The sequence below is a fragment of the Rhodovulum adriaticum genome (assembly GCF_004345735.1).
GTDB classification, from domain to species: domain Bacteria; phylum Pseudomonadota; class Alphaproteobacteria; order Rhodobacterales; family Rhodobacteraceae; genus Rhodovulum; species Rhodovulum adriaticum.
Genome location: NZ_SLXL01000009.1, coordinates 1 through 112,725, shown reverse-complemented (window position 1 = coordinate 112,725; position 112,725 = coordinate 1). Strand labels below are relative to the sequence as shown.

Here is a 112,725-nt window from a genome sequence, read left to right as displayed (position 1 = left end):
TATACCCGCAGCGGCGACCAGGGCGAAACCGCGTTGGGCGATGGCAGCCGCGTGCGCAAGGACAACCCGCGCATCCGCGCCTATGGCGCCGTGGACGAGGTGAACGCCGCCGTCGGCATGGCCCGTCTGCACGCGAGCGGTGAAATGGCCGAACGGCTGGCCACCATCCAGAACGACCTGATCGGCCTGGGCGCCGACCTGCACAAGCATATCGGCGACGACGACACCCCCCTGCGGATCGGCACGGATATGGTCACGCATCTGGAAACCGAAATCGACACGATGAACGCGGGGCTGCCGCCGCTGACCAGCTTTGTCCTGCCCGGGGGCACGGCGCTGGCCGCGCATCTGCATGTCTGCCGGACCCTGGTGCGCCGGGCCGAACGGCTGACCGCCAAGCTGGCCGCAGAGGAATCCGTGAACCCCGCCGTGCAGGCGTATCTGAACCGGCTGTCCGACTGGTTCTTTGTCGCGGCGCGCGTGGCAAACGACAACGGACAGGCCGACAGGCTGTGGCAGGCGGGGGCCTGAACCGCCCGCAACAATCGAAAAGCGCCGAAACGCGGCGTCGAAATATCCTGTCGCGTCGATTTTGGTCTGTTGTCCCGTTTCGAGAGTCGCTAACACGTCTCAAACGACTGACCTGCCCCGGCCCCGCCGGGGCGCGCTAGCCTGAGGAGACACGCCGATGAAGGTTCTTGTACCTGTGAAGCGCGTGATCGACTACAACGTGAAAGTCCGCGTCAAGGCGGACGGCACGGGCGTCGATCTCGCCAACGTCAAGATGTCGATGAACCCCTTCGACGAAATCGCGGTGGAAGAAGCGATCCGCCTGAAAGAGGCCGGAAAGGCCGATGAAATCGTCGCCGTGTCGATCGGCGTGAAACAGGCGCAGGAAACCCTGCGCACGGCGCTGGCCATGGGCGCGGACCGCGCGATCCTGGTCGTCGCCGCAGAGGATATCCACGACGATATCGAGCCGCTGGCCGTCGCCAAAATCCTCAAGGCCGTGATCGATGCCGAACAGCCCGGTCTGGTTCTGGCCGGCAAGCAGGCGATCGACAACGACATGAACGCCACCGGCCAGATGCTGGCAGCCCTGCTGGGCTGGTCGCAGGGTACATTTGCCTCCAAGCTGGATATCGACGGCGACAGCGCCGTGGTCACCCGCGAGGTGGACGGCGGCCTGCAGACGATCAAGGTCAAGATGCCCGCCATCGTCACCGTGGACCTGCGCCTGAACGAACCGCGCTATGCCTCGCTGCCCAACATCATGAAGGCCAAGAAAAAGCCGCTGGAGGAAAAGACCGCCGCCGATTTCGGCGTGGACACCGCCCCGCGGCTGACCGTGCTGAAGACCGCCGAACCGCGCGAGCGTCAGGCGGGCGTCAAGGTGGGCTCGGTCGACGAGCTGATCGCGAAACTCAAGGACGAAGCGGGGGTGCTGTAAGATGGCTGTTCTGCTGCTTGCCGAAGTCACCAATGGTGAACTGCAACTCGACGCCACCGCCAAGGCCGTGACGGCCGTCAAGGGTCTGGGCGATGTCACCGCGCTGTGCGTTGGCAGTTCGGCCAAGGCCGCGGGCGACGCCGCCGCCAAGATCGACGGCGTGACCAAGGTGCTGGTCGCCGAGGATGCGATTTATGGCCATCGCCTGGCCGAACCGACCGCGGACCTGATCGTGTCGCTGGCCGGCGATTACGACCACATCGCCGCCCCCGCCACCACGGACGCCAAGAACATCATGCCGCGCGTCGCCGCGCTGCTGGATGTCATGGTGATTTCCGATCTGGTGGGCGTGGTCGATGCCGACACGTTCGACCGCCCGATCTACGCGGGCAACGCGATCCAGACGGTCAAATCCTCTGACGCGAAGAAGGTGATGACCATCCGCACCTCGACCTTCGACGCCGCTGGCCAAGGCGATACCGCCCCGGTCGAGGACGTGGCCGCCGCCGGCAACCCCGCCCTGTCCGAATGGGTCGAGGACACCGCCGCCGAAAGCGACCGCCCCGAGCTGACCTCGGCCGAGGTGATCGTGTCCGGCGGACGCGGCGTAGGCTCCGAAGAAGACTTCGCCATGATCGAGAAACTGGCCGACAAGCTGGGCGCCGCGGTCGGCGCCTCGCGCGCGGCGGTCGATTCGGGCTTTGCCCCGAACGACTGGCAGGTGGGCCAGACCGGCAAGGTCGTCGCGCCCGAGCTGTATATCGCCGTGGGCATCTCCGGCGCGATCCAGCACCTGGCGGGCATGAAGGACAGCAAGGTCATCGTCGCCATCAACAAGGACGAAGAGGCCCCGATCTTTCAGGTGGCCGATTACGGGCTGGTCGCCGACCTCTTCGACGCGGTGCCGGAACTGACCGACAAGCTCTGACCGCACCGGTCATCGACGGTATCAGAGGGGCCCGCCAACCGGCGGGCCCTTTTGCGTTAACCGACATTCCCGGCCAGGTCCACCACCACCGGGGCCAGGGCGGCGGCGATCTCTTCGTGCACGGCCGGCCCCGGCATGGCCGCCGCGGCCGGCCCCTCCAGCTCGGAAAAAACCATGCCCTGCGTCCCGCGCGCCCCTGGGGGAACCCGCACCCGAACAACCCGGTCAAAGGCCGGGGCCACCGCCGCCTCCATCGCGTCGGTGACGAACACCGGCGCCGATCCCAGCACATTGTCCTGGTCCACCGCGCCGCGCACGACCAGCAACACCTTGGGGCCGTCCAACCGTTCCGCCAGCGTGCGCATCCGCGCCTGCCAGGCCATTTGCAACTCGGTCACGACGACGGGGAACAGATCGGGCGCGCTTCGGCGCAGCAGGTCCAGCATGTGCCCGGTAAACGCGAATGCGGTAAAATCCACCCCCGGATACAACGCCTTCAGCATCCCCGAGGCCCGCAGAAACCTGTCGTTGCGGCGCGGATGCACGACATAGAAGCGGTTGGACATGTTCTGCGCCCCCATGGCCTGCACCACACGCACCCGGGCGCGGGCGACCAGCTCCAGCGCGGCCGGATCCCCCAGGAACGCATCCACCCCGGCATTCAGGCAGCCCAGGTTCAACGTCATCATCCCGGTGCGTGCCTCCAGCAGGTCCGGAAACGGCGTTTCCACGAATTTTCCATAGGTTTCGCTGCCCCCGATCACCGCACAAAAGGGCGGCTCGGGGGTCCGTTTCGGCCCGCGAAAGACCAGCCGTGACCGCCCATAGCGGCACGGGTAATAGTTCAGGGCGCCATCGCCCGCCTTGGCAAAGGTCATCATCCCACTCGCAATTTCGACTCACCCGTCCCCGAGGGTGGGACGCAGGGGTTTCCAACCTGCTAAGACGCGCATTTTAGCAATCCCTTGCCCCTTGCGCCGGGCGGCTGCCGGGCCGTAAGGTCGCGCCAACAGCGCGGGGGAATCTGCATGGAAATCCGGACTGTCGGGGTGATCGGCGCAGGCCAGATGGGCAATGGCATCGCCCATGTCTTTGCATTGGCCGGGTATCAGGTCCTCCTTAACGACATCTCGCCCGATGCCCTGTCCAAGGCAATCGCGGTGATCGAGCGTAATCTGGACCGCCAGGTGACGCGCGAGAAGATTTCCCAAGAGGACAAGACCGCCGCCATGGGGCGGATCGACACCACGACGACCCTGACCGACCTGGGTCCGCTGGACCTGATCATCGAGGCCGCGACGGAACGCGAAACCGTCAAGACCGCGATCTTCGAAGACCTTCAGCCCCATCTGCGCCCGGAAACGATCCTGACCTCGAACACCTCGTCGATCTCGATCACCCGGCTGGCCAGCCGCACCGACCGCCCGGAAAAATTCATGGGCCTGCACTTCATGAACCCGGTGCCGGTGATGCAGCTTGTGGAACTGATCCGCGGCATCGCCACGGACGAGGCCACCTACAAGACCATGCTGGGCGTGGTCGAATCCCTGGGCAAGACCGCCGCCTCGGCCGAGGATTTCCCCGCCTTCATCGTGAACCGCATCCTGATGCCGATGATCAACGAGGCGGTCTATACCCTGTACGAGGGCGTGGGAAACGTCCGCTCCATCGACGAATCGATGAAACTGGGCGCCAACCACCCGATGGGGCCGCTGGAACTGGCCGATTTCATCGGGCTGGACACCTGCCTTGCGATCATGAACGTGCTGCATGACGGGCTGGCCGACACAAAATACCGCCCCTGCCCACTCTTGACGAAATATGTCGAGGCTGGATGGCTGGGACGCAAGACCAGCCGCGGGTTCTACGACTACCGCGGCGATACGCCGGTCCCCACGCGCTGACCCCAGGGCGTCAGCGCCCCCCCTCGCCTGACGACAAGAGGCCGGAACCGCTTCCGCTTCTTCTTGGCAGAAATACCCAAATCCGCCCGAAGGGCGCAAAAGGCATGCGCCGCCAGGCGCGCAATTGGAATGCCGTCTAACGCAGCGCCAACGTCAGATCCCGCAGCCAACCGACGAAGCCGCGCGGGTTGCTGGACCAGCTTTCGATCACATAGCGGGGGATACGCTCGCCCACGATGGGGGCCTGGGGCCGGTTCAGCGCGTGGCGCACCTCATACAGCAGCAGCCCCTGGCGCAGGGTCGGCGACAGCCGGTTGGCCACCTGGTACCAGCGCGAATTGGCACCGGGAAAGCGGATCGGCACCACTTCGGCGCCGGACCGCTGGATCAGCTTCGCCGTGAAGGGGTTCCAGTCGCGTTCGCGCACCGGGCCGAACATCGTGTCCGACGCCGCCACCACGCCCGAGGGGAACAGCGCGATCACGCCCCCATCGGCCAAGTGGGCCATCGCCTGGCGACGCATGTCCAGGTTACGTTCCAGCGCATCCGCGTCATGGGGAAACGGCACGGGGATCATGAAATCCTCGATCTCGCCCACGCCGGTCAGCAGCGAGCGGGTCAGGATCTTGTAATCCGTGCGCACCCGGCCGATCAGCTCGGCCAGGACCATGCCATCGATCAGGCCATGGGGGTGGTTCGCCACGATCACCAGCGGCCCGGTTCGGGGGATGCGGGCGATCTGTTCGGCCGGGGTCTGCAGGTCGATCCCCATGACCCCCAGGGCCTGGCTCCAGAATCCCTGCCCGTCGGGCACGCCCATTGCCTCGAACCGGCGGATCAGGCGCAGCAGGTGCAGCTTGCCGGTCAGCCATTCCATCGTCTGGATGGTGCGCACCTGCACCGGGTTCGAAAAGGTGTGCGCATAGGACAGGCGCCGCTGATCGTACCCGGTTTCCGAGATGCGCGAGCCGTCGCCCTGCCCCACAAGGCCGGGCGCGCGTTGCATCAGCGCGGGTTGAATTTCGCTACTGTCGACCAAGATTGCCGTCTCCCCGGGACGGACCCGTTACATCTTTTCGCCGAAGCGGTTGGCGACCAGGTGTTCCAACGCATCCGCCAGTTTCGCCGCCTCTGGGCCCGATGTCTCGACCTCGATGGTGGTGCCCTTCGAAGCGGCCAGCATCAACAGCCCCATGATCGAGTCGCCCGGCGCATGCTCGCCGTCGCGGCGCACCTCGGCGCGCGCGTCATGGGCCTCGACGCATTCGACGAACTTGGCCGAGGCGCGCGCATGAAGCCCTTTTTCGTTCACGATTTCCAAATGACGGATCTGTGTATCACTCATGACCCGGTCCTATAGCGCCCCGGCATCGTAGCTGTCGATATATTTCCGCCCCGCGGCCAGGGCGTTGGCCGTTGCCTCGGCCAGGCTCTGGCGGCGGGATTTGGCCAGCTTGATCAGCATCGGCAGGTTGGCACCGTAAAGGATCCGCCGGTCAGAGGGCACACAGGCCCGGATCGACAGGTTGGAGGGCGAGCCGCCGAACATGTCGGTGACCACGACCACACCGCCGCCCTGGTCCACGGCGTCGGCGGCCTCGCAGATTTCGCTTTGCTTGGCGGCGCGGTCGTCATCGGGACCGATCGAGATTGCACGGATGCCGGGCTGGTGGCCGACCACATGTTCGACCGCCGCCAGGTATTCGCGGGCCAAGCCCCCATGTGCGACGATCACGATACCGATCACGCCCCCGTCCCCGATGCCAGCGCGGGCGCGCCTTGCGTCCGCCGTTCCAGTTCACGGTGCCTTATAGACACCTGCCAACCGGCCTCTGCAAGGGTCTTGGCCATGGCTTCGGCCACGGCGACGGAACGGTGTTGCCCCCCGGTGCAGCCGAACCCGATCGAGATATGGCTGCGCCCCTCGTCACGATGCGCGGGCAGGGCAAAGTTGACCAGCGCGCCCAGCCGCTCCACGAAACCTGTAAAACGCGGATCTTCGGCGATATGGGCGACCACCGGCCCGTCGCGCCCGTCCAGCGCGCGCAAATCCTCTTGCCAGTAGGGATTGCGCAGGAACCGGCAGTCGAACGCCATGTCCAGCCCCAGCGGCATCCCCCGCTTGTAGGAGAAAGAGTTGAGCGACACCGCCAGCGGCGCCGTGCCGCCAGGGGCAAAGCGGGTTGTCATCTTGGCGCGGAACTGGTGGATCGTCAGGTCAGAGGTGTCGACCAGGATCGTGGCCAGCGCACGGATCGGGCCCAGGATGTCCAGTTCGCGCGCAATGCCGGTTTCCGGGCTTTCGGCCGGGGCCATCGGATGGCGGCGCCGCGTTTCGGAAAAGCGCCGCAACAGGACATCGGGCCGGCAATCCAGGTAGACGATATCCGCCTCGGTTTCCGGGTCGGCCGATATGCGCCGGATCAGTTCGGCCAGCGCATGGGCGGAAAAGTCGCGGGTACGGGCATCCACCCCCAGGGCCAGGGGCGGCGCAGGCGACGGCCCGTCCAGCAGGCGCGGAACAAGGGAAAGCGGCAGGTTGTCGATCGCCTCGAACCCCAGATCCTCCAGCACGTTAAGCGCGGTCGAGCGGCCGGCACCGGACGCCCCGGTTACCAGGATGACCCGGTTGACGGGGGCAGCAGGCGCAGTCTGGGCAGCAGAGGGCATCAGTCGCTTCGGCCAAAGATCAGGTGGTGCAGCAGTGCTGCGGGGAAATATGGCTGATCGACCCTGTGAAGCAAGGGCACGGAACAATCAAGAAAACTTGCCTCTCGACGTGGCGGCAGGCGCTGATCCTCGGCCCGGTCCATGTCCACGGCCAGCACCACGCGGGCACGGGGCACGCGCGGGGCGCGCAGAATACCAACGAAACGCGCCTCGATCCGCCCGGCCAGGGGGGCGGGCGCGCTGGCGATCAGCCCGTCGGCCTCTGCCGCCAGCACGGTGCGGTCATCGGCGACCAGGCTTGCCCCCAGGGCCATCAACTGCAGGGCAAGCCCGGACTTGCCGCTGCCAGAGGCGCCCAGGATCAGGATGCCGCGGCCCTTTACGGCGACGCAACTGGCATGGATCGTTTGTGGGTCCATCCAGCCTGCTCCTCCGTTCCTGCGAACCTAAAGCGGCAGACCCACGACGAAGCGGGCGCCCAGCGGTTCAGATGTGATATCGGCCTCGGTCGGGCGGATGTTCTCGGCCCAGATGACGCCGCCATGGGCCTCTACGATCTGCTTGGAAATCGCCAGCCCCAGGCCCGAGTGATTGCCGAACTGCCCCGGCGGGCGTTCGGAATAGAAACGCTTGAAGATCTTGGTCAGGGCCTGTTCCGGAATGCCGGGGCCGGTATCCTCGACCACGACCAGCACGCGGTTGTCACGGGTCCGCGCCCAGACGCGCACGGCGTCGCCCTCGGCACAAAAGGAAATCGCATTGGTGATGAGGTTGACGAAGACCTGCGCCAGCCGGGCCTCCAGCCCGTGGATCACGATGGGCATCGGGGGCAGGTCCGAGATGAAATCGACCCCGCTTTCGCGCGCCTCGTTGCCCAGGTGATCCGTCAGGTTGCCCAGCAGGTGCACCAGATCAAAGACCTCTTCCTCTTCCTTGACCAGTTCGCTGTCCAGCCGCGAGGCGTTCGAGATGTCGCTGACCAGCCGGTCCAGGCGGCGGACGTCATGCTCGATCACGTCCAGCAGCTTGGCCCGCTGGTCGTCACGCCGGGTCATGCGCAGGGTGCCGGTCGCGGATCGCAGGCTGGCCAGCGGGTTCTTGATTTCATGGGCCACATCCGCAGCGAATTGTTCGTTCGCGTCGATCCGGTCGTACAGCGCCGCGACCATGCCGCGCAGCGCGCCGGACAAGCGGCCGATTTCGTCCGGGCGGGCGGTCAGGTCGGGGATGCGCACGCGCGCGGGACTCATCTTGCGGGCGTTGCGGTCGCGCCCGATCTCGGCGGCGGCGGCCAGATCCGACAGCGGGTTGGCGATGGTCGAGGCCAGCACAAGGCTGAGACCGACCGACACTAGGATCGCGATGACGAAAATCTGCAAGACCTGTTCACGCTCGATCCGCACCAGGCGGTCGATTTCGCCACTGGCCGTGGCCAGCGCCACCACACCGACGACACGCTGCCCCTGCAGGATCGGCGTGGTCACGGTAAAGGCGGTGTTGCCCTCGGGGCCGATCCCGGTGCGCACGGTCGGCCCGCCCGCCAGCGTCGCAGCGGCCTGTGCGCGCAGGCGATCATCGATAGATCCGGAAACGGCCGGATCGGCAACGCCACCGGCCAGGCGCGCCAGGCTGCCCCAGACCGCGTTCAGGAAATCGGTGATCGGCGTTGCCCGCTGCCCGATCTCGGCCGCACGGCCGACCAGCAACGCGCGCGGCGCCCCCTGGGCACGGGCGACAACCTGCCCCGCCGGGTCGAACACCACCAGATCCACCCCCGGCCCCAGGTCCAGGGTGGCCGCGATCGCATCGGCCTGCAGCCCGTCCCCGGCGGCCAGCGCAACCGGCAGCCCATCGGGCAGCTGCGCCTCAAAGACATCGGCGACAAGCTCGGCCTCGGAAACCAGCCCGTTGGCCCGCTGGCTGAGCAAGCTATCACGCGCCGGGTTCAGATACAGCACCCCCGAGATCAGCACGATCTGCGCGATCAGGTTGAAAATGATGATCTTGCGCGCCAGGGGCGAGCGATTCAGCGTGAAAAGGCCACGCTTTTCCCGGCGCACGCGGATTTCGGCATCCAGCCCTTCGCCGGTGCCGACCCAATCCTCGCCGAGGACGATATCGCCTCTGTCACTTCGCCGCGTGTCGCGCACCGCGCGCCCTCCCATGCGGGCGCTACTCTTCGTTGTAGCGGTACCCGATTCCGTAAAGCGTTTCGATGGCCGAGAATTCGGGGTCCGCCTGGCGCATCTTCTTGCGCAGGCGCTTGATGTGGCTGTCGATGGTCCGGTCGTCGACATAGACCTGATCGTCATAAGCCACGTCCATCAGCTGATCGCGGCTTTTCACGAAACCGGGCCGTTGGGCCAGCGCCTGCAGCAGCAGGAACTCTGTCACGGTCAGCGAGACATCCTTGCCCCGCCAGACAACGGCGTGGCGCAGCGGGTCCATCGTCAGGCTGCCGCGCTCGATGATCTTGCTTTCCTCGGGGGCCGGTCCGTCATCCGAGGCGATGGCCTCTTGCCGGCGCAGCAGGGCGCGGATGCGTTCCACAAGCAGACGCTGCGAAAAGGGTTTCTTGACGTAATCGTCGGCGCCCATCCGCAGGCCCAGAACCTCGTCGATCTCATCGTCCTTGGAAGTCAGGAAGATGACCGGCATGTTGGTTTTCTGCCGCACGCGCTGCAACAGGTCCATGCCATCCATCCGAGGCATCTTGATGTCCAGCACGGCCATATCCGGCAGGCGCCGGTTGAACGCTTCCAGCGCCGACTGGCCGTCATTGTAGGTTTCCACCTCGAATCCTTCCGCCTCCAGCGTCATGGAAACAGAGGTCAGAATATTCCTGTCGTCATCGACAAGCGCGATCCTTGACATGGGGAGATCCTTGTCCTGCTCAATGGCCTTATTTTTTGCACCATTCTTCCTTTTTTGACGGCGCGAATCAACGTCAAACTGCGAATCGACGCGGTGACGCGGTCCAGTCCATAGGGAAATTCCTGAGACATTGCTAATTTACATCACATCCCCGCGCGCAGATCGTCGCGCAGGATGATTGCGCTAACGTTAGCGAAAACGTTACGATGATTGCGCTAACGACCGGGATCGCCGGTTGTGTCATCAAGTTGTCATGCTATAGCGCAGGGCATCTGTTCAGCGGCAGCAAGGAGCGCGCGACCATGGAAACCGGACGGGTGAACCCCAACCAGCGACTTGAGGATCAGGGCATCACGGGCCTGGACAAGGTCCATTACAACCTGATCGAACCGGCCCTGATCGAAGCGGCGATCACCCGGGGCGAGGGGCATCTGGGCCAGGGCGGCACCTTCCTGGTGACCACGGGCGAACACACCGGCCGGTCCCCCAAGGACAAGCACGTCGTGCGCACCCCCGATGTCGAAGATACGATCTGGTGGGAAAACAACCGCCCGATGACGCCCGAGGCGTTCGACCAGCTGCACGCCGACATGATGGAACACCTCAAGGGCGGCGAAGTCTTCGTCGAGGATCTGTATGTCGGTGCCGACCCGGCCAACCGCCTGGACGTGCGCGTCATCACCGAAATGGCCTGGCACGGCCTGTTCTCGCGCCACCTGCTGCGCCGCCCCGACCCGGCGGAACTGGACAGCTATGTTCCCGGCTTCACCGTCATCAACTGCCCCTCGTTCAAGGCCGCCCCCGAACGCCATGGCTGCCGCACCAAGACCGTGGTCGCGATGAACTTCGACAAGAAGCTGATCCTGATCGGCGACACAGAATACGCGGGTGAGATCAAGAAATCGGTCTTTACCCTGATGAACTACATCCTGCCGGCAAAGGGCATCATGCCGATGCACTGTTCGGCCAACCACGCGCCGGGCAACCCGGTGGACACGGCGGTCTTCTTCGGCCTGTCGGGCACCGGCAAGACGACGCTGTCGGCCGATCCCGCCCGCACGCTGATCGGCGACGACGAACACGGCTGGTCGGATACCGGCACCTTCAACTTCGAGGGTGGCTGCTACGCCAAGACGATCAACCTGTCCGCCGAGGCCGAACCCGAAATCTATGCCACAACGGGCAAGTTCGGCACCGTGGTCGAAAACATGGTCTACGACGAACAGACCTACGACCTGGATTTCGAGAATGACTCGCTGACGGCGAACATGCGCTGCGCCTACCCGCTGCACTACATCTCCAACGCCTCGGACACGGCGATGGGCGGGCACCCCAAGAACATCATCATGCTGACCTGCGACGCCTTTGGCGTGCTGCCCCCCATCGCACGGCTGACGCCCGCGCAGGCGATGTATCACTTCCTGTCGGGCTTCACCGCCAAGGTGGCCGGGACCGAAAAGGGCGTGACCGAACCGCAGCCGACCTTCTCCACCTGCTTCGGCGCGCCGTTCATGCCGCGCCGCCCCGAGGTCTACGGCAACCTGCTGCGCGAAAAGATCGCCAAGCACGGCGCGACCTGCTGGCTGGTCAACACCGGCTGGACCGGCGGCGCCTTCGGCACCGGCTCTCGCATGCCGATCAAGGCCACCCGCACCCTGCTGACCGCGGCGCTGGATGGCTCGCTGAACGATGCCGAATTCCGCAAGGATCCCAATTTCGGCTTCGAGGTGCCGCTGGCCGTCGAGGGCGTGCCCGAGGTTCTGCTGGACCCGCGCCGCACCTGGGCCGACGCCGAGGCCTATGACGCGCAGGCCACCAAGCTGGTCGGCATGTTCGCCGAGAATTTTGCCCAGTACCTGCCCTTCATCGACGACGACGTGAAGGAAGCGGCGATCGGCTGAGGCCGGACTGCAAGAGCGTCACGAACACCGAACGCGCCGCTGAAAAGCGGCGCGTTTTTTTTGGGGGGGGTGGGGGGCGCGGCGGTGTCGTAGGGTGGGTGCCAACCCACCCATGTGGGTGGATGTCGGGGGCCGGTGGGTTGACACCCACCCTACAGGCCGCAAGCCAGCAAGCCGCGCCAGATGGCCAGGCCCTGCGCAACGCCCCTCACACCGGCAACGCCGTCGTTTCCTTGATCTCTTCCATCGACAACAGCGCGGTCACGTCGAAAATGCGCACATCCTTGATCAGCGCCTGGTAGAACGCGTCATACCCTTTCGCATCCGGCACGCGGACCTTCAGGATATAGTCGATCTCGCCGGCCAGGCGGTGGGCCTCCAGCACTTCGGGCCGGTCGCGCAAGGCGGCCAGGAAGCGTTGCTGCCACTCGGCCTCATGCTCGGACGTGCGCACCAGCACGAAGAAGCATGTTCCCAGCCCCAGCGCGTCAGGGTCCAGGATCACGGTCTGGCGCCGGATCACGCCAGCCTCGCGCAGTTTGCGGATGCGGTTCCATACCGGCGTCTTGGAGGAATTCACCTGCCGCGCGATTTCGTCCAGCGACTGGCTGGAGTCCTCTTGCAGCGCGGCCAGGATACGCCGATCCAGCGCATCCAACGTGACAGGGCGGGACTTGTCGATCATGGGTCACCCTCCTTGGCGACACGCCAAGGATGGAACTTTTTCCCGGGATGGCAAGCGCAAAGGCGGCGCTGCGGAAAACCGTTCCGCGCCGTTAGGCGGCCAACCCCTTGGCGCCCATCTCCAGAAACTTGGTGCGGCGGTCGGCGATCAGCGCGGCACGGTCCATCCCGCGCATCTCGCGCAGCATTACGGTCAGGTTGCGGCCGACCGCATGGATCGTGTCCTCGCGCCCGCGCTGCGCCCCGCCCAGCGGTTCGGGAATGATGCGGTCGATCACGCCCAGCTTGAACAAGTCCTGCGCGGTCAGGCGCAGCGCCTCGGCGGCCTCGCGCATCTTCTCGGCGTCCTTCCACAGGATCGAGGCGCAGCCCTCGGGCGAGATCACCGAATAGACGGAATGTTCCAGCATCGCCAAACGGTTGGCCGTGGCAAAGGCCACCGCGCCGCCCGATCCGCCCTCGCCGATGATGACGCTGACCAGCGGCACGCCGATCTGCAGGCATTTCTCGGTGGAACGCGCGATCGCCTCGGACTGGCCGCGTTCCTCGGCCCCCTTGCCGGGATAGGCGCCGGGGGTGTCGACCAGGCTGATGACCGGCAGGTTGAAACGGTCTGCCATGTCCATCAGGCGCACCGCCTTGCGATAGCCTTCGGGGCGGGCCATGCCGAAATTGCGTTCCAGCCGGGTTTTGGTATCAAACCCCTTTTCGTGGCCGATCACCACAACCGGCTGATCCTCGAACCGGGCCAGGCCGCCCATCACGGCGTTATCCTCGGCAAAGTTCCGATCACCGGCCAGGGGCGTGTAATCGGTGAACAACGCCTCGATATAATCCTTGCAGTGGGGCCGGTCGGGGTGGCGGGCCACCTGGCATTTCCGCCAGGGCGTCAGCCCCTTGTACAGTTCCGACAGCATGTCGGCCGCCTTGCGGTCCAGCGCCGCGGCCTCTTGCTCGACATCCATTTCCTCGTTGGCGCGTGCCAGTGCGCGCAGCTCCTCGGCCTTGCCTTCGATCTCGGCCAGCGGCTTTTCGAATTCGAGGTAGTTCATGCCCAGGCTCCCGCTTTCATCGGCGCGTATATGACGGCGCCAGACGGCATTTGCAACAGGACGGCCACGGGACGCAAGGCCGCGCGATGGCGCGGCCCTGCGGTTTCACGACCGCTCAGCTGACACGGAACCCAGGGGTAGAGGCGGAAATCGCGCGCTCTTCGTCGTCCATCTCCTCGGTCACGCCATCGAACAGGGGCGTGGACAGGTAGCGTTCGCCGGTGTCGGGCAACATGGCCAGGATCACCGATCCCGGTGCGGCGCGTTCGGCCACCTGCACGGCCACGGCAAAGCTGGCCCCGCCCGAGATGCCAGTCAGGATGCCCTCTTTCGCGGCCAGATCGCGCGCCCATTTCACCCCATCCGCGCCAGAGACCGGCAGCAATTCGTCATAGAACCCCTGGTCGATGGTTTCCTGCAGCACCAGCGGGATGAAATCGGGGGTCCACCCCTGGATCGGATGCGGGGCAAAGGCCGGGTGGCTTTCATCCGCCTCGCCGTCTGCATTGCGTTGCTGATCCCGCCCGCTGGCAATCAGTTGGGCGTCGGCAGGTTCGCTGAGCACGATCCGCGTGTCCGGGCGCGCGGCGCGCAGCACGCGGGCCACGCCCGTTACCGTGCCCCCGGTCCCATAGCCCGACACGAAATAGTCCAGCCGCTGCCCGTCGAAATCGGCCAGAATCTCGCGCGCTGTAGTGGCGGCGTGAATATCTGCGTTGTCCGCAGTTTCGAACTGATGGGCCAGGAACCAGCCGTTCGCCTGCGCCAGTTCCTGCGCCTTGCGGTACATGCCCATCGCCTTGTCGGCCTTGGGCGTCAGCACCACCTTGGCGCCCAGCATGCGCATCAGCTTGCGCCGCTCAACCGAGAAGGCCTCGGACATGGTGATGACCAGCGGATAGCCCTTTTGCGCGCAGACCATGGCCAGGCCGATGCCTGTATTGCCGGATGTGGCCTCAACCACCGTTTGCCCGGGTTTCAGCCGACCGTCGCGTTCCGCGGCCTCGATGATGTTGATCGCCAGCCGGTCCTTGACCGAGGCGCCGGGATTGAACGCCTCGGCCTTGACGTACATCGTGACGTGATCGGGGCCGATATTGTTGACCCGGATCGCGGGCGTATCCCCGATCGTGTCCAGAACGCTGTCGAACAGGCGCCCGCGGCCCTGGGTGTTTCTGATGCTGCCGGTGTCGCTCATGTCATGCCCTTTCTTGTCGCGTGTTGCGCGCATTCTTGTCGCGTGTTGCGCGCAAGAATAGCGATGCGCAGTCCGGCGCATAGGGGGACACGCGTGAAAGGAACGGGATTGCACGCGCCCAGTCGGGTCACGAAAAACGGCCCGGAATTCGCCCCGGAAACGGAAAACGGGGCCACGCGGGCCCCGTTTCGAAACACCGGCGTTTCGGCGCATCAGATCTTGGCGATCATCTCGGCCTGTTTCACGATCACCTCGGCCTGCTTGATCGAGGCGATATCGACCAAGCGCCCCTTGTAGACGGTCGCGCCCGCGCCCTCGGCCTTGGCCTTTTCCATCGCGGCCAGGATCTCCTTGGCCTCGGCCACGGCCTCGTCCGAGGGGGTAAAGACCTCGTTGGCCAGCGCAACTTGTTTCGGGTGGATGGCCCATTTGCCGACCATGCCCAGCGTGGCCGACCGGCGGGCCTGCGCGCGGAAGCCCTCATCGTCCGAGAAATCGCCGAACGGCCCGTCCACGGGCAGCACGCCATGGGTGCGGCAGGCGGCGACGATGGCGGCCTGCGCCCAGTGCCACGGGTCGGACCAGTATTTTTCGCCCTCGCGGTGCATGTAATAGTTTTCCTGCGTCCCGCCGATGCCGGTGGTCGCCATCCCCATGGAGGCCGCGAAATCCGCGGCGCCCAGGCTCATCGCCTGCATCCGGGGGCTGGCGGCGGCGATCTCCTCGACATGGGCGATACCGGCGGCCGATTCGATGATGACCTCGAACCCGATCTGCTTGGTCCGGCCCTTGGCACGCTCAACCGCCGTCACCAGCGCATCGACCGCGTAGATGTCAGCGGCGCAACCGGCCTTGGGGATCATGATCTGGTCCAGACGCTCGGACGCGTTTTCCAGCAGCTCGACCACGTCCTGATACCAATAGGGCGTGTCCAGCCCGTTGATCCGCACGCTGAGATGCTTGTTGCCCCAATCGATATCGCCGATCGCCTGGATCACGTTCTTGCGCGCCTCGGCCTTGTCGTCGGGGGCGACCGAATCCTCCAGGTCCAGGTTGATGACATCCGCCGCGCTGGTGGCCATCTTTTCAAAGATCGCAGGGCGCGAACCGGGGCCGAACAGCTGGCAACGGTTGGGGCGGGCGACGGGCGTGGGCTGGATGCGGAAGCTCATGTCAGGCCTCTTGGTAAGGATGTGTCGTTTGCGTCGCTGTGTTTGGTAGGATGTTGCGCGCCCACACGCAAGCCATTTCGCCGCAGCGCAGCGCGCGCGGATATCGCCGGAAACACCCCGCAAGATGCATAAATTGTGTGCGTGCATAAAATTTCGAATATTCATGCGTCATAATCTAAGATTATCAGAATATCCTCCTGTCATTTCAGGGTTTCGCAGGCGTAATCGGCATGACATCCCCTGATCCGATGCTACGTTCTGGCCCGACTGCCGAAACGGAGCGCCGCGATGATCGAAACACCTTATCTGCTGTTCCTGGGCGATGCGCCCGACCAACTGGCCGCCAAGGTCGCCCAAGGCATCCGCGACTGGCGGCCCGACAATGCCGTGGGCCAATTCCGCATGGACGGGTGCAAGGCCGACCTTGGCCTGCCCGACATGGACCTGGCTGCGGCCAAGGCAGCAGGGGCAAAGACCCTGGTGATCGGCGTGGCCAACCGCGGCGGCGTCATTTCCCAGGCGTGGAAAAAGGTGCTGGTGACCGCGCTGGAGGAAGGGTTCGACCTGGCCTCTGGCCTGCACAACCTGCTGCGCGACGAACCCGACCTTGTAGCGGTAGCCGAGGCGACCGGCCGCGCCCTGCATGATGTGCGCGTGCCCGAGGTGGACTATCCCATCGCCAACGGGGTGAGGCGCACGGGCAAGCGTTGTCTGGCGGTGGGCACCGATTGTTCGGTGGGCAAGATGTATACCGCCCTCGCGATGGACCGCGAGATGCAGGCGCGGGGGATGAAGGCGACGTTCCGCGCCACGGGCCAGACCGGCATCCTGATTACTGGCGACGGCGTGCCGCTGGACGCGGTGGTCGCCGATTTCATGGCCGGTGCGGTGGAATGGCTGACCCCGGACAACGACCCCGACCACTGGGACCTGATCGAGGGGCAAGGCAGCCTGTTCCACGTGTCCTATTCGGGGGTGACGATGGCGCTGATCCATGGCGGCCAGCCTGACGCGCTGATCCTCAGCCACGAACCGACCCGTCCGCATATGCGCGGCCTGCCTGACTATCAGTTGCCCAGCCTAGAGGCGCTGCGCGACCTGTCGCTGACGCTGGCGCGCGTGGCCAACCCCGACGTGCAGGTCGTCGGCATCTCGGTCAACACCGCCGCGCTGAGCGAGGATGAGGCGATGGCCTGCCTGGCCGAGATCGAGAACCGCATGGGCCTGCCCGCGGTGGACCCGTTCCGGCAGGGCGCCGGGCGTCTGGTGGATGCGCTGGCCGCATTGTAGGGTGCGCCCATGGATATGACCGTGATCCCCGAAAGCTTTCGTCTGGCGCAGGCTTTCACCATCTCGCGCGGCGCACGCACCGCCGCCGAGGTGCTGACCGCGCACATCAAGGCCAACGGCGCCATCGCGCGGGGCGAATGCGTGCCCTATGCCCGCTACGGCGAATCGCTGGACAGCGTGACCGCCCAGATCGAGGGATTGCCCGACCGCTTTGACCGGGCCGCGTTGCAGGATCTTCTGCCGCCGGGCGCGGCGCGCAACGCCGTGGATTGCGCACTGTGGGACCTGGCCGCCAAACGCGCGGACAAGCGGGTGTGGCAACTGCTGGGCCTGCCCACGCCGAAACCGCAGGTCACCGCCTATACCCTGTCGCTGGACACCCCCGACGCGATGCGCGAGGCGGCCGCGAAAAACGCTCACCGCCCGCTGCTGAAGATCAAGCTGGGCACGCCCGAGGACATGCCCCGGCTGGAGGCCGTGCGCCAGGGCGCCCCCGATGCCCGCCTGATCGTGGACGCGAACGAGGGCTGGACCGCCGAGGTTTACGCCGACCTGGCCCCGCACCTGGTGCGGCTGGGGGTAGAAATGGTCGAACAGCCCCTGCCCGCAGGTGCCGACGACATGCTGGCCGAGATCGAGCGCCCCCTGCCCGTCTGCGCCGATGAATCCTGCCATGACCGCGCCTCGCTGCCCGCGCTGAAGGGCAAATACGACATGGTCAACATCAAGCTGGACAAGACCGGCGGCCTGACCGAGGCACTGGCCCTGAAGAAACAGGCCAAGGCCGAAGGCTACGGTATCATGGTGGGCTGCATGATCGGGTCCAGCCTGGCGATGGCGCCTGCCGTGGTCGTGGCGCAGGGGGCGGCGGTGACGGACCTTGACGCGCCGCTTCTGTTGGCCGAAGACCGGCCCCACCCGCTGCGCTACAACGCCAAGGGCGTGCACCCGCCCGAGGCGTTCCTGTGGGGCTGAACGCCGCAACGAAAGGAAAGCCGATGAGCCGGACAGTCTATGTGAACGGGACCTACCTGCCCGAGGAAGAGGCGAAGGTCTCGGTCTTCGACCGTGGCTTTCTGTTCGCCGATGGCGTCTACGAGGTGACCAGCGTGCTGGACGGCAAGCTGATCGATTTCCACGGCCACGCGCAGCGCCTGCAACGCTCGCTGGGCGAGCTGGGCATGACCAGCCCCGTCACCATGGACGAATTGCTGGACATCCACCGCGAACTGGTGACCCGCAACGATCTGTCCGAAGGGATGATCTACCTGCAGATCACCCGCGGGGCCCCCGCCGACCGCGATTTCGTCTTTCCCGGCCCCGACACGCCGCCCACGCTGGTCCTGTTCACCCAGGCCAAGGGGCTGATCGACAGCCCCGCCGCCGAAAAGGGGATCAGCGTGATTTCCATCGACGATATCCGTTGGGGTCGGCGCGACATCAAGACGGTGCAACTGCTCTACCCCTCGATGGGCAAGATGATGGCGAAAGAGGCCGGCGCCGATGACGCCTGGATGGTCGCCGAGGGTTTTGTCACCGAGGGCACCAGCAACAACGCCTATATCGTCAAGGACGGCAAGATCGTCACCCGCCACCTGGGCAACGAGATTCTGCACGGCATCACCCGCGCTGCGGTCCTGAAATTCGCCAGCGAGGCCCAGATGGAGGTGGAGGAACGCCCCTTCACCATCGAAGAGGCCAAGCAGGCGGACGAGGCCTTTGTCACCTCGGCCTCGACCTTTGTCACGGCGGTTGTCGCCATCGACGGCGTTTCCCTGGGCGATGGCACCCCGGGCCCGGTCGCACGGCGCCTGCGCGACATCTATATCGAGGCCAGCCGCAAGGCGGCGATCTAGGCGGGCGCGGGCCCCACCCCGGCAGGCGAAGCCCTCAGCCACCTGCGCGACCCATGGGCGCAGGGCTTCGCAATCCCGCCGGAAAGGCCCATATCCGCGCTGCACAGGTGGGCCATCCGGCCCCGCCGCCACCCGGGGGACCAATGGCGCACCGCCAGGACGACAACAGCAAACGCCGGCCGTCGCTGTCGATGCCGATCCTGCGCCAGTCCCGCGCGCATGACGCGGCGGGGACACTGACGCTGGGAAATCTGGTCGAGGGGCTGGGCGACCGTTCCTTCGGCTGGGCAATCGTCGTGTTTTCACTGGTCACGCTCCTGCCCTTGCCGCCCGGCTCGTCCCTGATCACCGCATTACCAGTTCTTTTGACGACCTCTCAGATGGTGCTGGGCCTGCCCCATGTGCGCCTGCCCAATCGGCTGTCACGCACCACGATCAACCATGACAAGCTACGGCGCACGGTGCTGCGCCTGCGCCCGGTCACACGGCGGCTGGAACGGCACCTGACCCCCCGGTTCGAGGGGCTGTTCGCACCACGGCACGAACGCCTGCTGGGACTGGCGCTGTTCGTGATCGCCTTTACGCTGTTTCTGCCGATCCCGTTTAGCGGCTGGTTTCCGGCGGTGTCGCTGTTCATCTTTGGTGTCGGACTGATTGAAAGGGACGGCATCATCGCCAGCCTGGGCCTGCTTTCCGGCGCGACATCCGTATTGCTGACGATCTTCATCGCCACGTCGCTGGCGGCGGGGATCGACTAGCCCCCGCGCCGCGCCGCCGCCATGTCCGGGGCGCGCACGACGCCCTCGGGCAGGCCCGCGGCGCGCAACATGTCCATGTGCTGATCCCGCGCGGCGGCCAGTGTCACAGACATGCCGTTGTCCCGCGCCTTGCGGATGAACCCGGTCAGGCTGTGCGCGCCGGTCATGTCCAGCAGCGGCACATCGGCCAGGTCCAGGATCAGGCGGCGCGGGCGGGCGGCGATGCGGTCCAGCACGTTTTCGATCACCGGGGCCGAGCCAAAGAAATAGGCCCCCGTCAGCCGCAGCACGATGGTTTCGCGCCCCTCGGACCGGTCCTGCGGGCGGGATTCGGTATCGGCCTCGTCCAGCATGGCATCCACCCCGCTGATCTGTGCCATCCGGTTCATGAAAACCAGCGCGCCCAGGGCCAGCCCCACCACGATCGCCTCGGTCAGATCGCGCAGCACGGTCAGGGTCAGGGTTGCCAGCAACACCGCCAGTTCCGCCCGCGCGGTGCGCGCCAGCGTGCGGATCGCGCGGATGTCGATCATGTGCAGGGCAACCGAGACCAGCACACCGGCCAGCGCAGCCAGCGGAATGGCGCTGGCCAGCGGCGCCAGCAACAACACGATGACCAGCAGCGTCAGCGCGTGGATCATCCCCGCCACCGGCCCGTGCGCCCCGGCGCGCACATTGGTCGCCGTGCGCGCGATGGTGCCGGTCACGCAGAAACCGCCGAAACAGGCCGACGCCATGTTGGCGACCCCCTGCCCCACCAGTTCAGCATTCGACCGGTGCCGCCGCCCGGTCATGGAATCGGCCACCACCGCCGACAGCAGCGACTCGATCGCGCCCAGCAGGGTAAAGGCCAGCGCGTCGGGCAGCACCGCCTGCACCTTGGCCAGCGTGAAATCGGGCAGGTGCGGCGCGGGCAGGCCAGCGGCGATACCGCCATAGGCGCTGCCGATGGTGGGCACGGGCAGGTCCAGCAGCCACACGGTCAGCCCCGCCAGAACGATGGCCAGCAGCATCCCCGGCACCCTTGGCGCCACCCGGCGCTGCACCAGGATCAACCCGAACGCCCCCAACCCCAGCACCAGGTTCAGCGGGTCAAGCGTTGGCATGGCGGCCCACAGCGCGGGCAGCTTTTCCAGGAACGGCCCCGGTTCCGGCCCCGCCAGCGTCAGGCCCAGCAGCGGGCGCATCTGGCTGGCCAGGATGATGACCCCGATCCCGGCGGTAAAGCCGACCGTGACCGGGTAGGGAATGAACTTGACGAAGCCGCCCAGCCGCAGGGCACCGGCCAGCGACAGGAACAGACCCGACAGGAAGGTCGCCAGCATCAGCCCGTCCAGCCCGTGACGCTGCACCGTGGCCATGACCAGCACGATAAAGGCCCCCGCCGGCCCGCCGATCTGAAACCGACTGCCCCCCAGCAGCGAGACAAGGAAACCGCCCACGATGGCGGTAATCAGCCCCCGGTCCGGCGGCACGCCCGAGGCAATGGCAATCGCCAGCGACAGCGGCAGCGCGACAACGGCCACGGTCAGCCCGGCGACCAGGTCGGCGCGCAGATGGCGCAGGCCATAGCCCTCGGCCAGGACGGCGGCTATTTTCGGGATGAATTGCTGGATCGGCGGGGCGGGTTTGTGCATGCGGCCTCTCGGCGGTTGGCGCGCCCTCCCCTGCGCGGCATGGGTCGGCTAGCACAAAGCGCGCCAAATGTCCCTGCCGCATCCTGTCGCGATGGGGCTACAAAGGCTCAACGTGCCTGCGCGTGATCCGGCAGGGCAGATAGGTAGGGTGGGTGACAACCCACCGATGCGAGTGTTTGGCCAAGTGGTGGGTTTCACCCACCCTACGCTTGCTTTCGATGGCTTGTTTCTAATGGCAGGCTTGGCTGTTTCTCTTCTTTCCAACGGTTCGCCAACCATTCAAACTCAGCATATATCTTGGACGTCCCGGCTTTCTTCCTTACTTCAGAAATGTAGCTTTCTACCATATCAAAATCGCGGAGAAACGACGTCTTAAACCACCTACGGTAAAGTTCCTCGTCTAATATGCCCTCGCGTATACCTATCGCGGTCAGCTCGTAATCGTTGAGTATGTTCCTGATGTTGTTCGCTTGCGGGCTGGTCGCGTGCTCAGGGCTAGCCCATAAATTTAGACTGGTTTTACTGGTCTTGAGCTTATTGAATTCCGCTTTGGCCTTAAGATAATCTCTGTCCCACTCTCTATTTGCAAGCATGTCGAGTGTTGCACGCTTACGTGCTATCTTTCGTTGCTCGTTTATGGAATATAAAGCGACCAGACCACCGATAAACGCAGACAAAATTATGGCCCCGACCGAAGGCCAAGGGCCATATGAGCTTCCAGAGCGAATCATTATTTCTGGAAGATTTATTTCGATCAAAGGGTTATCCACCCCATCCTTCATTGAGAGTCATGATCAAGCCTCCTTACTCACAAGCAATATGTGGTCACTATGTGGGCACGTCAACAAAATTTCCGTGAACAGGCCACCCCGCCTCACCGGCTCAACCCACCATGCAGCGTCGGCATGTCCAGCGCGCTGAACCCGTAATGGCGCAGCCAGCGCAAATCGCTGTCAAAGAACGCCCGCAGGTCGGGGATGCCGTATTTCAGCATCGCCAGCCGGTCGATCCCCATGCCAAAGGCAAAGCCCTGCCACTGATCCGGGTCGATGCCGCCGGCCCGCAGCACCTTGGGGTGCACCATGCCAGAGCCCAGGATTTCCATCCAGTCGTCGCCCTCGCCGATCTTCAGCGTGCCGCCCGCCCAGGAACAGCGGATATCGACCTCGGCCGACGGCTCGGTGAACGGGAAATGCGAGGCGCGGAAGCGCAGTTCGACCCCGTCGACCTCAAAGAACGCGCGGCAGAACTCCTCCAGCACCCATTTCAGATTGGCCATGGAGATGTCGCGGTCGATCGCCAGCCCCTCCACCTGGTGGAACATCGGCGTGTGGGTCTGGTCGTAGTCGCAGCGATAGACGCGGCCCGGCGCGATCACCCGGATCGGGGCGCCCTGGGCCTGCATCGCGCGGATCTGCACCGGGCTGGTATGGGTGCGCAGCACATGCGGCGGGCGGTTGTCACCGTCCGCGCGCGACATGAAGAAGGTATCATGTTCCTGCCGGGCGGGGTGTTCGGGCGGGATGTTCAGCGCGTCGAAGTTGAACCAGTCGCTTTCGATCTGCGGCCCCTCGGCCACGGCAAAGCCCATATCGGCAAAGATCGCGGTGATTTCCTCGGTCACCTGGGACACGGGGTGCACGCTGCCCTGGGGGCGCGGGCGGCCGGGCAGGGTCACATCCAGCCATTCGGCGGCCAGGCGTTCATTCAGCGCGGCGTCGGCCAGCGCGGCCTTTTTCGCGGCCAGGGCGGAATTGATCTCGTCCTTCAGGGCGTTCAGCTTGGGGCCCATGATCTGGCGTTCCTCGGGCGTCATCTTGCCCAACTCGCGCATCTTCAGGCTGACCTCGCCCTTCTTGCCGACGGCCTGCACGCGCAATTCCTCCAGCGCGGTCTCGTCGCCCGCGGCTGCAATCGCGTTCAGGTATTTCTGCCTCAGCTCATCCATGGATCGCCCTCCGGTCACGTGCCCGCGCGGTCGATAGCACAGGGGCGGGGGAATGCAAATGCGCCAGCGCGGGCCGGACCGTGGGTGCCGCCTGGGGCGGCAAGGGGCCGGGGGGCTGCCTGAATTCCGGGCGCTGCGGGGTAAGGCCAGGATGCGCCCCGGCCCCGGGATTGACGCCACGCGCCCCCACCCCAACGCTGGGCGCAACCGCAGGAGAGATCGTGAACGCGCAGGATGCATATGACTTGCTGATGGCCGCCGCCGTGAACCGGGACTGTTTCGACAGCCACGCGGCGGCCTCGGTGCTTGCCCTGGGGATGTCCGAGGGCGACAATCTGTGCGCACGGACAGGCCTGGACGGCGCGGCGCTGGACGGGCTGGCGGCGCGGCTGTTCCCCACGCGGCGCGCGGCGCTGGCCGACATGGCAGGCCCCCTGCCCGAGGCAGAGGTCGAACAGGACTCGGTCCGCGCGTTGCTGATGCAGCACGCAGGCCACGATGCCCCCCTGACCCGCTGGTTCGCCATGATGATCGCCCGGCGCGCGATGGAACCCGACCACCTGTGGCAGGATCTGGGCCTGCGCGACCGGGGCGAGTTGAACACCCTGCTGACCCGCCATTTCGGCCCGCTGGCCGCGAAAAACACGAACAACATGAAGTGGAAGCGGTTTTTCTACCGCCAACTGTGCGAGGCCGAGGGGTTCGTTTTGTGCACCACGCCGGTCTGCACCGATTGCGCCGATTTCGACATGTGCTTCGGCGAGGAAACCGGAGAGGCCCGTTTGGCCCGCGCCCGGCTGACGGAACCGACCTGACCCCCGCGCAATGAAAAACCCCCGCCCGGGATCGGCCCGGACGGGGGTTCGCAGTCGTCAGTCGGTCAGGCTCAGGCCAGGGCGGCCTTGGCCTTTTCGACGATCGTGCCGAAGGCTTCGGGCTCGTTCACGGCCAGATCGGCCAGAACCTTGCGGTCCACCTCGATGCCAGCGTTGTTCAGGCCGTTGATGAAACGCGAATAGGTCAGATCTTCGTCATGGGCGCGAACGGCCGCGTTGATCCGCTGGATCCACAGCGCGCGGAAATTACGCTTGCGCTGCTTGCGGTCGCGGGTCGCGTACTGGTTGGCCTTGTCGACGGCCTGGGTCGCGGTCTTGAAGGCGTTCTTGCGGCGGCCATAATAGCCTTTCGCTGCCTTGATGACCTTCTTGTGACGGGCGTGCGTGGTGGTGCCACCTTTTACTCGGGACATGGATCAGGCCTCCTTAGCGCGAATAGGGCATGTAGCTCTTGGCGAGCTTTTCGTCCGGCGCCGAGAGAACCTCGGTCCCGCGGGCGTTGCGGATGAACTTGTTCGTCCGCTTGATCATGCCGTGCCGCTTGCCGGCCTGGCCGCATTTCACACGGCCCTTCGCCGTCACCTTGAAGCGCTTCTTGGCGCTCGACTTGGTCTTCATCTTGGGCATTTCCGTCTCCTCTTGCGGGCGGTGGGGGCGCGACTCGGCATGCCACATGGGCCGGCCGCGCGTGAGGCGCCCGTATACGCAGGGCGTGCGCCCCATGCAAGGCCCAATCCGGGCGCGTCGCTCAGTTCAGGAACCGACCGATCACCCGGACAAAGACCTCGGGCACATCCTCGATCTGGTAGCCGACCGGATTGCTGATCACCGCATAGGCGATCGCGGCACCGGCAATCAGGGCCATAACCCCAGCGGCAACCGGGGACCGACCGTCGGTATAGGCCGACAGAAAGGCCGGCACGGCCAGCACCCCCGCGATCACCCCGGCAACAAGGAAAAGATCGCTTTCCACTCCGTTCTCCCGGACATGGCGGATCTTGCCATTATTCCGGTTCCACGTTGAAAATCAATCTTTCCTCGCAAGGCGCCACGCGCAGGATGTTGGTAGAGCCGGGAATGTTGAACGGCAGGCCGGCGACCACGATGATCTGATCCTCGCCCTTGCCATAGCCGCCCTCGCGGGCGGCGCGGGCGGCGCTGACCACGGCCATCTTGAAGCGTTCGACCTTGTCGTTGAAAAAGCAGTTGATCCCCCAGGACAGACACAGCCGCCGCCCCGTCGCGGTCGAGGGCGTCAGCGCAAGGATCGGCACGCGCGGCCGCTCGCGCGAGGTTTTCAGCGCCGTCGTGCCGGACTCGGTAAAGCAGCAGATCGCCTTAATATCAGCGGTTTCAGCGATCTCGCGCGCGGCGGCGACGATCCCGTCTGCCACGGTCGAGCGGTTGGCCTGGCGGCTGGCCTCGATGATGTCGCGATAGGTGGGGTCGCTTTCGACCTCGATGGCGACGTTGTTCATCGTCGTCACGGCCTCGATCGGGTACTGGCCGGCGGCGGATTCGGCCGACAGCATAACCGCATCCGCCCCCTCGTAGATGGCGGTGGCCACGTCCGACACCTCGGCGCGGGTGGGCATCGGGCTTTCGATCATGCTTTCCAGCATCTGCGTGGCCACGATCACCGGCTTGGCCGCTGCGCGGCACTGGCGTACCAGGCGTTTCTGGATCGGCGGTACGTTCTGCACGGGGATTTCCACGCCCAGATCGCCCCGGGCAACCATGATCCCGTCCGACACACTCAGAATGCCGTCGAACTCGGCCACGGCCGAGGGTTTCTCGATCTTGGACAGGATCGCCGCCCGGTCACCGACGATGGCGCGGGCCTCGGTCACGTCCTCGGGGCGCTGCACGAAGGACAGCGCGATCCAGTCCACGCCCAGGTCCAGCACGAAATCCAGATCGCGGCGATCCTTGTCCGACAGCGCCGCCACCGGCAGCACCACGTCGGGCACGTTCACGCCCTTGCGGTTGGAAATCGTGCCCCCCACCACGACCTCGCAATCGGCATGATCGGGACCGCAGGATTTCACCGTCAGCCGCAGCTTGCCGTCATTGACCAGCAGCGTCGCGCCGGGTTTCAGCGCGGCAAAGATTTCCCGGTGCGGCAGCTGCACGCGGGTCGCATCGCCCGGGGCCTCGTCCAGATCAAAGCGGAAAGCCTGCCCCTCCTCGATTTCCTCGGCGCCGTTGGCAAAGGTGCCGCAGCGCAGTTTCGGCCCCTGCAGGTCGGCCAGGATCGCAATGGGGCGGCGCATGTCGGCCTCAATCTGGCGGATGATCCCGTGGCGCCGGGCGATTTCGTCGTGCGTGCCGTGGCTCATATTCAGGCGGAACACGTCTGCCCCCGCCTCGACAAGGGCGCGGATCATGTCGTAATCGTCGGAAGACGGCCCCAGCGTGGCCACCACTTTCAAGTTGCGTAGACGTCTCATCCTGCCCCATCTCTTGTTCGGATCGCAGCGCGGTATGCGCCGGTATGCATCTCTCTAGGCCGAAATTGCCCCCCGAGACAACTGGCGCTTGCGTCGCGCCTGCCGTAAGGGGATGTGACTGGCAAAGATGACATGGGCATGACTTACCACCCTTTCGAAATATGCGATCCGGGGGCCGCGTCGCGCTGGCTGGTGACCTGCGACCACGCGGCCAACACCGTGCCACCCTCCGTGAATGGGGGCGATCTTGGGCTTTCGCCGCAGGATATGGAACGGCATATCGCCTATGACCCCGGCGCGGCGGGCGTGGCCCGGCGGCTGGCCGAACGGCTGGGCGCGCCGCTGGTAATGTCCAACTTCTCGCGCCTGGTGATCGACCCCAACCGGGGCGAGGACGACCCGACCCTGCTGATGCGGCTGTATGACGGAACGGTGATTCCCGCGAATCGCGACGTGGACGACACCGAACTGGAACGCCGGCTGGACGCCTTCTGGCGCCCCTATCACCGCGCGATCGAACAGATGGCCGCGCGCCGGGCCGATACCGTCTATGTTGCGATCCACAGCTTTGCCCCCCGCCTGCGCGGGCGGGGCGAACGGCCCTGGCAGATCGGCGTGCTGCACGCCGCCGACGACCGACTGGCCCGCCCGCTGATCGACCGGCTGCGGCAGGAACCCGACCTGTGCGTGGGCGAGAATGAACCCTATGGCGGCCACCTGCCCGGCGACGCGGTGGACCGGCACGCCATCGACCACGGGCGGTTGAACGTGCTGATAGAGTTGCGCAACGATGTTATCGCGACGCCGCAGGCCCAGATCGCCTGGGCCGACCGGCTGGCCCCGATGCTGGAGGAGGCATTGGCCGCCACCGGGCTGTAGGCGCAACACCGAGGGAGGACAGAATGGACGACGCAACCCGCACCCGGATCGAGGCCGCCGCCTTTCGTCGGCTGCAACAACACCTGATGCAGGACCGCCCCGATGTGCAGAACATCGATCTGATGAACATGGCCGGGTTCTGCCGCAACTGCCTGTCCCGCTGGATGCAGGAGGCCGCCGCCGAAGAGGGCATCGAGATGTCCAAGGAAGAGGCGCGCGCGGCGTTCTACGGCATGCCCTATGACGATTGGAAGGCGCTGCACCAGACCGAGGCCGGGCCGGAAAAACAGGCCGCCTTCGAAAAGGCCTTTGCCGCGAATGTGGATCCCGACAAGGGCTAGCCCACCGATTGCGCCGCATCCCCGGACGAGAGACCGCGATGAAGACGCCCCTGTTCCAGCACCGCAACCGCGAGCGCAACGCAGACACCCGCCGCGTCTACGCGCTGTATGAAATCGCCCATACGGCGGTCGATTTCGCCGCCGCCCTGTGTTTCCTTGTCGGCTCGGTCCTGTTCTTCTGGAACTCGCTGGAAACGCCGGCGATCTGGCTGTTCGTCATCGGCTCTGCCTTTTTCTTTCTCAAACCGGCGATCCGGCTGGCCCGTGAAATCCAGCTGTGGCGCATGGGCAGGCTGGACCGCCTGGCCGAGCGGCTGAAGGACGAGTAGGCCCCCTTTCCCCCCGCCCCCCTTTGGGCTAGACACGCGCGCAACCCGTTACCCCACCAACAGGCGTCCGTTCCGATGAAATTCACCCTTTCCTGGCTGAAGGACCACCTCGACACCGAGGCGAGCCTTGACGAGATCCTCGACGCGCTGACCGATCTGGGCCTTGAGGTCGAAGGCGTGGAAAACCCCGCCGACAAGCTGGGCACCTTTACCATCGCCAAGGTGAAAAGCGCGCAACAGCACCCCGATGCCGACCGGCTGCGCGTCTGCATGGTGGACACGGACGAGGGCGAAAAACAGATCGTCTGCGGCGCGCCCAACGCGCGCGAGGGGATCACCGTGGTCCTGGCGAAACCCGGCGATTACGTGCCCGGCATCGACGTGACCCTGTCGGTGGGCAAGATCCGCGGCGTGGAAAGCCATGGCATGATGGCCTCGGAACGCGAGCTGGAACTGTCCGACGAACATGACGGTATCATCGAACTGCCCTCGGGCGAGGTCGGGCAGAAATTCATCGACTGGCTGGCGGAAAACGACCCGTCCAAGGTGGACCCGGTGATCGAGATCGCGATTACCCCCAACCGCCCCGACGCCCTGGGCGTGCACGGCATCGCCCGCGACCTGGCCGCGCGCGGCTTGGGCACGCTGAAGCCGGTAGAGGTGACGCCAGTGCAGGGGAAATTCCCCTGCCCGATCCCGGTCACCATCGACCCCGAGACCCACGAACGCGCCTGCCCGGTCTTTTACGGCCGGGTGATCCGGGGGGTGAAGAACGGCCCCTCGCCCCAATGGTTGCAGGACCGCCTGCGCGCCATCGGGCTGCGCCCGATCTCGGCGCTGGTCGATATCACCAACTTCTTTACCTTCGACATGAACCGCCCGCTGCACGTCTTTGACGCCGACAAGGTGACGGGCGGGCTGCGGGTGCATGCCGCCCAAGGGGGCGAGAAATTCCTGGCGCTGGACGAAAAGGAATACGTCCTGCAACCCGGCATGACCGCGATTTCCGTGGGCGACACGGTCGAAAGCCTGGCCGGCGTGATGGGCGGCGAGGCCTCGGGCTGCACCGAGGACACGGTCAACGTCTTCCTTGAGGCCGCCTATTTCGACCCGATCCGCACGGCGATGACCGGCCGCGCGCTGAAGATCAATTCCGATGCGCGCTATCGGTTTGAACGGGGGATCGACCCCGACTGGACCGCCGACGGGATCGAGGCCGCCACGCAGATGATCCTGGACCTGTGCGGCGGTGAACCGTCCGAGGTCGTCGTCGCGGGTGCCATCCCCGACACCGCGCGCGCCTACAAGCTGGACACCGCGCGGGTCGAAAGCCTGGTGGGCATGTCCATCCCGGCGGACGAACAGCGCGCCACGCTAACCGCGCTCGGCTTCCGGCTGGAGGGTGACATGGCCCATGTGCCGTCCTGGCGCCCCGACGTGCTGGGCGAGGCCGACCTCGTCGAAGAGGTCGCGCGCGTGGCCTCGCTGACCAAATTGCAGGGCAAGCGCCTGCCGCGCGCCCATGTGGGCGTGCCCACCGGCATCCTGACGCCCCTGCAAAAGCGCGAGGCGATGGCCCGGCGCACCTGCGCGGCGCTCGGCTACAACGAATGCGTGACCTATTCCTTCATCGACGCGGACAGCGCCGCGCTGTTCGGCGGTGGCGCGGATGCGATGGCGCTGGAAAACCCGATTTCCAGCGAGATGAGCCATATGCGCCCCGACCTGCTGCCCGGCCTGTTGCAGGCCGCGGCCCGCAATCAGGCGCGCGGTTTCATGGACCTGTCGCTGTTCGAGGTCGGCCCCGCCTTTCACGGCGCCGAACCCGCGGATCAGCATATCCAGGTTGCGGGCCTGCTGGTGGGCCATGCGGCCCCGCGCGATCCCTATGGCTCGCGCCGCGCTGTGGATGTCTATGACGCCAAGGCCGACGCAGAGGCCGTGCTGGCCGCCATCGGCGCCCCGGCCAAGGCCCAGATCCTGCGCGAGGCGCCGGAATGGTGGCATCCGGGGCGGTCCGGCCGTGTCTGCCTGGGCCCGAAAAAGGTGCTGGCCGTCTTTGGCGAACTGCACCCCAAGGTGCTGAAGGCGATGGATGTAAAGGGCCCCGCTATGGCCTTTACCGTCTATCTTGAGGAACCGCCGATGCCGCGCAAGAAGGGCGCGACGCGGCCCGCGCTGGCAGCGTCCGACCTGCAGGCGGTGGAACGCGATTTCGCCTTCGTGCTGGATGCCGATGTCGAGGCGGCGGGCGTGGTCAACGCGGCCGCCGGCGCCGACAAGACCCTGATCGAAGAGGTCCGCGTCTTTGACGAGTTCATCGGCGGCAGCCTGGGCGAGGGCAAGAAATCCCTGGCCATCACCGTGCGCATGCAGCCCGTGGACAAGACCCTGACCGAGGACGAGATTGAGGCCGTCGCCAAGAAGATCGTCGAAAAGGTCGAAAAGGCCACCGGCGGCAGCCTGCGCGGCTGATCGCCGGGGCTTGGCCCCGTCTGCGCGCGGCGGCATACTCGCCCCGCGACAGGGTCAAGGAGATGCGCGATGTTCAAGAACCGCGAAGAGGCGGGGCAACTGCTGGCCGAAAAGGTCGCGGCGTTCGAGCCGGAAAACCCGTTGGTTCTGGCGTTGCCGCGCGGGGGCGTGCCGGTTGCCCTGCCCATCGCGCGGGCACTGGATGCCCCGCTGGACCTGGCGCTGGTGCGCAAGATCGGCATGCCCGGCAATCCCGAACTGGCTGCGGGCGCGGTCGTGGATGGCGGCGCGCGCGAGGTCGTCTTTAATGACGAACTGCTGGATCATGCCGGGCTGACACAGGCCGATTTCACCGATGCGGTCACCGGCAAGCTGGCCGAGATCGAAACCCGCCGCGACCTGTATTTGGGCGATCGCAAACCGCAGCGCATCGCCGGGCGCACGGTGATCGTGGTCGATGACGGGCTGGCCACGGGCGCCACGGCCCGCGCCGTGCTGCAAGCCCTGCGCAAGCGCGGCCCGATCGAGGTCTGGCTGGCGGTGCCCGTAGGCCCGCAGGATCTGATCTGGCAATTCCGGGGCATGACGGACCGGCTGGTCTTTCTCCAGGCGCCAAGGGATTTTCGCGCGGTAGGGCAGCACTACCAAGACTTCGGGCAGGTCAGCGACGACACGGTCGCAAAGTTGCTGCAAGACGCATGGAACAAGGAGGACAGCGCATGACGCTGAAGGTTTACCTGTCGGGCGAGATTCACACCGACTGGCGCGAGCAGATCGTCGAGGGGGCGGCGGGGCTGGACGTGACCTTTGACAGCCCGGTCACCGATCACGCCGCCAGCGACGATTGCGGCGTGGCGATCCTGGGCGCCGAGGACAACAAGTACTGGCACGACCACAAGGGCGCGATGGTCAACGCGATCCGCACCCGCAAGGGGATCGCCGACGCCGATATCGTGGTCGTTCGCTTCGGCGAGAAATACAAGCAGTGGAACGCGGCCTTTGACGCGGGGTATGCGGCGGCCCTGGGCAAGTCACTGATCGTGCTGCACGGCCCCGACCACGCCCACGCGCTGAAAGAGGTGGACGCCGCCGCCCTGGCCGTGGCGCAGGAACCGGCACAGGTGGTGCAGATTTTACGTTACGTCCTGACCGGCGCCCTGCCGGGCTGAGGCGATTTGGACGCTGGCCCGGCCCGCGCACGCACCGCTAGGCTGCGGCCCATGGTCTACGATTACGTCATCGTCGGCGGCGGCTCTGCCGGCTGCGTCCTGGCCGCGCGGCTGAGTGAGGATCCGTCCGTCACCGTCTGCCTGATCGAGGCCGGCGGCGGCGGCAACGACATCTTCATCCGCGCGCCCGCGCTGATCCCGGCGATGATCTCGGGGCGGCCCCGGATCAACAACTATGCCTACCACACCGTGCCCCAGCCGGGGCTGAACGGGCGGCGCGGGTTCCAGCCGCGCGGGCGGGGCCTGGGTGGGTCCAGCGCGATCAACGCGATGCTTTATGTCCGCGGGCATCCGCGGGATTACGACGAATGGGCGGAATTGGGCGCCGAGGGCTGGGCCTGGGACGATGTGCGCCCCTGGTTCCTGCGGGTAGAGGGCAACGCGCGCGGCGGCGATGCCTGGCATGGCGGCGACGGCCCCCTGCAAGTCAGCGAACAAAGCGCGCCGCGCCGCATTTCCCGCGCCTTCGTGGATGCCTGCGCCGAGGTGCAGATCCCCCGCAACGACGATTTCAACGGCCCCGAACAGGCGGGCGCGGGGCTATACCAGGTCAAGCAGTTCCGCGACGGCCCGCAAAAGGGCGAGCGTTGTTCGGCCGCTGCCGCCTATCTGTTCCCGGCGCTGGCACGGCCCAACCTGACGGTGCTGACCCGCACGCGGGCGGAAAGGCTGCTGGTCGAGGGAAACCGCGCGGTGGGGGTGCAGGTGCGCCGCCGGGGGCGGCGGCGTCGGATCGACGCGCGGAGCGAGGTGATCCTGTCCGGGGGGGCCTTCAACTCGCCGCACCTGCTGCTGCTGTCCGGCATCGGGCCAGAGGACGAGCTGGCCGCCCATGGCATCGCGCCGGTGCATGTGCTGCCCGGCGTGGGGCAAAACCTGCAGGACCACCTGAATTACACCATCATCCACCGATCCCTGCGGCGCGACGTGGTGGGGCTGAACCCGCGCGGACTGGCCCGGCTGGGCCGCGCGGCGGGCACGTGGCGCAAGACCGGCGAGGGGCTGTTTGCCACCCCCTATGCCGAGGCCGGGGCCTTCGTGCCGTCCGCCCCCGGTCTGGACCGGCCCGACCTGCAACTGCATTTCGTCATCGGGATCGAGGACGACCACATGCGCCGCCTGCACCTGGCCGATGGCTACAGCTGCCATGTCTGCGGGTTGCGCCCGAAAAGCCGGGGCAGCGTCGGGCTGACCAGCCGCAACCCCGCCGATCCGCCCCGGATCGACCCCGCATTCCTGAACCACCCGGACGATCTGGACACGCTGATGCGCGGCGCCCGGATCGTGGAACGCGTCCTGGGGGCACAGGCGCTGGCGCCCTGGCGGGGCGCGCGGCTCTATCCCCATGACGGCAGCGATGCGGCACTGCAGGCCGATATCCGCGCACATGCGGATTCGATCTATCACCCGGTCGGCACCTGCCGGATGGGCACGGACGACATGGCGGTGGTGGACCCGCAATTGCGCGTGCGGGGGATGGCGGGGCTGCGGGTCGTGGATGCATCCGTCATGCCGCGGGTGATCGGCGGCAATACCGGCGCGCCCGCGATGATGATCGGCGAACGCGCCGCGGCGATGATCGCGCAGGCGCGCAAGGGCTGATCCGGGCGGGGGCGTAGGGTGGGTGAAACCCACCACTGGTTTTCCTCATTCGATACAGGCGGTGGGTTGGCACCCACCCTACGCCGAACCTGTGCGGGCGCTCAGTCCCGGGGCGGCTGGGCCAGCCCGCGCTGCACCGCGTCGCGCGCCAGAAAGCGGTCCAGATAGGCGGGCAGGTTGCGCCAGTCGTCCCAGCCCACAATCTCGCGCGCCTGATAGCCGACCAGCAGCGCGCGCAGCCACGGCGCTGTGGCGATGTCGGCGATGGAATAGTCGCCGCAGATCCAATCGCGCCCCTCCAGCCGCTTGTCCAGCACGCCCAACAGGCGCTTGGCCTCGCCCACATAGCGGTCGCGCGGGATCGGGTCGGCCACGTCCTTGCCGCCGAATTTCACAAAGAACCCCATCTGCCCGAACATCGGCCCGACGCCCCCCATCTGGAACATCAGCCATTGCAGCACCTCGGCCCGTGCGCGGGGATCGGTGGGCAGCAACTGCCCGGTCTTTTCCGCCAGGTAGATCAGGATCGCGCCGCTTTCGAACAGGCCGATGGGCTGGCCGTCCGGCCCTTCGGGATCGATGATCGCTGGGATCTTGTTGTTTGGGTTGAGCGAGACGAAGGCCTCGGAAAACTGGTCGTCTGTGTTGATGTCCACCTTGTGCGCCTCATAGGGCAGGCCGGTTTCCTCCAGCATGATGGACACTTTCACGCCGTTGGGTGTGGGAAAGGAATACAGCTGGATCGCGGACGGGTCTTGCGGCGCCCAGCGGGCGGTGATCGGAAAATCGGTCAGGTCGGTCATCGGGGCCTCCTTTGTTCGGCCCCGTGATAGCGGTTTGAGGTTCGGATGAAAGGGGCCGCGCGGCGAAAGGCGGCCCGCTCCGCCGGATGTGATGACCGCCCTCGCCTATTCCTTCAGCGCCAGATGCGGCGATAGCACGTCGATGCCCTGCGCCCGGCCCACGGCATAGTAGGTCAGGTGCCCGGCATGGGTGTTCAGCCCGGCCAGCAGGTTCGGATCGTCCTCGCAGGCTTGCCGCCAGCCCTTGTCGGCCAGGGCCAGCACATGCGGCAGTGTCGCGTTGCCCAGGGCGATGGTCGCGGTGCGGGCGACCGCGCCGGGCATGTTGGCCACGCAGTAATGCACGATGCCGTCCACCGTATAGATCGGATCGTCATGGGTCGTCGGGCGCGAGGTTTCGAAACACCCGCCCTGGTCGATGGCCACGTCTACCAGCACGGCGCCCGGCTTCATCGTTGCCAGGTCGGCCCGGCGCACCAGCTTGGGGGCCTCTGCCCCGGGGATCAGCACGGCACCGACCACCAGGTCGGCGGTTTCCAGCAGTTCGGCCACCGCCCCGCCCGAGGAATAGCGCGTCTTGAACCGCCCGCCGAACACATCGTCCAGATAGCGCAGACGCGGCAGCGCGCGGTCCAGCACCGTCACATCCGCCCCCATCCCGGCGGCAACCCGCGCCGCATGGGTGCCGACCACGCCGCCGCCGATCACCACCACCTCGGCCGGGCCGACGCCGGGCACGCCACCCATCAGCGTGCCGCGCCCGCCATTGGCCTTTTGCAGCGCCCAGGCGCCCATCTGCGGGGCCAGCCGACCGGCGACCTCGGACATGGGCGCCAGCAGCGGCAGGCCGCCCTGCCCGTCGGTCACGGTTTCATAGGCGATGGCGGTCACACCGCTGTCCAGCAGATCGCGGGTCTGGTCCGGGTCGGGCGCCAGGTGCAGGTAGGTGAACAGAACCTGCCCAGCGCGCAGCTGCGCGCGTTCCACCGCCTGGGGTTCCTTGACCTTCACGACCATCTCGGAGCGGGCGAAAATCTCTTCGGCGCTGTCCACCATTTCGGCCCCGGCGGCCGTGTAATCGGCATCGGTGAAGCCAGAGCCCAACCCCGCCCCCGCCTGCACCATCACCTGATGGCCGTGGGTCACGGCCTCGCGTACAGCGTTGGGGGTAAGCCCCACCCGGTATTCATGCGACTTGATTTCCGTCGGGCATCCGATCCGCATTCCATCCTCCTGATCCTGTGTTGACAGAATGCCGCAGGCGCCCGGCAAATGCGTTGATTTCCATCCCTTGCCCCGGCAGTTTGGAAATGAAATCGTGCACAGCATCGGCGCATCATTCGAAGGATCGTGCACGGCAATGCAGCTTGACGATATCGACCGCCGCCTTTTGGCGGTCCTGCAAAAACAGGGGCGCATCTCGAACGCCGACCTCAGCGAGCGGGTGAACCTCTCGCCCTCGGCCTGCCATCGCCGCGTGCAACGGCTGGAGGCGGCAGGGATCATCCGCGATTACGTCGCCCTGCTGGATCCGCGCAAGCTGGGCCGGCAAACAACCGTGTTCGTCGAAATCACCCTGTCGGGCCAAAGCGACGACATCCTGGACGCCTTTGAAAAGGCGGTGGCGCGCGTGCCGGACGTGCTGGAATGCCACCTGATGGCGGGCAGCGCCGATTACCTGCTGAAGGTGGTGGCCGCCGACAGCGAGGATTTCGCCCGCATCCACCGCCAGTACCTGACCCGCCTGCCGGGTGTGACACGGATGCAGTCCTCTTTCGCGCTGCGCACGGTGTTCAAGACCACCGCCTTGCCGCTATAGCGGGGCGAACCGCAACGGAGGGTGCCATGGACGATCTGCAAACCCGCAAGGCCATCATCGCGGCCTGCCTGAAGATGAACACCGTGGGGCTGAACCAGGGCACATCGGGCAATATCAGCGTGCGGGTGGGCGATTACATCCTGATTACCCCCACCTCTATCCCGTATGAGGATCTGCTGCCCGAGGATATCGTGCGGCTGGATATGGACGGCACGCCGCACGGCCTGCGCAAACCCTCCAGCGAGTGGCGCTTTCACCTGGACATCCTGCGGGCCCGCCCCGACCTGAACGCGGTGGTGCATGCCCATGCGCCCTATTGCACAACCCTGGCGATCATGCACATGGACATCCCGGCGGTGCATTACATGGTCGCCGCCGCGGGGGGCGAGGATATCCGCTGCGCCCCCTATGCCACCTTCGGCACGCAAGAGCTGTCCGATCGCGTGATCGAGGCGCTGGAGGGGCGCAAGGCCTGCCTGATGGCCCATCACGGCATGCTGGCCGCAGAAGCCAGCCTGGACAAGGCGATGTGGCTGGCCGTCGAGGTCGAGGCCCTGGCCAGACAGTACCACGGCGCGTTGCTGCTGGGCGATCCGCCGGTCCTGAACGACGACCAACTGGCCGAGGCAATCGCCCAGTTCACCCGCGGCTACGGGCAAGCAACCACAGATTGAACCGCCAAACCGGCCAAAACGTTGCATCCGCGCAACGGAATCTTGACCTTTATCCACAAGGCTCTGGATTCAGTGGGGACAACCGGGCGTAATCCGGTGTTCGGTAGACGCGGAGAAAAACTATGTCAGTCGTGTTTCACAGCCGTGACGGTCGATCCTGCCTGGGCATGCGCGAGTGCTTTGGCCGCCGTCAGATCGTCTGCGACACCGAGGGGCGCCGCGTCCTGTTCGAGATCGAGGATCCCAACCCGCCCCTGGGCCTGGTCGCAGAGGCATTGCGCGCCGCGGTCGACAGCCGCAACCCGGCCAGCCGCGTCCTGGGCGAATTGCTGGCCCGGCGGATTTCCACCCGTCCACGCGCCGAACGCTGAGTCCCCCTTCTGGAATCACCTGCCCCGCGTTAGGACTCGGTCACACGAGCAAGGATAACGTCCGCCTGGAATGCGGGCGCTTGGCACGAACGGCAACGCAACCGGGCGGCGATATCATGATGCAGGCGATCATTCACAGTGTCGCGGTTGTCGGGCTGACCGACGATCCCGACCGTTTGGGGCTGGGTCCGGGCGACCCGCTGGCCCTTTCCCCCGAAACGGAGGGCGGCATCGCCGTGATGGCCCATGCGCGCCCCGCCGGACCACTGGGCCGCCTGCGGCGCGCGCGCTGGATCACGCTGGGCCATCTGGGCCCCACGGCCCGCGGGCTGGTCGCGCCGATCCTGACGCGGGGCGGACATTTGCGGGTGCGCGTCGTCAACGCCACCTCGGCGCGGCTGGGCGGCCCGGAAATCCGCCTGTCGGTCTGGGCCGACGCAGACGAGGGGCGGGCCGCGCAGGCCGCCCACCGCACCGGCACGGCAGGCTGATCCCCGGACGCCGTGCCGCGCCCCGTCGGGGGTGTGCGCCGCCCGCCCGCGCGCTAGATAGGCGCCCCATGGAACAGGGGCGGGCAATGCTGCTTAAGGTCGAGCAAGTCGAGAAATCCTATCAAAGCGGCGCCGCCCGCGTGGCCGTGCTGCGCGGCATCGACCTGGCGCTGGCGGCGGGCGAAACCGTGGCGCTGACCGGCGAATCGGGATCGGGCAAAAGCACCTGCCTGCACCTGTGCGCGGGGCTGGACCGCGCCGATGCGGGGCGTATCGCGGTTGCGGGGCAGGATCTGTCCGGCGCCAGCGACGCCACCCTGGCCCGCCTGCGCCGCGACACGGTCGGGCTGGTGTTTCAGCAGTTCAACCTGATCCCCTCGCTGACGGTCGCGGCGAACCTGGCCTTTCAGGCGCGCCTGTCCGGGCGGCACGACGCCGATTGGGCGGCGCGGCTGGCCGACCGTCTGGGCCTGTCGGCACTGTTGGACCGCTACCCCGAACAGCTGTCCGGCGGGCAACAGCAGCGCGTCGCCATCGGCCGCACCCTGGCCGCTCGGCCCGCACTGATCCTGGCGGACGAACCCACCGGCAATCTGGACGAGGCGACAGGCGATAGCGTTCTGGACCTGATGCTGGAACTGGTGGCCGAGACCGGCGCAGGTCTGCTGATGGTCACCCATTCCACGCGGCTGGCCGCCCGGCTGAACCGGCAGGTGCATCTGCGCGGCGGACGGCTGGCGTGATGTGGCGGGTCGCCCTGTCCGCGCTGCTGTCCCATTGGCGGCGGCACCCCCTGCAATTGGCCACCCTGCTGCTGGGCCTGGCGCTGGCCACGGCGCTGTGGTCGGGCGTGCAGGCCATCAACGCCGAGGCGCGCGCCAGCTATGCCCGCGCGGCGCAAGTGCTGGACCAGGATCGGCTGGACAGCCTGGTGCCCGCGCGCGGCCTGACCCATATCGGGCAGGATGTGTTCGTCACCCTGCGCCGGGCCGGGTGGCAGGTCACCCCGGTTCTAGAGGGGCAATGGTCCCGCGCGGGCAATTCCGTGCTGGTCTACGGGCTGGACCCCTTTACCGCGCCTGCGGGCAGCCTGCCCGACGCCATGCAGGGCGAGGGGCGGATTGCCGATTTCATCGCCCCGCCCGGCCTGGCCTATGCCGCGCCGCAAACGGTAGAGGCGCTGCAAGGGGTGGCGGGCCTGCCCCCGCTGGTGGCGACGCGGGGCATGGCGCCGGGGATGCTGTTCACCGATATCGGCATCGCGCAGACCCTGCTGCGGGCCGAAGGGCGGATCTCGCGCCTGCTGATCCTGCCCGACCAGCCGCTGACCCGCCCCGCGCTGACCGACATCGCGCCCGCGCTTGAACGGCGCGCCCCGCTGCAACAGGCCGACACGGCGCAGTTGACCGGCAGTTTCCACCTGAACCTGACCGCCTTCGGTTTCCTGTCCTTTGCGGTGGGGCTGTTCATCGTGCATTCGGCCATCGGCCTGGCGTTCGAGCAGCGCCGCGCGATGTTCCGCACCCTGCGCGCGCTTGGCGTGCCCCTGCGGGTGCTGGTCGGGCTGTTGGCGGCCGAGGTGATGCTGCTGGCGCTGGCCGCCGGACTGGTCGGGGTCGCCCTGGGCTATGCGATCGCCGCCGCGCTGTTGCCCGATGTCGCGGCCACCCTGCGCGGGCTGTATGGCGCCAGCGTGTCCGGCAGCCTGGCGCTGCGGCCCGCATGGTGGCTGGGCGGGCTGGCCATGGCGCTGGCCGGCGCGGGCGTGGCAGGCGGGCAAAGCCTGTGGCGGCTGTGGAGCCTGCCGCTGCTGGCCCCCGCGCAACCCACCGCCTGGGCGCGCGCCTCGGCCCGGGCGCTGCGTTGGCAGGGGGCGGCGGCGGGCGCACTGGCGGTTATCGCGGTGCTGGCGGGGGTTTACGGCAGCGGGATCGTGGGCGGCTTTCTGCTGTTGGGGGCGCTGCTGATTTCGGCGGCGCTGGCGCTGCCGGGCCTGCTGGCGCTGATGCTGGGAGGCGCTGCGCGGCTGGCCCGCGGGCCGCTGGCGCAATGGTTCTGGGCCGATACGCGGCAGCAATTGCCGGGGCTTTCGCTGGCGCTGATGGCGTTGCTGCTGGCGCTGTCGGCCAATATCGGGGTGGGGACGATGGTGTCCAGCTTTCGGCTGACCTTTACCGCCTGGCTGGACCAGCGCCTGCCCTCGGAACTGTACGTCACCGCCCGCGACATGGCCGAGGCGCAGCGCCTGCACGCCTGGCTGGAACCGCGCAGCGACGCCCTGCTGCCCATCTGGAAGGTGGAGGGCACTGTTCTGGGCGGCCCGGCCGAGGTCTACGGCGTCGCAGATCACCGCACCTATCCCGACAACTGGCCCCTGATCGTGGGGCGCGACGATGTCTGGCAAACCCTGGCCCGCGGGCAGGGCGCGATCGTCAACGAACAGCTTTGGCGGCGCGCGGGGCTGTCGCTGGGCGATGCGATCCCCCTGCCCGGTGGTGCTGCGCGGCCCCTGGTGGGTGTTTACGCCGATTACGGCAATCCCAAGGGGCAGGTCATCATCGGGGTGGACGACCTGACCGGGCTGTACCCGGACGTAGACCGCCGCCGCTATGCCATCCGCACCGATCCCGCGCAGGTGCCCGGCCTGAAGACCGCGCTGGTCGATGAATTCGGCCTGCCTGCGGACAACATGATCGACCAGGGCCGGGTCAAGGAAATCTCGCTGATGGTGTTCGAGCGGACCTTCCTTGTGACCGGCGCGCTGAATGTGCTGACCATGGGTGTGGCCGGGTTCGCGATGTTCACCAGCCTGCTGACCCTGTCCACGATGCGCCTGCCGCAACTGGCCCCGGTCTGGGCCCTGGGCCTGACCCGGGCGCGGCTGGCGCGGCTGGAACTGGGGCGCGCGCTGCTGCTGGCGGCGCTGACGATGATCGTTGCGGTGCCGGTGGGCCTGCTGCTGGCCTGGGTGTTGCTGGCGGTGGTCAACGTCGCCGCCTTCGGGTGGAAGCTGCCGATGCATGTCTTCCCGACCGACTGGCTGTGGCTGGGCGTTCTGGCGCTGGCGGCGGCCGGTCTGGCGGCGGCCTGGCCCGCCTGGCGGTTGGCCCGGCTGTCGCCCACTGCTCTGCTGAAGGTGTTTGCCGATGAACGCTAGGCTGCTGATCCTGCTGGGGGCGCTGCTGCCCCTGCCCGCGCTGGCGCAAGGCTTTGCCGGGCTGGGCCAGACGACGAACGGCTATGCCCTGCCCGAGCGGGGAACGGCGCTGCACTTTCCCGACGATCACGGCGCGCATCCCGATTTCCGGATCGAATGGTGGTACCTGACCGCCAACCTGACCGGCCCGGACGGCACGCCCTATGGCATCCAGTGGACGCTGTTCCGCAATGCGCTGGCGCCGGGCGATCCGGGCACGGGCTGGTCCACGGCGCAGGCCTGGATGGGCCACGCGGCACTGACCGATGAAACGGGCCACCGCAGCGCCATGCGGCTGGCGCGCGGGGGCACCGGGCAGGCAGGCGTGACCGCCGCCCCCTTTACCGCGTGGATCGACGAATGGCGCATGGCCGGTCAGGCCGCGCAGGGGGACGATCCGCTGTCCGCCCTCAGCCTGTCCGCGCAGGGCGCCGATTTCGCCTATGACCTGGACCTGAGCGCCGATGGCCCGCTGGTTCTGCACGGGGATGCGGGTTTTTCGGTCAAGGCGGAAACCGGGCAGGCCAGTTACTACTATTCGCAACCCTTCTACCGGGTTTCCGGCACGCTGACCCTGCCCGGCGGGGCGGTGCCCGTCACCGGGCAGGCCTGGCTGGATCGGGAATGGTCCAGCCAGCCGCTGGCCGAAGGGCAGGACGGCTGGGACTGGTTTTCCCTGCATTTCGAGGATGGGGCCAAGCTGATGGCCTTTCGCCTGCGGGGGCGGGATGCGGGGTCGGCTTTCCGCTCTGGCACGTGGATCGCGGCGGACGGCAGCGCAACGCCCCTGTCCCCCGACGCGCTGGACATGGAACCGCTGGCCGAAACCCGCGTCGCCGGGCGCGCCATCCCGACGCAATGGCGCCTTGCGCTGCCCGCGCGGGGGGTGGATATCACCGTGCAGGCGCTGCGCGATGACGCCTGGATGGACACGCTTGTCCCCTACTGGGAAGGGCCGGTGCGCGTCACCGGCAGCCACCCCGGCACGGGCTATCTGGAGATGACGGGCTATGAGTGACATATCCACCCTTCCGGGCACGCTGGACACGGTCTGGCAACGCCTGTTCGACGGCGTTGTGAACCGCACCCTGCCGGCCCATACCCCGGTGCTGGCCACCACTGGCCCCGAGGGGCCAGAGGCGCGCATGGTGGTGCTGCGCGCGGTCGACCGGCAGGCCGGTACGGTCGAGTTCTATTCCGACCTGCGCGCGGAAAAGGTGGCCCAGTTGCAGGCAGACCCGCGCGCCACGCTGCTGATCTGGGATGCGCAGGCGCTGCTGCAGATCCGCCTGCGCGCCCGGTTCGATGTGATCGCCGGCGACGCGGCAGAGCCGCAATGGCAGGCGCTTTCCCCGCCCTCGCGCACACTTTACGGTGGTTCACCGCCCCCCGGCGCACCGCTGGGCACCCCGGCGGATCACTGCAATGGCCCGGACCGCGCCGCCTTTGCGGTGCTGCGCGGCACGTTGGACCGGATCGAAACGCTGCTGTTGCGGCCCGACCACCACCGCCGCGCGGTCTTCACCGCCGCGGATGGCTGGCTGGGCGGCTGGCGCGCGCCCTGACCCCTGTCGCGGCACGCCGCACGGGCCTATATGCAGAAAAACCACCAGCAAAGGCCCGCGCCCATGACCGATCCACTGCCCGCCCCCCGCAACCTGGTTCTGATCGGGGGCGGTCATACCCATGCGCTGGTTCTGCTGATGTGGGGGCAGAACCCGCTGCCCGGCGTCCGCCTGACGGTCATCAACCCCGGCCCGACGGCCCCCTATTCGGGGATGCTGCCGGGGCTGGTGGCAGGTCATTACACACGCGATCAGCTGGAAATCGACCTTGACCCCCTGGCCCGCCATGCGGGCGCGCATGTGGTGCTGGGCCGCGCGACGGGCATCGACCGCGACCGCCGGGTGATCCGCGTCACGGGCCAGCCGGATATTCCCTATGACCTGGCCTCGGTCGATATCGGCATCACCTCTGACCTGCCTGACCTGCCCGGTTTCACCGACCACGCGGTGCCCGCGAAACCACTGGGCGCCTTTGCCCAGGCGTGGGAGGATTTCGTTTCCCGCGCCCGCGCAGGCCGGGCCGCCCCGCATGTCACCGTGATCGGCGCGGGCGTGGCGGGTGTGGAACTGGCGCTGGCCGCGCGGCACCGGCTGGCAACGGCGGGACTGGCGCCACGGGTCACGCTGCTGGACGCGGGCACGCAGATCCTGCGCGACGTGCGGCGCGGCGCGCGCGCGGCGCTGAGCGATCAGATTTCAACGCAAGGGATCGACTTGCGCACAGGGGTTCGGATCACGCGCATCACCGCTGCGGGCGCGGAACTGGCCGGTGGCGAAACGCTCCCTGCCGATCTGGTGATCGGGGCGGCGGGCACCCGGCCCCAGGGCTGGCTGGCGGAGACCGGGCTGCACCTGACAGATGGCTTCGTGACGGTCGATCGTTTCCTGCGCTCGGTGACCGATCCGACCATTTATGCCGCGGGCGATTGCGCGCACCTGTCCCACGCCCCCCGCCCCAAGGCGGGCGTCTATGCCGTGCGCGAGGCGCCGATCCTGCTGCACAACCTGCGGGCCGAGTTGACCGGCACCGACCGCCGTCCCTACCACCCGCAGCGCGATTATCTGAAGCTGATCTCGATGGGCGGCAAGCGCGCCGCCGCCGACCGCCTACCCCTGCAGATAGAGGGCGCCTGGGTCTGGCGCTGGAAGGACCGGATCGACCGCCGGTTCATGGCACAGTTTCACGCCCTGCCCTGACGTGGCCTATGCCCCCTGCGCGGCCTCGATCGCCGCGATCACGCGGGGCAAGGCCTGGGCCAGCGCCGCCGGGTCCAGACGGTCCAGATCGACGGTCAGGCTGGGCCGATCCTGAAACCGGGCGCGCTGATTGCCATAGCGCGGGTCGTAATGATGTTCCATCAGGCCGCTTGCCAGCGCTTCATAGGCTTGCGCCCGGGCCATGTCCTGCCAATCCTCGATCCGGTCGCGCGGGTGCTGGCGACGCAAGGCGTCGATTGTGGACAACAGCCGGGCGGGGTCGTCGGTCACGTCACGATACCGCCGCGCCAGGTATTCCGCCCGCGCGGCCAGGGGGGCGCGCAATTCCACACGGGGCGCACCCTTCATCGCGTTCCACAGGGCGGGCGGGATACGGACATTGCCGATCTTGGACGATTCCGCCTCCACCACCACGGGGCGGGACGGGTCCAGATCCAGCGCGGCCATGGCAAGGCGGGTCTCGAACCCCTTTTGCGCGGGCTGCCCGCCGGCCATCCCCCCGAACAGCGAACCGCGATGGTTGGCCAGCCCCTCCAGGTCGATGACCTGCACGCCGGCGTCCGACAGCAGGGCCAGCATGTCGGTCTTGGCGGTGCCGGTGTTGCCGTCCAGGATCACCAGCGGCGCGGGCCAGGGGGCCTCATACAGGGCCGATTGAACCAGCCGCCGATAGCTGCGCCAACCGCCGTCCACCGTTTCGGCCTGCCAGCCGATCTGGCGGAACATCAGCGCCACGCTGCCCGACCGTTGCCCGCCACGCCAGCAATAGACCAGCGGTTTCCAGCTTTTGGGGCGGTCGGCCAGCACGGTTTCCAGATGCGTCGCCACGTTGCGCGCGACCAGCGCGGCACCGATACGGCGGGCGCGGAACGGGCTTTCCCGGGTGTAGATCGTGCCCACCCGCGCGCGTTCCTCGTTCGAAAGCGCCGGTAGGGAAATTGCGCCGGGCAGATGGTCCTCGGCGTATTCGGCCGGCGAGCGCACGTCGATGATGTCATCGAATTCCAGCGCGGCGAGGTCGGACAGCGAAGTCAGGGTCACGGGCATGGCGCCTGTCTACGCCGCCCCGCGCGCGGGCGGAAGGGCTATTCGCCCCGCAAACAGCGCGGCGGCGGGAACACGACCCGCCCGGTCAGCCGACAGCCCCAAGCCAGCCATTCGCACAGCGCCGTCTGCAACAGGTTCTTTCGGCTGCGAGGAAAGCGGTTGGATGGGGGTCATCCCGCGTCAGCGCGCGGGACAGAACGCGGCCACGAGGCAGACGGCCGCGGCCAGATCGCCTAACCCTCGGTGCCGAAGCCCTTTCGCCCGATGCTGACATAGGCGTCAAAGCCTGCATCGCGCACGTCGCCGACGGGGTAGATGTTGCGCAAATCGGCCATCCGGGGCTGGGCCATCGCGCCGGCCAGCCGTTTCAGGTCCAGGCCGCGGAACTCGTTCCATTCGGTCAGGATCACCACCGCGTCGGCGTCTTGCGCGGCCTTGTAGGCATCGTCCATCCACTGCACGCCCGGCAGCAGCGCCTCGCCCTCGCGCCGGCCCTGGGGATCGACCACCCGCAACTGCGCACCACCGCCCACCAGCGCGGGCACGATGGTCAGGCTGGGCGCCTCGCGCATGTCGTCGGTGTTGGGCTTGAACGTCACCCCCAGCACCGCGATCACCTTGCCGTTGACCGACCCGCCGCACAGATCGACCACCTTGTCGATCATCCGCCGTTTGACCGCGTCGTTCACCGCGATCACGGTTTCGGTGATCTTCATCGGGCAGGCGTAATCCTGGCCGATCCGCGCCAGCGCCGAAGTGTCCTTGGGAAAACACGACCCGCCATAGCCCGGCCCCGCATGCAGGAACTTGTTGCCGATGCGGCCGTCCAGCCCCATCCCCTTGGCCACCGCCTTGATGTCGGCGCCGGTCTTTTCGCACAGCATCGCCATCTCGTTGATGAAGGTGATCTTGGCGGCCAGGAACGCGTTGGCGCCGTACTTGATCATCTCGGCCGTTTCCAGATCGGTGTAGACGATCGGGAATTCGCGCAGGAACAGCGGGCGGTAGATCTCTGCCATCACGTCGCGGGCGCGGCCGGATTCAACGCCGACCACCACCCGGTCGGGGCGCATGAAATCGTCGATGGCCGCACCCTCGCGCAGGAATTCGGGGTTCGAGGCCACGTCGAAATCCGCTGCCGGGTTGGCCTGGGCGATGGTTGCCTGCACCTTGCGGTTGGTGCCCACCGGGACCGTCGACTTGGTCACGATGACCGCATAGCCGGTCAGCGCGTTGGCGATTTCCTCGGCGGCGGCCATCACGTAGGTCAGGTCCGCATGCCCGTCGCCGCGCCGCGTCGGCGTACCAACCGCGATGAACACCGCATCCGCGCCGTCCACCGCCGCGGCCAGATCGCCGGTAAAGGTCAGCCGCCCCCCGTCGACATTGCGCGCCATGACCTGATCCAGGCCCGGCTCGAAAATCGGAACCTCGCCGCGTTCGAGCATCTCGATCTTGCGCGGGTCCTTGTCCACGCAGACCACCTCATGCCCGAAATCCGAAAAACAAACGCCCGAAACCAGACCAACATAGCCGGTGCCGATCATCGCGATTTTCATAGTCGCCACTCCACGAGGTTTCGGGCCGGATGCGACAGCGGGGCAGGCAAGTCAAGTCAAACCCACGCCGCTTTTGTGAAGCTTTCGCGACAAGTGGGGCGGTTGACCGATCTTTCGCCGGGAACCTTCCCCGCCCGGCGGGGCGTTATTCGCGGGCGCGCAGCACACGCGCGGGCCGCGCGGCCAAGGGCCGCCAGGCAAAACCCAGCCCCGCCGCCAGCGTCGCCAGCGCGCCGCCCAAAACGATGGCAAGGGCGGAAACCGGCTCGAACGCGTAGCCGCCCATCATCACGAATTCCATCACCGCCCAGCCCGCGACGCCCCCCGCGACAATGGCCACGGACCCCGCCGCCGCCCCCAGCAGGGCAGAGCGCAGGGCGAAATAGGCCAGAACCTGCCCGCGCACCGCGCCCACGGTCTTCAGCACCGCCGCCTCGAAAACGCGCGCGCGTTCGCCCGCCGCGGCCGCGCCGATCAGCACGATCAGCCCGGTCACCAGCGTGGCCGCCGCGCCATAAGCAATCGCCGCGGCCAGCCCGTCCAGCACCTCGGCCACCCGGTCGATGGCATCGCGCACCCGGATCGCGGTGATGTTGGGATAGGCGCTGGCCAGGTCACGCAGGATCGCGGCCTCGGCCTGCGGTTCGGCATAGATCGTGGCGATATGGGTGTGGGGGGCACCCTGCAACGCGCCGGGGTTCATCGCGATCACGAAACCGATCCCGGCGGTGGAAAAGTCCACATCGCGAAAACTGGTCACCTTGGCGGTGATGTCGCGGCCCAGGATGTTGACGGTCACATCATCGCCCAGCTTCAGGCCGATCTCTTCGGCCTCTTCGTCGGAAAAGCTCATGACCGGGGGGCCGTCGTAATCGGCGGGCCACCATTCGCCCCCGTTGACGATGGTGCCCTCGGGCGGTGTGGCGGCATAGGTCACGCCCCGGTCGCCGGTGACGACCCAGTGATCGCCCGCAACCTCGCGCGCGGGCTGGCCGTTGATCCGGGTGATGATGCCGCGCAGCATGGGCGCGGTCTGCACCTTGCTGACGCCCGCATCGCCCTGCAGCCGGTCCAGCACGCCGTCCAGCTGGTTGGGCTGGATATCGACGATGTAATACGAGGGTGCGATCTCGGGCAGTTCCTGGCTGATGGCGCTGCGCAGGTTGGCATCGATCTGGCCCACGGCGGCCAGGATCGACAGGCCCAGCCCCAGCGACAGCACGACCGAGGTCGTTTCGCCCGCCGGGCCGCCCACTGCCCCCAACGCCAGCCGCAGCGCCGTGCGCCCGCGCACGATCCGCGCCCGTGCCGCCCGACGCGCGCCCCAGCGCAGCGCCACCGCCGCCAGCACCAGCACGCCAAGCGCCGCCAGGATGCCAAAGGCCGACCACAGCGCCAGCGCGGGCACGCCGGAAAACCACGCCGCCACGCCGATCAACGCCCCGGCCAGCGCCAGGATCGCGACCAGATAGCGGGGCCGTGGCCAGACCCGCGTGCGCCCCACCGCATCGCGGAACAGGGCGCCTGCGCGGACCTCTTCGGTGCGGGCCAGCGGCCACAGGGTGAAAACCAGCGCCGTCAGCACGCCGTAAAGCGCGGCCTCGGCCAGCGGGCCGGGGGCAATCCCGATCTCGGCGGGCACGGGCAGTTGCGCCTGGATCAGCGGGGCAAAGGCCAGCGGCAACAACGCGCCCAACACCAGCCCGATCACGATGCCCAGGGCCGCCAGCGCCCCGATCTGGATCAGGTAGGCGGCCAGGATTGTGCGGCTTTCGGCCCCCAGGGTTTTCAGGGTCGCGATCACCGCCGTCTTGCCCTCCAGATAGGCGCGCACGGCAGCGGAAACACCGACGCCGCCCACGGCCAGCCCGGCCAGCCCCACCAGCACCAGGAACGACCCCAACCGTTCGACAAACCGGGTCATGCCCGGCGCCCCGTTGCGGGCATCGCGCCAGCGCATCCCGTTATCGGCAAAGCGGTCCTCGGCCTCGGCCTCCAGCGCGGGCAAGTCGGCCACGGGCGGCAGGGCCAGGCGGTATTTGGTTTCGAACAGGGTGCCGGGTTCCAGCAGGCCCGATCCCTGCAGCGCCTGTGTCCGCACGATCAGCCGCGGCCCCAGGCCGAACCCGTCCCCTGCCCCGTCCGGTTCACGGGTCAGAACGGCACGGAATTCATAGGTGCCGGTGCCCAGCCGGAACGTATCGCCGGGGCGCAGGCCCAGCCGGTCGGCCAGCACCCGTTCCATCACCGCCCCGTTGCCCGCCAACGCGTCGGCCAACGGCACGGCGGGGTCCAGCTCTACCTGTCCGAACAGGGGATAGGCGCCATCCACGCCCTTGACCTGGGTCAGCCCGCGTTCGGTCACACCGTCGCGGTCCACCACGACCATGGACCGGAAATCGACGATCTCGGACACGGTTTCCGCGGTTCGCGCCATCCAGGCGCGTTCCGCGTCCTCCGCATAGCGATAGGTAAAGGACATCTCGGCATTGCCGCCCAGCAGCACCGCACCTTCGCGCTGCAACCCGGCGGTGATGCTTTCACGGACCGAGCCCACGGCGGCGATCGCCGCGACCCCCAACGCAAGACAGGCCAGAAAGACGTAGAACCCCCGCAGCCCCCCGCGCAATTCGCGGCGGGCGATACGGGCAGCGACAGGCAGGGTCATTCCGCGGCCCTCCGCCCCTCTTGCGCGGCGACGCGGCCATCGGCCAGCCGCACCACCCGGTCGCAGCGCGCGGCCAGATCCGCGGCGTGCGTCACCAGCACCAGCGTCGCCCCATGCCGATCACGCAGGCCGAACAGCAGATCCATGATCGCCGCCCCGTTGGCACCGTCCAGATTGCCGGTGGGTTCATCGGCCAGCAGGATATGCGGGCGTGGTGCTGCGGCTCGGGCCAGCGCCACGCGCTGTTGTTCGCCCCCCGACATCTGGCTGGGGTAATGGTCGATCCGTGCCCCCAGCCCCACCGCGCGCAACTCTTCCTCGGCCCGGTCAAAGGCATCGCGGTGCCCGGCCAGTTCCAGCGGCGTTGCGACATTTTCCAGCGCTGTCATCGTCGGGATCAGGTGGAAAGACTGGAACACCACGCCCATATGCTGCCTGCGGAACCGGGCAAGCTGGTCCTCGTTCATCGCGGTCAGGTCGTGGCCCAGGGCCGTGACGCTGCCGCCGGTGGCGCGCTCCAGCCCGCCCATCAGCATCAGGAGAGATGACTTGCCCGACCCCGACGGCCCGATCAGCCCCAGCGTTTCACCCCGGTTCACCGCCAGGGAAATGCCGTGCAGGATTTCAACCGGGCCGGCATTGCCGGCCAGGGTCAGGGTGACATCGTCAAGCGAAAGGATCGGATCGGTCATGGGGCGCCTGCTGCGGGGAGTGTCTGCCCTTGGATATGGGGCGCGGGTGGTCGCGCTCAACCTTGCGGTGCTGTTTGCCGCCGGGGCGGCGCAGGCCGAACAGATCACCATCGCCGCGCTCGGCGACAGCCTGACCCAGGGCTATGGCCTGCCGCAAGAGGACGGGTTCGTGCCGCAGATGCAGGCCTGGCTGCGCGCCCAAGGGGCCGATGTGCAGGTGATCAACGCGGGCGTTTCGGGGGACACCACGGCGGGCGGGCTGTCCCGCGTCGGCTGGACCCTAACCCCGGACGTGGACGCGATGATCGTGGCGCTTGGCGGCAACGACCTGCTGCGCGGGATCAATCCGGCGGCCTCGCGCGCCAATCTGGACGGCATCCTGTCGGCGGCAGGTGACGCGGGGGTCGCGGTGCTGCTGGTCGGCATGCAGGCGCCGGGCAATTACGGGCCGGACTACAAGGCGGCCTTTGACGCGATGTATCCCGACCTGGCCGCAACCCACGGCACGCTGTATTTCGAAAGCTTCCTGAAGGGCCTGACCGATCTGCCCGACCGGGGCGCGGCGATGCGCGACTACATGCAGGGGGACGGCATCCACCCCTCTGCCGCGGGGGTTGCCCTGATCGTGCAGGCGATGGGCCCCAAGGTGCTGGCGCTGATCGACCGCGCCCAGTGACGCGCTGCCCCCTAGGCGGGGCGGGTCGATCGGTCTAGGACGGGGCCAACCGCCCCTGTCCCAGGACCGCGCCATGACCGCACCCGATTTCTGCCTCGCCGATACCGCCTGCGAACATATGGTCGCGGATGTGCCCACCGCCCGGCCCGAAACCCCGGTGGCGCAGGTCATCGCCGCCCTGCGCGGCCAGCATTTCGCCTGCGCCGACACGATCTTCGTCACCGATGCGGGCGGGGCGTTGCAGGGGATCGTGCGCATCAACGACCTGTTCGCCAACGGCGCCGCCTGCATCGCCGAGATCATGGAGCCCGAGCACGAGGCCGTCACTGCCGATGCCGACCAAGAGGCCATCGCCCAGCTTGCCATCCGCCTGAACATGATCGCCGTGCCCGTGGTCGATGACGCAGGCCACCTGATCGGCGCGGTCCCGCCAGAGGCGCTGTTCCGCATCCTGCGCGAGGAACACATGGAGGATCTGCAACGCCTGGCCGGCATCGGCGCCCATGAGGCGGGGCCAGAGGCCGCGCTGGACGCCCCCCTGCGCGACCGCTTTGCGCGCCGGTTGCCCTGGCTGGTGTTCGGGCTGGCGGCCTCGACCATCGTCACGCTGGTGATGATCCGCTTCGAAGAGGCGTTGCAAGCCAACGTCACGGTGGCCTTTTTCGTGCCCGCGCTGGTCTATATCGCGGGGGCCATCGGGGCGCAGGCGGTATCTGTTTCTGTGCGGGGGCTGTCCACGCAGGACGTATCCATCGCGGCGCTGCTGCGCGATGAAATGGCCATCGGGCTGGCCATCGGCGCCGCACTCGGGCTGCTCGCTGGCGGCGGCGTGCTGGCGGTGTTCGGCGATGCCCTTCTGGCGCTGGCCGTGGGCATCGCGGTACTGGCCGGCGGGGCGGTGTCCGCGGTGGTGGGCTTTGCCCTGCCCTGGGCGTTCAAGCGATTGGGATCGGACCCGGCCATGGGCAGCGGCCCGGTCTGCACGGTGATCCAGGACGCAGCCAGCCTGTTGATCTATTTCGGCGTGGTCTCGGCGCTGATCCTGTAAGCAAAGGAAAACGAATGTCCCTGATCGCCGAGCTAGAGGCCCTGCTGGGCAAGGCCCATGTCCTGACCGGAACCGACACCGCCGGCTACGCCACCGACTGGACCGGGAAATATGCCGCCACGCCCCTGGCCGTGCTGCGCCCCGCCGACCGCGACCAGGTTTCCGCGATCCTGCGGCTGGCCAATGCCACGCACACGCCCGTCGTGCCCGTTGCGGGCCGAACCGGGCTGGCGGGCGGCGCGCTGGCAGACGGGGCGCTGATGCTCTCGGTCGAACGCCTGAACACCATCCAGGACATCAACCCCGCCGCCCGCACCGCCACGGTCGGGGCGGGCGTGATCCTGTCGCGCCTGCACGACGCCGCCGCAGATCATGGCCTGACCTTTCCCATGACCTTCGGCGCGCGCGATTCGGCGATGATCGGGGGGCTGCTGGCCACCAATGCGGGCGGGTCCAACGTGCTGCGCTATGGCAATACCCGCGCGCTGTGCCTGGGGCTGGAGGTTGTGCTGGCAGACGGCCGGGTGATGGACGCAATGGGCGCGCTGCACAAGGACAACACCGGCTATGACCTGCGCGACCTGATGATCGGGTCCGAGGGGACGCTGGGGATCATCACCGCCGCCGTGCTGAAACTGGTGCCGCTGCCGCGCGCCCATGCCACGGCGATGGTGGCCCTGCCCGACCTGGGCGCGGCGCTGGACCTGCTGAACCTGCTGCAACAGGCCACCGGCGGCGCGGTCGAGGCCTTCGAATACATGCCCGACACCTATATGCGGCGGCTGGCCACCTGCCGCCCGGACCTGCGCCCGCCCTTTGAACAGACCTACCCCGTCGCGGTCATGGTCGAGATCGGCGCCACCGCGCCGCGCGATGCCGAACCGGGGCCGGACGGGCGCCTGCCACTTGTGGCCCTGCTGGAGGAAACCCTCGCCGCGCAAATGGAGGCCGGCACCGTTCTGGACGCCGTGATCGCCCAATCCCAGGCGCAGCGCGCCGAAATGTGGCTACGCCGCGAACTGGCCGCCGAGATCACCTTTTCCCGGCAACCGGCGGTGGACAACGACATCGCCCTGCCGCTGGACCGTGTCGGAACCTTCCTGGATCGGATGGAAACCCGCCTGCCGCAGATCGACGCCGGGGCGGAAACCATCACCGTGGGTCACCTGGGCGACGGCAACCTGCATTACGTGGTCTGGCCCACGCGCGGTGACGAGGCGATGAAAGAAACCATCCGCACAGCCGTAGAGGACGAGGTCGCCACCCTCGGCGGCAGCTTCTCGGCCGAACACGGGATCGGGGTGTCGAAACTGTCCACCATGGCGCGGCGCAAGGATGCGGTGGCGCTGGACGTGATGCGGGCGATCAAGTCCGCGCTGGACCCCAACGCCATCCTGAACCCCGGCAAGGTACTACCGCCCAACGCATGAACGCCGGATCGCGGCCAACGGAAGTTCGATGCGGAAACCGCGAAGGGGGCTCCGCCCCCGTCCTTCGGACTCCCCCGGGGTATTTGCACCAAGAAGAAGATCGAAGACGTATCCATTCTTCTTCTTGGCCAAAATACCCTGGGGGTCCGGGGGCAACGCCCCCGGCGGGTCGCCTTGCGTCAGCAAGGCGAAACCCTCAGTCGTCGATCCAGTCGAAGAAACCCTCTCCGGCCTGTTCGCGCAGCTTCTTGCCCAGGGCCCAGCCCATTTCGGCCGCATCCTCGATCGGCGCGCGATCCTCGCCGGTGATGCTTTCGCTGCCATCGGGGCGCAGGATCTCGCCCCGCAGCCAGATATTGCCGCCTTCGTGCTGGGCCAACCCGCCGATGGGCGTTTCGCACGACCCGTCCAGCGCGGCCAGGAACGCGCGTTCCGCAGCCATCTGCTCGCCGGTCTGCTTGTCGTGCAGCGCCTCCATCAGGTGCGCGGCCTGCGCGTCATCGGTGCGCCGTTCGATCCCGATCGCCCCCTGCGCCACGGCGGGCAGCATTTCCTCGGGTTCGATGGTCGCACGCGCAACATCAGCCATGTCCAGCCGGTTCAGCCCGGCCATCGCCAGGAAGGTGGCGTCGGCCACGCCGTTGCCCAGCTTTTCCATGCGCTTTTGCACATTGCCGCGGAATTCCACCACCTTCAGATCGGGCCGCCTGTTCAGCAGCTGCGCCCGGCGGCGCAGGGACGAGGTGCCGACCACCGCGCCCTCGGCGACCTGGGCCAGCCCCTCGAACTTGTGCGAGATGAAGGCGTCGCGGAAATCCTCGCGCGGCAGGAAGGTGTCCAGCACCAGCCCCTCGGGCTGTTCGACGCCCATGTCTTTGGTCGAGTGGACGGCGATATCGATCCGGCCGTCCAGCATCGCCTCTTCGATTTCCTTGGTGAACAGGCCCTTGCCGCCGATCTCTTTCAGGGCGCGGTCCAGCACCTTGTCGGCGATGGTCTTGATGACCACGATCTCGAAGGCATCCTCGGGCAGATCGAAGGCCGCCATCAGCATCGACCGGGTCTGATACGCCTGCGCCAGCGCCAGCGGAGAGCCGCGGGTGCCGATCTTGAGGGGTGAAGCGGGGGAAGGAAGTGTGATAGCCATGCGCCAAACCTCTAATCGCGTCACGTCGTCCTGACAACTCGGCCCGTCTTGACATGCTGACGCAAGCAGGGGACGACAGGCGGAACTCTTAAACGGGGAATACGATGGCGGAAACCAAAAAACTTCTGAAATCTCTGGCGGGTGAAGTGCAGGAGGTGCCGCCGGTCTGGCTGATGCGCCAGGCGGGGCGCTACCTGCCCGAATATCGGGCCACCCGGGCCGAGGCCGGCGACTTCCTGTCGCTGTGCTACAATTCGGACCTGGCGGCCGAGGTGACGCTGCAACCGATCCGCCGCTACGGCTTTGACGCCGCGATCCTGTTTGCCGATATCCTGCTGCTGCCCCAGGCCCTGGGGGCCGACCTGTGGTTCGAAACCGGCGAAGGGCCGCGGATGTCCACCATCGGCGGCGCGAACGACCTGAAGGCGCTGAAGGGCAAGGACGACATTCACGAGCACATGGCGCCGGTCTACGAAACCGTGCGCATCCTGTCGCGCGAACTGCCCAGCGAGACCACGCTGATCGGCTTCGCGGGCGCGCCCTGGACCGTGGCCACCTACATGATCGCCGGCCGCGGCACCAAGGATCAGGCCCCGGCGCATGCGATGCGCACCGGCGACACCGCCACCTTTGAGGGGCTGATCGACCTGCTGACCGACGCCACCATCGAATACCTGTCGCAACAGGTCGAGGCCGGCGCCGAAGTGATCAAGATCTTCGACAGCTGGGCCGGCTCGCTGAAGGGCGAGGCGTTCGACAAATACGCGGTGGAACCGGCGAAGAAGATCATCGCCGAGCTGAAGGCCCGCCATCCCGGCCTGCCCTGCATCGCCTTCCCGCGCGAGGCGGGCGACAAGTATATCGGGTTCGCCAATGCGACCGGCGCGGATTGCGTGGCGCTGGACAATTCCGTCGATGCCACCTGGGCCGCCCAGAACGTGCAGGTTGACGGCTGCGTTCAGGGCAACATGGCGCCCAACCTGATGGTCACCGGCGGCCAGGAACTGATCGACGAGACCAAGCGCATCAAGGAAGCGTTTTCCAAGGGGCCGCATATCTTCAACCTCGGCCATGGCATCACCCCGGATGCCGACCCCGAGAACGTGCATGTGATGCTGGAGGCGCTGCGCGGCTGAACCGCCGCAAGCGCGCAAATTGCAGGGCCTGCGCATCGGCGCGGGCCCTTTTCTTGTTGCACCGCCCGCGGGGGGCGCTGCCCCCGCCGCCGGGTTCCCCGGCGACCCCCCCGGGGTATTTTTCCCAAGAAGAAGGGGCGCGGTCAGGCGCGTCCGGCAGCGGCCGACAAGAGCAGCGGATCGATCCCCAGGCTGCGGATCGCGCGTTCCCATTTCGTGGCGTCGGTGCCGCCAAAGACCAGGTCGGGCGCGGCCTCGCAGGTCAGCCAGCCGTTTTGCTGGATCTCGTCCTCCAACTGCCCCGGCCCCCATCCGGCATAGCCCAGGGCCAGCAACGCCTGCCGCGGCCCGTTCCCGCCGGCGATATCCTCCAGCACGTCCAGCGTGGCAGTCATGGCAAAGCGGCTGTCCACGCGCAGGGTCGTTTCGCGCGCCTGGCCATAATCGCCGCTATGCAAGACGAAGCCACGGGCATGTTCGACCGGCCCGCCGAAATGCACCCGGATCTCGCGGGCGCCGGGGGCGCGGGAAATGTCCAATTGCGTCAGCAGGTCATAGAAGGACAGCCCGTCCATAGGCTTGTTGACGATCAGGCCCATCGCGCCCTCGTCGGAATGGGCACAAAGATAGACTACGGACCGCTCGAATCGCGGATCGCCCATTCCAGGCATGGCGACCAGCAGCTTTCCGTGCAGTTGAAGGGGGGCATCGGTGTCGTGCATGGACCAAGAATGTGCCCGCCAGGAACATGGCGCAAGGCCGGGGTGAGACAATTTTCGCGGTGCTCTCGCCCGAATGTGAATTCCGCTTTCCCGCCCGATGACTAGGTTATCGATCATGGGAAAGACATCGCTTCGCCAACTGACCGCCGCCGCCGCAATCTGTGCCGGGCTGGGCCAGCCCGTGGCCGCCGGCAGCCCCGAGGGGCAGATTCTGCATGCCGAACTGCTACCCGGCTGGCAGACCGAGGACGGCACCTATATGGCCGGGCTGCGGCTGGACCTGGCGCCGGGCTGGAAGACCTATTGGCGCGCGCCGGGCGATGCGGGGATACCGCCGCGCTTTGACTGGTCCGGGTCGCAGAACCTGGTGGGCGTGCAGGTGCATTGGCCAGCCCCCAAGGTGTTCATTTCAAACGGAATGCGCACCATCGGCTATGACAGCCAGGTGGTCCTGCCCGTGGAACTGACCCCCGCGAAACCGGGCGAGCCGATCGCCCTGCGCGCGCATATGGAACTGGGCGTGTGCCACGACATCTGCATGCCGATGGACCTGCGGCTGGACAGTGCCCTGCCGACCGAGGGGCGCGGCTGGCAGCAGGAACCGATTCGCGCGGCGCTGGACGCCCGCCCGGTATCGGCCGAACAGGCCCATGTGGGCCAGGTTCGTTGCGAGGTAGAGCCGATCGCCGACGGCCTGCGCCTGACGGCGAAAATCGACATGCCCACCCTGGGCCCGGACGAGGCGGCGGTGTTCGAACTGCCCGACCCCTCCATCTGGGTGTCAGAGGCGCAGACCGCGCGGCAGGGCATGCGCGTCGTGGCGCGCGCCGACCTTGTGCCGGTCACCGGGCAGCCCTTCGCGCTGGACCGCTCTGCGGTTCGGATCACGGTCCTGGGTGAGGAACGCGCCGTCGATATCCGCGGCTGCGCGGGGAACTGACCTCAGGCTCGCCGCGCCAGCCCGACGGCCAGTGCCGCCCCGAAATACGCCATCACCAGCAGTACCGCCGATCCCGCCAGGAACAGGCCCAGCGCCGCGACCATGGCGGGCGACCCCGCCAGCGCGGGCAGAAGTGCCGTCACGGCGCCCGGCAGCGCGCCGGTGACAGCGGCAACCCCCAGCGTCGCCGCGAACCACAGCGCCATCAGCCCCGCCGCGCCCCCGGTCACCCAGCGCACGGGACGACCGCGACCGCCCGCGCGCAAGGCGTGGCGCAGCGCATTCACCTGCTTGCCCACGTCCTGTTGCATGGCCAAAAGCGCGGGCACCACCAGCAACACCAGCACCACGCCAAAGCCCAGCCCATAGGTCAGGGTGATGACGGTGGGCTTCAGGAACTGCGCCTGTTGGGATTGCTCAAACAACAGCGGCGCCAGGCCCAGCACGGTCGTCGCGGTGGTCAGCAGCACGGGCCGCAGCCGGTCGCAGGCCGCGTCGATGATCGCCGGGAACAGGCCGCGGGTTTCGGCATATTCGTCCACCGTGCTGACCAGCACGATGGAATCGTTGATGATGATGCCCACCATCCCGATCAGCCCGACGATAGAGAACATCGACAGCGGCACCCCCCATTGCAGGTGCCCGTAGACCACCCCGATCAGGCCGAAGGGGATCACCGCCATCACCACCACCGGCCGCGTCCAGCTGGAGAAGATCCACGCCAGCACCAGGTAGATACCGATCAGCGTCATGTAGAGCCCGAACTTGGCGTCGTTCAGGAACTCGTCCTCCTGCTCTGCCAGCCCCGACAGGCGCCAGGCGACACCGTGTTCTGTCTCGATCCGGGGCAGGATGACCTCTTGCAGTTCGGTCATGATCTCTTCGGCCCGGACCGGGTCGTCCTCGGATATATCGCCGGTGACGGACACCACACGCAGCCCGTTTTCCCGCCGGACAGTCGAAAAGCCGGTGCGCCGCTCGACGGTGACGATATCCGAAAGCGGCAGGTATTCGCCCGAGGGCGCGCGCAAGAGGGTCCGTTCCAGGAAATCGGCGGTCAGCTCTCCGGCGGGCAATTCCACACGGATCGCGGCCGAGCGGGGACCGTCGGGATAGGTCGCGGCCTCGATCCCGTTCAGGCGGTGACGCAGCACGCGGCCCAGTTCCTCGATGGTGAACCCCACGGCGGTTCCCTGCGCCGTCAGGTCCAGGATCAGCTCTTCCTTGTCATAGGCCATGCTGTCCTGAACGGCAGAAACCTCACCATATTGCGCGACCTCGGTTTTCAGCGCCTCGGCCGCGGCCTTCAGCGTATCCGCATCGGCGCCGTAAAACTGCACGTCCAGCGCATCGCCCCCCGGCCCCGAGCGCCAGCCGCGGAAGCTGACGGTTTCGGCCTTGGGATGCTGGATCACCGCGCCCTGCAATTCGCCCACGAACTGGAAGGATGAATAGGGGCGCAGGTCCGCGTCGATCAACTCGATCGCGATAGAGCCAAGCTGATCCTCGTCCTTGGTATCGGCGCCAGCCAGGCCGCGCCCGGTGGTCCCGCCCACCTGCGCCAGGACGTAATCCAGCGGGTTGACGCCGTATTCCTCCTCATAACGCTTGGCGACCTCTTCGGTGGCGCGCTGCATTTCGCGCATCATTTCCATGGTATCTTCGCGGGTGGCACCGGGCAGCATCGCGAAATTGCCGGTCACCGAACTGCGTTCCGGCGCGTTGAAAAAGCGCCAGGGCACATCGCCCCGGATCAGCAGCCCGACCTGGCTGGCCAGCAGCAGGACCGTCAGCGCCAGAACCGGGTAGCGTGCCCAGACAACCCCCGCCATAAAGGGCCGGAACAGCGTGCGGCGGAACCAGGTAAAGCCGCGGTTCACCACGCGCGAGGGCGCATCGTACCAGTGCTGTTTCGCCGAATGGGTCAGCGCATGGGCCATGTGGTTGGGCAGGATCAGAAAGCATTCCACAAGCGAGGCCAGCAGCACCGCGATCACGGTAAAGGGAATGTCGGCGATCATGTCGCCGAACCGGCCGCCGATCAGAACCAGGCCGAAAAACGCGATCACCGTGGTCAGGGTAGAGGAAAAGACCGGCGCAGCCATGCGGCGCGCAGCGTTCTCGGCGGCCTGAACCGGGCTTTCGCCCAGCCTTCGGGCCCGGAAATCGGCATGTTCGCCCACGACGATGGCATCGTCCACCACGATGCCCAGCGTGATGATCAGCGCAAACAGCGAGATCATGTTGATGGTCAGACCCGACAGGTACATCAGCGCGATGGTCGCCAGCATCGCCACGGGAATGCCCGCAGCCACCCAAAAGGCAGTGCGCGCATTCAGGAACAGGAACAGCAGCAGCAGCACCAGGCCCAGCCCCATCAGACCGTTGTCCAGCAGGATGTCCAGACGTCCCTGGATGAACTCTGCCCGCGTGCGGATCAGATCGACCGAAACCTCGGGCGGCAGGGTCAACTGCAATTCCGCCACGACATCCTCGACACGGTGTTGCAGCGCGATCGCGTCCCCCTGGGCCGAGCGGTCCACCCGGACGCTGATCGCCGGGTTCTCGCCCACGAAATAGGCGCGGGCGCGGTCCACCCCCTCGACCCGCACGGTGGCGACATCGCCCACCGTCAGTTTCGATCCGTCATCATTGGCACGCAGCACGATCCCGGCGATCTGGTCGGCATCGCGCTTTTCCACGCCGGTCCGCACCCGTGCGCTGCCGCCCGACACGTCGCCCGCGGGCGCGGTGTCGACCTCGGCGGCGATGGCGGCGGCGATTTCGGCCATGCTCACGTCATGGCGGATCAACTCGCCCGAGGGCACCTCGATCACCAACTCCGGCGCGGCAAGACCCTGGATCGTGGTCCGCGTCACGTTGGCGGAATAAAGCCGCGTCACCAACTCATCGGCAAAGCGGCCAAGCTGGTCCACCGCCACGGGGCCGGTAATCACGATATCCGTCACCCGGTCGCGCCAGGCGCCGCGGCGCACCTCTGGCTCTTCGGCCTCGTCGGGCAGGGTGGTTACGCCGTCCACGGCCACCTGCACATCGTCGGCGGCGCGCGACATGTCCCAGCCCGGCTCAAACTCCAGGTTGATCGACGCGCTCCCCTCGGAGGAGCGCGACTCGGTGCTTTCCACACCCTCGACGGCCATCAGCACAGGTTCCAGAACCTGCACGATGCCCGCATCCACATCCTCGGCGCCCGCCCCCTCCCAGGTGACGGCCACGGTCACGTCGTCGATCACCACGTCGGGGAAGAACTGCGCGCGCATCCGCGGCGCGGCGGCCAGACCGGCCACGATCAGGATCACCAGCAGCAGGTTCGCGGCGGTGCGGTGCCGGGTGAAGTAGGACAGCACGCCGCCCGCGGCAGAGGGGAAACGGGACATGGATCAGCCTCCCATCCGGCTTTCGATGCGTTCCACCATCCGGGCGGGCACGCGATCCTGTTCCAACTGCGCCTTGACGCGGGCCTTGGCCGCGTCGGGCATCATCGGGTTGCCGTCGATAAAGGCGATCAGCGCCGCGCGGCGTTCGGGACTCAGTTCAACCAGGTCCGGCGGCTGCCCCCCGCCCGCATCGGCGCCCGGGCGGATCGGGCGCACCTTGATCCCGGCCCCCAGCAGGGGCGAGCGTTCGGCGACCACCTCGCGCCCGGCCAGATCGGCCCCGCGCACGATCACATCGTCATCCTGGCGGCGCAGCAGCGTGACGGCGACAGCCTCCAGCCGGTCATCCTGACCCAGAACCAGCAATTCGCCCGCCGCGTTAATCGCCGAGGCCGGCAGGCGTGCCACCCCGTCCAGCGGCGGTTCCTCAATCCGGACGGTCACGAAATCGCCCGGGCGGAACCCCGCAGCACCGTCCAGACGGGCGTACAGAACCCGGCCCACCTGCCCCTCGCCCACGGCGGCACTTTCGCGGGTGATGGTGCCGGTCGCCTCCAGATCCGCGCCAAAGACATCCAGAACGACCGTCACCGGTGCGGGGCGCAATTTCCCCGCTTCGTCCAGCAGGCGGCTGTATTGCACCGTGGACAGGCGGAACGACACCTCCAGCGCGCTGGCGTCGATCAGGTCGGCGACCCGCTCGTTCGAGGACACAAGCCCGCCCTCGGTCAGACTGACATCGCTGAACTGGCCCGACAACGGGGCATAAAGTTCTGTATCGGCCAGATCGCGTTCGGCCTCGGCCAGGTTGATGCGGGCGCGTTCCAGGCCGGTGCGCGTGGTTTCCAGCGCGGCCTCTGCCTGGGCCACGGATTGCCGGCGCGACACCACCGCCTGATTGGCCGAGGCCACCACCAGTTCGGCCTCTTCCACGGCGGAATCGGTGCCAACGCCCCGGTCGCGCAGGTTTTGCTGCCGTGCCAGCGCGCGTTCGCGCAGGCGGGCCTGTTCGCGGGTCGCCTCCAGCTCTTCGCGGGCCAGCTCCAGCGTGCGTTCGGCATCGCGCAGATCGGCCTGGGCCTCTGCCAGATCGGTGCGGGCCACCTGCAACGCCGATTGCGCATCGGCCGGGTCCACGCGCAGCACCAACTCGCCCTTGCGGACGATGCCGCCCTCCTCGAAATCGGGGTGCAGTTCGATGACCTCGCCGCCCGATTGCGCGCGCAATTCCAGCGTGCGGCGCGCGCGCACCTCGCCAAAGGCCGTCATCACGGGCGTCACCTGCCCCGGCTGATAGCTCAGCACGTTGACCGCAAAGATCCGTTCGCGCGGGGGGCGCTGCATCGGTTCCTGCGACAGGCGGGCCTGCACCGAGGAATAGATCGTGTTCCCCGCATAAGCGAGGATACCCACGGTCACGGCAATCAGGAACAACCCCACAAGGCTGCGGCGAAGAAATCGCATCTATCGGCTCCTTTCCCGGGCGGGAAAATGGCAAATGCCTTGCGCTAGATAGGCGCAGCGCGCCCATCCGCCAAGAAACATCTCCGTTACGCTTTTGCGCGCTATTTCCGTCGCCGGTGCTCGTCCAGCCGCGGAAAGATCTCGACGAAATTGCAGGGCCTGTGCCGGTAATCGAACTGCGGGGCAAGGATTTCGTCCCAGGCATCCTTGCACGCGCCGGGGCTGCCGGGCAGCGCGAACAGATAGGTGCCGTGCGCGACCCCCCCCGTTGCGCGGCTCTGCACCGCCGAGGTGCCGATCTTGGCCATCGAGACCATGGTAAAGACCGTGCCGAAGGCCTCGATCTCTTTTTCATAGACATCGCGGTGCGCCTCGACGGTGACATCGCGGCCGGTCAACCCGGTGCCGCCGGTCGAAATCACAACGTCGATTTCCGGGTCGGCGCACCATTCCCGCAATTGTTCGGCGATCTGGGCGCGTTCGTCGGGCAGGATGGCGCGGGCGGCCAGGACATGCCCCGCCCCCGTGATCCGGTCGGCCAGCGTCTGGCCCGAGCGGTCGTCGTCTATCGTGCGGCTGTCCGACACGGTCAGCACCGCGATGCGCACGGGGATAAATTCCTTGGTCTCGTCGATGCGGCTCATGGATCCTCCCCGATCTGGAACCAGTTGACGAAGGGGCCCAGGTTGACGACGCGGGTTGCGCCGATCCGGCCCTCCTGCCCCCAGCTATCGTGGATATGGCCGCAAACGGCAAGCTGCGGTTGCACCCGGAAAATCGCCTGCCGGATCGCCGTGGACCCGACCGACAGCCCGGCCGAGGTCACATCGGCAATCCCCTTGGGGGGCGAGTGGAACACCATCACGTCGGCGGCATCGCAGGCGTTCAGCATCTCCTCGGCCTGATCCTCGGTCAGGTCGCAGGACCACGCGCCAAAGGGGGTGACCGGCACGCCATAGCCCAGCCCGAACAGGCGCAGGCCAGCAACCTGCACCCCCTGCCCGTGCAGCACATGGGCACCCTGCGGGGCGGCGGCGCGCAACTCGTCCACGCTTTCGCAATTGCCGGGCACCAGAACCATGGGCGCGGCGATCCCGGCGATCAGGTCCATCGCCTGGGCCAGCCCGTGACGCGCGTTGCAGAAATCCCCCGCCCCGATCACCAGATCCGCCTGCGCCGAGGCCGCGACCAGCGCCGCGGCATCCGGGCGCGACAGGTGCAGATCGGAAAAGGCCAGGATCCTCATCCATCCCCCCGCAGTTTTGCCTGCAACATCAACAGGTCATGCCACGCCTCGCGTTTCGCATGGGCGTTGCGCAACAGGTAGGCGGGGTGGAACATCGGCAGCGCCGGACGGCCCAATGCCTGCACCCAGTTGCCGCGCAACCGGGTGATGCCCTTGCGCCCCAACAGCGCCCCGCAGGAAATGTTGCCCATCAGCACCAGCACGTCCGGTGCAACCAGATCCACATGGCGTTCAATAAATGGCAACAGCATCGCCACCTCTTCCGGTTTGGGGTCGCGGTTCTGCGGCGGACGCCAGGGCAGGACGTTGGTGATATAGACCGCGCGCTGCGCGTCCGGGTTGGCCCGATCCATGCCAATCGCGGCGAACATGCGGTCCAGCAATTGCCCCGCGCGCCCGACAAAGGGTTTGCCCTGGATATCTTCATCCCGACCGGGCGCCTCGCCGATGACCATCACGCGGGCGGCCGGGTTGCCATCGGCAAAGACCAGGTTGCGCGCGCCCAGCTTGAGGTCGCAAAACTCGAACGCGGCCATGGCCGCGCGCAGCGCGTCCAGATCGCCCGCCCCGGCGGCGGCCTCACGCGCAACGGCCACCGGATCGACCTGGGCCACTATTGGCGGCGGCGGGGCGGCGGTCGGCGCAGGCTTGGGCACGGCGGCGGGGGCCTGCGCCGCCGCCTCATAGCGGTTCACCGGCGCATCGCAGATCGCCTCCGTCGCGCCCAGTTCGATCTGCCAGTCCAGCAGCGCCCGCGCGGTATGATGATCCAGAACCGACTCCATTCGCCAAAGGTAGGCGGCGCGGGCAGAAGGGGCAACGCTCCCTTGCCGGGGCGGGACACGCTTTCTATAAGCGACCCGATCAGGTCGGAGGCCCCATGACATTCCGCGCGCGCCATCTTTTGGGCATCGAACCGCTGAAGCCCGACGAAATCCGAACCGTTCTGGACCTGTCCGAACATTACGTCGATCTGAACCGCAGCCCCGAGAAACACGCCGACGTGCTGCGGGGCATGACCCAGATCAACATGTTCTTCGAGGCATCGACCCGCACCCAGGCCAGTTTCGAGATCGCGGGCAAGCGCCTGGGCGCGGACGTGATGAACATGGCGATGCAGGCGTCCAGCATCAAAAAGGGCGAAACGCTGATCGACACGGCGCTGACGCTGAACGCGATGCATCCCGACCTGCTGGTCGTGCGCCAGCCCAATTCCGGCGCGGTGGACCTGTTGGCGCAAAAGGTGAATTGCGCGGTGCTGAACGCGGGCGACGGGCGACACGAACATCCAACCCAGGCCCTGCTGGACGCGCTGACGATCCGCCGGGCCAAGGGGCGGCTGCAACGCCTGACGGTCGCCATCTGCGGCGACATTGCGCATTCGCGCGTGGCACGGTCGAACATCCTGCTGTTGGGCAAGATGGAAAACCGCGTGCGCCTGATCGGCCCGCCCACGCTGATCCCCGCCCGCGCCGCCGATTTCGGGGTAGAGGTCTATGACGACATGCGCGCGGGGCTGGAGGGTGCGGATGTCGTGATGATGCTGCGCCTGCAAAAGGAACGGATGGATGGCGGCTTCATCCCCTCCGAGCGGGAATATTTCCACCGCTACGGGCTGGACGCCGAAAAGCTGGCCTATGCCAAGGACGACGCCATCGTGATGCATCCGGGGCCAATGAACCGGGGCGTGGAAATCGACGGCACCATCGCCGACGACATCAACCGCAGCGTGATCCAGGAACAGGTGGAAATGGGCGTGGCGGTGCGCATGGCCGCGATGGACCTGCTGGCGCAAAACCTGCGGGCCGCACGCGCCGGCGACGGAGGTATCTATGTTTGACCCCAAGCTGCAAACCCCGCTGGACGACGGCGAAACCGCGCTGGCGCGGTTCCAGCCCGACCGGGGCACCTATATCAAGGCCCATGTCATGCTGGCGGTCCTCGGCGGGCTGGCGGCGACCCTGGGCCTGGCGCTGATCGGCAACCCCTACCCCTGGGCGGGGATCGTGGCGGGCGTACTGGGCGTGGGCACGCGCGGCGCCTACCTGATGAAGGAAGAGCTGGCGATGCAGTGGACCCTGACCGACCGGGCGCTGCTGGGCCCCGGCGGGCGGCGAATCCTGCTGGGCAACATCCGCACCGCGCGCAAACTGGGCAGCGCGGTACAGGTGGTCACGATTTCCGGTGACAAGCATCTGGTAAAATTCCTGTCCGACCCGGATGCGGTGCGCGCGCGCATCGACAGCGCGCGGGGGACAGCGCAATGAAAACCCTTTTCAAGAACGCCCGCCTGATCGACCCCGAGGCCGAAACCGACGCCCTCGGCTGGCTGCTGGTCGAGGGCGGCACGATCCTGGCCATCGGCACCGGGCAGCCCCCCGCCGCCGACAACGTCATCGACTGCGCGCGCAAATGCCTGGCGCCGGGCATCGTGGATATCGGCGTCAAGGTCTGCGAACCGGGCGAACGGCACAAGGAAAGCTTTGGCTCAGCCGGGGCGGCGGCGGCGGCGGGCGGGGTGACCACCATGGTCACGCGGCCTGACACCCAGCCTGCCATCGACACGCCCGAGGTTCTGGAATTCGTCACCCGCCGCGCGCGCGAGGCATCGCCGGTCCGCATCAAGCCCATGGCCGCCCTGACCAAGGGCCGCGAGGGCCGCGAGATGGTCGAGATCGGCTTTCTGCAGGACGCGGGCGCCGTGGCCTTTACCGATGGCGACCAGGTGGTGGAAAACAACAAGGTGCTGTCCCGCGCCATGACCTATGCCCGGTCCCTGGGCGCGCTGGTGATCGCCCATCCGCAGGATCCGGGCCTGTCGGCGGGGGCGAGTGCCACAAGCGGCAAGTTTGCCTCGCTGCGCGGTCTGCCGGCGGTGTCGCCCATGGCCGAACGCATGGCGCTGGACCGCGACCTGGCGCTGGTGGAGATGACGGGCGTGAAATACCACGCCGACCAGATCACAACCGCCCGCGCCCTGCCCGCGCTGGAACGGGCCAAAGGGAATGGCCGCGACGTAACGGCGGGCGTGTCGATCCACCACCTGACGCTGAACGAGCTGGACGTGGGCGACTATCGCACCTTCTTCAAGGTGAAACCGCCCCTGCGCGCCGAAACCGACCGCGTGGCCCTGGTCGAGGCGGTGGCCAGCGGGCTGATCGACGTGATCTGTTCCATGCACACCCCCCAGGACGAGGAATCCAAGCGCCTGCCCTACGAAGAGGCCGCCGCCGGCGCGGTCGCGCTGGAAACCCTGCTGCCCGCGGCGCTGCGGCTGGTGCATGCAGACGCCATTGCCCTGCCCCGTCTGTGGCGCGCGCTGTCGCTGAACCCGGCGCGGCGGCTGGGGCTGGATACCGGGCGGCTGGCCACGGGGGCGCCTGCCGATCTGGTGCTGTTCGACCCCGACGCGCCCTTTGTGCTGGACCGCTTCACCCTGCGTTCGAAATCGCTGAACACCCCGTTTGACGGCGCGCGGATGCAGGGCCGCGTGCTGGGCACCTGGGTTGCCGGCAAACATATTTTCGAGGGAGGCTGACATGCCCGCGATCGAAACCGCGCCGCTGCTGCTGGGGGTTGTGGTGCTGCTTGGCTACCTGCTGGGGGCGGTGCCCTTTGGCATCGTGATGGCGCGGCTTTTCGGGCTGGGCGACCTGCGCAAGATCGGGTCGGGCAATATCGGCGCGACCAACGTCCTGCGCACCGGGAACAAGCTGGCGGCCTTTCTGACACTGGTGCTGGACGCGGGCAAGGGCGGCATCGCCGTTCTGATCGCCCGCGCGACGGTGGGCGAGGATGCCGCCCAACTGGCGGGCTTTGCCGCGTTTCTGGGCCACCTGTTCCCGGTCTACCTGGGGTTCAAGGGCGGCAAGGGGGTGGCGACCTTTCTTGGCACGCTCCTGGCGCTGGCCTGGCCGGTGGGGCTGGCGGCGTGCGGAACCTGGCTGGCGGTGGCGGTGGCGCTGCGCTACTCCTCCCTCTCGGCGCTGGTGGCCGCGGCGCTGGCCCCGGTCTGGGCGCTGCTGCTGGGCCATGGAAGCATGACGGTTCTTGGCGCCCTGCTGGCGGTGCTGATCTATATCCGCCACGCCGCCAATATCCGCCGCCTGATCGCCGGAACCGAACCCAAGATCGGCAAGAAGGAACGGACGACATGAAACCCTCTGCCAACCGCGAGGCCCGCGACGGCATCCAGCAGATACATCGCGGCGTGCACATGGCGCTGGATGCGCTGGAAAACCAGAACGACCCCGAAACCGCCGCCCGAATCCTGCGCCAGATCGACGTGGCGATGGTGGACTGGATCAACGCGACGCAGGTCTTTCGCTAAGGCGCCCCGACGGGCGGCACGCCCAGCCCTGGGCATCGGGATCTGCACGCCCCTCGCCCTGCGCGGCCCCCTGCCCGACGACCTGCGGCATCGGGTCTGAAGCAGCGGCAGAACCCGATGATATGCGCTTTTTCAACCATTTCGGCGCCTTTCCCATGGGACGAACAGCGCACCAACACACGCGCAGCGGGAAAGGATCGTCCTTGACCTTTGTCCGGCCAGGCCGGACATTCGCCCTACGGTCGGCCCCGACGGGTCGACCAGCAGGAGACAGCGGATGATCCTTTGCGCGGGCGAGGCCCTGATCGACATGCTGCCGCGACCGGGCACGGACTGTCCCGCCCCCCATACCGGCGGCGCGGCCCACAACACCGCCGTCGCCCTGGGCCGGCTGGGGGCGCGGGTCGGCTTCTTTGCGCCGGTTTCCACCGATCCCTATGGGGTGCTGCTGATCGATGCCCTGGCCGAGGCCGGGGTCGACACGACCCTGTGCCCCCGCGTCGACCGCCCCACCACCCTGGCCCATGTCCGATTGGGTAACGGCGACCCGGAATACGCGTTCGAGGACGAGAACAGCGCAGGCCGGATGCTGACGGCGGCCGACCTGCCCGATCTGCCCGACGCGGTCGAGGCCGTTCTATGCGGCGGCATCTCGCTGGCGGCCGAACCCTGCGGCAGCGCGTTCGAGGCGCTGTTCCATCGCGAAAAGGCCGCCCGGGTCACGATGCTGGATCTCAATATCCGCCCCGACCTCATCACCGACGAGGCCGCCTATCGCGCGCGGCTGGCCCGCATGATCGCCGCCGCCGATATCGTCAAGCTGTCGGACGAAGACCTGCAATGGCTGGACGACAAGGCCGAGGCCCACCCCCAGGCGCAGCGCCTGCTGGCACAGGGACCGCGGCTGATCCTGCTGACGCGCGGCGCGGCCGGGGTCAGCGCCTATTGGGGCGCCTCGGAACTGCACCTGCCCGCGCCGGTGGTCCAGGTCATCGACACGGTCGGCGCGGGCGACACGTTCAACGCTGGCCTGCTGGCCGCCTTGCAGGCGGCGGGCAAGCTGAACCGGACGGCCCTGGCCGGGCTGGGCGCCGAAACCCTTGAACAGGTGCTGACCCACGCGATGCGCGCCGCCGCCGTCACCGTGTCGCGCGCAGGCGCCAATCCGCCCTGGGCGCACGAACTGACATGAGGGCGCTTGTCCAACGGGTGAGCGAGGCCGCCGTGCGCGTCGATGGCAAGGTGCTGGGCCAGATCGGCCCGGGGCTGATGATCCTGGTCTGCGCCATGGCGGGCGATTCCGAGGCACAGGCCGACAAACTGGCCCGCCGCATCGCCAGGATGCGCATCTTTCAGGATGACGCCGGCAAGATGAACCGCGCCCTGCTGGACACCGGCGGCGCGGCGCTGGTCATCAGCCAGTTCACGCTGGCCGCCGACACGACACGCGGCAACCGGCCCGGCTTTTCAGCGGCAGCACCGCCCGACCAGGGGGAACGGCTATACGACCGTTTCGCCGAGGCGCTGCGCGGCGAGGGGATAGAGGTCGCCACGGGCCGTTTTGGCGCGGACATGAAGGTATCCCTGATCAATGACGGGCCGGTCACCATCTGGATCGAGGCCTGATCAGTCCTCGAACAATGCCCCCTGCCCCGGCGCGCGCGGCGCGGCCAGCCCCAGATGCCCCCAGGCCCGTTGCGCCAGCATTCGCCCGCGCGGGGTGCGCTGGATCAACCCCTGTTGCAGCAGGTAGGGTTCGATCACCTCTTCCAGCGCGTCCCGGGATTCCGACAGCGCGGCGCTGATGGTTTCGATCCCCACGGGGCCGCCGCCGTAGTGTTCGGCAATCAGCCGCAGGTAGCGGCGGTCGGCCCCGTCCAGGCCCAGTTCGTCGACCTCCATCCGGGTCAGGGCGTTGTCGGCCACCGCGCGGGTGATCGTCCCGCCGCCTTCGACCAGCGCGAAATCCACGACACGGCGCAACAGCCGCCCGGCGATCCGCGGGGTGCCACGCGCCCGGCGCGCGATCTCTGCCAGACCGTCCGCATCGGCGGGCACCCCCATCAGCCGCGCACCGCGCGCCACGATCCGTTCCAGTTCCTCGGCTGTGTAGAATTGCAGCCGCACGGGGATGCCGAACCGATCCCGCAACGGCGTGGTCAGCAGGCCCAGCCGCGTTGTCGCGCCGACCAGGGTGAAGGGCTGCAATTCGATCCGCACGGTGCGCGCCGCCGGCCCCTCGCCGATCACCAGGTCCAGCTCGAAATCCTCCATCGCCGGATACAGAACCTCCTCGACCACTGGGCTAAGGCGGTGAATCTCGTCGATGAACAGGACATCGCGCGCCTCAAGGTTGGTCAGGATCGCGGCCAGATCGCCCGCCTTGGCCAGCACGGGGCCGCTGGTCATGCGGAAATTCACGCCGAGTTCCCGCGCCATGATCTGCGCCAGCGTCGTCTTGCCCAGACCGGGGGGGCCGTGGAACAGCGCGTGATCCATCGCCTCGCCCCGGCGCCGCGCGCTTTCGATGAAGACGCGCAGGTTGGCGCGGGCCTCGGCCTGGCCGATGAAATCGCCCAGCTGCTGGGGGCGCAGGGCACGGTCGGTATCCTCTGGCTGCGCCTCGGGGCGGAGGGTGGGATCAGGTCCGGTCATCGCCTAGCCCTTCGGTGCCAGTAGTTTCAGCGCTGCCCGGATCAGCGTGGGTGTGTCGGCCTGCGGCGCCTCGCCCGCGGCCTGCGCCACGGCCTGGGCGGCCTCGGACGGACCGTAGCCAAGGTTGGCCAGCGCCGACAACGCCTCGGCCTGGGCCGGGGCACCGCCCTGCGGGGCAGATGGGGGCGGCGCGGCCGGGGCAGGCGTATCCACGACATCCGCCGTGGCGGGGGCGGCGCCGGTCGCCTGATCCAGCGTACCGCCCAAGGCCATGACGCCGGGCGCCTTGTCCTTCAGCTCGTTCACCACGCGCTGCGCGATCTTGGGGCCGACGCCGGGCGCGGCCTTGATCGCGGCCCAGTCGCCCAGGGCGATGGCACGGCTGACGCCCTCGGCCCCCAGCGTGCCCAGGATCGCCATCGACGCCTTGGCGCCGATCCCCTGCACGCCGATCAGCAGGCGATGCCATTCCCGTTCCAGCAGCGTGGGAAAGCCGTAGAGTTGCAGCAGATCCTCGCGCACCAGCAGTTCGGTATAAAGCGCCACGGCCTCACCTATGCCGGGCAGCGTGGCAAGCGTGCGGTCGGAAACGTGCACCTCGTAACCGACGCCGCCCACGTCGATCATCACGCGATCGGGGCCGCGATGCACCAGCCGCCCGGCCAGCCGCCCGATCATGCGCCAGCCCGCGCCAGCGCGGCGGCCAGCCGGTTGCCGCCGCCCGTGTGATGGGCATGACACAGCGCCACGGCCAGCGCGTCGGCGGCGTCGGGTCCGGCAATCTCGATACCCGGGAATTGCAGGCGGACCATGTGATCGATCTGCCGCTTGTCGGCGTGGCCCACGCCGACCACGGTCTTCTTGACCGCGTTGGGGGCGTATTCGCCGACCTCCAGCCCCGCCTGCGCGGGCACCAGCAGGGCGATGCCGCGCGCCTGGCCCAGCTTCAGCGTACCTGCCGCGTCGCGGTTGACAAAGGTCTGTTCCACCGCTGCCGCCGTCGGCGCGAAACGGGTGACAATCTCTGACAACTGTTCGTGCAACGCCAACAGCCGCGCGGCCAGCGACCCCGCACCCGACAGGCACAGGCCGTTGGCCACATGGGTCAGCTTGCTGCCCGATACCTCGATCACGCCCCAGCCGGTGGTGCGCAGGCCCGGGTCGATGCCCAAAACACGCATGCTCCGCCCCGATTGTTGTATCTTTGCACAGGGCGTAGCACGAAAAGCGAACATCGACCAGCGGGAATGCGCCACCCGCCATACGCCAGGCCGCCGCGCGGGGCCGGAAAACGGCATCGGACAATCCGAAAGCGACACCTGACGCGTGGTGTTTTTTTACCTTGCAACAATGCGTTAGCCAAGGCCAAGCCATGCGGAAACTGCATGGATTTCATGCATATATCCCGCTTGTGCGCGGGGCTGCGGCAGCCTACGTGCGGGATACGGTGCACCACAAATCGCGCCTTCGAACAAGAGGACGACTCTCATGGCTGTTTACGATTATTCCCGCCCGCAGATGGACGGCCACCTTTTTGGGGGTCGTCTCAACCGCATGATCGGCGACACGTTGGGGCGCCTGGCCACCTGGCATGACGCCCGCGCCACGCGCACGGCGCTGAACCGGCTGAGCGACCGTGAACTGGACGATATCGGTCTGTGCCGCGCCGACATCGCGCGCATCGGGCGCTAGGCGCAGTCGCCGGTTATCCCGGCGCGTCGGTTCGTTTTCGGGTGACGCGTCGGCTATCCGGCGGCGGCGAATGCCTTGTGCAACTCTGCGCCCAGCCAGGCCGTGATCGGATCGACCTGCATCACGTAGGCAAGGCTGCGCTGTGCGACCGTGTCGGCGCCAAAGCGGTCAAGCCGCATGTTGTAATCCATCACGCCGATCTGCGACACGATCAGCGCCTTCATCAGGATCAGGGCCGCCGCGACAACGGCTGCGATGCGCAGGACCGGCACGCGCCGACGCGATGAGCGCTGGTAATGCGTGTAATAGGATCGCCCCAGCGTTCCCGGGGCCTCGAACCCGTATCCCCGGCTGTGCATCCGCTCCAGACGGGCGACCCGCGCGTAATAGGCGCGCCTTTGGGGGTCTTGGGGATCAGACATGCTCCCCTCCTCACTTTCGCCCCACCCGTGTCCAGAATGCGGTTGAATTCAGGCGAAAATAGGGCGGATCAGGCGGGCTTTCGGACACAAATCGTCGTCCAGTCACCGATTGATTCCTGATCGTGGACGACAAGGCCGTTTTCCACGTATGCGGCGGCCACCTCGTCCGCCTGTTCGTTCAGCAGGCCCGACAGAATCGCCACGCCCCCGGCATCGAGATGTTCGGAAATCAGAGGCGCCAGCGCGATCAGCGGCGTCTTGAGGATATTGGCAAAGACCAGGCCGAACGGGGCAGCCTCTGCCAACGCGGGATGGTCGAATCCCGCAGCCTCCAGGCAGTGCACGCGCCCGGTCAGACCGCCCGCCGCGACGTTGGCCTCGGCCACCTCGACCGCGACCGGGTCGATATCCGAGGCCAGCACCGGCACCTGCCACAGATGCGCCGCGGCCATGGCCAGCACCGCCGTTCCACAGCCGATATCGGCCACCGCGCGGGGGGCCAGTCCCGCCGTCGCCAGCCGGTCCAGCGCGCGCAGGCAGCCCTGGGTCGTGCCGTGATGCCCGGTGCCAAAGGCCATCGACGCCTCGATCAACAGGGGGATGCAATCGGCGGGCACGCGATCGGCATCGTGGCTGCCATAAACAAAAAAGCGCCCGGCCTCGACCGGGGCCAGCTCGCGCCGCACCTTGGCCACCCAGTCGGTTTCCGGCAGTTCGGACACGGTGAAATCGCGGGCGCCATGCATCGCGGCCAGCAGGGCCAGCCCGGCGGCGTCAGGCGCCTCGGTGAAATAGCCGCCCACTTCCCACAGGCCCGAGCCGTCCTCGATCTCGAACACGCCCACGCCGGTCGGTTCGGGGGTCAGACGCTCCATCGCGGCGCCCAGGGCCTCGGCGGCGTCTTTGCCTTCTAGGGTGGTCAGGGCGGTAAAGGTGGGCATCGGGCGTCCTTTCGCTGGGGTCAGCGCCGCGATAGACCCCGCCCCGCCCACCGTCAAGCGCGCTCAGGCCCCGGTGCCGGCGGGGCAACTGACCCCGGTGCCGCCCAGCCCGCAATAGCCGCCGGGATTCTTGGCCAGGTATTGCTGGTGGTAATCCTCGGCGTAATAAAAGGGCGGCGCGGGCAGGATTTCCGTGGTGATCGCGCCATAACCTGCCGCGCGCAGGCGCGGGGCAAACGCATCGCGGCTGGCCTCGGCCGCCTGTCGCTGCGCGTCGGTATAGGTATAGATGCCGGATCGGTACTGCGTGCCCCGGTCGTTGCCCTGCCGCATGCCCTGGGTGGGGTCGTGCCCCTCCCAGAAGGTGCGCAACAGGTCGTCATAGGAAATCACCGCCGGATCATAGACCACGTGCACCACCTCGTTATGGCCGGTGCGGCCGGTGCAGACCTCCTCATACGTGGGGTTGGGGGTAAAGCCCGCGGCATAGCCGGCGGCCGTCATCCACACGCCGGGCAGTTGCCAGAACATCCGTTCCACGCCCCAGAAACAGCCCATGCCGAAGATGGCCTCTTGCAGGCCCTCGGGCACGGGCGCCTTCAGCGGACGGCCGTAGACGAAATGGCTCTCGGCGGTCGGGATCGGATCGGGGCGGCCCGGCAGGGCATCGGCCTGGGGCACCATGTCGGTCTTGCGGCTGAACAGGGAAAACATCGCGGGAACCTCACTTGGTCGGTATCCCCTGTCTATCTTTCCCGCTGCGCGCGGATTTCAAGGCTGCGCTATTTCGGCGGCTTGCCGGATCGCGCATGTAGGCGCACCCTGAAAGTGGCGGCGCGCATGACGGGGGAGACCATGAAAACCTTTCTCAAGATCATACTGGGGCTGGCCGTTCTGGGCGGGATCGCCGCCGCTGCGGTGCTGTTCCTGACCTCGGGCCAGCGAGAGATCGCGCGCAATTTCGTGCTGCAATCCAGTGCCGGGCAATACGACCAGGCCCGCGCCCTGCTGCATCCGAACCTGCAATCGCAATTCACGGTTCAGCGCCTGCGCGAGGCTTTTGCCGGGGTGGAACCCTATACGAATGTGTCCTTTGCCTCGGTCGAGTCCGACGGGACCGGCACGCGGCTGACCGGCAGCGCGACAACCGACAGCGGTTGCGCCTCAAAACTGTCCTTCGAGGTGTTGCAGGGGCAGATCATCGCCTTTGACATCACGCCGCTGTGCCGGCGATAGGCTATTCGGCGGGCGTCGCGACCAGGGCGGAGAACACGGTTTCGTTGCCCGGCTCTGGGTGGCGCGGGATCATCAGCGCCAGCATCAGCGAGGCCGCCGCCATCCCGGCGGCCAGCGCGAACACACCGCCGGGCGATGTCACCCACAGATAACCCAGTGCGGCAGGCAGGAACACCGCCGCGATATGGTTGATGGTAAAGGCCACCGCCGCCGTGGGCGCGATGTCGCCAGGATCGGCGATCTTCTGGAAATAGGTCTTCAGCGCGAAGGCCAGGGCAAAGAACAGATGGTCGATCACGTATAGCGCAGCCGCCAGCACCACGCCCCAGCCGAAATAGTAGATCCCGCCATAGGCCAGGAACACCGCGATCAGCCCGACATATTCAAAGGCCAGCGCGCGCCGTTCCCCCCATTTCGCCACCGCCCGGCCCATCAGCGGCGCAAAGGCCATATTGGCCAGGAAGTTGATCATGAACAGCGCGGTGACCTCGTGCACCTCAAAGCCGAAGCGTTCGACCATCATGAAGGCGGCAAAGACCACGAAGATCTGCCGCCGCGCGCCCGACATGAATTGCAGCAGGTAATACAGCCAGTAGCGGCGGCGCAGGATCAGCCGCTTCACCTGCGGGTTGGGCGCCTCGAACTGCGGGTAGGCCAGAAGGCAGAACAGGGCCACTGCAGCGGTGAACCCGCCCGCAGTCAGGTAGACGAAATTGTAGGACAGATCGAAGGCCTTCCACCCCAGCACCAGCAAGCCGTAGGCCAACAGGGACGCGGCAGAACCGGCGGCGACCAGCCAGCCCAGCGTCTGCGGCGCGCGGTCCTTGTCGATCCATTGCAGCTGCAAGGACTGGTTCACCGTCTCGTAATAGTGGAACCCGATGGAACTGAGCATCGTGACCGTCAGCAACCCGCCCAGCGACGGGAACCACGCGGTCACCGCCGTTGCCGCCCCCAGCAGCATCAGCGCCACCACGCCCAGCACCTGTTCGCGGATCACCATGATCAGCGCGATCACCCCGATGGCCAGAAAGCCCGGAATTTCGCGCACCGTGTGCAGCCAGCCGATATCGACCCCGTCGAAATCCGCCGCCTCGATGACGAAGTTGTTCAGCAGCGCCGACCATGTGGCAAAGGCCACCGGCATGGCAAAGGCCATCAGGAACAGCAGGCTGACAGGGCGGCGCCACAGCGGCAGGCCGGGGGCCTCGGACAGGCGGACAAGGTGCATCATCCCTGCCCTTTACGCCCGAACCGCCCCTTGGGCGAGTGCAAATTCGCGCACAGCCTGATCTGAATCAAGGAACGGGCAAGGGGCTTGTTGCAAGACCAATGAAATTCGCAGACCGGGAGACCTGCGCATGGACATCCTTGCACTTGTGGAACAGATCGGCGAGGCGCCGACCGCCGCCATTTTCGGCCTGGCGACGGGCATGATCTTCGGCGTGGCCGCGCAACGCTCGTCCTTCTGCCTGCGGGCGGCGACGGTGGAATTCGCGCGCGGCCAGATGGGCGACCGATTGGCGGTCTGGCTGCTGTGCTTTTCAACCGCGCTGGTCTGGGTGCAGGCCGCCGAACTGGCGGGGCTGATGCGGTCTGAGGATGCGCGGATGATGGCGGTGCCCGGATCGTGGTCCGGCGCGATCATCGGCGGGCTGATCTTCGGCGTGGGCATGGTGCTGTCGCGCGGCTGTCCGGGGCGGCTGCTGGTGCTGGCGGCCACGGGCAACCTGCGCTCGGTCGTGTCAGGGCTGATCTTTGCCGTGCTGGCGCAGATGAGCCTGCATGGCTGGCTGTCGCCCCTGCGCGACTGGCTGGCCGCGCTGTGGATCACCCCCGGCGGGCGCAACGTGAACCTGATCGACGCGGCGGGGCTGCCCGCGGCCTCTGGCCTGCTGATGGGCATCATCTTCGCCGCGCTCGCGCTTTGGATGGCCTATCGCAACCGCATCTCGATCCGCAAACTGGTCTTTGGCGCCGGGGTCGGCTTTTCGGTGGCGGTGGGATGGGTGCTGACCTTTGGCCTGTCCGAGGTCAGCTTCGACCCGGTGCAGATCGAAAGCCTGACCTTCACCGGCCCCTCGGCCAATACACTGATGTTCTTCCTCGAACGTCCGGCGATCCTGCATTTCGACATCGGCCTGGTGCCCGGCGTGTTCCTGGGGTCGTTCCTGGCGGCCTGGATCGCAGGCGATCTGCGCTTTCAGGGGTTCGAGAGCGAGATCAACATGCGCAAGGCGATGATCGGCGCGGCGCTGATGGGCTTTGGCGGGATGCTGGCCGGGGGCTGCTCGATCGGTGCGGGGGTGACCGGCGGGTCGATCTTTGCCGGTACGATGTGGGCGGCACTGTTCGCGATGTGGATCGGCGGCATGGCGACCGATTTCCTGGTCGACCAGAACCGCGGCGCGGCGCGGGCGGCCTGACCCCGCACCCCCGGGGATATTTCACCCAAAGCATTTCAACTGCTTTGATCCAAATATCCTCGCCGAAGGCGTGTTGACGCCCTCAAAGGAAGCTCTGCGGGTCGATATCGACCGCCAGCCGGACCTGGGCAGGCAGTTTCACCGGGGCCAGCCAGTCCGAAATCGCCGCCTGCAGCGGCGCGCCCTTGTCCGCCTTGATCAGCAGCCGCACGCGATGGCGCCCCCGCACCCGTGCAATCGGGGCCGGCGCGGGGCCGAAGAGTTGCGCCCCGATCCGGCGCAGGGGTGCGTCGTTGTGGGCCAGCCAGGTGCCCAGGTCAAACGCCGGTTTCGCCTCGGGCGCGGAAATCACGATGCCGGCCATCCGGCCATAGGGCGGCACACCGGCGGCGCGGCGCTCGGCCGCCTCGGCCTGCCAGAAACTCTCTTCCTCGCCGGTCAGGATCGCGCGGATCACGGGGTGTTCGGGCTGAAAGGTCTGCAACAGCGCCAACCCCTTGTCCGCCCCCCGCCCGGCGCGCCCGGCAACCTGGCGCATCAATTGGAAGGTGCGTTCCGCAGCGCGCAGGTCGGACCCTTGCAGGCCCAGATCGGCGTCGATCACGCCCACCAGCGTCAGCAGCGGAAAGTTGTGCCCCTTGGCCACCAGTTGCGTGCCGATGATGATGTCGGCCTCGCCCGCCGCGATGGCCTCGATCTGCGCCTTCAGCGCGCGGGCGGTCGTGAACAGGTCCGAGGACAGCACCGCCACCCGCGCGTCCGGAAAACGTTCGGCGGTTTCCTCGGCCAGCCGCTCCACCCCTGGCCCCACCGGGGCCAGCTTGCCCTCTGCCTGGCAAGAGGGACAGGTGGCAGGGATCGGCTTGGTTTCCCCGCATTGATGGCAGACCAGCCGTTTCAGAAAGCGGTGTTCCACCATCCGGGCGTCGCAGTGGTCGCAGCCGATCTGGTGGCCGCAGGCCCGGCAGACCGTCACTGGCGCATAGCCCCGGCGGTTCAGAAACAGCAGCGATTGCTGCCCGGCGGCCATTCGCGCCTCGACCGCGGCCGCCAGCGTGGGGGAAATCCAGCGACTGGGCGGCAGGTCTTGCGTCCGCATGTCGATAGCGCGCATTTCCGGCAATTCCGCGTCCCCGAACCGCGAGGTCAGGTCAAGGCGCGCGTATTTGCCGGCCTCGGCATTGGCCCAGCTTTCGAGGCTGGGTGTGGCAGAGGCCAGAACGACCTGCGCCCCGGCCAGCGAGGCGCGCAGAACCGCCATGTCGCGGGCGTTGTACAGAACGCCCTCTTCCTGCTTGTAAGAGCTGTCGTGTTCCTCATCCACCACGATCAGCCCCAGATCGCGGAAGGGCAGGAACAGCGCGGACCGCGCCCCCACCACCAGTTGCGCGCCGCCCCGGCCCACCATACGCCAGACGCGCCGCCGCTCGGCCATGGTGACGCCGGAATGCCATTCGGCGGGCCGCGCGCCAAAGCGGCGCTCGACCCGTGTCAGAAACTCGGCCGTCAGCGCGATTTCGGGCAGCAGCACCAGCGCCTGCCGCCCGTGGGACAGGCATTCGGCGACGGCCTCAAGATAGACCTCGGTCTTGCCCGAGCCGGTCACCCCCTTCAGCAGCGTCGTGCCATAGGCACCGCCCGCCACGCCCGTGCGCAGCCTTGCGGCGGCCTGCGCCTGGTCGTCGGCCAGCGGGACGCCGGGCAAGGCGGGGTCCAGATGCGGGTAGGGCCGGTCACGCGGCGCATCCTCTTCCAGCACCGCGCCCGAGGGGATCAGCCCCTTGACCACCGACGACGACACGCCCGCCTGTTCGGCCAGTTCGCCCAGGGTAAAGGCCAGCCCGCCGTAATCCTCCAGCAGCTCGATCACCCGGGCGCGGGCGGGGGTCATGCGGTCGGGCGCACCCTGCCCCCGGCGATACAACCGCCGCATTGACGGCGGATCGCCCAGACCCGGCGCGCGGGTGGCCAGGCGCAGCATCGCGGGCAGGGGCGTCAGCGTGTAATCGGCGGCGCGTTCCAGAAAGGCGCGCATTTCTTCCCGCATCGGGGCGGCATCCAGCACGCGGATCACCGCGCGCAGCTTGCCCGCTGCGACATCGCCCGCCCCCGTCCCCCAGACCACGCCCAGCACCTTGCGCGGGCCCAGGGGCACCTCGACGAAGTCGCCGGTGGAACAGCCCCCCTCGGGCGCGCGGTAATCGAAGGGGCGGCCCAGGGGCTGGGCGGTCAGCACGGCGACGCGGGCGTCCTCTGGGAATTCGACACTCAGCATCGGGCCGCCGCAACCAAGGCTTTCCGCAATGCGGCATTTCCGCTAGACCGGCTGCGAAAATGCGCAGCAAGGCAAGAGGCCCCACCAATGAAATTCTTCGTCGACACCGCCGATGTGGATGCGATCCGCGAACTGGCCGACCTGGGCATGGCCGATGGCGTGACCACCAACCCCTCGCTCATCATGAAATCGGGGCGCGATATCCTGGAGGTCACGCGCGAGATCTGCGGCATCGTGGACGGCCCCGTTTCCGCCGAAGTCGTGGCGACCGAGGCGCCCGCGATGATCGAAGAGGGCAAGAAACTGGCCAAGATCGCCCCCAACATCGCAATCAAGGTGCCGCTGACCTGGGACGGGCTGAAGGCCTGCAAGGCATTGTCGGGCGAGGGCCACATGGTCAATGTCACGCTGTGTTTCTCCGCCGCGCAGGCGATCCTGGCCGCCAAGGCCGGGGCCAGCTTCGTTTCGCCCTTCCTGGGCCGGCTGGATGACATCAACTTGGACGGTCTGCAACTGATCGCCGACATCCGCGCGATCTATGACAATTACGGCTTCAAGACCGAGATACTGGCCGCCTCGATCCGTTCGGTCAACCACGTGACCGAAGCCGCCAAGATCGGCGCCGACGTGGCCACCTGCCCGCCGCAGGTGCTGAAGGCGATGGCCGCCCACCCGCTGACCGACAAGGGGCTGGCCACGTTCATGGCCGACTGGGAAAAAACGGGGCAGAAAATCCTGTAAATTTCGTGTAACGTCAGGACAATGACAAAAGACGACGAGGGGCAGATGGGCAGCACTCCCGCGATCGCGGAGGATCTTCGCGCACGGATCATCGCCGCACCCGAGGTGATCCTGGACGATCCCGACGTGATGCGCGCCCTTGTGGCCGCGAACGAAAAGACCCTGGGCGCCAATATCGTCGATCTGCGCGGCATCGCGATGGAGCGGCTGGAGGCCCGGCTGGACCGGCTGGAGGATACCCACCGCTCTGTCATCGCGGCAGCCTATGACAACCTGTCTGGCACCAACCTGATCCACCGGGCGGTTTTGCGGCTGCTGGACCCGCTGGATTTCGAAAGCTTCCTGGCCAACCTGCCCGAGGATGTGGCCGCCGTCCTGCGCGTCGATTGCGTCAAGCTGGTGCTGGAATCGGCGCGCGAGGCCGAAAGCGCCGCCCTGGGCCGTCTGGGCGCGGTGGTACACGTGGCGCCGCCGGGTTTTGTGGATCGCCTTACCGGGGGAATGCAGGGGGGCAACGCCGCCCGGCCCGTCACACTGCGCCAGGGCGTGCCGGGCAGCGAGGCGATCTATGGCCCGCGCGCCGCCGATCTGCGCTCAGAGGCATTGCTGCGGCTGGACCTGGGCAAGGGGCGCCTGCCGGGGATGCTGGCCCTGGGGTCCGAAGACCCGCACCAGTTCGCGCCGGGCCAGGGCACCGATCTGCTGGCCTTCTTCGCGGGCGTGTTCGAACGCGCGATGCGCCGCTGGCTGGGATGAGCCTGGACATCAGCCCCGCCGCCCGCGATGCGCTGGCCCGCTGGCTGGACCATGAACGCGCCCTGAACGGGGCCGCGGCCAACACGATCCGCGCCTATGGCCGCGACGTGCAGGGGTTCCTGGCCTTTCTCGCCGACTATCACGGCGCGCCCACGGGCATGGCGCATCTGCGGGCCGTGGGGCTGCGTGACCTGCGCGCCTGGATGGCGCATGAGCGGAACCGCGGCATCGCCCCGCGTTCGCTGGCGCGCGCGTTGTCGTCAGTCAAGGGGTTCTACCGCTGGCTGGCCCGGCAAGAGGGGTTCGACCCCAGCCCGGTGCTGGCCGCCCGCGCGCCACGGTTTCAGCGCAAGCTGCCCCGTCCCCTGTCCGAGGACGCCGCCCGCGCGGTGCTGGACGACATGGGCACCGGCGCATCCACAGGATGGGTGGCCGCCCGCGACGTGGCCGTGGCAACGCTGTTATATGGCTGCGGCCTGCGGATTTCCGAGGCGCTGTCGCTGACCGGCGCCGATGTTCCGCTGGGCGAGGTGCTGCGCATTCGCGGCAAGGGCGGCAAGGAACGGCTGGTGCCGGTGATTGCGCCGGCCCGTGCGGCGGTGCAGGCCTATACCGCCGCCTGCCCGCATCAGCTGACGCCCGAGGCGCCGCTGTTTCGCGGCGTGCGCGGCGGGGCGCTGAACCCGCGCCTGATCGCCCGCGCGATGGAGGGGGCGCGCGCCCGGCTGGGCCTGCCCGCCACCGCCACGCCCCACGCGTTGCGCCACAGCTTTGCCACGCATCTGCTGAGTGCCGGGGGCGATCTGCGCGCGATCCAGGAATTGCTGGGCCATGCCTCGCTGTCGACCACGCAGGCCTATACGGCCGTGGATACCGCGCGCTTGATGGAGGTCTACGAGGCCGCCCATCCCAAGGCGTGAGGGACGAAGAATTTTCACGAAAATTCTTCGTGCGGAAAAATCTTCGGGAAGATTTTTCCTTTTGGGTATTTTGACCAAGAAGAAGATCAGCGCGGCAGGCCCAGGCGGATCGGGCCGCGTGCTGTTTCGGCGTCTACGGGCACGCCGTTCTGCGTGATCGCGATTTGACCGCTGGCGTGCAGGCGCGCGGCGGCGGCGCGGATACGCGCGGCATCAGCGGGCGCCAGTCCGCGGCCAGTTCCCGCGCGACCTCGGAGGGGCAGAGGGTTTTTCCCCTGCCCCGCCTGTGTGCCAGGTCCATCAGGGCCGCAGCGATGTCCTCATCCGAGGGCATCGTTGCAGCGCGAACAGGTCGCCGCGTGGGCATGGGCCCCCACATCGGGCAGAATCTTCCAGCAGCGCTGGCATTTCTGCCCCTCGGCCTTTTCAAAGACCACGCCGACGCCGTCCACCTCGGGCAGGCGGAAAGCCTCGTTCGGGGAAGGATCGCCGGTCAGCTGGATGGCCGAGGTGATGCAGATATCCGCGAAATCGACCGTTTTCAGCGCGGCCAGCACCTCCGCATCGCGCACATGGACGACCGGCGCGGCCTCCAGGCTGGCGCCGATCACCTTGTCCCGGCGCTGGATTTCCAGCGCGGCGGTCACGACGCGGCGCACCTGCCGCACGCCCGCCCATTTCGCGGCCAGCGCCTCGTCGCGCCAATTGGCAGGCGTTTCGGGGATATCGACCAGGTGGACCGAGCTGTCGTCACCGGGGAAGCGTTCCAGCCAGACCTCCTCCATCGTGAACACCAGGATCGGGGCCAGCCAGGTGGTCAGCCGGTGGAACAGGATGTCCAGCACCGTGCGCGCGGATTTGCGGCGCAGACTATCGGGACCGTCGCAGTAAAGCGCGTCCTTGCGGATGTCGAAGTAGAAGGACGATAGGTCCACCGTGGCGAAGTTGAACAGCGCCTGGAACACGCCCTGGAAGTCGTAGGCGTCAAAGCCCTGGCGCACGGTTTCGTCCAGTTCCGCCAGCCGGTGCAGCACCCAGCGTTCCAGTTCGGGCATCTCGGCGGGATCGACCCGTTCGGCGTCCGTGAACCCGGCCAGGTTGCCCAGCATGAAGCGCATCGTGTTGCGCAGCCGGCGATAGCTGTCGGCCACCCCTTTCAGGATTTCCGGGCCAATGCGCAGGTCGGCGGTGTAATCCGACTGCGCCACCCACAGCCGCAGGATGTCGGCGCCGTATTGTTTGGTCACGTCTTCGGGCGCCACGGTGTTGCCGAGGGACTTGGACATCTTGTTGCCCTTCTCGTCCAGGGTAAAGCCATGGGTCAGCACGCCGCGATAGGGCGCGCGGCCGATGGTGCCGCAGGCCTGCAACATGGACGAATGGAACCAGCCGCGGTGCTGGTCGGTGCCCTCAAGATACAGATCGGCGATTCCGTCCTCGGACCCGTCCGCGCGGTCGCGCAGCACGAAGGCATGGGTGCTGCCGGAATCGAACCACACGTCCAGAACGTCAAAGACCTGATCGTAATCATCCGGGTTGTAATCGTTGCCGAGGAAGCGCTCCTTGGCGCCCTCTTTGTACCAGGCGTCGGCGCCCTCTTGTTCGAAAGCGTCAACGATCCGCTGGTTGACGGCCGGATCGCGCAGCAGGAAATCGGAATCGTCCGGTTTCGCCCCCTTCTTGACAAAGCAGGTCAACGGCACGCCCCAGGCGCGCTGGCGCGACAGCACCCAGTCCGGGCGGCTTTCAATCATCGAATACAGCCGGTTGCGGCCGGTCTGCGGCGTCCACTTCACCAGCTGGTCGATGGAGGTCAGCGCGCGTTGCCGGATCGTTTCGCCATAGCTGTCCATCCCGTCGTCCAGCCTGGCATCGATGGCGGCGAACCATTGCGGCGTGTTGCGGTAGATCAGCGGCGCCTTGGAGCGCCAGGAATGCGGGTAGCTGTGTTTCAGCTTGCCCCGGGCGATCAGCGCGTCGACCTCGACCAGCTTGTCGATGACCCGGCGGTTGGCGTCGCCCTCTTTCCCGTTCGGCTTGGTGATGACGGCGCCGCCGAACAGCGGCAGGTCGGCCCGGTAAGAGCCGTCCTCCAGCACGTTATAGGTCATCTGCAGGCCAAACTTCAGGCCGATCTGGTAGTCGTCGTCGCCGTGGCTGGGCGCGGTGTGGACGAAACCGGTCCCCGCGTCGTCGGTGACATGGTCGCCGGGCAGCAGGGGAACGTCATAGTCCCACTCGCCGTTGCCGTTTTCCACGCCGCGGAGCGGGTGGGCACAGGTGAGCGACCCCAGTTCCTCGGGCGTAACGTCGCGCAGGCGGGAATACATCGACGGTTCAAGGCGCGCGTTGCGCATCACGTCCTCGGCGAGTGCATCGGCCAGAAGGTATGTGTCGCCCACCTCTGCCCAGCTTTCGTCAGGTGTGCCGGTGACTTCATACAGGCCATAGGCGATGGCGGGGCCAAAACAGACCGCGCGGTTTTGCGGGATGGTCCAGGGGGTGGTGGTCCAGATGACGACCTGCGCACCGCTAAAGTCAGATTTCTGGTCCTGTTGCCTCTGCAATTCATCGGTGATCTGCCCACGCTTCACAGCACGAAAATCGAGAACGCGCGTAACCGGAAACTTCACCCAGATCGTGTGGCTTTGATGGTCGTGATACTCCACCTCGGCCTCGGCCAGCGCGGTCTTTTCCACGGGCGACCACATCACGGGTTTCGACCCCTGATACAGCGTGCCGTTCATCAGGAATTTCAGGAATTCCTGCGCGATCACGGCTTCGGCGTGGTAATCCATCGTCAGGTAGGGATCGGCCCAGTTGCCGGTGATGCCCAGGCGCTGAAACTCTTCCCGCTGGATGTCGATCCAGCCCTCGGCAAAGCGGCGGCATTCCTGGCGGAAATCGACGACATCCACCTTGTCCTTGTCCAGCCCCTTGGCGCGATACTGTTCCTCGATCTTCCATTCGATCGGCAACCCGTGACAGTCCCAGCCGGGGACATAGCGCGCATCCTTGCCCATCATCTGCTGGGACCGGACGATGAAATCCTTGAGGATCTTGTTCAGCGCGTGGCCGATATGCAGGTGCCCGTTGGCATAGGGGGGGCCATCATGCAGGGTAAAGGGCGGGCGGCCCGTCTTTTCGCGCAGCCGGTCGTAGACGCCGATTTCCGCCCAGCGGGCCAGCCAGCCGGGTTCGCGTTTGGGCAGGCCTGCGCGCATCGGGAAATCGGTTTCGGGCAGGGACAGGGTGTCTTTGTAGTCGGGCGTGTCGGCACACATGGGACGTGGTCCTCGGGAATAGGTGACAGGCGGTCGGTGAAGCGGCGGCGCGAGGGGTCAAGCGCCTTGTCCCGGCGGCTCTGATCTCAGAGCGCCGGGCCGGTAATTCGACGGATGGGCATAAGGCCGGTCATCATGGCCCGCTGTATAGGGCGCAAAGGGGGGCGGCGTAAAGGGACGCCGCGCCGCGGCATCATTCCTGGGCCTTGTTGAACACGCCCGTCAGCGCCCGCTTGACCAAGGCCCCGACCGAGGGGCGCGCCAGTTCGCGGAACGGCAAGGGGCGGCAGACCTCCATCGCGGCGACGCCGACCCGCGCGGTCAGGGCGCCGTTGACCACACCCTCGCCAAAGCGGCGCGAAACGCGGGCCAGCACACCGCCCCCCGCAATCGATGAAATCATGTCATCGCCCACCGCGACCATGCCGGTGGCGACCAGATGGGTCAGCACCGCGCGGGCCAGCCGGATGCTGCCCAGCAGCCCCCCGCGCCCGCCATAGATTTCCGCGATACGGCGGATCATCCGCAGGTTGGCCGACAGCGCGGCAAAGAGGTCGGCCAGCGTGATCGGTACCAGCGCGGTGACGGCGGCGACGGTGCGCGCGGCGGCCTCGACCTCTCGCGTGGCGGCGGCATCCAGCGGGGCCAGCAGTTCGCGTTCGGTCAGGGCCAACAATCCATCAGGGTCAAGAACCTCGTCGCGCCGCTCTGCCAGCCGGTCGCGGGCCCATTCCGTATCCGGCCGATAGGCGTAAAAGCGCATCAGGTGGTCAAAGACCGCGCGCGCCTGTTGCAGATCCTGGGCGGCGATGGCGCTGTCGGCCTCCTTGTGCAGGGCATCCAGGCGGCGCAACCGTGAAAAGGCCGCCAACTCGCGCAGGATGACCAGCAGCACGGCCAGCAGGACCAGCCCCACCAGCATCAGCGCAACCCCGCCCAGGGTGGCGCTGCGGTCCAGCAGGCCGGTGACGAAATCCCAGACCGCGATGGACAACACAAAGCCCAGCAGCGCGGTCAGCACCGACCAGAAGAAACGCGCCAGGCGCGAGGACCGGCGCGCGGCCAGCGTCGCCAGGGTTTGCATCGCGCGGCCCTCGGGCGGGGGGGCGCCGTCGGCCCCGAGGTCGGGCACCGGCGGGGCGGTTGCCGGGGTCAGCGGCTCTTGCGTCTCGGGCGCTTCGGCCTCGAACAGGCGGGGGGCGGGTGCCTTGGGGCGGGCGGGGGGTTGCTGCGGTGCGCGGGCGCGCTCTGCCGCCTCCTGGTTCTGTGTTGCGCGCTTTTGCCGTGCCAGTGCGTCCGCCCTTTCCCGTTCGGCCTGCTCTTGCCGCGCGCGCGCGGCCTGTTCCTGCCGGGCCTTTTCCTTTTCGGCGCGGGCGCGCTCTTGCGCGGCTTTCTCCCGCTCTGCCTGCTCTCGCTCTGCTTGAAAGCGCAACTGCCGCTCGCGCTCTGCCTTCTCGCGCGCGGCCTGTTCGCGGGCTGCCTGTTCCCGGGCGGCGCGCTCGCGGGCGATCTGTTCCAGACGTGCGCGTTCCCGCTCTTGCCGTTCGCGGGCGGCCTGCTCGCGTTCGGCCCTGGCCTGCTCGGCGCGGGCGCGCTCTGCCGCTTGCTGCGCCAGGCGGTCGCGTTCGGCCTGCTCTTCCTCGGCCTGCTTGCGCTCTCGCTCGGCCTGCGCGGCCTTGGCGCGCGCCTCTTCTGCTGCGCGCTTGTCCCGATCCGGGTCATCGCCGTCCAGATCGAAAAGAACCGGCCGCTTGGTCATCGCAGGCGGTCCCCCAGCAGGAATTCGGCCACCTTGTCCAGCCGGATATGCGGCGGCCCCTCGCCCGGGCGCAGGGTCAGCTCGGCGGGCGCGAAATGCATGATGTTGTAATCGGCCTCCAGCCAGGCCGCGGCCCCTTCGCGGGCGGGTTCCAGCAACACGGCGGGATCCTCGGGCAACTCACCGGGATAAAGCGCCGCCTGCCGCCCGGTTTCCAAAAGCTTGCCGCGCACGCAGGCCAGTTCCTCGCCCTCGTGGGTGCGCATCTCTTCGACCGTGGCGCGCAGGGCGGCGATGGACATGGCCGCGGTGTCCGCACCCGCGAAATCGGCGCGGCGGCGGGCGTCGCGCATCAACTCCTGCATGATCGCGGTCAGGCGGGCGTGCTGGGTGTGGTGCAGGTGGTCGGCCTTGGTCGCGGCGAACAGGATCTTTTCCACCTTACGCCCGGTCAGCAGCGCGCTCAGCCACGGGTTGCGGCCGGGGCGGAAGGCGCCCAGGATTTCCGTCATCGCCAGGCGCAGATCCTCGACCGCGCGGGGCCCGGCATGGATCGCGCCCAAGGCGTCCACCAGCACGACCTGCCGGTCGATACGCGAGAAATGGTCACGGAAAAACGGTTTCACCACCTCGCGCTTATAGGCCTCAAAGCGGCGCTCCATCTCGCGCCAAAGGCTGCCGCGCGGCGTGGGGCGGTCCGGTTCGGGCAGCGGCACAAAGGTCAGCACGGGCGAACCCGCCAGATCGCCGGGCAACAGGAATCGACCCGGCGAACAATCGGAAAAGCCTGCAAGGCGCGCCTCTTTCAGCGCCTCGGTATAGGCGCCGGTCAGGGCCTGGGCGTGCGGTTCGTCCAGTTCGGCGGTCGGGTCGGTTTCGGTCAGCATGACGCGGAACCCATCGCCGCCCGGGCGCTGGCCCATGCGCGACAGGATATCGGCGGACCAGCCGGAATAGGTCTTGTCCAGCAGGGCCAGGTCCAGCAGCCATTCGCCGGGATAATCCACGATGTCCACATGCACCGTGCGCGGCCCGCGCACCGCCCCGATCAGCCCCGAGGGCCGCACCTTCAGCGACAGGCGCAGTTCGGATACCGCGCGGGTGGACTCGGGCCAGTGCGGCGCGGTGCCGGTCAACGCCGACAGGTGCGTTTCGTAATCGAACCGGGGAATCGTGTCGTCGGGCTGGGGCCGCAGATAGGCCGCCGTGATCCCGCCCGAGGCCGCCGCGCGCAATTGCGGCATGCGCCCCCGTTCCATCAGGTTGGCGACCAGCGAGGTGATGAACACCGTCTTGCCCGCCCGCGACAGGCCGGTCACGCCCAGCCGCACCACCGGTTCAAGGAAGGTTTCGGACACGCTGGCCGAGAACGTTTCCACGCCCCGCCCGATCCCGTCCGCGATATCGCCGATCCGAACCATGCGCCCTCACATTTCTGTCACATCAGTTAAGCACGTCAGGCCCGTCCTGCCAGCCCCCGACAGCGCCGATTGCCATGGATGCGTTGTCGCGGTAACCCCCCGCCATGCCCCGTTACGCACTGAAAATCGAATATGACGGCACGCCGTTTTCCGGCTGGCAACGCCAGGCCGATCAACCATCCGTTCAGGGGGCGGTGGAACGCGCGCTGTCGCGGCTGGAATCGGACGTGCCCTCTATCGCGGCGGCCGGGCGCACGGATGCGGGGGTGCACGCCCTGGGGCAGGTGGCCCATTGCGATCTGCGCAAGGACTGGGATCCCTTCCGCCTGGCGCAGGCGCTGAACTACCACCTGAAACCCGACCCGGTCTCGGTCGTCGCCTGCGCGCGGGTGGGGCAGGATTTCCACGCCCGGTTTTCCGCCCACGAACGCCGTTATCTGTTTCGTCTGGTCAGCCGCCGGGCGCCGGTCACCCATGACCGGGGCCTTGTCTGGCAGGTGGGCCATCCGCTGGCGCTGGCGCCGATGCAGGCGGCGGCGCGGTATCTGCTGGGGCGGCACGATTTCACGACCTTCCGGGCCTCGCTTTGTCAGGCGGCCAGCCCGGTCAAGACGCTGGACGCGCTGGAGATTTCGGAACACCCCTATCCCGGCGGGGCGGAGTTCCGCTTTCACGTCCGCGCGCGCAGTTTCCTGCACAACCAGGTGCGCAGCTTTGTCGGTACGCTGGAACGGGTCGGTGCCGGGGCTTGGGCGCCCGAGGACGTGAAAACCGCGCTGGAGGCCCGCAACCGCGCCGCCTGCGGCCCGGTCTGCCCGCCGCAGGGGCTGTATCTGGCCGGGGTCGGCTATGACCCCGACCCGTTCGGCGACGGTTAGGCCGCCCTATTTGCAGATCGGCAGGACCAGCGGCGGCTGTTTCGGCAGCCCGGCCCGCCATTCGTCGATGATCGGCTGAAGCGTCCGCTTGGGCCAAAACCTCGGCGCGCCGATTTCCGTCAGGCAGGTCGTGTTCCAATAGGGCCCGCTGCCCGACAGCGCGCCGCCGTTGCGCACCGCCTTTGCCACCGCGTCGATATCGCGCGACTCGGGGTAGATATACAGCGTTGTGGGGTTGTCCTCGACCAGGCCGATAATCTCTTCCGACGCATCGGGCGACCAGCTGGTACAGCCATTGCTGCGCCCGCCGGTATAGTTCACCAGCCGTCCAAAGGGGACATAGCCCTGGTCATCCGCGTAGGCACTGTCGGGATTTTCGAACCGGCATTGCCATTTCAGGAACACCGCCTGATGCCCGCCGATTTCCCGTTCCCGCGCGTTTTCGGTCTCTCCCTCGCCCTCGAACAGCAGAAACGTGCGATGGAAGGGCCGCTTTTCGCCCGCCTCGCGGTAATAGCCTTTGAACGAGGTCCGCGTTTCCGCCGTCACATAGGCCCCGCCCATGGTCAGCTTGGACCCCTCGGCATTGCTGAAATGCCTTGCACATTCCCGGCCGTTCGAAAAATCCGCGCGCCGCAGCTTGCGCCCGTTGCCATAGCCCGAGGACACCGCGCGGAACGTCTTGTCCGCCTCGCAAATAACGTAGAACCGCCCGGCCGGTTCACCATCGGGCGCGGTGCTGGGGCGCGTGGCATCCATCGCCAGATAGCAGGAATTCGCTATCGCGCCCGCGTCCCGCTTGCGCTGATACAGCGCCCGCGCGCGGTCCAGCACCACGGGCGCGATCTGCCCCTCGCCCGTGCCCACATGGGGGGCCAGCCAGGCCGGTATGGCAGCGACATCCATATCCGCTTGGGCAGAGTTTGCCCCCGGCAAGGTGGCAATCAGGATGGCGGCCCCGAAAAGGCGGAGTGACTGCGAAAGCAATGCGATCTTCCCCTGCTGGATCAACCCATCCGCAGACTAGCACAAATCGCACGTTCTTGGACGGGCAAGACGCCCGCGCCGCCCCTACCCCGCCGCGATATCCCGCATTGCGGCCAGGAAGCGGGCGACCTCCTCTTCCGTGTTGTAGTGGCACAGCGACACGCGCACGCAGCCGTCCAGCCCCAGCGGGTCCAGGATGTTGCCCGAGTAGTGATCCGCCTTGCGCGTGTGGGTGCGGATGCCTGCGGCGTTCAGTTTCTCGACGATATCGACCGCCGGCACACCCGCCAGCGCAAAGGAAACCAGCCCCTCGCGCCGCGGATTGTCGATGCCGCCCAGAACGCTGATCCCCTCGATCTGCGCCAGGCCGGGCAGGTTGCCGGTGCCGTGCAGCATGGCCTCGGTCAGCCGGGCCTCATGCGCGTGGATGGCGCGGCCCGCGGCCTCGATCCGGGTGCGGCGTTCGTCACTGTCGGTGAAATTCCCGCCCAGCCAGTCGAAATAGGCGACCACGTCGGAAAAGGTGGCGTAGGCCCCGGTATCGCGCGTGCCCAGTTCCCACGGGGCGCCGGGCGCGTTCATCAGCCCGTCATGGGGCAGCGCGGCCAGCCGGTCGGACAGCCAGGCCAGGCCGTAGCCGTGGCGCGAAAACGCCTTGTAGGGGGAAATCACATAGCCGTCGATGTCACAGGCGGACAGATCGATGCGCCCGTGGGCGGCGTGCTGGATACCGTCCACGATGATATAGGCCTCGGGCGCGACCTTGCGGATTTCGGCGGCAATGGCGGCGATGTCCACGCCCATACCCGTAACGGGCGAGGTATGCAGGATCGTGGCCACCTGCGTATCGGGCGTCAGGTCCGGCACATAGGCCGCCGCATCGACCGACCCCGTCGCATCGTCATGGGCGACCAGCACATGCGCCTTGCCCGAAAGCGGCGCATAGCGGTTTGCCGCGCTGCGCGAGGCCGGGTGTTCCAGGGTAGAGCCCAGCACCCGCCCCGCCCCAGTGCCCAGGCAGGCCGCCCCGATCAGGCGGAACAGCAGTTCCGTCCCGCTTTCGCCGACGATGAACTGCCCGCCGGGCGCGTTGAAGAACGTGGCCATGTCCCCGCGCGCCTTGGCGATCACGTCCATCAGTGCGGCGGCGGCGCCGTTCGCGCGGCCCTGGTTGTCGGGGATCGCAGCAAATTTCGCAGAGGTTTCCACAACGGAATTCAGCGTCAGCGCGCCGCCGGCGTTTTCGAAAAACACCCGCTCGCCGGTAAAGGGGCAGCTGTCCACATGGGCAAAGCGCGCGCGGATCTGGTCCATCAGACCGGGAACGGTGTCAAACATCGGGGAACCTCCATCTCAGGGCTGCGCGAGAGAACCGCAAATCCGGCCCCGCCGCAAGCCGGGTCGCGCCGCCGCAGGGCGGGTTTGCCCCTTCATCATCCCGGCCCGCTTGCCTAAGCTGGCGCGCGATAGCCACCAGCCCGGAGACCGCACCATGCCCGACACCGCCCCCACCCCGCGCCGCGTCCTGATGCTGGGGGCCACGGGCACGATCGGCCGGGCCACGGTGGCGGCGCTGGCCGCGCGCGGGCATCAGGTGGTGTGTTTCACCCGCCCCGGCGCGCAGGGCGATCCCCGCCGCGGCCTGCCAGAGGGCGTAGAAATCCGCACCGGCGACGTGACCGACGCGGGATCGCTGGCCCACGACGGGTTCCGCGGCGAACGGTTCGATGCGGTGGTGTCGTGCCTGGCCTCGCGCACGGGGGCGCCTCGCGATTCATGGGCCATCGACCACAAGGCCCATTCCGACGCGCTGGCCGCGGCCCGGGCGGCGGGGGTTGCGCAATTCGTGCTGCTGTCGGCGATTTGTGTGCAGAAACCCGACCTGGAATTCCAAAGGGCCAAGCTGGCCTTTGAGGACGAGTTGATGAAATCGGGCCTGACCTGGTCCATCGTGCGACCGACCGCGTTCTTCAAATCGCTGTCGGGTCAGGTGGAACGGGTGAAACAGGGCAAGCCTTTCCTGCTGTTCGGCGATGGGCGGCTGACCGCGTGCAAGCCGATCAGCGATGCCGACCTGGGCGCCTATATCGCCGAATGCCTGGACGACCCGGCCCGGCAGAACGCCATCCTGCCCATCGGCGGCCCCGGCCCCGCCATTACCCCGCTGGAACAGGGCGAGATGCTGTTCGGCCTGCTGGGCAAAGAGCCGAAATTCAAGCATGTCCCGGTGGCAATGATGGATGTCATTATCACCGTGCTGTCCACCCTGGGCCGGGTGTCGCCGAAACTGCGCGCCAAGGCGGAATTCGCCCGGATCGGAAAATACTACGCGACCGAGTCGATGCTGGTGCTGGACCCCGCCACCGGCCAATACGACGCCGACGCCACGCCCGAGGCCGGCACCGAAACCCTGCGGGACTATTACGGGCGGCTGATCCGTGGCGAAGAAACCGTCGATCTGGGCGAACACGCCATGTTCTGAGGCGCGGCACCGCGCCACCGCATCCGAGGTGCGCAAAACCATTCCCGACCCGGCGAAATCGCGCTAGGCCGGAGATATGGATATCGTCGTCCTGACAACCGTTGTTGCCGCGCTGTTCGTGGTGATCGCCCTGGCCGAGCCGCTGGCCGCCTGGGCGCGGCTGCCCTACAGCGTGATCCTGGCGATCCTGGGTATCCTGATTGCGGCCGGGGCAACGCTGCTGCTGCGCAGCGGGATGAGCGGCGCGTTCAACCCGGTGGCAGAGGCGATCCTGGCCCTGCCGATCCGGTCCAACGTGTTCCTCTATGTCTTTCTGCCGACACTGCTGTTCCAGGTGACGCTGGGCATGAACCTGCGGCGGATGCTGGATGACTGGGTGCCGATTCTGGTGCTGGCGGTCGTCGCGGTGGTGGTGGCCACCCTGGCGGTGGGCTATGCGCTGGCCTGGGTCAGCCCGCTGCCCCTGGCCGCCTGCCTGCTGGTGGGCGCGATCGTGTCCACCACGGACCCCTCGGCGGTGGTGTCGATCTTTCGCTCGCTGTCGGCGCCGCGGCGACTGTCGCGCATCATCGAGGGCGAAAGCCTGCTGAACGATGCCGCCGCCATTGCGCTGTTCGGGCTCTTCATGGGCTTTGTCATGCTGGGCGTGCCCGATCCGGGGCTGGTCGATGCGCTGGCGCGGTTCCCGGTGCTGATCGCCGGGGGCGTGGCAACGGGATGGCTGGCCGCGCGGGTGGCGGTCTGGCTGATGGGGCTGTTCGGGCGGCATGAGTTGGCGCAAATCACCATCTCGGTCGCTCTGCCCTACCTGGCCTATATCGGCGCGGAACAAAGCGTCGGCGCATCGGGCGTGATCGCGGTTGTCGCGGCGGGGCTGACGCTGAACCTGACGGGGCCGGGCCGCCTGCCGCCGCAGGCCTGGGCCAACCTGCGCGAGATCTGGGATTTGCTGGCCCATTGGGCGGGCGCGCTGATCTTTATCCTGGCCGCCCTGCTGATCCCCCGCCTGCTGGAAGAGGTGCGGCTGAACGACATCGCGCTGGTCGGCGTTGTCATCGCCGCGGCCATTGCCGCGCGGGCGGTCATCCTGTTCGGCCTGCTGCCGCTGCTGACACTGATGCGGGCGTCACCCGCGGTGGAACGCCGCTATCGCGTGGCGATCCTGTGGGGCGGTTTGCGCGGCGCTGTCACCCTGGCCCTGGCGCTGGCCGTGACCGAAAGTTTCCGCGTCCCGCTAGAGGTCAAGCGCGTGGTCGGCATCCTGGCCACCGGCTTTACCTTGTTCACCCTGATCGTGCAGGGCATCACCCTGCGCCCGGTGATCCGGGCCCTGGGGCTGGAACGGCTGTCCCCGCTGGATCAGGCGTTGTCGCGGCAGGTGGTCGCCGTGGCCCTGCAAACCGTGCGCGAGGACGTGGCCCGCACCACCGAAACCTACGAACTGGAACACGACACCGTCCGCGCCGAGGCCAAGCAGTTCGGCGAGCGGCTGGACCAGGCGGTGAAAGCCACCGAGGAAAACGAGGACATCCAGGACCGCGACCGGATCACGCTGGGGCTGATCGCGCTGGCAGGCGCCGAACGCGACGCCGTGGTGGCCCGGCTGCGCGAACGCACGGTATCGTCACGGCTGGCCGAGCGCCTGCTATCCGACGCCGACCGCCTGATCGAGGGCGCGCGCACCGGCGGACGGCTGGGCTACAAGCGGGCCGCGCGGTATGGGCTGGCCTATCGCCGCACCTTCCGCGGGGCGGTGTTCCTGCACAACCGGCTGGGCCTGTCGCGCCCGCTGGAACGGCTGACCGCGAACCGTTTCGAACGGCTGTTGTCAAAACGGCTGATCCTGCGCGATCTGGGCGGCTTCATCGACGGGCGCATCCGACGCATCCATGGCCGGCGCGTGGCCGAATTGCTGCACGACCTGCTGTCGCGCCGGATCGAGGCGGTGGAAACCGCGCTGGAGGGGCTGCGCCTGCAATATCCCGGCCATGCCGAGGAATTGGAACGCCGCCTGATCCGCCGCACCGCACTGCGGCTGGAGGAACGCGAATACGAACTGATGCGCGAGGACGGGCTGATCGGGCCGGAACTGTATACCGCCTTGATGCAGGACATCACCGCGCGCCGCGCCGCCGCCGAAGAGCAGCCCAGGCTGGACCTGGCGATGAGCGGTATGGAAATGGTGCGCAAATTCCCCCTGTTCGCCGACCTGGACGAGGACCGGCTGGGCCGTCTGTGCAAGGCGCTGAAGACCCGCTACGTCAATGCCGGAGAGGTGATCCTGCGCAAGGACGCCCCGCCGCGGCAGGTCTTTTTCATCGCGTCGGGCGCGGTCGAGGTCGAGCGCGCGGGCCAGACCTGGCGGCTGGGCCGGGGCGAGATGTTCGGCCAGCTGGCCGTGCTGATGCAACGCCCGCGCCGAACCGAGGTGCGCGCCATCGCCCCCTGCATGCTGCTGGAACTGGACGAGGCGCGGTTCCGCCGGTTGCTGAAGCGCAGCCCGATCCTGCGCGCCGGGGTGCGCGACAGCGCCGGCAAGCGTGGCATCGCGGCAGATGGCCTGCTGTCGAACACGCCCGCCCAGGGCGGTTAGGCAGGGTCAGGCGGTGGTCTGGCGCAGCACCCGGTCGCCGGTCACCGGCGCCGGGTCGGGCGCGGTCAGGGCAGGCGTGCCGGCGGCGGGTTCGGCCACATGCGGCGACGACCATAGCGCATGGATCATGCGCACCAGCCGCGCGGCGTCGGGATGACGGGTGCCGGGCTGACGGGGCGGCAGGGACCGCAGCCGGGGGTGCCCCGGCACCGGGCGCGCCGCCGGCCATTCTATCATTTCCAACTGGCCTTCCAGTGTTTCCACCAGGGCGGTGTGCATCTCTCCGGGGGCCTTGGCCCCGGTCCACGATCCGCAATTGGCCAGCAACAGCCCGCGCTGTTCGCGCAGCACCGGCAGGTGGCTGTGGCCGCACACGATCCCATCCAGCCCATCCTCGGCCACCCGGCGCAGGGCGCGCTGGTGAAAGCGGTTGGCCAGGTTCAACGCGTTCTTGGCGATCTCCTTGCCCAGCGACCAGCGGCGGCCATCCTGCGGGCCTGTGGGCGGCTCGCTGGGGCGCGGCCGGACCAGCGCGCGTTCCACCAGGAAGGACCAGGCCCGATCGGCCAGTTTGGAACTGCCCCGCGTCAGCGCCCCGTCGAACTGGTCGCCATGCATCACCAGGAACTGCCGCCCGTCGCGGGCGCGGTGGACGATGCGTTCCTCGACCCGGATGCCGTATTTGCGCAGCAGCACCGGGCGGAACAGGATCGCCAGCATGTCGCGCAGCCGTTCGTCGTGGTTGCCGGTAATCAGCGTGATCCGCGACCGGCGGCGCAGCGCCAGCAGGCTGTCCAGAAATTCGCTGTAGTCGCGGTTCCAGTACCAGCGCTTTTCCAGCTTCCAGCCATCCAGGATGTCGCCCACCAGATAGAGCCGCTCGAAATCATGCGCCCGCAGAAAGCCGTTGAGCGCCGCGATATCGGCCCCCTTGTAGCCCAGATGCAGGTCCGACACGAAGACGCTGCGCACCTTGCGGGGCGCGGGCTCGCTCATCTCTGGATCTCCGCGGCATGGGTGTGGAACACGCGCGCGACCTCGTCCCAGCTGTAGCGAACCTTGGTCACGGCAAAGCGGTCCGCCCGCGTACCAGGGGCGGCCAGCGCGCGCCGAACCGCGCGGCCCAGGTCATCGTCGATGGCGCCCAGCAGCGGGTCGCCGGCAATGATGTCGCGCGGGCCGGGCGTGTCATAGGCCGCCACCGGCAGGCCGCTGGCCAACGCCTCGATCACTACGTTGCCAAAGGTGTCCGTGCGCGAGGGGAAGACAAAGACATCCGCCGCGCGATAGGCATCGGCAAGCGGCTTGCCGGTCAGCACGCCGCGGAACTCCACCTCGGGGTAGCGGGCGCGCAGGGCGGGCAGGCTGGGGCCGTCGCCGACCACGACCTTGCGCCCGGGCAGGTCCAGTTTCAGGAACGCCTCGATGTTCTTTTCGGGCGCGACGCGCCCGACATACAGCATCACCGGGCCGTCCGCCGTGGCGGGGCGTTCCGCGCCGGGATTGAACTGGTCGAAATTCACGCCGCGCGACAGGCGAACAATCCGGTTGGCAAAGCCCCAGTCGCGCAGCTGCGCCTCGATCGAGGGGGCGGCGACGTAGATATGGTGCGAGGGCGCGTGAAACCGGCGCAGCATCGCCACCGACGCCGACGAGACCGGGCGCCGCAACGCGCGCGGCGTGCGCACGGCCAGATAGGCGGGGAAGTTGGTATGAAACGCGGTGGAAAAGCCCACACCATTGCGACGGCACCAGGCCCGCGCGGCCCAGCCCAACGGTCCCTCGACCGGGATATGCACCGCCTGGGGATCGAATTCCTCGATCTTGGCGGCCAGCGCGGCACCCGCATTCAGCACCAGGGGGATTTCCGGGTACGAGGGCAGCGCGACACTGCGGAATTCGGCCGGGCCGATCACCCGCAGATCCACGCCACGCGCACGCAGGGCGGCGCCCAGATGTTCGTAGGTGCGCACCACGCCGTTGACCTGGGGCGCCCAGGCATCGCTGACGATGAGAATGCGCTTGGGCAGGGACGCCGTCACCGAAACGGGGACAGCCTGCGCGACCGCACCGGGAATGCGCCCAAGGGACGTGAGACCACCCATCGCAAGGGTCATGGCCATTCCTTTCACCGCTGAAAACGTTTCCAGACCGGGTAGCGGCGGCACATGACAAGTTCGTGTCAGATCGCGACTTGCCCCGCGACATGTTGCACAGGCGCACCGGCGCCCTGCGCCGTCATCCACGCGTCCACGGCCATGGCCTGTGAACGGGACAGCCGCAGGCCCAGCTTGGTCCGGCGCCACAGCACATCGTCGGCGGTGCGGGCGTATTCATGGCGCATCAGCCAGCGCAGCTCGGCCTCGGTCAGGGTGGCGCCGAAATCGCGGCCCAGATCGGCGGCGCTGCGCGCCCGGCCCAGAAGATCGGCGGTCTCGGTTCCGTATGTGCGCACCAGGCGATCCGCCCAGGCCGCACTCAGGAACGGGTAGCGCGTGCACAGATCGGCGGCCAGCGCGGCCTGACCATCCACCGGGAAATCGCCGCCGGGCAGGGGAACGCCCGCCGTCCAGTCGCCGCCCGCGCCCGGAAAATGCGGGGCCAGACGGGCCAGCGCGGATTGGGCCAGACGGCGATAGGTGGTGATCTTGCCGCCAAAAACGCTCAGCAGCGGCGCGCCGTCCGCATCCAGCCGCAGCACGTAATCGCGCGTCGCCGCCGACGCACTGGCCGCCCCGTCATCATACAGCGGGCGCAGTCCGGCAAAGCTCCAGACGACATCGTCGTCGCTGACCGGCTGGCGCAGGTAGCGGTTGACGAATTCCAGCAGGTAGCGCCGTTCCGCCAGGCTGCAACGCGGGGGTTGGTCGGGATCGGCCTGTTCCGCATCCGTTGTGCCGATCAGGGTGAAATCGTCCTCATAAGGCAGGGCAAAGACGACGCGGCCATCGGGGCCTTGCATGATATAGGCCCTGTCGTGATCGAACAGACGGCGGGTGACGATATGGCTGCCACGCACCAGGCGCACGCGGTCGGGCGTCTGCACGCCCAGCCGATCCTGCAGAACGGTGCCTGCCCACGGCCCGGCGGCATTGACCAGCGCGCGGGCCATATGCGTTTCGCGGGTACCGGTTTCGGTGTCCTCGGTTTCCACCTGCCACAGATCCCCGGCCTGGCGGGCCGAGATAACGCGGGTCCGCGGCAGGATGCGGGCGCCGCGCGCCTGGGCATCGCGGGCGTTCAGCACCACCAGCCGCGCATCGTCCACCCAGCAATCGGAATATTCGAAACCGCGTGCGAACCCGTCCGCCAGCGGCGCCCCCTCGGGGGCGCGGGACAGGTCCAGCGTCGCGGTGCCGGGCAGGATCTTGCGACCGCCCAGATTGTCATACAGGAACAGCCCCAGCCGAATCATCCAGGCCGGACGGCGCCCGCGCGCCCAGGGCATAACGCGCCCCAGCAGCCGCGCGGCGGGGGTCTGCGCGTCGAAGCGCATGCCCGCCTGCCACGGCAGGACAAAGCGCATCGGCCAGCTGATATGCGGCATCGCGCGCAGCAGGGTTTCGCGTTCCTGCAACGCCTCGCGCACCAGGCGAAACTCGAAATACTCCAGATAGCGCAGGCCGCCATGGAACAGCTTGGTCGAGGCCGAAGAGGTCGCGCCGCCCAGATCGCCCTGCTCGGCCAGCGTTACCGACAGCCCGCGCCCGGCCGCGTCGCGCGCGATCCCGCAGCCGTTGATGCCGCCCCCGATGATGAAAAGATCGCTGATCGTGTTTCGGTCGGTCATGGCCATGCCCCCACATCCTGTGCCCCCGTGATGCCAGAGGATGCGCGAATCTTAAAATGAAATTTTCGCTTATGTTCGTTTTGTGATTGAAACAGCCCCAAACGCCCATCCACACCCGCAAATCCGGACCCTTGCGCGCGGATTGCAAAGCTGCAACTGTTTTCCGCGCAAAAACGAACACGGAACCATGTCTCAATCCCTTCGCCAGCCCGAAATCCTGGATATCGCCCGGCGCGAGGGGCGGGTCACGGTCGAGGATCTGGCCGCGCGCTTTGGCGTCACGCTGCAAACCATCCGCCGCGATCTGGCGGATCTGGCCGACGCGGGGCGGCTGGAACGGGTGCATGGGGGAGCGGTGCTGCCCTCGGGCACCAGCAATATCGGTTACAACGACCGCCGCAGCCTGAACGCCGCGGCCAAAGCCGCCATCGCGCGCGCCTGCGCCGCCGAGGTGCCCGAGGGCATTTCGCTGTTCCTGAACATCGGCACCAGCACCGAGGCCGTGGCCCGCGCCCTGCGCACCCATCGCGGCCTGATGGTGGTGACGAACAATATCAACGTGGCCAACATCCTGGCCGAAAACCCCGAATGCGAGGTCGTGCTGACCGGCGGCAGCCTGCGCCGCGCCGATGGCGGGTTGGTGGGCACCCTGGCCGCCGACACCATCCGACAGTTCAAATTCGACCTGGCGGTAATCGGCTGTTCGGCGCTGGACCGCGACGGCGACCTGCTGGATTTCGATATACAAGAGGTCGGCGTCAGTCAGGCCATCCTGCGCCAGTCGCGGCGTAGTGTGCTGGTGGCGGATCGTTCGAAATTCGCCCGCACGGCCCCGGCGCGCATCGCATCCCTGGCCGAGATCGACACGTTCTATACCGACGCCGCCCCGCACGTGGACCTGGCCGCGCGCTGCCGGGATTGGGGAACGCGGGTGCATGTGGCCGACCCGGACCAGCCGGATCGGTAACGCCCCGGCCGCACCAGGCGCGGCCGGGGCATGGGGTCAGCCCGCCTTGGCGCGGATCCCATCCTCGGCCGCGGCGGTGGGCACCAGCGCGCGCACCAGTTCCTTGACCGACAGGATGCCGACCTGCTGGCCGTTGCGCATCACCCGATAGCTGAGCGCGGTATCCCCCTCGGACAGGGCGATCACCGATTCCAGCGTGTCGTCCGCGTCCACCTCTCCGGCCATGCCGGGCCGGGGCTGGTCGGTCTTTTGCATGACCGAGCGGACGCGCAGCACGCGGGCGCGGTTGATGTCCGAGATGAAGTCCACGATGTAGGGATCGTTGGGGTGCAGCAGGATCCTCTGCGGCTCGCCCTGCTGGACGATCTCGCCATCCTTGAGGATGACCAGATGGTCGGCCAGCTTCAGCGCCTCGTCCAGGTCGTGGGTGATGAAGACCACGGTCTTGTGCAGTTCCTCCTGCAATTCCAGCAGCAGATCCTGCATGTCGGTGCGGATCAGCGGGTCCAGCGCGGAAAACGCCTCGTCCATCAGCATGATGTCGGCGTTAGAGGTCAGCGCGCGAGCGATACCCACCCGCTGTTGCATGCCGCCGGACAGCTGGTGGGGGAACTGGTTGTCCTGCCCCTCCAGCCCGACGCGGTTCAGCCATTTGCGCGCCTCGTCTTCCCATTCGTGGCGTTCGTAGCCGCGCACCTCTAGCGGCGTGCCGGCGTTTTCCAGAACGGTGCGGTGCGGCAGCAGCGCGAATTTCTGGAACACCATCGACATGTTTTCGCGGCGCAGGCGGCGCAGCTGTTCCTCGTTATAGGCCAGCACGTCCTCGCCGTTGACGATGACCTCGCCGGCCGTGGGTTCGATCAACCGGTTCAGGTGCCGGATCAGCGTGGACTTGCCCGACCCGGACAGGCCCATGATGACGGTGATCTTGCCCGCGTGCATGTCCACGTTGATGTCCTTCAGGCCCAGGACGTGGCCGTGCTCTTCCAGCAGGTCGGCCTTGTCCATGCCCGCGCGGACATGCTCCATCGCGGCCTGCGGCTCGGCGCCGAAAACCTTGTAAAGGTTGCGGATGGATACCTTGATATCTTCGCTCATCGGGCAGCCCTCACTGTTTCTGCGCGGCGTTGACACGCGCCAGCGCCGCCTTGGTCACGCGATCCAGCACCACGGCCAGCAGCACGATGCCCAGGCCGGACACCAGGCCCACGCCCAGTTCCAGGTTGCGAATACCGCGCAGCACCAACACGCCCAGGCCCGGGGCCGACACCAGCGAGGCGATCACGACCATGGCCAGGCTCATCATGATGGTCTGGTTGACGCCCGCCATGATGTTGGGCAGCGCCAGCGGGATCTGCACGCCCTTCAGCTTTTGCCAGGAGGTCATGCCAAAGGCGTCGGCGGCCTCGATCACCTCTTTGTCGACCAGCCGGATGCCCAGGTTGGTCAGGCGGATCACCGGCACGATGGCATAAAGGATGATCGCGATGCCGTAGAGCTTCGGTTCCGTCACCGAGAACAGGAAGATCAGCGGGATCAGATAGACGAAGGGCGGCAGGGTTTGCAGCATGTCCAGAATGGGAATGGTGATGTTCTGGAACGTGTTGCTGCGTGACATGGCGATGCCGATGGGCACCCCCACCAGAACGCATAGGAACGCGCAGACAAAGATGATCGCCAGCGTCTGCATCGCGTAGTCATAATGGTCAATGAAGGCCAAGAACCCGATGCACGCCGCGACGAACAGCACCAGCCCGAAAGAGCGCGCCACCAGTTGCACCACCAGCAGCAAGAGCGGGATCATCACGAACCACGGCACGGTCTGGAACAGCCACAGCGCGCCCTCCAGGAACCAGCTCAGCGGCTGGGTCAGCGGGTCGAGAAAAAGGCTCAGCCCGTCCTTGATGGACAGAAAGCCGTTTTCCAAACCCTTGGTCAGTTCGCGGGCCTGGGGGAAATTCGGACAGGCATCGTTCAGCGCGTCCATAGAGGGAAAGGGCAGGTCCCAGATCGAGCGCGCGGGCGCATCCCCGCCCTGGCTCTTGCCGATCAGATCGGCCATCGACATCGGGGCTTGCGAACTGCCCGCGTCGCACCACTCGCGCAACCCAAGCCCATCGAACAAGAAATCGTAGCTTGCCATTCTTCGGTTCTCCATCTCCGGGCTTTGGCGCCCATCGAAAAACGAAGACGGGCCCGCAAGGGCAGGCCCGTCCGGCGACCAGGGTCGCGCTTACTGGTTCAGCAGAGCGGCCAGCTTTTCGCGCGCCGCGTCGTTCAGCCAGCCCGACCAGACATCCGGGTGCGAGGTCAGGAAGTAGACGGCGCCCTCTTCCGGCGAGGCGCCGTTTTCATCCATCCAGGCCACGACACCGTTCATGGCGTCCACGTCGAAGCTGATCTTGCTCAGGAAATCGGCCACTTCCGGTTCACGCTCGGCGAAATCGGTGGTGACGACGGTCAGAACCGGCGCCGCCGGGAAGGCCGACGGTTTCGGGTCGGGATTGTTGGGCGTCTGGTTGGCCTCATGCGCCTCGGCGTCGTATTCGCCCAGGTCGACCGACACCATGTCGTACTTGCCCAGCAGCGCGGTCGGCGCCCAGTAGTAGCCGAACCACGGTTCCTCGTTCTCGTAGGCCGAGGCCATGGAGGTGGCCAGCGTCTCGCCCGAGCCGTGGTTGAAGATTTCGATCCCCGCCTCTTCCAGGCCAAGCGCCGGGATCAGGTTGTCGTTGACGATGCGGCAGCCCCAGCCATCGGGGCAGTTGTTGAAGGTGCCGCCCACCAGTTCGGGATTGGCCAGGATGCCCTCGATCGTGGTCAGCTCGGGGTGTTCCTCAGCCAGGTAGGAGGGGATCCACCAGCCCTCGACGCCGCCGGGGTTCAGGATCTTGCCCAGCTCCTCGATCTTGCCCTGCTCTTTCAGCTTGGAATAGACCTCGCCGGTGGAGTTCACCCACATTTCGGACACGGTGTCCGGCTCGCCATTCTCGGCAATCGAGGTCACGGCGGGAACGGTATCAGAGGGCACCGTCTTGACCGTGCAGCCATAGCCCTGTTCCAGCAGGAACTTTTCGACCGCGGTCACGACCGAGGCCGAGGCCCAGTTCATTTCGGCAATCGACACCTCGCCGCAATCGGCCTGCGCGGTGGCGGGAATGGCCAGGGCACATGCCAGGGCGCTTACAGCGGTGATCTGTTTCATCGGATACTCCTTTGGGCAGCTTTGGCGCCCCCGCGGGAAACCGGCACCGCCACACTGGCGATGCCCGTCCGCGGAAAGACGCAGTTCAATCTGTGGTCCCGACCTGGAAGGTGCCGGGATGCATCACGGGTAACGACCGACACCCCGCCACGCCGGGCGCGGCGATTTGCACCCGCACCGAAACGGTGGCGCCGGTGCGTCCCGGCATGATGGCCGGTGAATGTCGTATGCTTCCCCATGATTACGCCGGGACCATAGGTCAGTGCCCCGCGGAATCCAACCGTTGGACGCCCAATAGCGACAATGAATGTCGTTTTTCGCTCTTGTTGGGGGGATGCTGCGCGCTCAGGGCCAACTGGCAAGCGGCGGCATGCTCATCATGATGGCGTCGATGTCGTGGCCGGTTTCCAGCCCGAATTTGATGCCCCGGTCATAGATCAGGTTGTATTCGGCATAGAGGCCGCGATGCGCCAGTTGCGCGGCGCGCTCATCCTCGCCCCAGGGCAGATCGCGGCGGCGTTCGACCAGCGGCACGAAGGCCGGCAGAAACGCCCGGCCGACATCGCTGACAAAGGCGAAATCCGCCTCCCAGTCGCCGGTATTGTGATCGTCGAAAAAGATGCCGCCGACGCCCCGCGCCCGCCCGCGATGGGGCACAAAGAAATACTCGTCCGCCCAGGCCTTGAACCGGGGATAGTAGCTGTGGTCGTGGCGGTCGCAATGATCCCGCAACACGGCGTGGAAGTCTGCCGTATCCTGTTCGAACGGCAGGCACGGGTTCAGGTCGGTGCCGCCCCCGAACCACCAGCCATGGGGCGTCCAGAACATCCGCGTGTTCAGATGCACCGCAGGGGTGTTGGGGTTCTGCATATGGGCGACAAGGCTGATGCCGCTGGCCCAGAAGCGGGGGTCGTCCGACATGCCGGGGAAATCCTTGCGCGCGGCCATCGCCGCCTGCGCCCGCTTACCCAGCACCCCGTGCACGGTGGACACGTTCACACCGACCTTTTCGAACACCCGACCGCCGCGCATCACGCTCATCAACCCGCCGCCCGCGTCCGACCCGTCCTCGGCCTTGCGCTGTGTTTCGCGCAGCTCGAACCGCCCGGCGGGGCGGTCGGCACAGGGGCCGGTGCGCTGCGCGTCCTCCAGCCCCTCAAAGGCGGCAACGATATCGTCGCGCAGGCTGCGGAACCAGGCACTGGCCCGCGTCTTGTGCTGGTCGAACTGTTCGGTCATCGGCGTGTCTCCCTGTCTCCCGCCCTTGGCCTAGCAGCTTTGCCCGGGCTGTGCCACTGTGCCGCAGTGTTGGCGCGACGCCGCAGGGCGGGTATCCTGCGCCCCGTCACGACCGGAGTTTCCGATGCGCGCCATTCTTGTCCTACTGCCCCTGGCACTGGTTGCCTGCACCAGCCCGCGCGCGGCCTGCGAACGCGACGCGCTGCACGATCTGCGCGTGATGGACGCGCTGATCGCAGAGACCGAACAGACGCTTGCGCGCGGATATGCCTTGCAGCGCGAGCCTGTCACCCGCCCGCGCCTGCAGGTCTGCTATGGCGCCCCCTTGGACGACAACCGGGTGGGCATGACCCTGTGCAACCGCTCCGAAACCACCTATCGAGAGCGTCCCGTCGCCGTGGACCTGGGCGCCGAGCGGCGCAAGCTGACCTCGTTGCAGGCCAAGCGCCAAGACCTGGCCCGCAGCGCCGCGCGCCGGCTGGCCGCCTGCCGCAAAACCTATCCCGAGGGCTGAGCCGCCCCCGTCAGGTGGTCACGTCCGGCCCGTCGCGCCCGGTGGTGGTGCGGATGCCCGCGATCTGATCGGCCGCGGCCACCACATCGGCCAGGGCGGTTTCCGGCGCCATGTCCAGCCGCGCGGGATCGTCCACGAAATCCTCCAGATAGACGCGCAGCGTTGCGCCCTCTGTGCCCGTGCCCGACAGGCGGAACACCACCCGCGCGCCGCCCTCGAACACCACGCGCAGCCCCTGGCCCGCGCTGTGGCTGCCATCCACCGGGTCGTCATAGGCGAATTCGTCGGCCTGCGCGACGCGGCGCCCGGCAAAGACCTGCCCCGGCAGGTCCGGCAGGCGGACGCGCAACCCGTTCATCAGCCCCTCGGCCAGTTGCTTGTCCAGCGCCTCGTAATCGTGGCGGGTGTAGTAGTTGCGCCCGAATTCCGCCCAGTGGGTCTGCATCGTTTCGGCGACCGACCGGCCGGTGACCGCCAGGATGTTCAGCCACAGCAGCACCGCCCACAGCCCGTCCTTTTCGCGCACATGGTCGGACCCGGTGCCGGCACTTTCCTCGCCGCACAGCGTGGCGCGGCCCGCATCCAGCAGGTTGCCAAAGAATTTCCACCCCGTCGGCGTTTCATAGCAGTCCAGCCCACGCGCCACCGCAACACGATCCACCGCGCGCGAGGTCGGCATGGACCGCGCAACGCCCTTCAGCCCGTCGGCATAGCCCGGCGCCAGATGCGCGTTGGCGGCCAGCACGGCCAGGCTGTCGGATGGCGTGACATAGACGCCCCGGCCCAGGATCATGTTGCGGTCCCCGTCCCCGTCCGAGGCCGCGGCGAAATCGGGCGCGTCGGGCCCCATCACCAGATCGACCAGCGGCTTTGCCCAGATCGGGTTGGGGTCGGGATGGCCGCCGCCGAAATCGGGTTGCGGGGTGGCGTTCATCACACTGCCGGGGGCTGCGCCCAGCCGATCCTCAAGAATCGCCTTGGCATAAGGCCCCGTCACCGCGTGCATCGCGTCAAAGCGCAGGGTGAAACCGCCCGCAATCAGCCGCGCGATGGCGTCGAAATCGAAAAGCTGCTCCATCAGCGCGGCGTAGTCGACGACCGGGTCCACGACCTCGACCACCATGTCGCCCAGCCGGGTTTCGCCCAGGGTGGACAGGTCGATGTCCTGGCTTTCCAGGATCTCATAGGCGGTCAGCTTGGTCGTCGCCTCATAGATGCGGTTCGTCACATCCTCGGGCGCGGGGCCGCCATTGGGGGTGTTGAACTTGACCCCGAAATCCGCGTCGATGCCGCCGGGATTGTGGCTGGCCGACATGATGATGCCGCCATCGGTCTGCCGCTGCCGGATCAGGTTCGACGCCGCGGGCGTGGACAGGATCGCCCCCTGCCCCACGATCACGCGCGCCGCGCCGCCCGCCGCGGCCATGCGCAGGATCACCTGCGCCGCGCGGTCATTGAAATAGCGCCCGTCGCCGCCCAGAACCAGCGTCTTGCCCTGAACGCCGCCAATGGCCGTCCAGATCGCCTGCACGAAATTTTCCAGGTAATGTGGCTGCATGAAGACGCGCGTCTTCTTGCGCAGGCCCGAGGTGCCGGGCTTTTGCCCCTCGATCGGGGTGGTCGCAACGGTAAGCTGTTCCATTCCGGCGCTCCTATCGTCCATGGTCCTGCATCGCCCGGGCGGCCCGGGCCAATTGGTCGCTTTGCCCCAACGCGCCCGGCGCCGGACCGATGCGGCGACGCCAGTTGGGATGGCTGTCCACGGTGCCGGGCAGGTTGGCCTGTGCCGTGGCACCAAGAATATCCTCGATCTGCAAGGCCACAAGGCGGGCTGGTGACGCGGCCAGCCAACGGTGCAGCGCCTCGGCATCCGTGCCACCTGCACGGGCCGACAGGTCCGCAAGATCGCGCTGTCGCTGCGCGCGGGCGGCGCCGGCGGCCTCGGGCGGGATATGGCCCAGCTTTTCGTGCCAGTCGATATCGGCACCCGCGCACCACCCGGCAAGCGGCGGCAGGTCGTGGGTGCCGAAACTGCCCAGCACGGCCTGGGGCCAGGCGTGAATGTCGCGGTCGAACATGGCCAGCCGACACCCCAGCAGCCCAGAGGCCGCCAGCGCATCCTGCAACCCCTCGGGGATGACGCCCAGATCCTCACCCACCAGAACGGCCCCGGCGCGCGCGGCCTCTATCCGTGCGACGGCCAGCAGGGCGGGTTTGGGCATCGCGACATAGGCCCCCGGCCCGTCCCCCGGCACCCAAAAGGCACGCTCGAACCCCAGGATGTGGTCGATGCGCAGGGCGCCGGCGAATTCCAGCTGCGCGCGCAGGGTTTCGGCCAGCGGGCGGAAACCGCGCGCGGCCAGTTCGTGCGGGATCATCGGGGCAAGGCCCCAGCTTTGGCCCTGCGGGGCAAAGGGATCGGGCGGCGCGCCCAGCGATACGCCCCGCGCGAACAGGCCGGGATCGGCCCAGGTTTCGGCCCCGGCCGGGTGGGTGCCCACCGCCAGATCCAGATACAAGCCATGGGCCATGCCCTGCGCCCGCGCCGCATCGCGCACCCCGGCCAGTTGCACCGCAGCGCGCGATTGCAGCCAGGCGTGAAAGGCGACCTCTTGCGGATTTTCAGCCGCGAAACGCGCCACGGCGGGGCCGTCGGGCGCGCGGTAATCGGCAGGCCAGTCGCACCAGTAAGCGCCGAAGCGGTCCGACAACGCCTGATGGATGGCAAAGCGGTCCAGCGCCGCGCCCTGGGCCGCACGGAAAGCGGCCAGATCGGCCTGCCCCTGCGCGTCCAGCGCCGCAAAGGCTGCGCGCAGACAGGCCAGGCGGGCGACAATGGCGGGCGGATAGTCCACCAGATCGCGGCCCGGTTCCGCCCCCTCGCCCGGACAGGCGATATGGGCCACGTTGAACCGCCGCCGCGACGACGGCGAATAGGGGCTGATCGCGCCCGGATCGGTCGGAAACCCCGCATGGATCGGGTTGATGCCCACGAAACCCGCGCCCAGCCCGCCGATCCCCTCCAGCGCGCGGCGCAGATCGTCATAGTCGCCCAAGCCCCCGGTCGCCGCATCGCGCAGACCGTAAAGCGGCAGCATCACCCCCCAGCCGCGCGGCGGCAGCGGCAGCGCGGGCGGCGCCGACAAGAGCGTGGTTTCCTGCCCCGCCAGCACCAGCCGGTGCAGGCCCAACGGCAGAACCGGCAGGGCCAGCCGGTCGTCGGCGGCGCCATCATGCACGGTGCCGTTCTCCAACAACAGGTACCAGGCCCCGCCCCGCGCCGGGTGCAGCACCGGGGCGGTTCCCGCCTCGACCACCACCCATTCGGGCAGGGCACAGGCAGCCGCGCGCGCCTGCCAGTCGGCCAGCGTCCGGGCGGCCTGCCCCTCGGACGCGGCGGGCAGATCCATGGCCGACAGCAGGGCGCGGACAGTTTCGGGGTCGGTCACATGCTCCTGCCCTGTCAGGTCATGGTAGCGGGGCAGAACCCCGGCGGCCTGGGCCAGGGCCTCCAGCGCGGTCATTCGGCAGGCTCCAGCACCAGTACGGCGACCGCCTCGGCGGGCATGTCCAGCGCACCGCCGACCGGCTGCGGCGCCAGATCGGGGCGCGAGCTGTCCAGGTGCAGGCTCCACCCCTGCCCCTCTGGCGCCTCGGGGACGGTGACGGTCACCGCCTCGCCCGCGTTGAACACCGCAAAGATCGCGTATTCCAGATCGGCGTATTCCGGGGTGCCCGACGCGGTGCGCATTTCCACCGCGATCACGCGCAGGTCGGGATCGTCCCAATCCGCCCGGCGCATGGGTTCGCCATCGGCGCGGCGCCAGAACAGATCCTCGATCCGGTCGATGGCCCGTTCGCGCGAATGCAGGAACAGTTTCTGCCGCAGGATCGGGTGCGCCTTGCGAAACGCGATCATGCGGGCGGTGAAATCCACGAATTCGTCGTCCACCGTCTGCCAGTCGATCCAGGCCGTCGCGTTGTCCTGGCAATAGGCGTTGTTGTTGCCCTGCTGGGTATGACCCATCTCGTCGCCCGCCAGGATCATCGGCACGCCCTGGGACAACATCAGCGTGGCCATCATGTTGCGCCGCCGCTGCGCGCGAGCCGACAGGATCGCGAGGTCGTCGGTTGGCCCCTCCACCCCGAAATTGTCGGAATAGTTGGCGTTATGCCCGTCGCGCCCATCCTCGCCATTGGCGAGGTTGTGCTTGGACAGGTAGCTGACCGTATCGGCCAGGGTGAACCCGTCATGGGCGGTGACGAAATTCACCGAGGCCGTGGCCGGCCGCCCCGAATGGTCGAATTGCTGGGCGGAACCGGTGATCCGCCCCGCCAGATCGGGCACCCGCCCCGGATCGCCGCGCCAGAACCGGCGCACGCCGTCGCGAAACTTGTCGTTCCATTCGGAAAACGGCGCGGGAAAGGCCCCCAACTGATAGCCGCCGGGACCGATATCCCAAGGCTCGGCAATCAGCTTCACCCGGTTCAGCACCGGATCCTGCCGGATCGCCTGAAAGAACGGGGCGCGGGCATCGAACCCGTGCGGCATCCGCCCCAGCGTGGCCGCCAGATCAAAGCGGAAGCCGTCCACATGCATCACCTCGACCCAATAGCGCAAGCTGTCCATCACCATGCGCAGCACCATCGGGTGACCCGTGTTCAGGGTGTTGCCCGTGCCGGTGTCGTTGACGTAATGCCGCCGGTCGTCGGCCAGCCGATAATAGGACGCGTTGTCCAGGCCCCGGAACGACAGGGTCGGCCCCATCTCGTTGCCCTCGCAGGTGTGGTTGTAGACCACGTCCAGGATCACCTCGATCCCCGCCGAATGCAGCCGGGCGACCATGCGCTGAAACTCGGATATATCGCCGGTTTCCATGTAGCGCGGATCGGGGGCGAAATAGGATAGCGTCTGGTAGCCCCAGTAATTCGTCAGCCCCTTTTCGACCAGGAATCGGTCGTTCAGAAAGGCATGGATGGGCAACAACTCGATCGCGGTGATGCCAAGGCGCGCGTAATGTTCCAGCATCGGGTCAGAGGCCAGCGCGCGGTACTTGCCCGGCGCATGGACGCGCGGATGACGGGAGGTCAGACCCTTGACATGGGCCTCGTAGATCACCGTGTCGGTCAGCGGCGTGCCGGGCGGCGCATCGTCGGCCCAGTCATAGCTGGGCGCCACCACGATGGCGCGCGGCATGTAGGGGGCACTGTCGCGCTTGTCATAGCTCAGGTCCGCGCGTGGCGCGCCGACCTCATAGCCCATCAATGCGTCGTGCCAGATCGGGTGCCCGGTGATCCGCCGGGCATAGGGGTCCAGCAACAGCTTGTGCGGGTTGAATCGGTGCCCCTCGTCCGGGCGATAGGGGCCGTGGGCGCGATGGCCATAGGGTTGGCCCGGCGTCAGCCCGGGCAGATAGCCGTGCCAGACATGCTCGGTGCATTCGGGCAGGTCGAAATTGGCGATCTCATGCTGGCCGGTTGCATCGAACAGGCACAGAATCATGCGGCTGGCATGTTCCGAGAAGATGGCGAAGTTCACCCCCCCGCCATCGAAATGGGCCCCCAGCGGATCGGGCCGCCCGGCCTGCATCTTGCTGGGAAGGGTCATGTTTCGGGCAACATCCCGGCATATAGCGCGGCATAGACCGCGGCCGAGTCCCCCCACCCCACCGGCGCGCGCATCCCGTTGCGCTGCATCCGGGCAAAGAGCGTGGGCTGCGCATGCAGATCGCACAGCCGGTCCAGCGCCATCGCCAGCGCCCCGGCCGTGACCGGGGCAAACTGGATGCCTGTTGCGACGCCTGCGGCCAGGGCGGCGGGGTTGGCGTCGATCACCGTATCGGCCAGCCCGCCGGTCCGCGCCACCACAGGCACCGTGCCATAGCGCAGCCCGTAAAGCTGGGTCAGGCCGCAAGGCTCGAACCGCGAGGGGACAAGGATGGCATCCCCCCCCGCAATCAGCCGGTGCGACATCGCCTCGTCATAGCCGATGCGCACCGCGACGCCCTCGTGGCGCGCATCCGCCGCGCGCCAGGCCTCTTCCAATGCCGGTTCGCCCGATCCCAGCAGCGCCAGCCGCCCGCCGCGCGCCAGCAGGCCCGGCAGCGCCTCCAGCAGCAGGTCCAGCCCCTTTTGCGCGGTCATGCGGGATACCACGACGCACAGGGGGCCATCCCCCTCGGGCAGGCCCAGTTCATCCAACAACGCGCGGCGGGTCTTGACCTTGCCGCGCGGCACCTTGAATGCAGCGATATTGGGATCGGCGGCAGGGTTCCAGGCGGCCTCGTCGATGCCGTTCAGAATGCCCGTCACGTCCGCCCCGCGCGCCCGGATGACACCGTCCAGCCCCTCGCCGAATTCGGGCGTGGTCAGTTCGCGGGCATAGGTCGGGCTGACGGTCGTCACCTTCCACGCGTACATCAACCCCGCCTTCAGCGCCGAGGCCTGGCCGTAATATTCCATCCCGTCCGGGTGAAAGGCCCAGTCGGGCAACGCCAGATCGGCCATACGCTCGGCCGGCATCACCCCGTGAAAGGCGATGTTGTGCACCGTCATCACCGTGGGCAGGTCCACGCCACGGGCCTTCAGGTAGACCGGCGTCAGCCCGGCCTGCCAGTCATGGGCATGCACGACATCGGGCTGCCAGCCGCCCGCGCCCTCGGCCCCGATCTGGGCACCCATCCAGGACAGCGCGGCAAAGCGGGCATCGTTATCGGCCCAGTCCTGCCCGTTCGCGTCCAGATACGGCCCGCCATCGCGGTCATAAAGGTGCGGTGCGGCCAGCACGAACAGTTGCAGCCCCGCCGCCTGACCAGCCAGCAGCCGGGCCGGGCCGCCGAACAGGTCGGGCATCTCGAACACGCAGTCGAAATCCGCCGCCGCGGCGCGCACGGCCGGGTAGCCAGGCAACAAGACCCGCATATCGACCCCTTGGGTCGTCAACGCCGCGGGCAACGCGCCCACCACATCGGCCAGCCCCCCGGTTTTCACCAGCGGCGCACATTCAGAGGCGACGGACAGAACGCGGATCATAGATGTTTCGCCCTTTCATCCAGCATCTTTTGCGTGATCAGGGTGATGCCGCCCTCGCTGACGCGGAACCATTTGCGGTCCTCGTCCGGGTCTTCGCCCACCACCAGGCCCTGCGGAATGACAACGCCCCGATCGATCACCACGTTGCTAAGCCGCGCATGCCGCCCGACGGTGACATAAGGCAACACAACCGCGTGATCGAGCACGGAATAGGAATTGGAATGCACCATGGTGAACAGCAGCGAATTGCGCACCTCGGTCCCCGAGATGATGCAGCCCCCCGACACCATAGATGACACCGCCGAGCCGCGCCGGTCCTCTTCGTCGTGGATGAATTTCGCGGGCGGCACCGATTCCGAATAGGTCCAGATCGGCCAGTTCCGATCCCACAGGTTCAGATCGGGCGTGAAATCGGTCAGGTCGATATTGGCCTTCCAGAAGGCATCCACCGTGCCCACGTCGCGCCAATAGGCGGGCGCATCGGGCCTGTCCTTGACGCAGGAATCGGTGAACCGATGGGCCACCGCCTTGCCGTTCTTCACGATCTGCGGGATCAGGTCGCCGCCGAAATCGTGGTGGGAATTCGGATCCTCGGCATCGCGCATCAGCAGATCGCGCAGGAACTTCCAGTCAAAAACGTAGATCCCCATCGAGGCCAGGCAGTGCGCGGGATCGCCCGGCATGGTGGGCGGATCGGCGGGTTTTTCGACGAAATCGGTGATCCGCCCGGTCTCGTCCACCGCCATCACGCCAAAGGCGCTGGCCTCGGCCCGGGTGACGGTCAGGCAGCCCACGGTGACATCCGCACCGCTTTCGACATGCTGGCGCAGCATGACCTCGTAATCCATCTTGTAGATATGATCGCCCGCCAGGATCAGGACGTAATCGACATCGTAGCTGTCCACGATGTCGATATTCTGGGTCACCGCGTCTGCCGTGCCCAGGTACCACTTGTTTTCCGCCACGCGCTGGCTGGCGGGCAGGATGTCCAGATATTCGTTCCGTTCCGCCCGAAAGAAGTTCCAGCCCCGCTGGCAATGCCGGATCAGCGAATGCGCCTTGTATTGCGTCGCGACCGCCATCTTGCGAATGCCGGAATTCAGCGCATTGGACAGGGCGAAATCGACGATCCGGGTCTTGCCGCCGAAATAGACCGCCGGTTTGGCGCGGTTGTCGGTCAACTCTTTCAGCCGGCTGCCGCGCCCCCCCGCCAGAACAAAGGCCATGGTCCGGCTGGCAAGCCTGCTGTAGCGCGTTTCCATCTGGGTTCCTCCCCGTTTCTTACGCCTCGGGCATCAGAAATAGCACCGACAGCGGCGGCAGATTGATTTTGGCGGATGCGGGTTGGCCTTGATGGGGGGATTGTGTTGCGTTGACACCCCCCATGTTGCCGCGGTTGGTGCCGCC

Annotated in this window: 108 protein-coding genes (1 of these 108 only partly in view); 49 read left to right on the top strand and 59 right to left on the bottom strand. The window is 67.4% G+C overall.

What is annotated here, in order from left to right; translation table 11 throughout:
- From EV656_RS12180 to EV656_RS12170, 3 genes are all read left to right on the top strand, one after another.
- Nucleotides 1-531: the 3' portion of a cob(I)yrinic acid a,c-diamide adenosyltransferase gene (locus EV656_RS12180; protein WP_132604425.1), read on the top strand. It extends 18 nt beyond the left edge of the window; only the last 531 of its 549 coding nucleotides appear in the window; its start codon lies beyond the left edge, outside the window; the stop codon is at nt 529-531.
- A gap of 157 nt (nt 532-688) precedes the next feature.
- Nucleotides 689-1,450 carry an electron transfer flavoprotein subunit beta/FixA family protein gene (locus EV656_RS12175; protein WP_132604422.1) on the top strand — a complete coding sequence of 254 codons (762 nt, stop codon included), beginning with the start codon at nt 689-691 and terminating at the stop codon, nt 1,448-1,450.
- Between the two features lies 1 nt (nt 1,451).
- On the top strand, nt 1,452-2,378 hold the full coding sequence (locus tag EV656_RS12170; protein WP_132604419.1) for an electron transfer flavoprotein subunit alpha/FixB family protein: 927 nt from the start codon (nt 1,452-1,454) through the stop codon (nt 2,376-2,378).
- A 56-nt stretch (nt 2,379-2,434) separates the two neighbouring features.
- Here the strand turns inward: EV656_RS12170 and EV656_RS12165 are convergent, their stop codons facing one another.
- Nucleotides 2,435-3,259, bottom strand: coding sequence for a DUF6473 family protein (locus EV656_RS12165; RefSeq protein WP_306666792.1), 825 nt, complete (start codon nt 3,257-3,259; stop codon nt 2,435-2,437).
- A 147-nt stretch (nt 3,260-3,406) separates the two neighbouring features.
- On the opposite strand from EV656_RS12165, the gene EV656_RS12160 reads away from it, so the two are divergent.
- On the top strand, nt 3,407-4,282 hold the full coding sequence (locus EV656_RS12160) for a 3-hydroxybutyryl-CoA dehydrogenase (protein ID WP_132604412.1): 876 nt from the start codon (nt 3,407-3,409) through the stop codon (nt 4,280-4,282).
- 136 nt (nt 4,283-4,418) lie between these two features.
- Here the strand turns inward: EV656_RS12160 and EV656_RS12155 are convergent, their stop codons facing one another.
- Genes EV656_RS12155 through EV656_RS12125 form a run of 7 tightly spaced genes read right to left on the bottom strand, consistent with a single transcriptional unit; the run spans nt 4,419 to nt 9,826 of the window.
- A complete protein-coding gene (locus tag EV656_RS12155) occupies nt 4,419-5,288 on the bottom strand; it encodes a lysophospholipid acyltransferase family protein (RefSeq protein ID WP_132604409.1) in 870 nt (289 codons plus the stop codon).
- Nucleotides 5,289-5,348: 60 nt separating this feature from the next.
- Nucleotides 5,349-5,627, bottom strand: coding sequence for an HPr family phosphocarrier protein (locus EV656_RS12150; RefSeq protein ID WP_132604406.1), 279 nt, complete (start codon nt 5,625-5,627; stop codon nt 5,349-5,351).
- A gap of 9 nt (nt 5,628-5,636) precedes the next feature.
- The gene (locus EV656_RS12145; protein WP_132604404.1) at nt 5,637-6,029 is read right to left on the bottom strand and encodes a PTS sugar transporter subunit IIA; all 393 of its coding nucleotides are present in this window, start codon (nt 6,027-6,029) and stop codon (nt 5,637-5,639) included.
- Nucleotides 6,026-6,952 (bottom strand): RNase adapter RapZ, encoded by a 927-nt coding sequence (gene rapZ / locus EV656_RS12140; protein ID WP_132604401.1) that lies wholly within the window; start codon nt 6,950-6,952, stop codon nt 6,026-6,028. The genes EV656_RS12145 and rapZ overlap by 4 nt, the downstream gene beginning before the upstream one ends.
- The gene (locus EV656_RS12135; protein ID WP_132604398.1) at nt 6,952-7,371 is read right to left on the bottom strand and encodes an HPr kinase/phosphorylase; all 420 of its coding nucleotides are present in this window, start codon (nt 7,369-7,371) and stop codon (nt 6,952-6,954) included. Before EV656_RS12135 ends, rapZ begins: the two co-directional genes overlap by 1 nt.
- A gap of 27 nt (nt 7,372-7,398) precedes the next feature.
- Complete coding sequence (locus EV656_RS12130; RefSeq protein WP_132604395.1) at nt 7,399-9,117, bottom strand: sensor histidine kinase; 1,719 nt, start codon at nt 9,115-9,117, stop codon at nt 7,399-7,401.
- A gap of 7 nt (nt 9,118-9,124) precedes the next feature.
- On the bottom strand, nt 9,125-9,826 hold the full coding sequence (locus EV656_RS12125) for a response regulator transcription factor (protein WP_132604392.1): 702 nt from the start codon (nt 9,824-9,826) through the stop codon (nt 9,125-9,127).
- Between the two features lie 302 nt (nt 9,827-10,128).
- Between EV656_RS12125 and EV656_RS12120 the strand changes: the two genes are divergently transcribed.
- On the top strand, nt 10,129-11,727 hold the full coding sequence (locus tag EV656_RS12120) for a phosphoenolpyruvate carboxykinase (protein WP_132604389.1): 1,599 nt from the start codon (nt 10,129-10,131) through the stop codon (nt 11,725-11,727).
- A gap of 208 nt (nt 11,728-11,935) precedes the next feature.
- Here the strand turns inward: EV656_RS12120 and EV656_RS12115 are convergent, their stop codons facing one another.
- The 4 genes from EV656_RS12115 to EV656_RS12100 all read right to left on the bottom strand — a co-directional run bounded on the left by EV656_RS12115 (nt 11,936) and on the right by EV656_RS12100 (nt 15,833).
- The gene (locus EV656_RS12115; protein WP_132604386.1) at nt 11,936-12,412 is read right to left on the bottom strand and encodes an Lrp/AsnC family transcriptional regulator; all 477 of its coding nucleotides are present in this window, start codon (nt 12,410-12,412) and stop codon (nt 11,936-11,938) included.
- Between the two features lie 91 nt (nt 12,413-12,503).
- Complete coding sequence (locus EV656_RS12110; RefSeq protein ID WP_132604383.1) at nt 12,504-13,463, bottom strand: acetyl-CoA carboxylase carboxyltransferase subunit alpha; 960 nt, start codon at nt 13,461-13,463, stop codon at nt 12,504-12,506.
- A gap of 115 nt (nt 13,464-13,578) precedes the next feature.
- Nucleotides 13,579-14,661, bottom strand: a complete 1,083-nt coding sequence (gene cysK, locus EV656_RS12105; RefSeq protein WP_132604380.1) for a cysteine synthase A — start codon at nt 14,659-14,661, stop codon at nt 13,579-13,581.
- A gap of 212 nt (nt 14,662-14,873) precedes the next feature.
- Nucleotides 14,874-15,833 (bottom strand): L-malyl-CoA/beta-methylmalyl-CoA lyase, encoded by a 960-nt coding sequence (locus EV656_RS12100; protein WP_132604377.1) that lies wholly within the window; start codon nt 15,831-15,833, stop codon nt 14,874-14,876.
- A 288-nt stretch (nt 15,834-16,121) separates the two neighbouring features.
- Between EV656_RS12100 and dgcN the strand changes: the two genes are divergently transcribed.
- The 4 genes from dgcN (at nt 16,122) to EV656_RS12080 (ending at nt 19,737) form a co-directional block, all read left to right on the top strand.
- On the top strand, nt 16,122-17,123 hold the full coding sequence (gene dgcN / locus EV656_RS12095; protein WP_132604374.1) for an N-acetyltransferase DgcN: 1,002 nt from the start codon (nt 16,122-16,124) through the stop codon (nt 17,121-17,123).
- 9 nt (nt 17,124-17,132) lie between these two features.
- Nucleotides 17,133-18,098: an N-acetyl-D-Glu racemase DgcA gene (gene dgcA, locus EV656_RS12090; RefSeq protein ID WP_132604371.1), complete on the top strand. Its 966-nt coding sequence runs from the start codon at nt 17,133-17,135 to the stop codon at nt 18,096-18,098.
- 23 nt (nt 18,099-18,121) lie between these two features.
- Nucleotides 18,122-18,979, top strand: a complete 858-nt coding sequence (locus tag EV656_RS12085) for a D-amino-acid transaminase (protein WP_132604368.1) — start codon at nt 18,122-18,124, stop codon at nt 18,977-18,979.
- A gap of 143 nt (nt 18,980-19,122) precedes the next feature.
- Entirely contained in the window at nt 19,123-19,737 is a 615-nt protein-coding gene (locus EV656_RS12080) for an exopolysaccharide biosynthesis protein (RefSeq protein ID WP_132604365.1), read from the top strand.
- Here the strand turns inward: EV656_RS12080 and EV656_RS12075 are convergent.
- The 3 genes from EV656_RS12075 to pheS form a co-directional block, all read right to left on the bottom strand.
- Nucleotides 19,734-21,374 (bottom strand): SulP family inorganic anion transporter, encoded by a 1,641-nt coding sequence (locus EV656_RS12075; protein ID WP_132604362.1) that lies wholly within the window; start codon nt 21,372-21,374, stop codon nt 19,734-19,736. The two genes, EV656_RS12080 and EV656_RS12075, sit on opposite strands and share 4 nt — an antisense overlap.
- Nucleotides 21,375-21,577: 203 nt before the next feature.
- Nucleotides 21,578-22,156, bottom strand: coding sequence for a DUF4760 domain-containing protein (locus tag EV656_RS12070; RefSeq protein WP_132604359.1), 579 nt, complete (start codon nt 22,154-22,156; stop codon nt 21,578-21,580).
- A 92-nt stretch (nt 22,157-22,248) separates the two neighbouring features.
- Complete coding sequence (gene pheS / locus EV656_RS12065; protein WP_132604356.1) at nt 22,249-23,322, bottom strand: phenylalanine--tRNA ligase subunit alpha; 1,074 nt, start codon at nt 23,320-23,322, stop codon at nt 22,249-22,251.
- A gap of 221 nt (nt 23,323-23,543) precedes the next feature.
- Here pheS and EV656_RS12060 point away from each other — a divergent pair, with 221 nt between their 5' ends.
- A complete protein-coding gene (locus EV656_RS12060) occupies nt 23,544-24,137 on the top strand; it encodes a nitrogen fixation protein NifQ (RefSeq protein WP_200276595.1) in 594 nt (197 codons plus the stop codon).
- 71 nt (nt 24,138-24,208) lie between these two features.
- Here the strand turns inward: EV656_RS12060 and rplT are convergent, their stop codons facing one another.
- The 4 genes from rplT to pyk form a co-directional block, all read right to left on the bottom strand.
- Nucleotides 24,209-24,571 (bottom strand): 50S ribosomal protein L20, encoded by a 363-nt coding sequence (gene rplT, locus EV656_RS12055; RefSeq protein WP_132604353.1) that lies wholly within the window; start codon nt 24,569-24,571, stop codon nt 24,209-24,211.
- 13 nt (nt 24,572-24,584) lie between these two features.
- Nucleotides 24,585-24,785 carry a 50S ribosomal protein L35 gene (gene rpmI, locus EV656_RS12050; protein WP_132604350.1) on the bottom strand — a complete coding sequence of 67 codons (201 nt, stop codon included), beginning with the start codon at nt 24,783-24,785 and terminating at the stop codon, nt 24,585-24,587.
- A gap of 121 nt (nt 24,786-24,906) precedes the next feature.
- Complete coding sequence (locus tag EV656_RS12045) at nt 24,907-25,131, bottom strand: hypothetical protein (protein WP_132604347.1); 225 nt, start codon at nt 25,129-25,131, stop codon at nt 24,907-24,909.
- A 31-nt stretch (nt 25,132-25,162) separates the two neighbouring features.
- The gene (pyk, locus tag EV656_RS12040) at nt 25,163-26,608 is read right to left on the bottom strand and encodes a pyruvate kinase (protein ID WP_132604344.1); all 1,446 of its coding nucleotides are present in this window, start codon (nt 26,606-26,608) and stop codon (nt 25,163-25,165) included.
- 138 nt (nt 26,609-26,746) lie between these two features.
- Between pyk and EV656_RS12035 the strand changes: the two genes are divergently transcribed.
- The 7 genes from EV656_RS12035 (at nt 26,747) to EV656_RS12005 (ending at nt 33,463) form a co-directional block, all read left to right on the top strand.
- The gene (locus EV656_RS12035; protein ID WP_132604341.1) at nt 26,747-27,487 is read left to right on the top strand and encodes an N-formylglutamate amidohydrolase; all 741 of its coding nucleotides are present in this window, start codon (nt 26,747-26,749) and stop codon (nt 27,485-27,487) included.
- A 23-nt stretch (nt 27,488-27,510) separates the two neighbouring features.
- Entirely contained in the window at nt 27,511-27,828 is a 318-nt protein-coding gene (locus EV656_RS12030; protein ID WP_132604338.1) for a DUF1244 domain-containing protein, read from the top strand.
- A gap of 38 nt (nt 27,829-27,866) precedes the next feature.
- Entirely contained in the window at nt 27,867-28,157 is a 291-nt protein-coding gene (locus EV656_RS12025; protein ID WP_132604335.1) for a YrhK family protein, read from the top strand.
- Between the two features lie 75 nt (nt 28,158-28,232).
- Nucleotides 28,233-30,632, top strand: coding sequence for a phenylalanine--tRNA ligase subunit beta (gene pheT / locus EV656_RS12020; RefSeq protein WP_132604332.1), 2,400 nt, complete (start codon nt 28,233-28,235; stop codon nt 30,630-30,632).
- Nucleotides 30,633-30,701: 69 nt separating this feature from the next.
- The gene (locus EV656_RS12015; protein ID WP_132604329.1) at nt 30,702-31,355 is read left to right on the top strand and encodes a phosphoribosyltransferase; all 654 of its coding nucleotides are present in this window, start codon (nt 30,702-30,704) and stop codon (nt 31,353-31,355) included.
- Nucleotides 31,352-31,801, top strand: coding sequence for a YtoQ family protein (locus EV656_RS12010; protein WP_132604327.1), 450 nt, complete (start codon nt 31,352-31,354; stop codon nt 31,799-31,801). Before EV656_RS12015 ends, EV656_RS12010 begins: the two co-directional genes overlap by 4 nt.
- Nucleotides 31,802-31,852: 51 nt before the next feature.
- On the top strand, nt 31,853-33,463 hold the full coding sequence (locus tag EV656_RS12005) for a GMC family oxidoreductase (RefSeq protein WP_132604324.1): 1,611 nt from the start codon (nt 31,853-31,855) through the stop codon (nt 33,461-33,463).
- 101 nt (nt 33,464-33,564) lie between these two features.
- On the opposite strand, the gene EV656_RS12000 is transcribed toward EV656_RS12005, so the two are convergent.
- Complete coding sequence (locus EV656_RS12000) at nt 33,565-34,266, bottom strand: glutathione S-transferase N-terminal domain-containing protein (RefSeq protein WP_132604321.1); 702 nt, start codon at nt 34,264-34,266, stop codon at nt 33,565-33,567.
- A 105-nt stretch (nt 34,267-34,371) separates the two neighbouring features.
- A complete protein-coding gene (ald, locus tag EV656_RS11995) occupies nt 34,372-35,490 on the bottom strand; it encodes an alanine dehydrogenase (protein ID WP_132604319.1) in 1,119 nt (372 codons plus the stop codon).
- 136 nt (nt 35,491-35,626) lie between these two features.
- Between ald and EV656_RS11990 the strand changes: the two genes are divergently transcribed.
- From EV656_RS11990 to EV656_RS11950, 9 genes are all read left to right on the top strand, one after another.
- Nucleotides 35,627-36,085 carry an Lrp/AsnC family transcriptional regulator gene (locus tag EV656_RS11990; RefSeq protein ID WP_132604317.1) on the top strand — a complete coding sequence of 153 codons (459 nt, stop codon included), beginning with the start codon at nt 35,627-35,629 and terminating at the stop codon, nt 36,083-36,085.
- A 26-nt stretch (nt 36,086-36,111) separates the two neighbouring features.
- A complete protein-coding gene (locus EV656_RS11985) occupies nt 36,112-36,759 on the top strand; it encodes a class II aldolase/adducin family protein (RefSeq protein ID WP_132604315.1) in 648 nt (215 codons plus the stop codon).
- A gap of 122 nt (nt 36,760-36,881) precedes the next feature.
- Nucleotides 36,882-37,130, top strand: a complete 249-nt coding sequence (locus EV656_RS11980; RefSeq protein WP_132604313.1) for a hypothetical protein — start codon at nt 36,882-36,884, stop codon at nt 37,128-37,130.
- 80 nt (nt 37,131-37,210) lie between these two features.
- Complete coding sequence (locus EV656_RS11975) at nt 37,211-37,621, top strand: hypothetical protein (protein ID WP_132604311.1); 411 nt, start codon at nt 37,211-37,213, stop codon at nt 37,619-37,621.
- An 86-nt stretch (nt 37,622-37,707) separates the two neighbouring features.
- Complete coding sequence (locus EV656_RS11970; protein WP_132604309.1) at nt 37,708-38,364, top strand: ABC transporter ATP-binding protein; 657 nt, start codon at nt 37,708-37,710, stop codon at nt 38,362-38,364.
- The gene (locus EV656_RS11965; RefSeq protein WP_132604306.1) at nt 38,364-40,778 is read left to right on the top strand and encodes an ABC transporter permease; all 2,415 of its coding nucleotides are present in this window, start codon (nt 38,364-38,366) and stop codon (nt 40,776-40,778) included. Before EV656_RS11970 ends, EV656_RS11965 begins: the two co-directional genes overlap by 1 nt.
- Nucleotides 40,768-41,835, top strand: coding sequence for a lipocalin-like domain-containing protein (locus EV656_RS11960; RefSeq protein ID WP_132604303.1), 1,068 nt, complete (start codon nt 40,768-40,770; stop codon nt 41,833-41,835). The genes EV656_RS11965 and EV656_RS11960 overlap by 11 nt, the downstream gene beginning before the upstream one ends.
- Nucleotides 41,828-42,382 (top strand): pyridoxamine 5'-phosphate oxidase family protein, encoded by a 555-nt coding sequence (locus EV656_RS11955; protein WP_132604300.1) that lies wholly within the window; start codon nt 41,828-41,830, stop codon nt 42,380-42,382. Before EV656_RS11960 ends, EV656_RS11955 begins: the two co-directional genes overlap by 8 nt.
- 63 nt (nt 42,383-42,445) lie before the next feature.
- Nucleotides 42,446-43,579 (top strand): FAD-dependent oxidoreductase, encoded by a 1,134-nt coding sequence (locus EV656_RS11950; protein WP_165919003.1) that lies wholly within the window; start codon nt 42,446-42,448, stop codon nt 43,577-43,579.
- 6 nt (nt 43,580-43,585) lie between these two features.
- Here the strand turns inward: EV656_RS11950 and mnmH are convergent, their stop codons facing one another.
- The 4 genes from mnmH to EV656_RS11930 form a co-directional block, all read right to left on the bottom strand.
- On the bottom strand, nt 43,586-44,647 hold the full coding sequence (gene mnmH / locus EV656_RS11945) for a tRNA 2-selenouridine(34) synthase MnmH (protein ID WP_132604294.1): 1,062 nt from the start codon (nt 44,645-44,647) through the stop codon (nt 43,586-43,588).
- Nucleotides 44,648-44,880: 233 nt separating this feature from the next.
- The gene (locus EV656_RS11940) at nt 44,881-46,206 is read right to left on the bottom strand and encodes a UDP-glucose dehydrogenase family protein (protein WP_132604291.1); all 1,326 of its coding nucleotides are present in this window, start codon (nt 46,204-46,206) and stop codon (nt 44,881-44,883) included.
- Nucleotides 46,207-46,351: 145 nt separating this feature from the next.
- Nucleotides 46,352-48,874, bottom strand: a complete 2,523-nt coding sequence (locus EV656_RS11935) for an ABC transporter permease (protein WP_132604288.1) — start codon at nt 48,872-48,874, stop codon at nt 46,352-46,354.
- Complete coding sequence (locus EV656_RS11930) at nt 48,871-49,566, bottom strand: ABC transporter ATP-binding protein (protein WP_132604285.1); 696 nt, start codon at nt 49,564-49,566, stop codon at nt 48,871-48,873. Before EV656_RS11930 ends, EV656_RS11935 begins: the two co-directional genes overlap by 4 nt.
- Between EV656_RS11930 and EV656_RS11925 the strand changes: the two genes are divergently transcribed.
- The 3 genes from EV656_RS11925 (at nt 49,565) to EV656_RS11915 (ending at nt 52,720) form a co-directional block, all read left to right on the top strand.
- Nucleotides 49,565-50,242 carry an arylesterase gene (locus tag EV656_RS11925; protein WP_132604282.1) on the top strand — a complete coding sequence of 226 codons (678 nt, stop codon included), beginning with the start codon at nt 49,565-49,567 and terminating at the stop codon, nt 50,240-50,242. The genes EV656_RS11930 and EV656_RS11925 overlap by 2 nt on opposite strands.
- A 73-nt stretch (nt 50,243-50,315) precedes the next feature.
- Complete coding sequence (locus tag EV656_RS11920) at nt 50,316-51,290, top strand: magnesium transporter (protein ID WP_132604279.1); 975 nt, start codon at nt 50,316-50,318, stop codon at nt 51,288-51,290.
- Nucleotides 51,291-51,304: 14 nt separating this feature from the next.
- Nucleotides 51,305-52,720, top strand: coding sequence for an FAD-binding oxidoreductase (locus tag EV656_RS11915; RefSeq protein WP_132604276.1), 1,416 nt, complete (start codon nt 51,305-51,307; stop codon nt 52,718-52,720).
- 196 nt (nt 52,721-52,916) lie between these two features.
- Here EV656_RS11915 and hemC read toward each other — a convergent pair whose 3' ends face one another.
- Nucleotides 52,917-53,867, bottom strand: a complete 951-nt coding sequence (gene hemC / locus EV656_RS11910) for a hydroxymethylbilane synthase (protein ID WP_132604273.1) — start codon at nt 53,865-53,867, stop codon at nt 52,917-52,919.
- A 104-nt stretch (nt 53,868-53,971) separates the two neighbouring features.
- On the opposite strand from hemC, the gene hemE reads away from it, so the two are divergent.
- Nucleotides 53,972-55,003 (top strand): uroporphyrinogen decarboxylase, encoded by a 1,032-nt coding sequence (gene hemE / locus EV656_RS11905; RefSeq protein ID WP_132604270.1) that lies wholly within the window; start codon nt 53,972-53,974, stop codon nt 55,001-55,003.
- Nucleotides 55,004-55,146: 143 nt separating this feature from the next.
- On the opposite strand, the gene EV656_RS11900 is transcribed toward hemE, so the two are convergent.
- The gene (locus EV656_RS11900) at nt 55,147-55,725 is read right to left on the bottom strand and encodes a YqgE/AlgH family protein (protein ID WP_132604267.1); all 579 of its coding nucleotides are present in this window, start codon (nt 55,723-55,725) and stop codon (nt 55,147-55,149) included.
- A gap of 115 nt (nt 55,726-55,840) precedes the next feature.
- On the opposite strand from EV656_RS11900, the gene EV656_RS11895 reads away from it, so the two are divergent.
- A complete protein-coding gene (locus tag EV656_RS11895; protein WP_132604264.1) occupies nt 55,841-56,665 on the top strand; it encodes a protein-disulfide reductase DsbD domain-containing protein in 825 nt (274 codons plus the stop codon).
- Between the two features lie 2 nt (nt 56,666-56,667).
- Here EV656_RS11895 and EV656_RS11890 read toward each other — a convergent pair whose 3' ends face one another.
- The 5 genes from EV656_RS11890 to EV656_RS11870 all read right to left on the bottom strand — a co-directional run bounded on the left by EV656_RS11890 (nt 56,668) and on the right by EV656_RS11870 (nt 63,558).
- Nucleotides 56,668-60,063: an efflux RND transporter permease subunit gene (locus EV656_RS11890; RefSeq protein WP_132604261.1), complete on the bottom strand. Its 3,396-nt coding sequence runs from the start codon at nt 60,061-60,063 to the stop codon at nt 56,668-56,670.
- Between the two features lie 3 nt (nt 60,064-60,066).
- Nucleotides 60,067-61,527: an efflux RND transporter periplasmic adaptor subunit gene (locus EV656_RS11885; protein WP_132604258.1), complete on the bottom strand. Its 1,461-nt coding sequence runs from the start codon at nt 61,525-61,527 to the stop codon at nt 60,067-60,069.
- 101 nt (nt 61,528-61,628) lie between these two features.
- Nucleotides 61,629-62,171, bottom strand: coding sequence for a molybdenum cofactor biosynthesis protein B (gene moaB / locus EV656_RS11880; RefSeq protein ID WP_132604255.1), 543 nt, complete (start codon nt 62,169-62,171; stop codon nt 61,629-61,631).
- Nucleotides 62,168-62,773, bottom strand: coding sequence for a metallophosphoesterase family protein (locus EV656_RS11875; protein ID WP_132604252.1), 606 nt, complete (start codon nt 62,771-62,773; stop codon nt 62,168-62,170). The genes moaB and EV656_RS11875 overlap by 4 nt, the downstream gene beginning before the upstream one ends.
- Nucleotides 62,770-63,558, bottom strand: coding sequence for a uracil-DNA glycosylase (locus tag EV656_RS11870; RefSeq protein ID WP_132604249.1), 789 nt, complete (start codon nt 63,556-63,558; stop codon nt 62,770-62,772). The genes EV656_RS11875 and EV656_RS11870 overlap by 4 nt, the downstream gene beginning before the upstream one ends.
- Nucleotides 63,559-63,653: 95 nt before the next feature.
- Here EV656_RS11870 and EV656_RS11865 point away from each other — a divergent pair, with 95 nt between their 5' ends.
- The 7 genes from EV656_RS11865 to dtd all read left to right on the top strand — a co-directional run bounded on the left by EV656_RS11865 (nt 63,654) and on the right by dtd (nt 68,729).
- Nucleotides 63,654-64,613 (top strand): aspartate carbamoyltransferase catalytic subunit, encoded by a 960-nt coding sequence (locus tag EV656_RS11865; RefSeq protein ID WP_132604246.1) that lies wholly within the window; start codon nt 63,654-63,656, stop codon nt 64,611-64,613.
- Nucleotides 64,606-65,040 (top strand): hypothetical protein, encoded by a 435-nt coding sequence (locus EV656_RS11860; RefSeq protein WP_132604243.1) that lies wholly within the window; start codon nt 64,606-64,608, stop codon nt 65,038-65,040. The genes EV656_RS11865 and EV656_RS11860 overlap by 8 nt, the downstream gene beginning before the upstream one ends.
- Complete coding sequence (gene pyrC, locus EV656_RS11855; protein WP_132604240.1) at nt 65,037-66,311, top strand: dihydroorotase; 1,275 nt, start codon at nt 65,037-65,039, stop codon at nt 66,309-66,311. The genes EV656_RS11860 and pyrC overlap by 4 nt, the downstream gene beginning before the upstream one ends.
- A gap of 1 nt (nt 66,312) precedes the next feature.
- A complete protein-coding gene (gene plsY, locus EV656_RS11850) occupies nt 66,313-66,930 on the top strand; it encodes a glycerol-3-phosphate 1-O-acyltransferase PlsY (RefSeq protein ID WP_132604237.1) in 618 nt (205 codons plus the stop codon).
- Nucleotides 66,927-67,103, top strand: coding sequence for a hypothetical protein (locus EV656_RS16580; RefSeq protein WP_165919002.1), 177 nt, complete (start codon nt 66,927-66,929; stop codon nt 67,101-67,103). The genes plsY and EV656_RS16580 overlap by 4 nt, the downstream gene beginning before the upstream one ends.
- Nucleotides 67,104-67,380: 277 nt before the next feature.
- Nucleotides 67,381-68,295: a carbohydrate kinase family protein gene (locus EV656_RS11845; protein ID WP_132604234.1), complete on the top strand. Its 915-nt coding sequence runs from the start codon at nt 67,381-67,383 to the stop codon at nt 68,293-68,295.
- The gene (dtd, locus tag EV656_RS11840) at nt 68,292-68,729 is read left to right on the top strand and encodes a D-aminoacyl-tRNA deacylase (RefSeq protein WP_132604231.1); all 438 of its coding nucleotides are present in this window, start codon (nt 68,292-68,294) and stop codon (nt 68,727-68,729) included. The genes EV656_RS11845 and dtd overlap by 4 nt, the downstream gene beginning before the upstream one ends.
- Here dtd and ruvB read toward each other — a convergent pair whose 3' ends face one another.
- From ruvB to ruvC, 3 genes are read right to left on the bottom strand one after another with little or no spacing between them, the layout of a single operon-like run.
- Nucleotides 68,730-69,758 (bottom strand): Holliday junction branch migration DNA helicase RuvB, encoded by a 1,029-nt coding sequence (gene ruvB, locus EV656_RS11835; RefSeq protein ID WP_132604228.1) that lies wholly within the window; start codon nt 69,756-69,758, stop codon nt 68,730-68,732.
- A gap of 3 nt (nt 69,759-69,761) precedes the next feature.
- On the bottom strand, nt 69,762-70,436 hold the full coding sequence (gene ruvA / locus EV656_RS11830) for a Holliday junction branch migration protein RuvA (RefSeq protein ID WP_132604225.1): 675 nt from the start codon (nt 70,434-70,436) through the stop codon (nt 69,762-69,764).
- Nucleotides 70,433-70,939, bottom strand: coding sequence for a crossover junction endodeoxyribonuclease RuvC (gene ruvC, locus EV656_RS11825; RefSeq protein ID WP_132604222.1), 507 nt, complete (start codon nt 70,937-70,939; stop codon nt 70,433-70,435). The genes ruvA and ruvC overlap by 4 nt, the downstream gene beginning before the upstream one ends.
- 307 nt (nt 70,940-71,246) lie before the next feature.
- Here ruvC and EV656_RS11820 point away from each other — a divergent pair, with 307 nt between their 5' ends.
- Nucleotides 71,247-71,450, top strand: a complete 204-nt coding sequence (locus tag EV656_RS11820; RefSeq protein WP_132604219.1) for a DUF1127 domain-containing protein — start codon at nt 71,247-71,249, stop codon at nt 71,448-71,450.
- 53 nt (nt 71,451-71,503) lie between these two features.
- Here EV656_RS11820 and EV656_RS11815 read toward each other — a convergent pair whose 3' ends face one another.
- From EV656_RS11815 to msrA, 3 genes are all read right to left on the bottom strand, one after another.
- Nucleotides 71,504-71,872: a hypothetical protein gene (locus EV656_RS11815; protein ID WP_132604216.1), complete on the bottom strand. Its 369-nt coding sequence runs from the start codon at nt 71,870-71,872 to the stop codon at nt 71,504-71,506.
- A gap of 68 nt (nt 71,873-71,940) precedes the next feature.
- Complete coding sequence (locus tag EV656_RS11810) at nt 71,941-72,813, bottom strand: 50S ribosomal protein L11 methyltransferase (protein ID WP_132604213.1); 873 nt, start codon at nt 72,811-72,813, stop codon at nt 71,941-71,943.
- Nucleotides 72,814-72,876: 63 nt separating this feature from the next.
- Nucleotides 72,877-73,527: a peptide-methionine (S)-S-oxide reductase MsrA gene (gene msrA, locus EV656_RS11805; protein ID WP_132604210.1), complete on the bottom strand. Its 651-nt coding sequence runs from the start codon at nt 73,525-73,527 to the stop codon at nt 72,877-72,879.
- Between the two features lie 141 nt (nt 73,528-73,668).
- Between msrA and EV656_RS11800 the strand changes: the two genes are divergently transcribed.
- Nucleotides 73,669-74,049 (top strand): hypothetical protein, encoded by a 381-nt coding sequence (locus EV656_RS11800; RefSeq protein ID WP_132604207.1) that lies wholly within the window; start codon nt 73,669-73,671, stop codon nt 74,047-74,049.
- A 1-nt stretch (nt 74,050) separates the two neighbouring features.
- Here the strand turns inward: EV656_RS11800 and EV656_RS11795 are convergent, their stop codons facing one another.
- The gene (locus EV656_RS11795) at nt 74,051-75,283 is read right to left on the bottom strand and encodes an MFS transporter (RefSeq protein WP_132604204.1); all 1,233 of its coding nucleotides are present in this window, start codon (nt 75,281-75,283) and stop codon (nt 74,051-74,053) included.
- Nucleotides 75,284-75,410: 127 nt separating this feature from the next.
- On the opposite strand from EV656_RS11795, the gene EV656_RS11790 reads away from it, so the two are divergent.
- Nucleotides 75,411-76,475 (top strand): YeeE/YedE family protein, encoded by a 1,065-nt coding sequence (locus EV656_RS11790; protein WP_132604201.1) that lies wholly within the window; start codon nt 75,411-75,413, stop codon nt 76,473-76,475.
- Between the two features lie 82 nt (nt 76,476-76,557).
- On the opposite strand, the gene EV656_RS11785 is transcribed toward EV656_RS11790, so the two are convergent.
- Nucleotides 76,558-78,750 (bottom strand): primosomal protein N', encoded by a 2,193-nt coding sequence (locus EV656_RS11785; protein ID WP_132604198.1) that lies wholly within the window; start codon nt 78,748-78,750, stop codon nt 76,558-76,560.
- Nucleotides 78,751-78,837: 87 nt separating this feature from the next.
- Between EV656_RS11785 and fsa the strand changes: the two genes are divergently transcribed.
- The 3 genes from fsa to EV656_RS11770 are packed head-to-tail and all read left to right on the top strand — an operon-like array spanning nt 78,838 to nt 81,167.
- Nucleotides 78,838-79,491 carry a fructose-6-phosphate aldolase gene (gene fsa / locus EV656_RS11780; protein ID WP_132604195.1) on the top strand — a complete coding sequence of 218 codons (654 nt, stop codon included), beginning with the start codon at nt 78,838-78,840 and terminating at the stop codon, nt 79,489-79,491.
- Between the two features lie 21 nt (nt 79,492-79,512).
- The gene (locus EV656_RS11775; protein ID WP_425057179.1) at nt 79,513-80,247 is read left to right on the top strand and encodes a DUF484 family protein; all 735 of its coding nucleotides are present in this window, start codon (nt 79,513-79,515) and stop codon (nt 80,245-80,247) included.
- Nucleotides 80,244-81,167 carry a tyrosine recombinase XerC gene (locus tag EV656_RS11770; protein WP_132604192.1) on the top strand — a complete coding sequence of 308 codons (924 nt, stop codon included), beginning with the start codon at nt 80,244-80,246 and terminating at the stop codon, nt 81,165-81,167. The genes EV656_RS11775 and EV656_RS11770 overlap by 4 nt, the downstream gene beginning before the upstream one ends.
- 86 nt (nt 81,168-81,253) lie before the next feature.
- On the opposite strand, the gene EV656_RS16925 is transcribed toward EV656_RS11770, so the two are convergent.
- The 5 genes from EV656_RS16925 to EV656_RS11750 all read right to left on the bottom strand — a co-directional run bounded on the left by EV656_RS16925 (nt 81,254) and on the right by EV656_RS11750 (nt 87,631).
- The gene (locus tag EV656_RS16925) at nt 81,254-81,325 is read right to left on the bottom strand and encodes a DUF3253 domain-containing protein (protein WP_341799022.1); all 72 of its coding nucleotides are present in this window, start codon (nt 81,323-81,325) and stop codon (nt 81,254-81,256) included.
- Nucleotides 81,301-81,468 carry a DUF3253 domain-containing protein gene (locus tag EV656_RS11765; protein WP_341799021.1) on the bottom strand — a complete coding sequence of 56 codons (168 nt, stop codon included), beginning with the start codon at nt 81,466-81,468 and terminating at the stop codon, nt 81,301-81,303. Before EV656_RS11765 ends, EV656_RS16925 begins: the two co-directional genes overlap by 25 nt.
- A 19-nt stretch (nt 81,469-81,487) precedes the next feature.
- Complete coding sequence (gene ileS, locus EV656_RS11760) at nt 81,488-84,451, bottom strand: isoleucine--tRNA ligase (RefSeq protein ID WP_132604189.1); 2,964 nt, start codon at nt 84,449-84,451, stop codon at nt 81,488-81,490.
- 193 nt (nt 84,452-84,644) lie between these two features.
- A complete protein-coding gene (locus EV656_RS16810) occupies nt 84,645-85,643 on the bottom strand; it encodes a YcjF family protein (protein WP_425057180.1) in 999 nt (332 codons plus the stop codon).
- A 563-nt stretch (nt 85,644-86,206) separates the two neighbouring features.
- Complete coding sequence (locus tag EV656_RS11750; RefSeq protein WP_132604183.1) at nt 86,207-87,631, bottom strand: YcjX family GTP-binding protein; 1,425 nt, start codon at nt 87,629-87,631, stop codon at nt 86,207-86,209.
- A gap of 104 nt (nt 87,632-87,735) precedes the next feature.
- On the opposite strand from EV656_RS11750, the gene truA reads away from it, so the two are divergent.
- Nucleotides 87,736-88,509, top strand: a complete 774-nt coding sequence (gene truA / locus EV656_RS11745; RefSeq protein WP_132604180.1) for a tRNA pseudouridine(38-40) synthase TruA — start codon at nt 87,736-87,738, stop codon at nt 88,507-88,509.
- 6 nt (nt 88,510-88,515) lie between these two features.
- Here the strand turns inward: truA and EV656_RS11740 are convergent, their stop codons facing one another.
- Both EV656_RS11740 and EV656_RS11735 read right to left on the bottom strand, forming a co-directional pair.
- On the bottom strand, nt 88,516-89,415 hold the full coding sequence (locus EV656_RS11740; protein ID WP_200276758.1) for a murein L,D-transpeptidase catalytic domain family protein: 900 nt from the start codon (nt 89,413-89,415) through the stop codon (nt 88,516-88,518).
- A 165-nt stretch (nt 89,416-89,580) separates the two neighbouring features.
- Nucleotides 89,581-90,834, bottom strand: coding sequence for an aminotransferase class V-fold PLP-dependent enzyme (locus tag EV656_RS11735; RefSeq protein ID WP_132604177.1), 1,254 nt, complete (start codon nt 90,832-90,834; stop codon nt 89,581-89,583).
- 154 nt (nt 90,835-90,988) lie between these two features.
- On the opposite strand from EV656_RS11735, the gene EV656_RS11730 reads away from it, so the two are divergent.
- Nucleotides 90,989-91,978, top strand: a complete 990-nt coding sequence (locus EV656_RS11730) for an NAD(P)H-binding protein (protein ID WP_132604174.1) — start codon at nt 90,989-90,991, stop codon at nt 91,976-91,978.
- A 76-nt stretch (nt 91,979-92,054) separates the two neighbouring features.
- Nucleotides 92,055-94,571 carry a cation:proton antiporter gene (locus EV656_RS11725; RefSeq protein WP_132604171.1) on the top strand — a complete coding sequence of 839 codons (2,517 nt, stop codon included), beginning with the start codon at nt 92,055-92,057 and terminating at the stop codon, nt 94,569-94,571.
- Nucleotides 94,572-94,577: 6 nt separating this feature from the next.
- Here the strand turns inward: EV656_RS11725 and EV656_RS11720 are convergent, their stop codons facing one another.
- From EV656_RS11720 to glpD, 3 genes are all read right to left on the bottom strand, one after another.
- A complete protein-coding gene (locus tag EV656_RS11720; RefSeq protein WP_132604168.1) occupies nt 94,578-95,567 on the bottom strand; it encodes a UDP-2,3-diacylglucosamine diphosphatase in 990 nt (329 codons plus the stop codon).
- Entirely contained in the window at nt 95,564-96,688 is a 1,125-nt protein-coding gene (locus EV656_RS11715) for a glycosyltransferase family 4 protein (RefSeq protein ID WP_200276755.1), read from the bottom strand. The genes EV656_RS11720 and EV656_RS11715 overlap by 4 nt, the downstream gene beginning before the upstream one ends.
- Before the next feature lie 65 nt (nt 96,689-96,753).
- Nucleotides 96,754-98,367, bottom strand: a complete 1,614-nt coding sequence (gene glpD / locus EV656_RS11710) for a glycerol-3-phosphate dehydrogenase (protein ID WP_425057178.1) — start codon at nt 98,365-98,367, stop codon at nt 96,754-96,756.
- 181 nt (nt 98,368-98,548) lie between these two features.
- On the opposite strand from glpD, the gene EV656_RS11705 reads away from it, so the two are divergent.
- Entirely contained in the window at nt 98,549-99,328 is a 780-nt protein-coding gene (locus EV656_RS11705) for a DeoR/GlpR family DNA-binding transcription regulator (protein WP_132604165.1), read from the top strand.
- A 36-nt stretch (nt 99,329-99,364) separates the two neighbouring features.
- On the opposite strand, the gene EV656_RS11700 is transcribed toward EV656_RS11705, so the two are convergent.
- The 4 genes from EV656_RS11700 to hemF form a co-directional block, all read right to left on the bottom strand.
- Nucleotides 99,365-100,426 carry a quaternary amine ABC transporter ATP-binding protein gene (locus tag EV656_RS11700; protein WP_132604162.1) on the bottom strand — a complete coding sequence of 354 codons (1,062 nt, stop codon included), beginning with the start codon at nt 100,424-100,426 and terminating at the stop codon, nt 99,365-99,367.
- Between the two features lie 10 nt (nt 100,427-100,436).
- Nucleotides 100,437-101,471 (bottom strand): ABC transporter permease, encoded by a 1,035-nt coding sequence (locus EV656_RS11695; RefSeq protein ID WP_132604159.1) that lies wholly within the window; start codon nt 101,469-101,471, stop codon nt 100,437-100,439.
- A gap of 90 nt (nt 101,472-101,561) precedes the next feature.
- The gene (locus EV656_RS11690) at nt 101,562-102,533 is read right to left on the bottom strand and encodes an ABC transporter substrate-binding protein (protein WP_132604156.1); all 972 of its coding nucleotides are present in this window, start codon (nt 102,531-102,533) and stop codon (nt 101,562-101,564) included.
- Nucleotides 102,534-102,878: 345 nt separating this feature from the next.
- Entirely contained in the window at nt 102,879-103,772 is an 894-nt protein-coding gene (gene hemF / locus EV656_RS11685; RefSeq protein WP_132604153.1) for an oxygen-dependent coproporphyrinogen oxidase, read from the bottom strand.
- 124 nt (nt 103,773-103,896) lie between these two features.
- Here hemF and EV656_RS11680 point away from each other — a divergent pair, with 124 nt between their 5' ends.
- Nucleotides 103,897-104,286 (top strand): hypothetical protein, encoded by a 390-nt coding sequence (locus tag EV656_RS11680; RefSeq protein ID WP_132604150.1) that lies wholly within the window; start codon nt 103,897-103,899, stop codon nt 104,284-104,286.
- 10 nt (nt 104,287-104,296) lie between these two features.
- On the opposite strand, the gene EV656_RS11675 is transcribed toward EV656_RS11680, so the two are convergent.
- The 5 genes from EV656_RS11675 to glgC are packed head-to-tail and all read right to left on the bottom strand — an operon-like array spanning nt 104,297 to nt 112,580.
- Complete coding sequence (locus tag EV656_RS11675; RefSeq protein WP_132604147.1) at nt 104,297-105,928, bottom strand: alpha-D-glucose phosphate-specific phosphoglucomutase; 1,632 nt, start codon at nt 105,926-105,928, stop codon at nt 104,297-104,299.
- Nucleotides 105,929-105,938: 10 nt separating this feature from the next.
- A complete protein-coding gene (locus EV656_RS11670; protein ID WP_132604144.1) occupies nt 105,939-107,810 on the bottom strand; it encodes a 4-alpha-glucanotransferase in 1,872 nt (623 codons plus the stop codon).
- Complete coding sequence (gene glgX, locus EV656_RS11665) at nt 107,807-109,894, bottom strand: glycogen debranching protein GlgX (RefSeq protein WP_132604141.1); 2,088 nt, start codon at nt 109,892-109,894, stop codon at nt 107,807-107,809. Before glgX ends, EV656_RS11670 begins: the two co-directional genes overlap by 4 nt.
- Nucleotides 109,891-111,318, bottom strand: a complete 1,428-nt coding sequence (glgA, locus tag EV656_RS11660) for a glycogen synthase GlgA (protein WP_132604138.1) — start codon at nt 111,316-111,318, stop codon at nt 109,891-109,893. Before glgA ends, glgX begins: the two co-directional genes overlap by 4 nt.
- Nucleotides 111,315-112,580 carry a glucose-1-phosphate adenylyltransferase gene (glgC, locus tag EV656_RS11655; protein WP_132604135.1) on the bottom strand — a complete coding sequence of 422 codons (1,266 nt, stop codon included), beginning with the start codon at nt 112,578-112,580 and terminating at the stop codon, nt 111,315-111,317. The genes glgA and glgC overlap by 4 nt, the downstream gene beginning before the upstream one ends.
- Nucleotides 112,581-112,725 lie beyond the last annotated feature (145 nt).

Coding starts and splice junctions, on each gene's coding strand:
- pyrC (WP_132604240.1), top strand. CDS start 65,037: ATGAAAACCCTTTTCAAGAACGCCCGCCTGATCGACCCCGAGGCCGAA.
- EV656_RS11690 (WP_132604156.1), bottom strand. CDS start 102,533: ATGAAACAGATCACCGCTGTAAGCGCCCTGGCATGTGCCCTGGCCATT.
- EV656_RS12025 (WP_132604335.1), top strand. CDS start 27,867: ATGAAGACGCCCCTGTTCCAGCACCGCAACCGCGAGCGCAACGCAGAC.
- EV656_RS11795 (WP_132604204.1), bottom strand. CDS start 75,283: ATGATGCACCTTGTCCGCCTGTCCGAGGCCCCCGGCCTGCCGCTGTGG.
- EV656_RS11870 (WP_132604249.1), bottom strand. CDS start 63,558: ATGGAGTCGGTTCTGGATCATCATACCGCGCGGGCGCTGCTGGACTGG.
- EV656_RS12075 (WP_132604362.1), bottom strand. CDS start 21,374: ATGCACAAACCCGCCCCGCCGATCCAGCAATTCATCCCGAAAATAGCC.
- ald (WP_132604319.1), bottom strand. CDS start 35,490: ATGCGGATCGGATGCCCGACGGAAATCAAGTCGCATGAATACCGGGTG.
- EV656_RS11705 (WP_132604165.1), top strand. CDS start 98,549: ATGTCTCAATCCCTTCGCCAGCCCGAAATCCTGGATATCGCCCGGCGC.
- EV656_RS11730 (WP_132604174.1), top strand. CDS start 90,989: ATGCCCGACACCGCCCCCACCCCGCGCCGCGTCCTGATGCTGGGGGCC.
- cysK (WP_132604380.1), bottom strand. CDS start 14,661: ATGAGCGACACCGGCAGCATCAGAAACACCCAGGGCCGCGGGCGCCTG.
- EV656_RS11925 (WP_132604282.1), top strand. CDS start 49,565: ATGGGGCGCCTGCTGCGGGGAGTGTCTGCCCTTGGATATGGGGCGCGG.
- EV656_RS12100 (WP_132604377.1), bottom strand. CDS start 15,833: ATGAGCTTCCGCATCCAGCCCACGCCCGTCGCCCGCCCCAACCGTTGC.
- fsa (WP_132604195.1), top strand. CDS start 78,838: ATGAAATTCTTCGTCGACACCGCCGATGTGGATGCGATCCGCGAACTG.
- pyk (WP_132604344.1), bottom strand. CDS start 26,608: ATGAGACGTCTACGCAACTTGAAAGTGGTGGCCACGCTGGGGCCGTCT.
- EV656_RS12160 (WP_132604412.1), top strand. CDS start 3,407: ATGGAAATCCGGACTGTCGGGGTGATCGGCGCAGGCCAGATGGGCAAT.
- EV656_RS12005 (WP_132604324.1), top strand. CDS start 31,853: ATGGTCTACGATTACGTCATCGTCGGCGGCGGCTCTGCCGGCTGCGTC.
- pheT (WP_132604332.1), top strand. CDS start 28,233: ATGAAATTCACCCTTTCCTGGCTGAAGGACCACCTCGACACCGAGGCG.
- EV656_RS11845 (WP_132604234.1), top strand. CDS start 67,381: ATGATCCTTTGCGCGGGCGAGGCCCTGATCGACATGCTGCCGCGACCG.
- EV656_RS12110 (WP_132604383.1), bottom strand. CDS start 13,463: ATGAACTACCTCGAATTCGAAAAGCCGCTGGCCGAGATCGAAGGCAAG.
- EV656_RS12035 (WP_132604341.1), top strand. CDS start 26,747: ATGACTTACCACCCTTTCGAAATATGCGATCCGGGGGCCGCGTCGCGC.
- EV656_RS11990 (WP_132604317.1), top strand. CDS start 35,627: ATGCAGCTTGACGATATCGACCGCCGCCTTTTGGCGGTCCTGCAAAAA.
- EV656_RS11865 (WP_132604246.1), top strand. CDS start 63,654: ATGACATTCCGCGCGCGCCATCTTTTGGGCATCGAACCGCTGAAGCCC.
- EV656_RS11700 (WP_132604162.1), bottom strand. CDS start 100,426: ATGAGCGAAGATATCAAGGTATCCATCCGCAACCTTTACAAGGTTTTC.
- rapZ (WP_132604401.1), bottom strand. CDS start 6,952: ATGCCCTCTGCTGCCCAGACTGCGCCTGCTGCCCCCGTCAACCGGGTC.
- EV656_RS11890 (WP_132604261.1), bottom strand. CDS start 60,063: ATGTCCCGTTTCCCCTCTGCCGCGGGCGGCGTGCTGTCCTACTTCACC.
- EV656_RS11735 (WP_132604177.1), bottom strand. CDS start 90,834: ATGTTTGACACCGTTCCCGGTCTGATGGACCAGATCCGCGCGCGCTTT.
- ruvC (WP_132604222.1), bottom strand. CDS start 70,939: ATGCGTGTTTTGGGCATCGACCCGGGCCTGCGCACCACCGGCTGGGGC.
- ruvB (WP_132604228.1), bottom strand. CDS start 69,758: ATGACCGGACCTGATCCCACCCTCCGCCCCGAGGCGCAGCCAGAGGAT.
- EV656_RS12085 (WP_132604368.1), top strand. CDS start 18,122: ATGAGCCGGACAGTCTATGTGAACGGGACCTACCTGCCCGAGGAAGAG.
- EV656_RS11740 (WP_200276758.1), bottom strand. CDS start 89,415: ATGGATGTCGCTGCCATACCGGCCTGGCTGGCCCCCCATGTGGGCACG.
- EV656_RS11965 (WP_132604306.1), top strand. CDS start 38,364: ATGTGGCGGGTCGCCCTGTCCGCGCTGCTGTCCCATTGGCGGCGGCAC.
- msrA (WP_132604210.1), bottom strand. CDS start 73,527: ATGTTTTCCCTGTTCAGCCGCAAGACCGACATGGTGCCCCAGGCCGAT.
- EV656_RS11915 (WP_132604276.1), top strand. CDS start 51,305: ATGTCCCTGATCGCCGAGCTAGAGGCCCTGCTGGGCAAGGCCCATGTC.
- EV656_RS16580 (WP_165919002.1), top strand. CDS start 66,927: ATGAAACCCTCTGCCAACCGCGAGGCCCGCGACGGCATCCAGCAGATA.
- glpD (WP_425057178.1), bottom strand. CDS start 98,367: ATGGCCATGACCGACCGAAACACGATCAGCGATCTTTTCATCATCGGG.
- glgC (WP_132604135.1), bottom strand. CDS start 112,580: ATGGAAACGCGCTACAGCAGGCTTGCCAGCCGGACCATGGCCTTTGTT.
- EV656_RS11750 (WP_132604183.1), bottom strand. CDS start 87,631: ATGGTTCGGATCGGCGATATCGCGGACGGGATCGGGCGGGGCGTGGAA.
- EV656_RS12125 (WP_132604392.1), bottom strand. CDS start 9,826: ATGTCAAGGATCGCGCTTGTCGATGACGACAGGAATATTCTGACCTCT.
- EV656_RS11900 (WP_132604267.1), bottom strand. CDS start 55,725: ATGCACGACACCGATGCCCCCCTTCAACTGCACGGAAAGCTGCTGGTC.
- dgcA (WP_132604371.1), top strand. CDS start 17,133: ATGGATATGACCGTGATCCCCGAAAGCTTTCGTCTGGCGCAGGCTTTC.
- EV656_RS11920 (WP_132604279.1), top strand. CDS start 50,316: ATGACCGCACCCGATTTCTGCCTCGCCGATACCGCCTGCGAACATATG.
- EV656_RS11940 (WP_132604291.1), bottom strand. CDS start 46,206: ATGAAAATCGCGATGATCGGCACCGGCTATGTTGGTCTGGTTTCGGGC.
- EV656_RS11885 (WP_132604258.1), bottom strand. CDS start 61,527: ATGCGATTTCTTCGCCGCAGCCTTGTGGGGTTGTTCCTGATTGCCGTG.
- EV656_RS11695 (WP_132604159.1), bottom strand. CDS start 101,471: ATGGCAAGCTACGATTTCTTGTTCGATGGGCTTGGGTTGCGCGAGTGG.
- EV656_RS11810 (WP_132604213.1), bottom strand. CDS start 72,813: ATGCCCACCTTTACCGCCCTGACCACCCTAGAAGGCAAAGACGCCGCC.
- EV656_RS12135 (WP_132604398.1), bottom strand. CDS start 7,371: ATGGACCCACAAACGATCCATGCCAGTTGCGTCGCCGTAAAGGGCCGC.
- moaB (WP_132604255.1), bottom strand. CDS start 62,171: ATGAGCCGCATCGACGAGACCAAGGAATTTATCCCCGTGCGCATCGCG.
- EV656_RS11800 (WP_132604207.1), top strand. CDS start 73,669: ATGAAAACCTTTCTCAAGATCATACTGGGGCTGGCCGTTCTGGGCGGG.
- rpmI (WP_132604350.1), bottom strand. CDS start 24,785: ATGCCCAAGATGAAGACCAAGTCGAGCGCCAAGAAGCGCTTCAAGGTG.
- rplT (WP_132604353.1), bottom strand. CDS start 24,571: ATGTCCCGAGTAAAAGGTGGCACCACCACGCACGCCCGTCACAAGAAG.
- EV656_RS11720 (WP_132604168.1), bottom strand. CDS start 95,567: ATGAGCGAGCCCGCGCCCCGCAAGGTGCGCAGCGTCTTCGTGTCGGAC.
- EV656_RS11875 (WP_132604252.1), bottom strand. CDS start 62,773: ATGAGGATCCTGGCCTTTTCCGATCTGCACCTGTCGCGCCCGGATGCC.
- EV656_RS12080 (WP_132604365.1), top strand. CDS start 19,123: ATGGCGCACCGCCAGGACGACAACAGCAAACGCCGGCCGTCGCTGTCG.
- pheS (WP_132604356.1), bottom strand. CDS start 23,322: ATGGATGAGCTGAGGCAGAAATACCTGAACGCGATTGCAGCCGCGGGC.
- EV656_RS12070 (WP_132604359.1), bottom strand. CDS start 22,156: ATGAAGGATGGGGTGGATAACCCTTTGATCGAAATAAATCTTCCAGAA.
- glgX (WP_132604141.1), bottom strand. CDS start 109,894: ATGACCCTTCCCAGCAAGATGCAGGCCGGGCGGCCCGATCCGCTGGGG.
- EV656_RS12170 (WP_132604419.1), top strand. CDS start 1,452: ATGGCTGTTCTGCTGCTTGCCGAAGTCACCAATGGTGAACTGCAACTC.
- EV656_RS12155 (WP_132604409.1), bottom strand. CDS start 5,288: ATGCAACGCGCGCCCGGCCTTGTGGGGCAGGGCGACGGCTCGCGCATC.
- EV656_RS11775 (WP_425057179.1), top strand. CDS start 79,513: ATGACAAAAGACGACGAGGGGCAGATGGGCAGCACTCCCGCGATCGCG.
- EV656_RS11785 (WP_132604198.1), bottom strand. CDS start 78,750: ATGCTGAGTGTCGAATTCCCAGAGGACGCCCGCGTCGCCGTGCTGACC.
- hemE (WP_132604270.1), top strand. CDS start 53,972: ATGGCGGAAACCAAAAAACTTCTGAAATCTCTGGCGGGTGAAGTGCAG.
- hemC (WP_132604273.1), bottom strand. CDS start 53,867: ATGGCTATCACACTTCCTTCCCCCGCTTCACCCCTCAAGATCGGCACC.
- EV656_RS11790 (WP_132604201.1), top strand. CDS start 75,411: ATGGACATCCTTGCACTTGTGGAACAGATCGGCGAGGCGCCGACCGCC.
- EV656_RS11935 (WP_132604288.1), bottom strand. CDS start 48,874: ATGACCCTGCCTGTCGCTGCCCGTATCGCCCGCCGCGAATTGCGCGGG.
- EV656_RS12115 (WP_132604386.1), bottom strand. CDS start 12,412: ATGATCGACAAGTCCCGCCCTGTCACGTTGGATGCGCTGGATCGGCGT.
- mnmH (WP_132604294.1), bottom strand. CDS start 44,647: ATGCCCGTGACCCTGACTTCGCTGTCCGACCTCGCCGCGCTGGAATTC.
- EV656_RS12175 (WP_132604422.1), top strand. CDS start 689: ATGAAGGTTCTTGTACCTGTGAAGCGCGTGATCGACTACAACGTGAAA.
- EV656_RS11680 (WP_132604150.1), top strand. CDS start 103,897: ATGCGCGCCATTCTTGTCCTACTGCCCCTGGCACTGGTTGCCTGCACC.
- EV656_RS11725 (WP_132604171.1), top strand. CDS start 92,055: ATGGATATCGTCGTCCTGACAACCGTTGTTGCCGCGCTGTTCGTGGTG.
- EV656_RS11820 (WP_132604219.1), top strand. CDS start 71,247: ATGGCTGTTTACGATTATTCCCGCCCGCAGATGGACGGCCACCTTTTT.
- ruvA (WP_132604225.1), bottom strand. CDS start 70,436: ATGATCGGGCGGCTGGCCGGGCGGCTGGTGCATCGCGGCCCCGATCGC.
- EV656_RS11765 (WP_341799021.1), bottom strand. CDS start 81,468: ATGGACCTGGCACACAGGCGGGGCAGGGGAAAAACCCTCTGCCCCTCC.
- EV656_RS11955 (WP_132604300.1), top strand. CDS start 41,828: ATGAGTGACATATCCACCCTTCCGGGCACGCTGGACACGGTCTGGCAA.
- EV656_RS11670 (WP_132604144.1), bottom strand. CDS start 107,810: ATGACCGCGCTGGAGGCCCTGGCCCAGGCCGCCGGGGTTCTGCCCCGC.
- plsY (WP_132604237.1), top strand. CDS start 66,313: ATGCCCGCGATCGAAACCGCGCCGCTGCTGCTGGGGGTTGTGGTGCTG.
- hemF (WP_132604153.1), bottom strand. CDS start 103,772: ATGACCGAACAGTTCGACCAGCACAAGACGCGGGCCAGTGCCTGGTTC.
- dtd (WP_132604231.1), top strand. CDS start 68,292: ATGAGGGCGCTTGTCCAACGGGTGAGCGAGGCCGCCGTGCGCGTCGAT.
- EV656_RS12120 (WP_132604389.1), top strand. CDS start 10,129: ATGGAAACCGGACGGGTGAACCCCAACCAGCGACTTGAGGATCAGGGC.
- EV656_RS11970 (WP_132604309.1), top strand. CDS start 37,708: ATGCTGCTTAAGGTCGAGCAAGTCGAGAAATCCTATCAAAGCGGCGCC.
- EV656_RS11860 (WP_132604243.1), top strand. CDS start 64,606: ATGTTTGACCCCAAGCTGCAAACCCCGCTGGACGACGGCGAAACCGCG.
- EV656_RS11715 (WP_200276755.1), bottom strand. CDS start 96,688: ATGACCCTTGCGATGGGTGGTCTCACGTCCCTTGGGCGCATTCCCGGT.
- EV656_RS12165 (WP_306666792.1), bottom strand. CDS start 3,259: ATGATGACCTTTGCCAAGGCGGGCGATGGCGCCCTGAACTATTACCCG.
- EV656_RS11770 (WP_132604192.1), top strand. CDS start 80,244: ATGAGCCTGGACATCAGCCCCGCCGCCCGCGATGCGCTGGCCCGCTGG.
- EV656_RS11985 (WP_132604315.1), top strand. CDS start 36,112: ATGGACGATCTGCAAACCCGCAAGGCCATCATCGCGGCCTGCCTGAAG.
- EV656_RS12000 (WP_132604321.1), bottom strand. CDS start 34,266: ATGACCGACCTGACCGATTTTCCGATCACCGCCCGCTGGGCGCCGCAA.
- EV656_RS11815 (WP_132604216.1), bottom strand. CDS start 71,872: ATGTCTGATCCCCAAGACCCCCAAAGGCGCGCCTATTACGCGCGGGTC.
- EV656_RS12030 (WP_132604338.1), top strand. CDS start 27,511: ATGGACGACGCAACCCGCACCCGGATCGAGGCCGCCGCCTTTCGTCGG.
- ileS (WP_132604189.1), bottom strand. CDS start 84,451: ATGTGTGCCGACACGCCCGACTACAAAGACACCCTGTCCCTGCCCGAA.
- EV656_RS12150 (WP_132604406.1), bottom strand. CDS start 5,627: ATGAGTGATACACAGATCCGTCATTTGGAAATCGTGAACGAAAAAGGG.
- EV656_RS11930 (WP_132604285.1), bottom strand. CDS start 49,566: ATGACCGATCCGATCCTTTCGCTTGACGATGTCACCCTGACCCTGGCC.
- dgcN (WP_132604374.1), top strand. CDS start 16,122: ATGATCGAAACACCTTATCTGCTGTTCCTGGGCGATGCGCCCGACCAA.
- EV656_RS12130 (WP_132604395.1), bottom strand. CDS start 9,117: ATGGGAGGGCGCGCGGTGCGCGACACGCGGCGAAGTGACAGAGGCGAT.
- EV656_RS12015 (WP_132604329.1), top strand. CDS start 30,702: ATGTTCAAGAACCGCGAAGAGGCGGGGCAACTGCTGGCCGAAAAGGTC.
- EV656_RS11960 (WP_132604303.1), top strand. CDS start 40,768: ATGAACGCTAGGCTGCTGATCCTGCTGGGGGCGCTGCTGCCCCTGCCC.
- truA (WP_132604180.1), top strand. CDS start 87,736: ATGCCCCGTTACGCACTGAAAATCGAATATGACGGCACGCCGTTTTCC.
- EV656_RS11980 (WP_132604313.1), top strand. CDS start 36,882: ATGTCAGTCGTGTTTCACAGCCGTGACGGTCGATCCTGCCTGGGCATG.
- EV656_RS11895 (WP_132604264.1), top strand. CDS start 55,841: ATGGGAAAGACATCGCTTCGCCAACTGACCGCCGCCGCCGCAATCTGT.
- EV656_RS11675 (WP_132604147.1), bottom strand. CDS start 105,928: ATGGAACAGCTTACCGTTGCGACCACCCCGATCGAGGGGCAAAAGCCC.
- EV656_RS12010 (WP_132604327.1), top strand. CDS start 31,352: ATGACGCTGAAGGTTTACCTGTCGGGCGAGATTCACACCGACTGGCGC.
- glgA (WP_132604138.1), bottom strand. CDS start 111,318: ATGATCCGCGTTCTGTCCGTCGCCTCTGAATGTGCGCCGCTGGTGAAA.
- EV656_RS11950 (WP_165919003.1), top strand. CDS start 42,446: ATGACCGATCCACTGCCCGCCCCCCGCAACCTGGTTCTGATCGGGGGC.